Raw genomic sequence first — 115343 nt, forward strand, 5'->3', positions numbered from 1 at the left:
AATATTGCATTAAGCGGGCTAAACGCCGCACAAAAAGACTTAGATGTTACATCAAACAATATTGCCAATGTTAACACTGTTGGCTTTAAAGAGTCTCGAGCAGAGTTTGTTGATGTATATGCGGCATCTTTACTGGCTTCAGGTAAAACTAAAGTAGGTGATGGTGTTTTAACGGCAGATGTTGCTCAGCAGTTTTCCCAAGGCAGTATTCAATTTACCAATAACTCCCTTGATTTAGCTATTACCGGTAATGGTTTTTTTGCCACTGTACCTGAAATTGACAGTTTAGAGACTTCTTACACCCGTGCCGGTCAATTTAAATTAAACGACAGTAATTTTGTCGTTAATTCATCCGGTGGTTATTTATTGGGTTTTCCAGTCAATGCTGATGGCTCTTCTTCATCGGTAGCGCTAAGTACCTCAGCGCCAATACAAATACCGACAGCTTCTGGCGCACCAACAAAAACAAGTGAGGTGGATGTTAAGATGAATTTACCTGCGGGTGATGCTATACCCGCCTTTGCCTTTGACCATACTGACCCACTAACCTATAACAACTCGACCTCGGTAACCATTTTTGATTCGTTAGGCGATAGCCATGTAATGACTTATTACTTTATAAAGTCAGCGCCAAACCAGTGGGACATGTACGCTGCCGTAGATAATATATTGGTCGATATTCCTACCGGACCCGTTAATAATGGTGCGGGTATTAACGGCGCACAATTAACCTTTAATCCAAGTGGTGATTTCATTGGTCAACTTCCCGTTACTATTCAAACCGCACAATTGAACGCGGCGATATTAAGCAATGGCGCTGATCCTACTCAGCAGATCATTGTCGATTTTAATTTAGATGGCACAGGACCAAACGCGAATGAACCAACCCAGTTTGCCTCTAATTTTGAAGTAACCTCATTAAAGCAAGATGGTTTAGCGGTAGGCCGTTTAACCGGTATTAATATTGGTACTGATGGTCTGGTACGTGCAACTTACAGTAATGGTACCGAGCAACCTTTAGCGCGTATTGCCTTAGTTAGCTTTGCCAATAATCAAGGACTCACGCAAGTAGGGAATACTTCATGGAAAGAGAGTATTGTTTCCGGTGAAGCGTTAGCCGGTGAAGCGGGTGCAGGTACTTTTGGTACCATTAACTCCTCGGCATTAGAGCAATCCAATGTTAATTTAACCACCGAATTAATTGATTTGATTTCTGCCCAGCGAAATTTCCAAGCTAACTCGCGCGCCTTGGAAGTTGATAACCAGTTAAACCAAACTATCTTACAAATTAGATAGTTTTCATAACCGTTAACGTTATTGGCAAAGAGCACATACCAGTAAGTTAATGATAAAGCTGTTAGCAGGCATTTTTCTAGACGCCACTAGCAGCTTTTTTATTTTATAAACCTCCTTAGATATTTCACCACAATATCTACCACTAGATACACCACTTTATTTTTTCCGCTCAATAAATGCTTTTTTGATAGCTGGCACCCTCCTTGCATTTACAAGATATAATCTTTTATTTTTGGAAAATCATTATGGATAAGTTGCTTTATATCGCCATGAGTGGCGCTAAACAAAACATGCAAGCCTTATCAATAAATGCCAACAACTTGGCGAATGCTAAAACTACTGGCTTTAAAGCCGATTTAGCACAAGCGCGCAGTATGCAGGTATATGGCGAAGGGCTACCTTCCCGTGTTTTTTCAATGACAGAACGTGCTAGCCAAAATTTTGACTCAGGCTCAGTCCTTCATACCGGTCGTTCATTAGATGTTGCCATTGAAGGCGATGGCTTTTTTGCCGTACAAGCTGAAGACGGTCAAGAAGCTTATACCCGTGGTGGTCATTTTCGTTTAACAGAAACTGGCGCATTAGAAACTAATGATGGCGAACTCGTTATAGGTGAAGATGGCCCTATTACCTTGCCGCTACCGGTAAATAACATTCAAATTTCTCGTGACGGCACCATCATGGTTCAGCCAGAAGGTGCACCGAGTAGTGTGCAAGAAGAAGTAGGCCGTATCAAATTGGTGAACCCAGATACTCGTTTAGTCGAAAAAGGCAATGATGGTCTTTTTCGCGCCAAAGATGGTGGGCAATTACTTGCCGATGTTAACGTTAATGTTCTCGGCGGTGCATTAGAATCAAGTAATGTTAACCCAATTAATGAAATGACCGAGATGATTGCATTACAGCGACAGTTTGAAATGCAATTGAAAATGATGAAGACCGCAGAAGAAATTGATGCCAGTGCTGCTTCGTTATTACGTGCTTTCTAAGCATTGGCAATAACTATTAGTAATAAGTAATAGCAATCTTTCAGTAAATGTTTACCTGTTTTTCAAAAACAGTTACCACTCAATCAGAGGTGATGTATGAACCCAGCATTATGGATAAGTAAAACCGGCTTAGATGCGCAAAATAAAGATATTGCGGTAATTTCTAACAACTTAGCGAATGCTAGCACCATAGGCTTTAAAAAAAGCAGGGCAGTTTTTGAAGATTTACTTTACCAAAACATTAATCAACCAGGTGGCCGCACGGCACAAGATACGGAAGCGCCGTCAGGTTTGATGTTAGGTGCGGGTACCAAAGTAGTTGCCACGCAAAAAATTCATACACAAGGTGACATGATTACCACAGATAACGCGCTTGATTTGATGATTCAAGGTGAGGGTTTCTTTGAAATATTGATGCCTGACGGTAGCTCTGCTTATAGTCGTAATGGTCAATTTACCATGGATGACGAAGGTAATATGGTTACTCCTGGCGCGGGTTACCTAATTCAGCCGCAAGTAACTATTCCTGAAGATGCCTTAAGCATTATTGTCTCTCAAGATGGTGAAGTTTCAGTGACACTGCAAGGACAGGCGGAGCCTGCCGTGGTAGGTCAAATTAACTTAATCAACTTTGTTAACCCTACCGGCCTTCAGCCAGTCGGGCAGAATTTATATATAGAAACTGCGGTTAGTGGCGCGCCGCAAGAAGGTGTTCCTGGTCTTGAAGGTTACGGTATGTTAGTCCAAGGCGCACTTGAAACTTCCAATGTAAATACCACGGAAGAGCTGGTTAACTTAATTGAGAGTCAGCGTATCTATGAAATGAATTCCAAAGTGATTTCCGCCGTTGATCAGATGCTGAGTTATATCAATCAACAGCTTTAGTACAAATTCTTATTTTATATTGTTCAGTTTATATAGTTAAGATTTATATAGCTCAGTTTTATTTAGTTCAGATTAACCTAGTAAACAAACAGGAGGCAGTGATGAAAAGTAAAACCATTTTAAGAAAAGTTACCTTAAGTAAAGGCTATACATCCATGGTTAAGTTACTTTCCGTTAGCTTATTAATTGCAGTTACTACAGCTTGTAGTAATACCGTCGAATTAAGTAAAGCACTGCCAAACGACCCTGACTTTGCGCCAATAATGCCAGAAGAAGAAGAAGAACGTATTGTACCGACGGGATCATTATTTAAACCCAATTACGTTAATAATATTTATTCAGACTCTAAAGCGCACCGTGTTGGCGATATTATTTCAGTTATTTTAAGTGAAAGAACACAAGCCAAGAAAAATGCTAAAACTGAGCTGAAAAAAGAAAATGACAGTAGCTTAGATGCCGTTACCGGTCTAGGTGGTTTTCCCGTCACTATTGGTGGTGAATCACTTCAATTCGGTATCAGTCAAGATTCAAGCTTTAAAGGTGACTCAAAAGCTGATCAAGGTAACAGCTTAACTGGCAATATTTCAGTGCATGTACTGAGAGTGTTACCTAACGGGAATTTAATGATTCGTGGTGAAAAGTGGTTAACGCTAAATAATGGCGATGAATATATTCGCTTAACGGGTGTTATTCGCTCTAAAGATATTAATTCTAACAATACTATTTTATCAACTAAGGTCGCCAATGCGCGCATTCAATATGCAGGTACCGGTAGCTTTGCTGATACCAATGAGCAAGGTTGGATGGTTAAGTTTTTCAACAGCTCTTGGTGGCCATTTTAGTTTCTTCACAGATAAAAATAGGCTTGGCGTTAACTTAAAATTTCAACCCAAAGTTTCAGCCTAAAGTTTTCGTTCAAAGTGTTTTTTAAGGGTTTAGTTTAAGGTTTCAATCTAAGGTATAAGTCTAATGAAAGTAGTAATAAACACATTTATCCTCCTGGCATTATTGGCATCCTTGTCAGTAAGTGCTCAGCGTATTAAAGATTTAGCCGATGTTGCTGGGGTTCGTTCAAACCAACTAGTGGGTTATGGTTTAGTGGTTGGTTTACCTGGCACCGGTGAGCAAAGCCCGTTTACCGAGCAAAGTTTTAAAACGATGTTAAGTAACTTTGGTATTACTATGCCAGAAAAACTAAAGCCAAAAATCAAAAATGTTGCTGCTGTAGCGGTACATGCTGAATTAAGAGCCTTTACAAAAACTGGGCAAACTATAGATGTTACTGTTTCTAGTATGGGTAGTGCGAATAGCCTACGTGGTGGTACCTTATTACAAACTATTTTAATGGGTATAGATGGTAATGCTTATGCGGTAGCCCAAGGTTCTCTAATCGTTAGTGGTCTAGGCGCACAAGGTTTAGATGGCTCGCAAGTGCTCGTTAATATTCCAACGGTAGGTCGTATCGCTAACGGAGCTATTGTTGAGCGAGAGGTTAAATCACCTTTTTCATCTGGAGATCATATAACCTTTAATTTACGTCACTCTGACTTTACCACTGCGAAGCGTTTGTCTGACACCATTAATAATTTAATTTCCGGCTCTGCCAAAGCCCTTGATGCTACCTCGGTGCGCGTTAGAGCGCCTCGCGATATTAGCGACCGAGTGAGTTTTTTATCTGTACTGGAAAACCTTGAGTTTGAACCAGCATCTCCTGCGGCAAGAATTATTGTTAATTCACGTACCGGCACAATTGTTATTGGCTCTGAAGTGAAACTACTGGCCGCAGCCATTACCCATGGTGGTATTACTGTCACCATCAATGAAGTGCAAGATGTCTCACAGCCAAATGCTTTTGCCGAAGGCGAAACCGTGGTTACTAATCAATCAGCAATCAATGTTAGCAACTCTGATGCCCGTATGTTTGTCTTCAAACCAGGGGTGACCTTAGAAACCTTGGTTCGAGCTATCAATGAGGTTGGTGCTGGTCCTGGCGATGTTATGGCTATTTTAGAAGCCCTAGACCAAGCGGGTGCTATACGCGGCGAATTAATAATCATCTAAATTAACTGCTCAGGTTGTCGTTGTATGAATCGATTTAGGCGTCAAAAGTACTCATTGACTAACGTCAACTCCGTGCTATTTTCTTTAAATTGACCCATACAACTTAAAGCTAAACCGTTAATAGCTAAATAAGTAAATAAGTAAATAAGTAAATGTTGATCTTGCTAAAGAAAGAATAAAAGAGCAACAAAAGACAAAGTTAACTTTTTAATAAACAATAATTAATTTATTTTTAGGTAAGTAGCATTATGGATATCAATTTAAGCCAAAATCATAACTTTGATCAAGCGCGTAATGCCCTTGAACTCACTGGCTTGAATGCTATTCGTGAACAATCGCGATCTACCGATGGTGAAGCTAAAAAAGAGGCGTTAAAGGAAGCGGCGCAACAATTTGAAGCCATCTTTATGAGAATGCTACTTTCAAGTATGCGTAAAGCACAAGATGTACTTGAGTCAGACAGCCCTTTTAATTCTGAATCAAGTAAATTTTATCGCGACATGCATGATCAACAAATGGCGGTTGAGCTTTCTTCTAATGGCTCCCTTGGTTTAACTGATTTAATTGTTAGACAATTGGGCGGTGATAGTGGTGGTTTCAAACCTAGCTCTGTATTGCGAAATGATGGTAATTTACCGGTAAATAACACGGCTAACCCTCGTGATGATAAAGCCAGTGCCAGTAAAAAAGACCGCCAACATAATTCATTAGTAGAAAAAATGCTGGCGGATAACAGTCAGATTAAGCCTGATATCGATATTCCGTTTGCTGGCCACTTTCAAACGAGTAATATTATCAGTCAAGCCAGTAGTGCAACGCCATTTTCTCTTAAAGAGGCTAGTAAAGAGACGAGCCGAGACACAAGTGTTAAGCAAACTCAAAGCGTCAATAATTCAGCACCTGTAGCAGAACAAAGCTTTAAAGAACCAAAAGATTTTGTCAGTGCTTTAATTGCACCAGCCCAAAAAGTTCAACAAACCTTAGGTGTGCCTTTTGAAGTGGTTATTGCTCAAGCGGCACTTGAAACCGGTTGGGGACAAAAGATAATTAAAGGCCAAGATGGTACTAGCTCAAATAACCTCTTTAATATAAAAGCCGACTCTCGCTGGTCTGGCGATAAAGTGACCAAAGAAACCTTAGAGTTTGAGCAAGGCGCTATGGTCAAAAAATCAGAGCCCTTTAGAATGTATCAATCCCTAACAGACAGTGTTAATGATTACATAAACTTCCTTTCAACTAGCGAACGCTACCAAGATGCATTGCAAGACTCCGGCAATGTGGAACACTTCCTGCAAGGTTTACAAAAAGCAGGTTACGCAACAGACCCTCAATATGCCGACAAAATACTAGGCACCTTGAAAACCGTTACTAACCTTTTAGCTAAGTAAATTATCCAAGTAAATTAGCGAAGGGTTAGCCTCAAGGGTTTAATTGCTGCGACCTTCATAAAACATATTTATAACAAACATACCGTTGGCCTACGTTCTAGCGCTACCTCATATGCTTTGTTATCGGAGACAATATTATGACAGTGAGTTTGTACCAAACCGGTGTAAGTGGTTTACTAGCGGCTCAACAGCAGCTGGCAACAACAGGTCATAACATTGCCAACGTAAATACCGAAGGCTATAACCGCCAACGTGCCGAGCAGAATGCTTCCTTGGGCCTTAATAATGGTAGTAATTACATTGGCGCAGGCACCTATATTCAAGATATCACGCGTCTTTATGATCAATTCTCACATAAAGAGCAGCTTTTAACTCAAAGTAGCTTAGGTAATGCTGATTCACTCCAGGCCCGACTAACACAGCTTGACCAAGTTATGTCAACTTCTGGTAATGCTGTTGTAGGCTCCTTAGATAAATTTTATCAAGCACTGAATGGCGTCGCCGATAATCCTAACGATACCGGTTTACGCAGCATAGTGATCAACCAAGCCAATATTTTAAGTAATGACTTTAATGAGTTAACTAATAATTTCGATAATATGACTAATGCGGTTAATGGTGAAATCGAACAAGTTGCTAATAGAATTTCCGAAATATCAGTAGAGATAGCCAAGCTCAATGAAACCATTATGTACTCACAAAACCCGTCGCAAGGCGGGCAGCCTAATGATTTACTTGATAAACGTGATCAACTCATTGGGGAATTAAGTCAGTTTACCCGAGTAACCACCATACAAGATGCTAATAATGTTATGACGGTTATGATTGGGCAAGGTACTACGCTAGTTGCGGGTATTACCCCTATGACCCTGCGGGTGACGGCAGGCGACCCAGATGCTCAAAAAACTCAGCTAAGTCTAGTAAGTAATAATAGTAGTGTTGCGATAAAGGCTTCTACTCTCGGTGGAGCATTAGGCGCTAGCTTCGAATTTAGAGATGAACACCTTACACAAACTCGCACTGAAATAGACCGTTTAGCCATGGCTATATCGTTTACCTTAAACGATAGCCAGGCCAGTGGCTTAGATTTGAATGGCTTGCAAGGCGCTAATATTTTCACCGATATAAACACCACTGAATTACAACAAGGTAGAGTATTAGTACCCTCAACCAATAATCCAGCAAGTACAACACAAGCTCAAATCCTTATTAATGATGTATCACTGCTGCCTACCGATGCATTTGAAGTTCGTTATGATGCTGGTAGTAATACTTATAGTTTGTATAACTTAACTACCGGTGGCAGCGAAAACCTTGGCGCACCTGGTTCGGGTGTGCCGGCAGGTACACATACACCGACTTCACCTGATTATGGCTTTTCGTTTGTTGAGACGGGCACACCCAGCGCTGGAGATACTTTCACAATTATTCCAACTAAAGATAGTGCTGCGTTAATGCAAACTACTTTAACCAACGGCAATGCTATTGCTGCTAGTACCGCAATTGCCGTAACACCATCAAGTAACAATGTCAGCGAAGGCAAGGTAGAAATCACCAATGTTATTAACCCTGTTTCGGCTAGAGGTTATAACGTTACTGTCGATGTTTATGAAAGTGCACCAGGTACCTTTAGTTACCGTGTTTATGACACGGCAACACCGCCACCAGCACCAACTATTGCCGCGGGTACTTATGCTCCAGGCGCGAGTGTGCTCATTGATATCCCCGCAGGTACCCCTGACTTTCAAATTGAAATCAGCGGTGACCTGGTCGGCTCAGGTACCAATGCCCGTGAAACATTTACCCTAGGCGACGCCTTTGGTGCTGGTAACGGTAACAATGCCGTTGTTATGGCTAAAACCCAAGAGGTAGGTGTTACTAATGGCGGTAGGGAAACTTTTAGTAAAAGTTTAGCGGTATCAACATCTGTAGTGGGCGCTAAAGCCAGTAATGCTGATTTAACTGCGGATACGGCTCAGGCACTGTTCACTCAAGCTTATAACCGTAATCAAGCCACATCAGGGGTAAACCTTGATGAGGAAGCCGCCAACCTAATGAAATTTCAACAGGCATACCAAGCAGCATCGCAAATTATTTCTACGGCTAATACGCTTTTTGACACCATTTTAGCGGCCGTAAGGTAAGGGGGATTATATGCGCGTTTCTACAGCTCAATTTTACTTACAAAGTGCTCAACTCATGAGTCAAAAGAGCTCTGATGTTAATGAGCAAATGGCTTATTTGTCCAGTGGTAAAAGGGTACTAACGGCCAAAGATGATGCCGTATCCTATGGTACCTTAGCGGGATATAAAAATGACTTGGCTAACATTGAAAAATATAAACGTAATATCAATCAGGCTGAAAGTCATAACAGTTTACAAGAGGTTGTTTTTGCCGATGCAGAGAATATCTTAAATAATGTTAAGGAGCTCATGCTACAAGCAAATAATGGTGCTATGTCTGATGAAGACTTACAAACATTAGCTAATCAGACCCGAAATAGCCTTGAGCAATTGCTTGATCTCGCCAACAGCCAAAATGAAAATGGCGACTATATTTTTTCAGGCTATCAAACAGAGCAGCAACCCTTTAGTCAACAATCTGACGGCTCTGTTCTTTACAGTGGTGATTCTGGCGTTAGAGAACTACAAATCGCAAAAAATATAAAAATCCCTACCAACCAAACTGGCGATGCTTCATTTATGAACGTAGCCAACGCTATAGGTGATTTTACGGCCAACTATCCCACTGCTCCTGTAGCCAACACCTCAGGTGTTGCCGTTGAAAGTGCGAACGTAATCGATCGCGGTTTGTATAACACTAGTGCCATACCCCATGATTATACCTTCACTTTTGGACCGGGTGCCGCCGATTTAAATGTTCTCGATAGCGGTGGTGCGAATGTCTTTACTACGGCTACCTATGTCGCTGGGCAAACAATTACCTTTGACGGCATTGACGTAACCTTAAGCGGCAATCCATTGCCGGGTGAGAGCTTTACTATCAGTGAGCAAGAGGAAGTAACTGTCTTTGACGCAATTAATGATGCTATTTCTTGGATGGAACAAGGCTCTGTGTCAGCCAGTCCAGAGCAACATCAAGTAGATTACAGTGCGCTGCTTAATCAACTTAACTCTTCCATGAGTCATATAACGTCAAGGCGAGTAGATTCAGGTATCCGTTTACAAGTGCTTGATAGTCAAGAAAATAGGCACCTAGATACTGAGTTAGCGCTTACGAGCAGTAAGAGCACAATCGAAGATTTAGATTTTGCCAAAGCTATCTCAGAATTTGAACAAGCAAAATTAGCCTTACAAGCCTCTCAGCAGACGTTTAGTAAGGTGCAAGGCTTAAGCTTATTTAATTACATTTAATTTTTTTAAAGAAAAGCATCACCATTTTTTAAAGTGGCATTATTTATGCTTCCACCATAACTAGTAACAGAAAATAACAAATGGCTGTGGTGTGTAAAAGTTAACCCAGCAATTTTTTATCACTAAAAGAGCAGAAGCTTTAATTTGTAAGCTTCTAATACCAACAGTAAATGTAGACATTAGGAGCTATTAATATGGCCTTATCAGTAGTAACAAATACCGCGTCATTAAACGCACAACGTAATTTAACAAAGTCTGGTGAAGGTCTAGCCACCTCAATGCAACGTTTGTCATCAGGTATGCGTATCAATAGTGCCAAAGATGATGCTGCGGGTATGCAAATCGCTAACCGATTAACTTCACAAATAAACGGTTTAGGCGTCGCCCAACGAAATGCTAATGACGGTATTTCCATGGCGCAAACCGCTGAAGGCGCGATGCAAGAGTCATCAAATATCTTGCAACGTATGCGTGATTTATCATTACAATCTGCCAATGGCTCGAACTCTGCTGATGATAGATCTGCACTACAAAAAGAAATGGGTGCCTTGCAACAAGAGCTAACGCGTATCGCTGAAACCACTAAGTTCGGTGCGACCAGTTTACTTGATGGCTCTTTTGGTACCAAACAATTTCAAGTTGGTGCTAATGCCAATGAAACCATCAATGTTACCTTAGGAAATATGTCAGCTGATGCTATAGGTGCTTATGAAGTTAATGATTCATCTGCTGTGCTTGGTCTTCCAGCTACGCAAACTGCACCGTTAGCGACAGCAATAGCAACCGTTGCCACTGCTAGTTTGAATATTAATGGTACTGCTATTCCTGATGCCGGTGTAACCGCTAAGGGTGCGGCTGAAGTTGCTGATACTATTAACGATGCTTCTGCTGGTGTTAAAGCGATTGCCAAGCTTGATGTTACTTTCGCCGCTTTAACTTCTGCTGATAATAGTGTACTAACTTTCCAAAAAGCAGGTGGTGTTGTTGATACCTATAACCTAGCTACTTTTGGTGGTGATGTAGATAGATTAGCTGAAGAAATGCAAGCAGATGGTTATGATGCTGTAGTCGATAATGGCTCATTAACGATTAAAGCCGTTGGTGTTGATGGTATACAAATGACGGGTACTACAGGTACGGCAACTTTAACAAACAATGCTACTGGTGGTGCTGCTATTGCGGGTGGTGCAACGAATAATGATATCAGTATCTCTTCTACCTTAACGCTTTCATCAGCGAATAAAATTGGTATTTCGGGTACCGATGTTGATGATATCTTAGCAGAGGGAACAAGTATAACTGCGACAGGCGGAACTGGCTCTTTAACTACGGTTGAGTCTATTGATATCTCAGGAACCACTTCAGCGGGTTCACAAGATGCCTTAATTGTCATTGATGCAGCACTTGCACAAATTGATTCAACTAGAGCAGGCCTTGGTGCGGTGCAAAATCGTTTTAGTCATACTATTAGTAACTTAGCGAATGTGTCAGAAAATGTATCGGCATCACGTAGCCGAATTCAAGATACTGATTTTGCTTCAGAAACTGCAATGATGACCAAGAACCAAATATTACAGCAAGCAGGTACGTCAATCTTGTCACAAGCAAATCAAATACCTCAAGCGGCAATTAGCTTATTAGGTTAATTAATTTGCTTAGTTATTAGTATTCTTGCTGGTTATTGCTTACTCGTTATTGATTGCAAGTAAATGCTAAGCGCTCGTTAGCCCATGTGCACTTATTAAAGGAAACCCATTTGGGTTTCCTTTTTTTGTTTTATCGCTTACTAGCCTCACTACGAAAATGAGTTAAGTGGTAAAAGCTAATCCTAAATATAAGGTTAGATTTTTTGTTACTTGTCAATTATTTGACTGAAAAATAACCAGCTCAATATCAATTTATCTACAGGTACTTAATTTTTTAACTTATTGTTATGTAATGATTTTGTAAACTTGGCTTGCTTCTTGATTGTATTAATAAGTAAGTGGGGGCTTTACATTTTTAATGAGCTTCTAAAGATACCAATTAGGAGATTATTATGGCTTTATCAGTAATTACTAACACTGCATCACTTAATGCCCAGAGAAACCTATCTAGATCTGGCGAAGGTCTGGCAACATCAATGCAGCGTTTATCATCGGGCTTGCGGATTAATAGCGCAAAAGATGATGCTGCTGGTATGCAAATAGCTAACCGCTTAACTTCTCAAATAAACGGCTTGGCGGTAGCGCAACGTAATGCTAATGACGGTATATCTATGGCGCAAACGGCAGAAGGCGCCATGCAAGAATCGTCAAATATTTTACAACGTATGCGTGATTTAGCCCTACAATCAGCTAACGGCTCTAACTCTGCCGATGACCGAGAAGCACTACAAAAAGAAGTAGGGGCTTTACAGCAAGAGCTAACCCGTATTTCTGAAACTACAAAGTTTGGTGCAACTAGCTTGCTTGATGGTAGCTTCGGCACTAAACAGTTCCAAGTAGGCGCTAACGCCAATGAAACAATTAACGTCACCTTAGGTAATATGGCGGCAAATGCTATCGGTGCTCATCAAATTCAGGGTGCTGGCACTGCGGCAGGTGCGAATAGCATTGGTGATGTTGAAGCATCACTGCTATCAGCCAATATGGGTACTACCGCAGACACCTGGAATATCAATGGTACTAATGTGTCTTTTCTTGCTGGTGATGGCGCCTCCACTATCGCAAAAAACATTACCGATGCCTCTACCGGAGTAAATGCCGAGGCTGTGCTTTCTACCCGCATCCAAGGTTTGTCAGCCTCAGATGCAGGTACCTTTAATATCTATAAAGAAGGTGCAGTAGAAGATACCTTTGTCTTAGCCTCTTACGGTGGTGATATGGAGCGTCTTGCTGAAGACTTACAAGCAGCAGGCTACAATGCTGTATTTGATAAAGACCTTAATGCTGGTGCTGGCGGTATAGACGTTGTCGCGACAGATATAGATGGTTTTGAAGTAACAGCTGCTGCTGGTGGTACTATTCAGATGGGGCCTCCAGGTGGTTTATTGACTTCAGGAGCAGGTGCACTTTCTCACTCAGCAGAGTTACAGCTATCCTCATCGGCAAAAATTGGTATTTCAGGCACCACAGTAAATGAAATACTCGGGCAAGGCTTTGCTGGTGGTAATGTTGCAGCTAGCGGCGGGGCAAGTGCGTTGAACTCGGTTGAGGCTATAGATATTTCAGGAGTCACCGCGGAAAATTCTCAATCAGCGGTAGAGGTAATTGATGCGGCTTTAGCACAAATAGACTCAGCAAGGGCTGGTTTAGGTGCGGTGCAAAACCGTTTTACTCATACCATCAGTAACTTGGCAAACGTGCAAGAGAATGTTTCTTCATCACGGAGTCGTATTCAAGATACTGACTTTGCCAAAGAAACCGCAGAAATGACTAAAAATCAAATTCTTCAACAAGCGGGTACCAGTATTTTGGCGCAAGCAAACCAAATTCCGCAAGCGGCAATTAGTTTACTCGGTGGCTAAGAAAGGTAAACAAAGTACTGAAATACAAGGCTAAGCAGTTAATGTTTAGCTTTTTTTATGTCCTCAATATTAAGTTTTCAACTTATGTTTAGCTAGGTTTTTATATTTAAGTTACTGATAAGTTAGTATTTGTATTTTATGTTCTTAGCTTAGCAAAGTGCACCGGGTAATATGGCAGTGTATATTCTTTAATCTTTTTATTAAAAAGATTAAAGTTAATTTCTCCGCTGCCGTTAAGGTGTTTAGAACGGAGCTGCTTTGATTGATATGTTGATAACCTTATCGGTTGATTAACGGCTCCTGGTTAATACAACTAACTAAACAATTACATTTTGTAATCAGGAGTTTACCATGGCTTTATCAGTAATCACGAATACCGCGTCACTTAATGCGCAACGTAACTTAAGTAAGTCAAGTGAAGGCTTACAAACTTCAATGCAACGTTTATCATCGGGTATGCGTATTAACAGTGCTAAAGATGATGCTGCAGGTATGCAAATCGCTAACCGTTTAACTTCTCAAGTAAATGGTTTAGGTGTAGCGCAACGAAATGCCAATGACGGTATTTCAATGGCGCAAACGGCTGAAGGCGCGATGCAGGAATCTTCAAATATCTTACAACGTATGCGTGATTTAGCACTACAATCTGCTAACGGTTCTAACTCTGCCGATGACCGTAAAGCGCTACAAAAAGAAGTTGGTGCTTTACAACAAGAGCTAACACGTATCGCTGAAACTACCAAGTTTGGTGCAACTAGCTTACTTGACGGTACCTTTGGTACTAAACAGTTTCAAGTCGGTGCCAATGCCAATGAAACTATCAATGTTACTTTAGGTAATATGTCTGCTGATGCAATTGGCTCTTATGATGTTGAAGGTGCCGGTACAGTCTTTGGTGCGACGGCAGCCGCAGGTCTAATTGTAGCTAACGAAGTGGTTACCGCTGATACTATTAGTGTTAATGGTAAATCAGTTACTGTAGGTGCAAATGATGGTGCTGATGGTATCGCTGCTAGTATCAACGCAGTAGCGTCTGGCGTTACAGCGACTGCTAAATTAGAGGTGGTTATTGCCGGTATAACTAGTGCTGATAATGCGACCATTAATATTGGTGCCGACTCTTATGATTTAGCTACTTACGGTGGTGATATGGAGAGGCTAACGGAAGATCTAGTAGCCGATGGTTATGATGCTGTGTTTGATTCAGGGGCTAGCTCTATCACTCTTAAAGCTGAAGGCGTAGCAGGTATTGAAACTGTTGCAGCAGGTACACCAACAGGTGGTGTAACGTTTGATGGTGTGGCAGCTGCAGCTGCAGATGCTTCTAAAATATCAGAACTTCATTTAAATTCACCGGACAAAATTGGTATTTCAGGTACAACTGTTAATGAACTATTAGGTGGTACTATGGCTGCTACAGGTGGTTCAGGTGCACTAACTAGTATTGAATCAATGGATATTTCAGGTACATCGAGTGCCGGTGCGCAATCGGCAATACAAACTATTGATGCGGCATTAGCACAAATTGATAGCCAACGAGCTGACTTAGGTGCGGTACAAAACCGTTTTTCTCATACCATTAGTAACTTAGCTAACGTATCTGAAAATGTATCAGCATCACGTAGCCGAATTCAAGATACTGACTTTGCCTCAGAAACAGCACTAATGACTAAAAACCAAATCTTGCAACAAGCAGGTACGTCAATCTTGGCTCAATCTAACCAATTACCACAAGCTGCATTAAGCTTAATCGGTTAATACAGTTCAGGTTTAGGCCCAGGTTCGACCTAAAGTAAAAAGTAAAAAAGGAAGGGGCCTCAAACTCCTTCCTTTTTGTGTTTTGATAAACTGACCACGACAATTTATACTGATTAATAGCGTAACAGATTCATTGTAAAAGTACGTGGTGTAATTTAAACAAGGAGCATGCCATGAGTGTAGTCCAAAATGGTACTGACCTAGGGTTAACTAGCTTAGCGTCTGAATTTAAACGTGCTGGTGATGTTAGTGCAAATAGCAGTGCTATAACTAAGGGTGAACAGCAAGTAGTTATAGATAAGCAGCAAGATAAAGTTAATGCTGAGCAAAAAGTTACTGAAAAGAAGGAGGTTACTCAACCATTAACCGCCGAACAGTTAGAGAAGGTGGCGCAACAATTGCAGGACTTTGTTGGGGACTTAAATCGTAGTTTAGAGTTTTCTGTTGATAAAGACTCTGGCCGTGATGTCATTAAAGTTTTCGATAGAGAATCAGGTGACTTGTTAAAGCAGTTTCCATCTGAAGAAGTACTAACATTAGTGTCTAAACTGTCCGACATGGTTGGCGGGTTTATTGATGCTAAAGTTTAGCTGAGTTTAGCTAAGCTTAACAAAGTAAAATTAAATTTAATGCAGTTTAGCTAGGTATATTATTTATATTAGCAGGATATAGGTTAAGGAGACTCTTATGGCAAATATTTCATTTACAGGTATTGGCTCTGGCTTACAAGTAAGCGATATTGTGGAAGCTATTGTTAATGCTGAAAAGGTTCCTTATGAGTCTCGCGTAGTACGCCAGCAAGGCGCATTCACCACCGATATTTCAGCGGTTGGCGCATTAAAATCTGCCCTTGAAGCCGTTACCGCTTCTTTTGAAGGCCTAGGTGACGTTGATCAATACCAACAACGCACCGCTAGCGGTCGTGATGATTTTATTGGTCTCAGCTCAGATAAAGACGCGGAAATTGGTAAATATTCAATTGAAGTTGAGGCGTTAGCCAGTGCCCATAAGTTGATGTCTGGTGCCATAGCCGATACTGAAGCTGTCGGTGAAGGTACCTTAACTATAGAGTCTGGCAGTAATAACTTTAATATCAGTGTTTCAGCCACGGCAACCTTAAGTGAAATTCGTGATGCTATTAATGATAGTGCTGATAACAAATCAGTTTCAGCGACCATAATCACCGATGCCACAGGGCAACATTTGGTGCTTAATAGTAAAGAAACCGGTGTTGCCAATGCCATTAAAGTGACAGTAGCAGATGTTAGTGATGGCAATGATACCGACAACCTTGGTTTATCTCGGTTAGCGTTTGATGCTACGAATAAACTCACATCTACTAATGGTTTTTCTTCATCTGATACCGTGGGCTCAGGAACACTAACATTTAATTCTGATGACAACGATTTTACTGTGACTATTGCTGCCTCTGATACTTTGTCTGACATTATGGAGACAATTAACAGTAACAGTGATAACGACTCGGTAATTGCAAGTATTGTTAATGACGGTACCAGTGACTATTTGGTCTTTAGTAGTAAAGAACCAGGTGCAGCACACGCAATTACGGTTACAGCTGCAGATGACGATACAAATAACGTAGACGGCTTAGGCATTTCTCAATTTACTTCTACTAATATGATCGCCAGTGCTAATGTTGAAAACATGGCTGAGACTGGCACTGCGACAGATGCCAAAATTACTATTGATGGTATTATTACAGCAACCAGTAGCACTAACGAGTTTAAAGGTGTTATTGACGGCATTGATATAACGGCTAAGAAAGTTCATGGTGTTGATGATGATATTAGTAAAATATCAATAACTGAAGATAATAAAAACGTGGCTAGTGGCATTAATACTTTTATTGAAAGTTTCAATGCTTTGGTTGATATAAGTAATCAACTGGGTCAAGTGGGTGAAGATGGTGTTGGTGTATTAGCCGGCGATTCCATGCTGCGTAGCGTAATGAGTAAAATTCGCAGCCAGTTTAATAAAGCATTTGATTCGGGTAATGGTAATACCTTAACCTTGTCTCAGCTTGGCGTTCGAACCGAACGTGATGGTAAATTAAGTTTTGAGCAAGAGACTCTAGATGATTTGATAGAGCAAGACCCAGATGCCGTGCAAACATTTCTCTTAGGTGCTGACGGTGACAACGGCTTTGTTAATGATATGAATACCTTTATTGGCTTTTATACTGATAAAGACGGTGTCATTCAGCAACGTATTGATGGAAAAAACACCCAGATTGACAAACTAAGTAGTGATCTGGAAGCCTTTCAAATGAAAATGGACTCGCTAGAAGCAAGACTCTTCGCGCAATACAATGCCATGGATTTGATGGTCGCTCAAATGAACAACACGAGTTCGTATTTAATGGCACAGCTTGATAATATGCCGGGTGTGGTGAGAAAGAGTAAATAATTTTAACTAAGCTTTAGTTGGTTTCATTTGGTTTCATTTGGTTTTATTTGTTTTTATTTGCAAGCCACTAGAACATCGAGTTTTGCATTAAAGCAAATTGGCAATCTTACTGTATAACTCACTGGCTTGGTGTGGGGTTAAATTACCTATAGAGCGAGCTCTGCCAATAGTAGAGCTTATTCTGATAACCTCATTGGCAATATCTTCAATTTTCCTTGATGCCTCAATGTGTACTTCTTTTTGTTGTTTCTCTAAGCCTAGTCTAGAAATCTTTACTACATCAGTAGCGAAACTACCTAGATCAGGCTTTAAAGGTGATTCTTTAGGAGGGGATGTACTTGTTTGAGACAGAGCTCGTGCTATATCACTACTTGCAGTCAGCGGGTTAATAATAGACATAAGCACCTCAACACTATCTTCGCTGTCTAAATCTTAACCTAAGTATAGATTAATTTAATACTTCTGATAGAGCTTAGAGACTTTCTTACTTTTCTTTAACTTTAAAATTTTCGCTGCAAGGGTTTGTTTATTGTGCTGTGATTTTGACGTTAATTGATTATCAAGTGATACCAGCTCATTGATAAGCGGTAGTTCTACACTTAATTGCTCTTGTGTATACGTGTTAAATAACTGGCTAATGAGAGCATGACGCTCAGTTACTAATTTTGCCAGCTGCTGGTCACTATATTGCTCAGTGTCGTTAGTTGATGAAGCGACAGTTAAGGTTTGCTGACTGTTATCACGCTCAGTATTCTCTATTCGAACATCAAGTTGCGCCATTAATAGTTGCGATAGTTTGTTGATCGACTCAAGGATAGCTTTTACGTTATTAGTCACTAAAAACTCACTTTACCTTGCTCTGCGGGTGGAATTGCATCCCAACCTGACTTTATCGGAATAATGATCTGGGCAACTTCATTGAGTAATTCAATGTCATTGTTGGTATTCGCTTCAAATAATTTTTCAGAACAAAAATTATATAATGCCGATAAATTACCTGAGATCTCACCGCCTTTTTCATGGTCTAAAGAGCCTTCTAACACCCCTACAATGGCAATAGCATTTGATATCTGCTCGCCTTTTTTCGCGAAGTCCTTTTGGCTGATAGCGCCTTTAGCCGTTGCTATGTTATCCAGTAATTTTTGAAATAGCATTGCCACAAGGCGATATGGGGAAGCCTCACCGGCATTGCTTACCGTTGTTTGTTGATATTTTTTTAATGATAAATGAGCCATTATTTACTCCAAAAAATAATAACACCTATTATGTGTTATATATTAAAAGCATACTTTTGTCACTTTAAGCAAGCGCTGCTTTGCCCGTCGATGACGGTGATCGTATTCTTATTATATTAGTATTGTCTTAGTACATATTAACAAATTAACTCATCGCCACTGCGCTATTCATGGCAGTATTGTTAACAACAACAGATAGTCCTTCATTTTGTGCTTTTTTAAATGCTTCAATTAACACTGCATGATTTATGCCTTCAATATTTTCAATAAGGCCATTTTCGGTAATTTCAATATTATCCCAGCCTCTAGCAATTAGATATTTTTCAATATCTTGCAATTGAGTGGTTAATTCATCATGTTTTACAAACATATTAAAGCCGTGTCTATTACCTTTAACTTGCTCGCCACTTGTTAACATATATTCAGCACTGCCGTTTAATATTAGCATTATATTTTCCAATTATTTTATAGGTCTATAATCAGCCATTCATAAATTGTGCCATTTTTTTTTGACGCCTAGATTAACATTTACAGCAGGACAATTTAAAGTGTAATTAAAAGGGCGGTTAGCGGGGATTTATAACAGCAGTATTTCAGGCATCTTGCTTGTTTTAATTTAATTATTTGAAGTTAATTATTTTAAGTTAATAGTTTTAACATTAATTCCGGCATAGCATTAGCGTGGCTCATCATGGCAGTGGTCGCTTGTTGTTTAATTTGTTGTGATGTTAACTGTGCAGTTTCATAGGCAAAGTCAGTATCTTGAATTCTAGAGCGACTTGCCATAACATTTACTTGGATATTATTTAGGTTACTCATGGTGTGTTCAAGTCTATTGATAAAAGCACCTAAGTGAGTGCGTTGGTTATCAACAAACTGGAGGGCGCTATCTATTAATGTGGTTGAATATTGTGAATCTGTAACTAAGTCGACAGCGTCTAAACCAAGGTTATCACTAGAAAACCCTGCAACTTTCACCGATAAAGTTTGCTCGGCATCAGCACCTATTTGAAAAGACGTTGTTTTGCCGCTAATCGTTACTGATGTACTGTAGTCTTCTAGGGCGACTTCATTAAAGCTCGTTGGATCCCAGTTAGTGCCAGAAGCAAAGTCAGTTGGGTCGGTATCATCATCGCCATTGACAAAGTAACTATCAAAATTTGCTGTGGTTTTAGCGCTACTGGCACCAACAATGGTTTCTTCTCTACTTGGACCGCCAGCAGCATCTAAACCGCCAAAGGCGCCATTATCGGCATTTGCTGTATTAATATTGGCGGTAACAAAGTCTTCAAAGTTAGTGCCTGTCATTAAGGCCGTTCGTAAAGTGGCATTGTCAGCAAAGGTACCTTGTGCAGCAAGCGCGCCATCAAAGGTATTGCCCGCGGCTAAGCTGGCCATAACAGTTTTAATACCGGCTTCACCTATTCGATCTTCTAAAAAACGCATAGCGATATAACCGCCAGAATAAACGCCTGCGATTTGAATCCCCGTTATTGGCGCCGTGCCAGGTATTGCGGCAAAGATTGAGTCTGTTTGATTTCTTAAATTGGTTAAACCAAAACTGCCTATGTCGGCCGCTACTCTATCATCAGCACCACTAACAGCTTCAGCAGTGCCTTCTGTAAACCAAATAGGTACTGAGGTTAGATCCATTTGATTAGCCATTACCGCATGAGTCATTTCATGCAATAAGGTGGATTTTAATTGTTTTACTTTATTGGCATCGAGTGTTGAAAAATCATCTAAATCTATGGTCATGACTAATTCAGTGCCAGTAGCGCCACCTAGGAATGAAACCGATGCAAGCTTGCCACCGACGCCATCGACATTTTCGAGGTCGATTTTAAATTTTGCGCCATCTCCCGATAGGCCTAAGACACTCTGTATGATATTTTCAGATTCTGCTAAGACACCACTTTGTAATATACCCAGAATATTTCTTTCCGCCTCATTAGCGCCACCTAGGCCAACTCTATCGATTTGGTCAAAAACAGTATTACCACCAAAGGTGGTGGTTTTATTAATACGGTCAAGCTCTTGCTTTAACTGCTCGCTTTCTTTATTTAATGCTGCCTTATCATCGGGTGATAATACGCCATTACTGGCTTGTAGTGAAAGGTCGCGTAATCTAAAAAGAATATTAGTCACTTCTTCCAATGCACCTTCCGTAGTTTGTGCCAAAGATACACCATCATTGGCATTACGCTGTGCAACCGCTAAACCATTAACTTGCGAGGTTAGCTTATTTGAAATTTGTAAACCTGCGGCATCATCTGCAGCTGAATTAATGCGCATACCAGATGACAAGCGAGCGAAAGACACTGATAATTTATTAGAATTATCTGTGAGCTGACGCTGTAAAAACATGCTTGTTGTATTGGTATTGATACTAATCACGCAAATATCATCTTCATAGTGAGGCAATAGTTGTTTATCGGCAGTCGGAATTATTCCTTGAGTAAATTTTGCACAGTTTTTTATGTTTCCACTTATCCTTGACGACAAATAAATGACTACTAAGCGTCAACTTTTTGTTGCTTAAATTTAATTTACGGCTAAAATTGCCACTGTCGCTATAAAACGACATTAAAAATAATACGTTAGCATTAGCAGTGAAGAATCAGTTATGAATGAAACAGCAACATTAATTGGCCACAAACAAATTTTAGTGGTAGATAATGACGCAGGAAGAAGTCAGCAGCTTACTACCATACTCGCCTTTGTCGGTGAGCACTATATCCATTGCTCACAAGAGCAAGCAGGTAATATGCTGTCAGACACTAGTCATATTCTTACGGTAATATTAACCGGCAATGTCAGTATCGATTGCGCTAGCTTAATTAAAGCCAATCCCAGTGTGCCTTTTATTTTGCATGATGTCTTAGATGCCAATGAGCTAGCGACTAGTGTTAACGTTATAGGTACGCTATTTGCCCCACTTAACTATGCTCAACTAACCGAGCTTATTCATCATTGCCATCAATATCATAATAAACTACCGCGCAAGGCGATGAAATTAGGCAGCAGTGCCTTGTTTCGCTCACTTATTGGTAGCAGTGAGATGATGGCTCAGGTACGTTTTTTAATTGAACAAGTTGCGAAAACCCCCGCTAGTGTTTTAGTGCTCGGTGAATCTGGCACAGGTAAAGAGGTGGTTGCGCGTAATATCCATAATTTATCTGAACGCGCAAAAGCGCCTTTTGTCCCGCTTAACTGCGGTGCCATTCCCGCAGAGCTACTAGAAAGTGAATTATTTGGTCATGAGAAGGGCGCTTTTACTGGCGCGATTTCTACCCGTAAAGGGCGTTTTGAATTAGCTGAAGGTGGCACACTCTTTTTAGATGAAATTGGTGATATGCCACAACCTATGCAGGTAAAATTGCTCAGGGTATTACAAGAGCGTACTTTTGAACGTGTCGGCGGTAGTAAAAGCATCAAAGCCAATGTCCGTATTATTGCGGCTACTCATCAAGATCTTGAAGAAATGATCAAAGCCGGCAGTTTTAGAGAAGACTTGTTTTACCGTTTGAATGTCTTCCCTATAGAAACACCGGCATTGCGTGAGCGCAAAGAAGATATCCCGTTGCTATTAAAAGAGCTACTGACACGTTTTGAACACGAACAAGGGAAAACACTGCGTTTTACCGAGAAAGCCATCGAGTCACTAATGGAACATCCATGGGCTGGTAACGTACGTGAATTATCCAATTTAATTGAACGTATGTTAATTATGTACGGTGAGCAAATTGTCGATGTCGCAGAGCTACCCTATAAATACCAGCATATTGATGCACAAGTTTATAACCCCGAATATCCAGAAGAATTACAGGAGCAAGATGTCATCAATGAGCTTTTTTCTGGTTTTGATTATGAAGATTGTGATGAGTCGCAACTAGAGGCGCAATCGGTAAATGAGCAGAAAAACTCTATGGATGCCGCCTTGTTACCGACCGACGGTTTAAACTTAAAAGAGCACCTGGCGGATTTAGAGGTATCTTTAATCAAACAGTCATTACTTAAACATGACTTTGTCGTTGCCCGAGCGGCTGAAACCCTTGGCATGCGCAGAACTACCCTGGTTGAAAAAATGCGTAAATATGATTTACAAAAACCAAGTGAATAATTTGGCTTAGTATTTAGTATAAGGTCAATAGATTGACAGTATTTCTTAGTCGCGTTCACTGATATGACAGTTATCTATTTGAAATATAAGGTTAAAATGATGGCATAGTAAATGCTTTATAAGTATTAGATAGTTTTTCTGAGTACTTATGTATGGCACAAGTTATGGCACAAGCAATACCTTCAGTAACCCCCCCTATGATAGAGTCAGGCGCCATTGCTGCGTTTAACTCTGTTAATGATGTTGAGGCGAGTAAACCGTCTTTGCTGGAGCAAGAAAAGTTCCCCGGTGAATTAGCTGCTTTGCGAGCACAAGTAATACAAAGTAAAAAGCATAGCTTCTCCCCACGTACTCTGGTTAACACTAACCATACACCAAACTTAAGCACAGAAAAGCAGGGTCCTAGTGATATTTTACTAGCCGATCAGCTGATAGAATTAATGCCAACAGGCCTAGTTATGCTTGATGGTAATGGTATTGTGGTAAAAATAAATCAGGTGGCTAGAGACTTACTTGATGAGCCAATACTAGGTCAGCCTTGGTTTAATGTTATAGCCCGTTCATTTAATCCTCGTGAAGGTGATTGGCATGAAATTTCCCTGAAAGATGGTCGCCGGGTTAAATTAGAAATCACCAGTTTAGGTGCTCAGCCTGGACAGTTAATCATGATCACCGACCTCACAGAAACCCGTTTATTACAAGATAAAATAGCGCAAATGCAGCGCCTTTCCTCATTAGGGAAAATGGTTTCCACCCTAGCTCATCAAATTCGTACACCTTTATCTGCTGCAATTTTATATGGTGAAAACTTAACGAGCAATAAATTACCAGAAACAGCAAGGGTTAACTTTCAAGAGAAATTAAACGCCCGTTTACATGATTTAGAACAGCAAGTGAATGATATGCTGCTTTTTTCTAAAAGTGGTAAGGAGCAAGTTGTTGCGCCTATCGCCGTTAATGCCTTAATTGATGGTGCGGTTGCTTCTATGGACGCGCTAATAAGCAAAGCGGGCGCAGCAGTCAAAGTACAGGTCTCTGAAAACGAGCTTTATATTTTAGGTAATAAAAATGCCTTAACAGGCGCTATTCAAAATTTATTGCATAACGCCTTAAATGCCATGAGTGCATTACCAGCGAGCAGTGGCGCTAAAATCATTGCTCCCTTGATAAATATTCAAGTATATAGCCAAAGTAACCATCTCTATTTAAGTGTTAAGGACAATGGTCCTGGTATTGACGCTAAATTTAGCGATAAAATTTTTCAGCCTTTTTATACGTCAAGCAGTAAAGGCACAGGTCTTGGTTTAGCTGTGGTCAAATCAGTGATAAACGCTCATCAAGGTGAGGTGAATTTACTTAACCAGGTCGATACAGGTGCACATTTTGTTATTAAATTACCGCTACTCGAACAGGGTAGCGTGATGAACGATAGTCCAGTGGGAGAGTGCTAATGACTGAACATAAAATTCTTGTGGTTGAAGATGATGCCGGTTTACGTGAAGCCTTAGTTGATACCTTGTCATTAGCGGGTTATCGCTGTATAGAGGCTGACTCCGGTGAAGCGGCATTATTACAGTTGAAAAACCAGCACGTTGATATTGTTGTCAGTGATGTGCAAATGGGTGGCATGTCGGGTTTATCGTTACTTAGAAGCATTAAAAACCAACAGGTAAACTTACCTGTATTATTGATGACAGCATATGGCACCATTGATGATGCGGTACAAGCTATGCGAGATGGTGCTTGTAACTATATTGCTAAGCCCTTTGCACCGCAAGTATTACTCAATATGGTTAGCCAATATATTCCGCCGAAAAAGGTTAATAAAAATGAGCCTATCGTTGCCGATAAACGCTCATTAGAACTACTCATTTTAGCTAAGAAAGTCGCCAGTACAGATGCTTCTGTGATGATCCTTGGACCCAGTGGCTCAGGTAAAGAAGTATTAGCGCAATATGTACATAACCACTCTAAACGAAGTGAGCAAGCTTTTATTGCTATCAACTGTGCGGCTATTCCTGAAAACATGCTGGAAGCTACCTTATTTGGTTATGAAAAAGGCGCTTTTACCGGCGCTATCCAAGCCTGTCCAGGAAAGTTTGAACAAGCTCAGGGCGGCACTATTTTGCTTGATGAAATCACCGAAATGGACTTAGGCTTACAAGCCAAAATTTTACGAGTATTGCAAGAACGTGAAGTCGAGCGTTTAGGCAGCAGAAAAATCATTAGCCTCGATGTCCGTGTTATAGCAACCAGTAATAGAGACTTAAAAGCTGCGGTAAGTGATGGCAGCTTTCGAGAAGATCTATATTATCGCCTTAACGTTTTCCCACTTACGTGGTTATCTTTAGCGCAGCGAGTTGATGATATATTTGTCTTAGCTGAGCACTTAGTTTCCCGTCATTGTCAAAAAAATGGCGAGTGTATCCCCGAGTTTTCGAGTGCTGCCCGTAGTAAACTTAACGCTTACCATTGGCCTGGTAATGTTCGTGAATTAGATAATGTTATCCAAAGAGCACTTATCTTACATACGGACCAGCTGATTGATGCGAGCGACTTAATGATTGAAAACTTTGATACCGCATTAGTGATTGAGTCAGAGCAAGTCACTCACAAGGAAGATAAGCTAGGCAGTGAATTGAAATTGCAAGAGCATCAAATCATTCTTGATACCTTACAAGCTTGCCATGGTAGTCGTAAAGCGGTTGCCGAGCGCTTAGGTATTAGCCCACGTACCTTACGTTATAAAATTGCAAAAATGCGCGACTCAGGTATAGAAATCCCCGCATAGTTTTTTCACTTTTCTGTGCGTAGTTATCACTAACGGATAGTGACAACTAAGCAGACAAATACCCCAAACAAAATCAAAAGCCATTATTGCTATTTACTAGTAAAATGGTTTTTTCTATTAGTTATCCCCCCCCTTGGTAAAACTAATACCAGTTTCATTAAGTTTGTGATCTTGTTGTGCATAGGAAAAATACTTCAGGGCAAGGCGCTCGATTGAGTAATAGCTGGCTATTGGGATTGAGAGCAACGCTGACATGGAGTATTTAAACCAGCACAAGTGAGCAATAATTTAATGAAATTGGTATAAATAACGCTTTTGGCACTATGCTTGCAATCCCATTGATATATCTTGTTTAACGTAAAAATATTGACAAAAGTGAGCGCACTATGGATATCAAAAGCAACTCTCTATATAGCCAAATGCAAAATATGTCGCTACAAGCCATGGGTAACAAATTACCTTCAGCTGATGCCATGGGTGTCAATGGTATTGATGGTAACAGTGTTGGTAAAATCAATGACTCAAGCAGTAGCTTTGGTAGCATGCTAACAGATGCCTTACAAAGCGTTAATGAATTGCAAAAAGAATCAGGTGACCTGAAAAGATCTTTTGAGATGGGCGACTCTAACGTCACCCTGGCTGAGGTGATGATTGCTTCATCTAAATCAGGTATTGCCTTGGATGCCACCATACAAATACGTAATAAGTTTGTTGATGCGTATAAAGAGATAATGAGCATGCCAGTCTAATTTAGTTGGCCTAAACGCAAAAATAGCTGCGTTACTTTCAATCGAAATAGACGAGCTATATCTCATCCAAGTACCTTGCTCTTGATGGTTTATCCTCAACTAAATAACAATATTATAGGTATTATTCGTCGAGAGATACCTTGGTAAAAAACAGTACAGCGGAGAAGTGAAGTGGCAGATACAAACGCAATGGTAGCAACTGATAGCGGTGATATGCTTGCCAGCGAAGCCGATAGTGGCGCGATGGAAGAGCAAAAATCAGGATTCGCTGCCTCATTAGGCAATGTTGATATTTTAAGGCAAATGACCATAGTGGTTGCCTTGGCTATTTGTTTAGCTATTGCGGTATTTGTCATTATGCTGGCCAATGAGCCTGAGTATCGCTTCTTGTCGAAGTTACCAACAAAACAACTGATTACCACTATGGATTTTCTTGATGCTAATCAAGTGGAATACCGTCAAGAAAACAACACTATTTCAGTACCTACCGATGAATATCAAAATGTTAAATTACTACTCGCACGCGAAGGCTTGAACGATGAGCTTTCAGAAGGTGAAGATATTCTAATGAAAGACATGGGCTTTGGCGTTAGCCAACGCCTTGAGCGAGAGCGATTACAATATGGCCGAGAGCAGCAACTGGGCAAAACCGTAGCGCAGCTGCAAAGTATTAGTCGTGCTAAAGTTTTATTAGCTATCCCACGTGAAAATGTTTTTGCTCGTCGCGAAAAAAGCCCATCCGCTACTGTGGTATTAACCATGCGTCGTGGCAAAATTTTATCCGATGAAGAAGTTGATGCTGTGGTCGATATTATTGCCTCGGCAGTGCAAGGTTTAAAGCCAAATCGTGTCACCGTTACCGATCAAAATGGTCGTTTACTTAATTCTGGCTCGCAAAATTCTTTTTCATCTCGCTCTCGTAATGAGTTTGAAATTGAACAAAAGCGCGAACAAGAGTACCTGAATAAAATTGATAGTATTCTTATTCCCGTGGTAGGTCTTGGTAACTATACCGCGCAAGTAGATGTCACCATGGATTTCACGAATGTTGAAGAAACCCAGCGCCGTTATAATGCTGATTTACCCGCGCTACGTAGCGAGATGAGTATTGAAACCAGTAATATAGGTGGCGCCTTAGGTGGCATTCCTGGCGCGTTAACTAACCAGCCGCCTATTGAGTCGGTTATTCCTGAAAATGCTGTTGGCGGTCAAAAGAAAAGTATGCCGAGTCGCAAACATTCAGAGTCGACAAAAAATTATGAGCTTGATGAAGCGATTAGTCATACCAAATCGCAAACAGGTATTGTCAGACGGGTTAGTGTTTCTGTGGCTCTTGATTATGTTGCCGGCGCAGCAACTACCCCTGCTGAAGCCGGTGTCGATGCACCAGTAGCTGCAATCGTACCTCGCTCGGCGGTTGAGGTTGCTAGTATTCGCCGGTTATTACAAGGTAGTATTGGTTTTGATTTACAGCGTGGCGATGTTTTAGAAGTGCTTACCATTCCTTTTAACCGTCCTGATTTTGGTGTGGTAGCAGAAATACCTATCTGGCAACAACCTTGGTTTGTTAAAGTGCTAAAATTAGTGTTAGGAGCCTTGGTTATTATCGTTTTAATATTAGCGGTTGTTCGTCCTATGCTGAAACGTTTAATCTACCCAGACCAAACCCCTGATGATTATGGTGATAAGTCACTAGACAGCCATATTGATTTAGGTGATGAAACTATGGATATGCTGACCTCAGATTTTGATGCAGGTGCGGTAGGATTTGCTCCAGATGGCAGTTTACAGTTACCTGATCTACATCGAGACGAAGACATACTTAAGGCGGTTCGTGCGCTAGTAGCAAATGAGCCAGAATTATCATCGCAAGTAGTGAAAAGTTGGTTGAACGAAGATGAGTGATGAACAAGAAGTCGGCGAATTAGCCGCAGCCCCTGCAGGCTTCGATGTAGAAAAGCTAGAAGGCTCTGAAAAAGCGGCAATACTATTGCTTAGCTTATCGGAAGAAGATGCCGCGCAAATATTAAAGCACCTTGAGCCAAAACAAGTACAGCAAGTAGGTACAGTTATGGCGGCAATGCAAGATTTTACCCAAGAAAAAATCACTGCTGTGCATAAACTATTTATTCATGAAATACAAAACTTCTCTACCATTGGTTTCCAAAGTGAGGAGTTTGTTCGTAGAGCGTTAACTGCGGCACTAGGTGAAGACAAAGCCGGTAATTTAATTGATCAAATTGTTATGGGCGGTGGTGCTAAAGGCTTAGATTCATTGAAGTGGATGGACTCTAAGCAAGTAGCCAACATCATTCGTAATGAGCATCCTCAAATCCAAACCATTGTTTTATCATACCTTGAGCCAGAGCAATCCGCTGAGATCATGAGTCAATTTACCGATAAAGTCCGATTAGATTTAATGATGCGTATTGCCAATTTAGAAGAAGTACAACCGGCAGCCTTGCAAGAATTAAACGAGATTATGGAGAAACAGTTCGCTGGTCAAGCGGGCGCTCAAGCGGCGAAAATGGGCGGCTTAAAAGCGGCTGCAGATATAATGAACTACCTAGATACTAATGTTGAAGGTATGTTAATGGACTCAATCCGTGAAAATGATGAAGAAATGAGTCAGCAAATTCAAGACTTGATGTTTGTCTTTGAAAACCTTGCCGATGTGGATGATCGCGGCATGCAAGCTATCTTACGTGAAGTACAGCAAGAAGCCTTAATGAAAGCGATTAAAGGCACGGATGAAGCACTAAAAGATAAGATAATGAGTAATATGTCTAAACGTGCTGCGGAAATGATGGCTGATGATTTAGAAGCTATGGGGCCGGTACGCATAAGTGAAGTGGAAGCGGCGCAAAAAGAAATTCTGTCAGTTGCTCGACGATTATCTGACGCAGGCGAAATTATGCTGGGCGGCGGTGGCGGTGGCGATGAGTTCTTATAACATCAAGCTAGCTTAGCTCATTTCATGTAAGCTCATCCCAAATTAGCTAAGCTCTGTTTTACCGAGCTTAGCTTAAATTAGCGCAGTAAAGGTACACTCATGTCAAAACTACCCATTCGTATTATAAAAGCGTCATCAGAGGATGTCACCGATGTTTGGTCTTTGCCAGATGTCCAAGGTCAACCTAGTTCAGCAGATAAAGATAAAACCAATGCTTTCGGTAAAAAAAATAACTGGGTCTATGAACCACCTGAGCCGGAAGAAGCTGAGCCACAGCCACTGACAGCACAAGAGATTGACGATATTCGAATAGCTGCCAGTGAAGAGGGCTTTAATCAGGGCAAAGAAGAAGGCTTCAGCAAAGGTTATGAAGAAGGCAAAGCTAAAGGGTTAGAAGAAGGGCAGCTACAAGGTATTGAAGAAGGTACTGAGCAAGGATTAGCGCAAGGTAAAGAGCAAATTGAGCAACTAAGTGATAAATGGCAAAAATTAATTGAACAATTACACCAGCCCCTGGCTAGCGTGGAAAAAAATGTCGAAGAGCAGTTACTTAATTTAGTTTTACAGCTAACAGAAGCTGTGGTGTTACATGAAGCGAAAACCAACCCCGACATTTTAATGACGGCAATAGCTACTGGTATCAAGAGTTTACCTAGCAGTGATGCACAAACGCAAATATGTTTAAATCCAAACGATATTAATTTAGTCGAAGCGCAATTTGGCGCAGAGCATATTGCCGAGCAAGGTTGGCGTTTACTGCCGGCACCTCAACTCCCTCAAGGTAGCTGCCAAATAGAAAACAGCACCTCAAATATCGACTTACAAATGAAAGCAAGACTAAAACAAGTGCTGGAACCTTTCTTGCAAGAAGCCTTACATCAAAGTTCTTAATTTATTGGGGCTTGATGGTTTATAGTTTAATACTTTTTAAGTTTGAAATTTTTTTCTAAAGGTAAACAATCCTATGGTTGATAGCTTACGTTTAACTGAGCGTTTAAAAAAAAGCCAACAATTTATTCATGACTTCAAGGCACCTGTTGCCGGTCGCTTAGTACGTGTTGTTGGTTTAACGCTAGAAGCGGTTGGCGTAAAAGCACATGTTGGTAGCCAATGTTTGGTTGAAACCGCACATGGTGATTTACTTGCTGAGGTGGTTGGTTTTGCACAAGATATTACCTATCTAATGCCAGAAGAAAGTCTTCGTGGTGTTATGCCAGGCGCGCGTGTATTACCTATTTCCAGTAAATTCAAGGTACCTTTATCTATGGATTTACTTGGTCGGGTAATTAACGGTGTCGGCAAACCCCTTGATGGTAAAGGGCCAATTAAATCAGATGATGATTACCATCATGATAGTAAACCGATGAATCCACTGTCTCGACGAGCCATCACCGAAGTACTTGATGTGGGTGTTCGCTCTATTAATAGTTTTATTAGTATTGGTAAAGGTCAACGCATGGGGCTTTTTGCTGGCTCAGGCGTTGGTAAAAGTGTGCTTATGGGCATGATGACTCGCGGCACTACGGCTGATGTTGTCGTTGTTGGCTTAGTGGGGGAGCGTGGCCGTGAAGTAAAAGAATTTATCGAAGAAATTTTAGGAGAAGAAGGGCTTAAGCGCGCCGTTGTCGTCGCTGCTCCAGCAGATAATTCACCGTTAATGCGCTTAAAAGGCTGTGAAACGGCAGTACAAATTAGTGAGTATTTTCGTGATCAAGGTTTAAATGTTTTGTTATTACTTGATTCCTTAACGCGCTACGCCCAAGCACAGCGTGAAATAGCCTTAGCGGTAGGTGAGCCTCCAGCAACCAAGGGTTATCCGCCGTCAGTGTTTTCAAAATTACCGCAATTAGTTGAACGTGCCGGTAATGGCGGCGAAGGACAAGGTTCTATCACCGCCTTTTATACGGTATTAACCGAAGGTGATGATTTACAAGACCCTATTGCTGATGCAGCGCGTGCTATTTTAGATGGTCATGTGGTCTTGTCTCGAGAGTTAGCCGATGCAGGACATTACCCAGCGGTAAATATTGAAGGCTCTATTTCACGGGTTATGCCTGCGGTAACCAGTGATGAACATCAAGAATTGGCAAAGCAGCTAAAACAAATGTATGCCCTTTATCAGCAAAATAAAGATCTTATCGCTATAGGAGCTTATACCAAAGGTAATGATCCACGCATTGATCAAGCAATCAACGTGCTACCAGTGATTAACTTCTTTTTACAGCAAAAGATTAATGAAGTGATCCCCTATGACCAAAGTATTGCTCAGCTACAAGAAATTATTGCTGCAGCTCATGCTCATAATCAACAGAAAGCATAGGCTTAGGCTTTTATTTAGGTTCTTGATATAAGAGCGTTGGTATAAAAAGCACTGGTTTAAAGAGTAAATTTAATGGCAATGAAGCAACTAAATACCATATTAAAGTTTGAAAAAGACAATGAGCAACGCTGTGCCGATCAGTTAAAAGTTGCTGAAAATGAGTATCAACAAAATATTACCCGCTTACAAGGCGTGGCAGACTACCGCTTAGAGTATATGAAGCGATTAAGTCAACGCGCAGAGCAAGGCTTAGACAGCGCTACTTACAGTCATTACCATGCCTTTATCGCTAAACTTGATACCGCTTCAGCGCAAGTAGAAATAGCGATGAATCAAGCAAAAGCATTAGTTGTTCAAAGTAAAAGTATTTGGCTTAAACAAAGGCAAAAAGTGAAAGCAGTTGAGCTATTACGTGATAAGCGTTTACAAAAACTGGCAGTAGCAGCAGACCGAGCAGAACAGAAGATGTTTGACGAAATCGCCACTCAGCAATTTTTACGCCGCCCCAAGCGTTAGTTATTTTGCTAAATGCTAAGTTTTAAATTGAGTTATTGGAATGATTATTGCTGTACTTAACTTATACATAGCTAGTAAAGCACTAAAAAATAACTAGCAAAGAGCTTATATAGCATTTAGATGAGCGTTTTCAGGCGAGAGTTTTCAGTAATACGCCGGATGAATTTTATTATTTTAGCTAATTTCGACAATTGGAATGACTATGCAACCAGCAAGTGTTTTACCTGTTTTTGTATCACAAGATACTGATTTAAAAACTAAAGGCTCTTCTACTTCAACAGAAAGTCGAGATAAAGAGGCTGAGTTTTCTCGTTTGGTTGAACAACATGTCAGTGATGAAAGTAAAGTAACAACTGACCGGGAGTCGCAAAGAAAAGCAGCATTATCTTCGGCAACGAATGGTAATGCTATTGCCGCTGACGGCAAAAATGACACCGATGAAGTCAATAGCCGCCAAGAAAGTGACTCTGCGGCACAAAGTACTGCTAATGGAAGTAATGGCAATACTAATCAAGACAGTGCCAATTTAGACAATACTGAGCAGTCACCGGCAACTAACCCATTGGCGAAAGATGCTGAGAACAATGAAGATAATTCAGGCAACAATAAAGCATTAACTGAATCTGAGCAGTTTATTGCGCTACTTTATAATAGCGATCAAACGTTAACTAATGCCGCGGACAAATCAAACAAGAGTGAGCAGGCTAATAGCAAACAAATTAACCCTGCCATTAATGGTACCGCCGACATTACTGATGTTAAGAATCAAAGTGAAAAAACTAGCCTAGACGCTGATGAGCAATCTAGTGAGCATAAACTTAAAGCTTTTTCAAAAGAAGACTTACTCGCCAGAGCTCAGTTAAAAGAGGGGGCTTTAGCGCTGCAACCTAGCGATAAAGTGTTAAAAGATTACCAACAATTGTTACAGTCACAGCAAAGCACTATTAAAAGCCAAAGTATCACTAGCGAGCAGTTAATGAATGCGCAATTAACTGCCGCACAGCTGAAAAACAATAAAGTAACCGATTTAGCGGCGAGCGTTGCCGTAGCCAGTAAAGGCCAACTTTCTGAGCAGGTAGACTCAGGTCTATACCAATTGCCCGTTGAACCTATTGTCAAAGGAAAGTTGACCGCTGGAGATGAGTTGCTTTTGGCTAAAGAGGCATTAGTGAAAGAATCTGCAGCTAAAACTAAAGCGGCCATAAGTGAAAGTAATGCCAGTTCAGCAGCTAAACCTTCAGGTGAGAACAGTGTCGAATTGGCAGGTGATGCCGCTGAAGCAAGTGAACAGGCAACTAAAAACGCTAACAATGCACTTGCAGCAATGACTAATAAGGCGAGTTCTAGTGAGTCTAAATTGGACCAGTCAGCTAATACCATTAATGCAACGAATGCACAGCTAAGCAAGGTGGATTTAGATAAGGTGATGGCTGAGAGAACTTCTCAAACACTAGTAACTAATGACGTTACGGCGAAAGAGCAGTCTTTAGATACACAAATAAAACAACCCTCGTTGACCAATGCCCAAGTACAAGCATTACAACAGGCTCAGCAGCAAAGTCAATCAGTAAGCAGTGAACAGCAAGCCATTGATGATACTAGTGCTGAATATGATGAAGCTATGCTGTTGTCACAAGAAAAACCAGTGGAGCAGGGGGTAAAAGTAACGAGTAAGGTGAGCGACAATATTAGCACACGTTCTTTCGCTGAGTCACAAGCACTAACCATGCAAGCGACACAAACTAAACAAGGCAATGATGCCTATATTGAGCATCAAGCGTCCGAAGTACTTAGTCATAGCGTTGCTAGCGATACTGTGCAAATTCAAAAAAATAATGTGCAACTTCAGCAAGAAACCATAGCCATTTTTAGAAAAGACTTTGCCGATGCAGTCAAAGACAAAGTTATGCTGATGATTAACCAGAAGCTACAGCAATTTGATATCACTCTGGATCCACCTGAATTTGGCAATATGCAAGTGCGTGTTAATTTACAAGGTGAGCAAGCAAGCGTTAATTTTGTAGTGCAAAACCAACAAGCCAAAGACGCATTAGAGCAGAACATGTCTAAATTAAGGGATATGCTGGCGGAGCAGGGCGTTGATGTCGGCGAAGCTAATGTTGAGCAACAAAATCAGCAGCAAAACAATGATGAACATAATGCAAACTCTGCTAATGACAGAGCATCATTATCAACAAGCCAAGATGAAGGTGATGATACGGTAGAACACGCTTTATCGGCTAAGTTGTTTGATTCTTCTGCAACTGGCGTAGATTACTATGCTTAATTGGCTAAAATGAAGTTAAGTTGATGAAAACACATTGGCTCAAAGAGTATTCAAGGATATAGTCTAACAATAAATACTATGTCATTAATTAGTCACTATTATTTTGACTTTTTATGGCGATAAATTTAAAGGATTCTCATGGCAGACGAAAACGAAAATGGTAAAGACGGCGAGTTAGAGCTAGATAACTCAGGGAAAAAGAAAAAAATGATGATTATCATCATTGCGGTTGTTGTTTTGCTCGGCGGTGGTGGTGCAGGTTACTTCTTCTTCATGGGCGATAGCGGTACAACTACCAGTCAAGCAGATATCGATGCGGCATTAGATAGTGATAGCGGCGAAGCTGCAGTAGCTGAAGCTGATTCAAGCGCACAATTGGGCTCTGCTTTATATGTGCCAATGCCTAGACCGTTTCGCTTTAATGTACCCGGTGCTGCCCGTGACCGTTTTGTTGAAATACGGGTGCAATTGTTGGTTCGTGGTGGCGATAATGAAGAGAAAGCAAAAATGCATATTCCGCTAATTGAAAGTACTTTACTGGGGATTTTCTCTCAAGCTAACGCCGATGATTTGGCAACCAGTGCGGGGAAGATTTCCTTAAAACAGCAGTCGTTAGCGGCTGTTCAGAAAATAATGACAGATGTAGAAGGTGATAAAACTGTAGAAAAGGTACTTTTTACTGGTTTTGTCATGCAATAACTAGCAGAGCATAGCCGCAATAAGTTAGCAGTAAAAGTTAATAGCACAGGTTGACAGTAGAAGTTAACAGCAAAAGATAACGTTAAATCAATCATCAATATAAGAGTTAAATTAACACTTATCTTGATGTTTTTATTGATAATTAAGAAGAGACTATCGAGTGAGTGATTTATTATCCCAAGACGAGATTGATGCCTTATTACATGGTGTTGATGATGTTGAAGACGAAGAGGAAGTTGAGGATGTCGTTCAATCTAAAGACGGCACCTCTGATTATGACTTCTCTTCACAGGATCGTATTGTTCGTGGCCGGATGCCAACCTTGGAAATGGTCAACGAACGCTTTGCTCGCCATATGCGTATTAGCTTATTTAATATGATGCGCCGTACAGCTGAAGTCTCTATTAATGGTATACAGATGATTAAGTTTGGTGAGTACATACATACCTTGTTTGTCCCCACTAGTCTGAATATGGTACGTTTCCGTCCATTAAAAGGCACCGCATTAATCACAATGGAAGCTCGCTTAGTTTTTATTCTAGTCGATAATTTTTTTGGTGGTGATGGTCGCTATCATGCAAAAATAGAGGGTCGAGAATTCACCCCGACAGAGCGCCGTATTATTCAAATGCTATTAAAGCTGATTTTTGAAGATTACAAAGAAGCTTGGTCGCCGGTAATGGATGTTTCGTTTGAGTATTTAGATTCAGAAGTTAATCCATCGATGGCAAATATTGTAAGCCCAACAGAAGTGGTGGTCATCAGCTCTTTTCACATTGAGTTAGACGGTGGTGGTGGTGATTTCCATATTGCTTTGCCTTATTCAATGCTCGAGCCCATTCGTGAGTTACTTGATGCCGGTGTGCAAAGTGATAAAGAAGACACCGATATGCGTTGGTCAAAGGCGCTGCGTGATGAGATTATGGATGTGCCCGTAGCCATTAATACTAAATTTATCGAGGTTGACATTCCTTTAAGTCAACTTATGGAATTGCAAGCCGGTGATATTATCCCCATTGAAATGCCTGAACACATTACCGTGCTGATTGAAGACTTACCTACTTTCAGGGCTAAACTAGGGCGTAGTCGAGATAAGATTGCCTTGAAAATAGAATCGAAAATTAAGCGACCAGAGTCGGTTAAATCTGAATTAACCATTTTAACTAAAGGTGGAAAACGCCTTGATAGTGATGCAGAGCTTCATCTGCTAGAAGATGACTTATAAGCTATTTCGGCACAAAATAAGTCGACCTATTTGAACAGAATTTATAAATTGAGGCCAGCGGTATGAGTAAAGATAAAGACGAAGATTTAAGTATGTGGGATGAGGCGCTAGATGAACAAGCCGAAGCCAGAGAGGCCGGTGAAGGTGCGGAAACGGTTGAGCTTGAAGAGCTAACGGAGGATGACGCGCCTATAACAGGTGCAGAAAAGCGTAAGCTTGATGCTATTTTAGATATTCCAGTGACTATTTCTATGGAAGTAGGCCGAAGTAATATTAGCATTCGAAACTTATTACAATTGAATCAAGGCTCTGTAGTTGAATTGGATAGAGTTGCTGGTGAGTCACTTGATGTCTTAGTTAATGGCACCTTGATTGCTCACGGTGAAGTGGTAGTGGTGAATGATAAGTTTGGTATTCGCTTAACAGATGTGATTAGCCAAGTTGAACGTATTAAAAAGTTAAAATAGATAAAGCTATTAAAGCTTATAAAGTTACTCTGACATGAACAAAGATATTTAATCTATGATAATAAAAATAATGCGTGTTTTTTTGGCTATTAGTTGTTATTCACTATCGTTGCTGGCGCTGGCGCAAGAGAGTACTATCAATAGCACTGTTGATAGTACTATTGATAGTCTTGTCACTGAAAACCCCTCTGCTAAAAAAGCAGTAATTGCAGAGGTGGCTGGCCATGACAGCATAGTTGATAAAGACAAGGCTAATGAAATCATGGCCGATGATGGTTTGAATGCAGCAGTATCTTTAGATGGCAGGGCGGTCAATAACACTCCTGAGGTTGGCAAACATGTGATGTCTAACATGAATGCTGGCAGTATGATTTTATCTTTGTTGATGGTTTTGGCGTTAATCATTATCTGTGCCTTTGTACTCAAGCGTTTTAATATTTCCCAGCAAGGCATTAGCCAGCTTAAAGTCATCACCAGTCTGTCCTTAGGTACTAAAGAGCGATTGATGGTGGTGCAAGTAGGTGAGCAACAATTACTGCTTGGGGTAACAGCTCAACAAATCACCTTATTGGAAACGTTAGCTGAGCCACTAACTAAGCAAGGTATTAATACTGCAGCTTTGCCAAAAAATATATTATCTTTTTTATCCGCTAAAAAGTCGTAGTGGCTATTGTTTTAAAAGTTAGATTACCATCATATTATTAAAATTTGCCTTTAAGTAGGCGTAAAAATTTAGGATATTCAGGGAACCATGAAAAGAATTTCGTTATTCATCATCATAGCTTTATCCTTACTCACTGTGAGTTTTGGCGCATTTGCCGAAGATTTATCATTGTCAGCATTAACACTCACCACGAACCCCGATGGCTCGCAGGAGTATTCGGTAAATTTACAAATACTCATTTTTATGACCGCGCTAAGCTTTATTCCTGCCGCTGTTATAATGATGACGTCATTTACCCGCATCGTGGTGATTATGGCTATTTTACGACAAGCTTTTGGTCTTCAGCAAACACCGTCGAATCAAGTCATTATCGGCTTAACGCTTTTTATGACGCTGTTCATCATGACGCCAGTCTATAATCAAATAGATAGAACGGCCATTCAGCCCTATATAGCAGAGCAGTTAACCTCTAGTGAAGCTATCAACCTTGGCAAGATACCGTTGCGTGCTTTTATGTTGGAGCAAACTCGTATTAAAGATCTTGATACCTTAGCCGGTATGGCTGGTATTGAAGCGGTAGACAATCCAACTGATTTACCTATGACGGTAATCATTCCTGCTTTTATAATCAGTGAATTAAAAACCGCTTTTCAAATTGGTTTTATATTATTTATTCCTTTTTTAATCATTGATTTAGTTGTCGCCAGTATTTTGATGGCAATGGGTATGATGATGCTGTCACCGATGATTGTCTCTTTACCTTTTAAACTGATGTTATTTGTTTTGGTTGATGGTTGGAACTTAGTGATTGGTACTATCGCAACCAGCTATGGTATGGGACGTTAGTGACACCGCTAAGCTATTTCTGCTGCAATAGTGATTCACTACATTTAATAAATAGGGTAGACAAGAGAGTAGCTTATGGGACCTGAAATCTATGTAGATATACTCGGTGATGCATTATTACTCGTTATCATACTAGTAAGTGCTATCATCTTGCCCAGTCTTGCGGTGGGGTTAATGGTTGCTGTTTTTCAAGCGGCTACTTCAATTAATGAGCAGACCTTAAGTTTTTTACCGCGATTAATTGTCACCTTACTTTCTTTGATTATTGGTGGGCATTGGCTATTACAAAAAATTATGGACTATACCATTCGCCTTATTGCTAGTATTCCCAGTGTTATTATCTAATGGTTAGCTTTGTATCACCTCTAATTATGGTCGTTAACACAACCTTTAGCGGACTCTAGACATGGAATTTACTGAGACCATTATTAACCAATTTATGGCAGACCTTATTTTGCCATTTAGCCGTGTCTCTGCCTTGATTATGACCATGATAGGTTTTAGCTCTAAAACCATTCCTGGGCGAGTAAAACTCTTTTTATCCTTAGCCATTACCGTCGCTATCATGCCTGCCATCCCACCTGTTAAAGTGATTGATTTAATGTCACTCACTACTGCTATATTACTGGGGCAACAGATGATTATCGGTATTATGCTTGGCTTTGTCACCATCATGGTAGTCAATACCTTTACCTTGGCCGGGCAAATTATTGCTATGCAGTCTGGTCTTGGTTTCGCTTCATTAATTGATCCCGCTAGTGGTATGAATGTCCCTGCCATTGGGCAATTCTTTTTAATATTATCCTCACTGCTATTTTGGGCAATGGACGGACATCTGGCTTATTTACACTTCATTGTCGCTAGTTTTGAAACCTTACCGATTCCCACCGAACATCTATCTAGCATCAAATATAGAGAAGTCGTTGAGTGGGGCGGTTGGATGTTTGCTACTGCGCTCTCTCTTGCTATAGCACCGGTAACTGCGATGTTATTGATAAATTTCTCTTTTGGTATAATGACCAGAGCCGCGCCACAATTGAACATCTTTGCTATTGGTTTTCCTATCACTATGATGGCAGGTTTACTTATTATGTGGCTAACCTTTGGTAATTTCTTTACTCATTTTGAAATACAGTGGCAACGCGCACTGGATTTTAGCTGCTACCTTATTGACTGTCAGGCAAGATAAATGGCTGATTCTGATAGTGGTGAAAAAACTGAAGAGCCCACGGCAAAAAAACTCACCGATGCCAGAAAAAAGGGTCAAATTGCCCGCTCTAAAGATTTAGGTACTTTTTTTGTCTTAGTAGGTAGTGCTTGTGCCATGTTGCTCATGGGGAAGTCTTTAGCTACCGCTATGGCTAATATGATGACGCATATGTTTAGCTTAAGTCGAGAAGAAGCCATGGATGTCAATGCGCTTTTTAAAGTGGTCAATGATGGTATTTACCAAGTTGTACCACCATTAATGTGGATCTTTTTTATTGTTATGTTAGCGGCATTTGTCGGTAATACCATGCTTGGAGGTATGAGTTTTTCGTGGGAAGCCATGATGCCAAAAGCAAGTAGACTGTCTCCTATGGCTGGCTTTAAAAGAATGTTTGGTGTACAAGCTGCGGTCGAGCTGATTAAATCCATATTAAAATTCTTTGTGGTTTTTATTGTCGCTTTTTTACTGCTTAATGGCCTTTTTGAACAAATTTTAGGCTTGAGTCGAGAAACCATTCCTACTAATTTTGAACATTCAACGACTATGTTACTGTGGATGTTTTTAGTGTTGGCCTTATCGATAGGCATTATTGTGGTTATTGATGCGCCGTACCAAGTTTGGAATCATAACCGCCAATTAAAAATGACTAAGCAAGAAATTAAAGATGAGCATAAAGGCTCTGAAGGTAGCCCTGAAATAAAACAGCGAATTCGTCGAACACAATATGAAATGTCACAACGACGTATGATGCAAGACGTTCCAGACTCAGATGTAGTGATAACAAACCCGACGCACTTTTCTATCGCACTCAAGTATGATGCCGCAGTAGGGGGAGCGCCTGTGCTGGTGGCAAAAGGTGTTGATGAAATGGCGCTACATATCCGCACCATTGCTAAAGAGCATCAAGTTGAAATAATTCAATCACCGGCTTTAGCACGCTCAATATATTATACAGCGGAAGTTGGCGATGATATTCCTGAAGAGCTATTTGCCGCTGTAGCCCAAGTGTTGGCCTTTATCTTTCAGCTTAACGAACATAAAAAAGGTAATGCTAAAAAACCCATTCCGGTAGCTAAAAACTTGCCTATTCCAGACGATTTCAGATATTAGTGCGGTCTTTTATAGCCAATAGTTATCGCTAGTAATACTAGTCAATAGCATATAGCCGTTACCAATCAATATACATGTTTCAGAGTGCTTGGGTAATTTCAACTCAAGGCGCTGTGATGAAATAATGGTTTATTCAGGAGAATATGCTCCTGCATTCTCTAATAGACAACATCCATGTAGCGCCATTATAAGCTACAGTAACGATGAACTGATGTTGCTCAAGCGCTTATTCGATGGGTTTAAAATGACTTTATATCGCGTTAAATAATCAAAGCATAGAATGACTATGTTTTAATTATTCACCTTACCTAAAGTCATTTTAATTCCCACTGTAATCCTGCCCTTTGAATGGTGATGGCTATAGACAAGTAAATACCACTAAGCATCGATTTTGGTATAAGAATTGCTACTTCATGCTAACTGTCAAAAAAACATCATGAAGTAGTAATGCAATTAGCCGCTTATTTTAATCAATTTGATAAATCGAAGTTACGTCATTTTTCCGGGTTGGGTACTCCAATTTTGGTTATGGCAGCCTTAGGCATGGTTATCTTACCCATGCCACCTTGGTTATTAGATATCCTATTTTCTTTCAATATAGCACTCTCTCTTGTGGTGTTACTCATTACTGTTTACACCTTAAAACCCCTTGATTTTGGCTCCTTTCCGGCAGTTTTGTTGGTGGCAACTATTTTACGTTTAGCCCTGAATGTCGCCAGTACTCGAGTCGTACTATTAGAGGGGCATGAAGGCCCTCAGGCGGCAGGTAAAGTTATTGAAGCATTTGGCTCAGTCGTTATTGGTGGCAATTATGCTGTCGGTTTAGTGGTGTTTGCAATCTTAATTATTATTAACTTTGTTGTGGTAACCAAGGGTGCTGGTCGAATTGCTGAAGTGACAGCACGTTTTACCTTAGATGCCATGCCAGGTAAACAAATGGCGATTGATGCTGACTTAAACGCGGGTTTTATTACCCAAGAGCAAGCAAAAGACCGACGTACTGAAGTAACCAATGAAGCAGACTTTTATGGTTCAATGGATGGTGCCAGTAAATTTGTAAAAGGTGATGCCATTGCGGGTATTCTTATATTATTTATTAATATTGTTGGTGGCTTAATTATCGGCATGGTACAGCATGATCTAACATTCAGTAATGCAGTTGAAATATATACGTTACTAACCATTGGTGATGGACTTGTTGCTCAAATACCCGGTTTATTATTATCAGTTGGTACTGCTATTGTTGTTACCCGTCAGAATACTTCCCAAGACATGGGGGAACAAGTTAGCAGTCAATTAGGTCAAGAGAAATCGCTTTATATAGCCGCAGGCATAATGTTTGTCATGGGCGTAATACCGGGTATGCCACATTTTGTCTTTTTATTATTCGCGGCAATTATTGCTGCCACGGCTTTCTTTGGTGCTAAAAACAAAGAGAGTAAAGCGCTTGAATTAGCAAAAACAGTTCAAGAAGAGCAAGTACAGGATCAACAAAAAGAAGATGAAGTTAAAGAGTTGGATTGGGATGATGTCAATCATGTTGATGTCATTGGTTTAGAAATTGGTTATCGCTTAATTCCTTTAGTTGATAAAGCCCAAGGCGGTGAATTACTCAGTCGGATTAAGGGCGTACGTAAAAAGCTATCGCAAGAGTTTGGCTTTTTAGTGCCGGCAGTGCATATTCGCGATAACTTAGATTTAGATCCCAACAGTTATCAAATCTCGTTAATGGGCGTTGTGGTCGGCTCGGCGCAAATCCGACATGATCAAGAGCTTGCTATCAACCCTGGGCAAGTATTTGGTCAGCTTGACGGCGTAGCCACCAAAGATCCAGCTTTTGGACTTGATGCTACTTGGATTAATAAAAATCAGCGAGATCAGGCTCAAACACTTGGTTATACCGTGGTAGACTCTGCTACCGTATTAGCCACTCACTTAAGTCAAATTTTAACCAATAACGCCGCTCAGCTGCTTGGCCATGAAGAAGTACAAAACTTATTGGACTTACTTGCTAAAAATTACCCTAAGTTAGTTGAAGGTTTTGTTCCCGATACGCTTACTTTGGGCACGGTTGTTAAAGTACTACAAAGCCTAATGAACGAAGGTGTTGCTGTACGTGATATGCGTTCTATAGTGCAAACCCTTGTTGAATACGGTCCAAAAAGCCAAGATGCGGAAGTGTTGACTGCGGCCGTGCGCATTAGTATTAGAAAGTTTATTATCCAAGATCTAGTTGGTAGCGCAAAAGAAGTGCCCGTCATAACTTTGGCTCCAGAATTGGAACAGATGTTGCATCAGTCTATGCAGATGGCAGGAGATGATGGCGCTGGTATTGAACCTGGCTTAGCGGAACGCTTACAAAAATCATTAACTGAAGGAGCAAACCAGCAAGAAATGGCAGGTGATACTCCAATATTATTAACGTCGGGAATATTGCGTCAGGTATTGGCTAAGTTTGTTAAATACACCATTCCAAGCTTGCGCGTGATTTCTTATCAAGAAATACCTGATGATAAACAAATTAAAATCGTTAGTGCTATCGGGCAGTAACAACAAGTCAAAGTTATGCAGGTCATAGCTTAACTAAGAGCAAAGGTAGAGGTTAGCTATGAAAATTAGACGTTTTGTTGCCAAAGATATGCGCACCGCATTAACACAGATCAAAGAAGAACTTGGCGTTGATGCGGTTATTATGTCTAATAAAAAGATTCCAGAGGGTGTGGAATTAATGGCTGCTGTTGATTATAACCAAGCCGTTCCGCCTGCTCAGTTTCCTGAAAAAAATAGTCAAGAGACGCGAAATACTTCAAGCTCAAGAGAAGTCAGTAATGATGTCGTTAGCCTTGGTCAACGAACACAGCCACAAAATAATATTTTACCTTCAGCATCAGCATCACCATCACCGGTAGCAGAAAAGGATAATAGCGCTGAACATGCACCGGTAGATAGTTTATCAGCATTACTCAATCGTCAAGTGCAACAGCCTGTTCAGCAGCAGCCAATGCAGCAAGCGACTCAGCAACATCAGCAAGTTGCTAACAATCTCGATGAATCAACTATCGAGCAGCAGATGAAGAGTTTTACCGATCGGCTCAGTCATCCGAATCAGAATAATTTACCCTCAACATACCAACAACAGATGGGCAGCTCGGTAAGTGTCCAGGATGATGACCAAATAACCGCTAACGTATCAAAGAATATATTATCTTCTAGTCCTATTGCTATGGATGTTAATAATGATGCACAGGTGTCATCACAAGATTTTGCCAAAATGCAGCAAGAAATGGCCTCAATTCGCTCATTACTAGAACACCAAGTTTCAGGGTTGATGTGGCAGGATATGGCACAAAAAGACCCGCAACGAGCAGTACTGGTAAATCGACTACTCGCTTTGGGTTTAAATGAACAAATTGCTGATCAAATTGCCGGTTATGTACCAGAGCATTCTCATGAAAAAGAAGCATGGTCACAAGCAACTCAACTTATCGCTAAGCAAATTAATACTACACAAAATGATATTATTAATCGTGGCGGTGTCGTTGCGCTAGTTGGTCCAACAGGGGTAGGGAAAACTACTACTATAGCTAAACTTGCCGCAGGTTTTTCTCAAGTACATGGTAGCGATCAAGTAGCGCTTATTTCTACGGATACTTTCCGTATTGCTGGTTTTGAGCAATTAGCAACCTATGGCAAGATTATTGGTTGTCAGGTGAGCCTTGCCAAAGACAGCCAAGCATTAGATGCTCTGTTACAGCAATACTCCAAGAAAAAATTAATTTTAATTGATACTGCTGGCATGGGGCAACGTGACATACGTTTAGCAGAACAATTAACCGCATTAGTGACTAATGCTAGGGTTAGAATTCGAAATTACTTGGTTCTAGCGGCTAACACGCAGCAAGGCGTGATGCAAGAAAACGTAGATCGCTTTAAAAAAGTACCATTATCGGGTTGTATTTATACTAAACTTGATGAAAGTATCAGTATTGGTGAAATAATTACAACTTCGATTCAAAATGGCTTACCAATAGGGTATCTTACTGATGGGCAAAGAGTTCCAGAAGATATTAAAGTTGCAAATGCTGAGAAGTTAGTTACTCTTGCAGATAAGATGGCAACTAAGTCAGCTAACAACAACGTAAGTATATTGCGGCCAATGCCAGTTGCGCCCGCCGCAATAGTATAAGGTTCTAGCTAATAGCTTAAACAGATATGATTAGAAGAAATAATTAAATGATAGATCAAGCGAGCGGCTTAAGAAAGATGCAAGACCTACAGCAAGTTAAAGTAGTAGCAGTTTCAGGCGGAAAAGGGGGTGTTGGTAAAACAAACACCGCCCTTAATACTGCTATTGCCTTAGGACAACAGGGTAAACGAGTTTTAGTGCTTGATGCCGATTTAGGCCTTGCTAATGTCGATGTGATGCTAGGACTCAGAGTCAAACGTAACTTATCTCATGTATTGTCAGGCGAATGTGAGCTAGATGATATTATTATTGAAGGTCCTGCCGGGATTAACATTATTCCCGCCACATCGGGATCGCAATCCATGGTGGATTTAACGCCATCAGAGCATGCCGGCCTCATTCGAGCCTTTAGTGAAATGCAAGCACAGTTTGATGTGCTGATAATTGATACGGCTGCCGGTATCTCCGATATGGTATTGAGCTTTACCCGGGCGGCGCAAGATGTGATGTTAGTTGTTTGTGATGAACCTACCTCTATTACTGATTGTTATGCTTTAATGAAATTACTTAGCCGTGATCACGGTGTCTTCAAATTTAAAGTTGTTGCTAATATGGTTCGAAGCCCAAAAGAAGGACAACAACTGTTTGCCAAACTAACAAAAGTAACCGATAGATTTTTAGATGTGGCTATAGAGTTAGTCGCGGTCATTCCCTTCGATGAAAATATGCGAAAGTCTGTGCGTAAGCAGCAAGTTATTGTGGAAGCTTATCCTCAATCTCCAGCAGCGTTAGCTTATATTGATTTAGCTAAAAAAGTAAGCCAATGGCCAATTCCTAAGCAAGCTTCAGGGCACTTAGAATTCTTTATTGAGCAGTTACTCGCGAACTAAAAACTGACCAATTAAGCATGTCTTCAATGAGAGCAATAATACGTGGTAAAAGCAAATAGCTACAATAGTCTAATTGATAAATCAGCTTTGCTTGAACAACACACTGTTTTGGTAAAGCGCATTGCCTATCATTTATTGGCAAGGTTGCCAGCGAGTGTGTTAGTCGACGATTTAATTCAATCGGGTATGATTGGCTTATTTGAAGCAGCCAATAATTTTGATAACAGCAAAGGCGCTAGTTTTGAAACGTTTGCTGGGATTAGAATTCGCGGCGCTATGCTAGATGAAATACGTCGAGGAGATTGGACACCACGTTCGGTACACAAAAATAGCCGAATGATAAGTGAAGCAATTAAACAACTCGAAGCACAATTTGGTAGAGATGTTTCTGATATTGAAGTTGCTGAAAAACTTGATATTTCATTAAATGACTACCATCATATATTAAGAGAAGTCAGTACAGGAAAAATACTAGGTATTGACGATTTAGGCGTTAATGAAGATGCGATAAAGGTAGGTGATGATTATCTTGGCGATGATCCCTATCAAAGTATTGAACACAGCGCTTTTAAAAAAGGCTTAGCTCAATGCATTAGATCTTTACCAGAGAGAGAAGCTTTAGTACTGTCTCTATATTACGATGAAGAATTGAATTTACGAGAGATTGGTCAAGTGCTTGATGTGAGTGAATCACGGGTAAGCCAAATACATAGTCAAGCGATGCATCGGCTAAAAGCACGCATGCATTCTTGGCAAAGTTAGCATATTTGTCAACAGACAACTTGCTATAAAAAACTACCTTGTTAGGTAAAAAATAACACATAAAAACTAATTAATTTGAATGTTTTGCCGGAGGGTGCCTTGGATAAAAATATGAAAGTGCTTGTTGTTGATGATTTTTCAACCATGAGACGTATAGTGAAAAATTTGTTGCGCGATTTAGGGTTTACCAACATTTCAGAAGCAGATGATGGCAGTACTGCTTTACCTATGCTTCAAGGTGGTGACTTTGACTTTGTGGTAACCGACTGGAATATGCCAGGCATGCAAGGTATCGATTTGCTTAAAGCAATACGTGCAGATGCAAGCCTATCACATATTCCGGTATTACTGATTACTGCAGAAGCCAAAAAAGAACAAATCGTGATGGCAGCTCAAGCAGGAGTTAATGGCTATATTGTAAAACCTTTTACCGCCGCAACATTAAAAACTAAGTTAGATAAGATTTTTGCGCGCTTAGCTTAATGTTCGGTTTTTAGCTAGCACATGAGTGTTTGGCTAAAGTAAGGTTTTGATAAATATTGTATTAAGGATTTTGCATGACTATAGCTATGACAGGGCAGATCTCATTAGAGCAAGCAAAATCTGTGGTTGAGTTTCTAGAATCAGGTCAGCAAGCAGCAGCGGATGCTATTATTGCTGAAATTCAAAACCCAATCAATTCAGAGCTTTTTGCTGAAATTGGTAAATTAACACGCCAACTTCATGACTCATTGACCAATTTCCAGCTAGACTCTAGGTTGTCAGATCTAGCTACTGCAGATATCCCCGATGCCAAAGAACGGTTGAATTATGTTATCACCATGACAGAAGATGCCGCGAATAAAACTATGGATGCAGTTGAGGCTATTTTCCCTGTTGTAGATACTCTTGCTGAACAAGTTGCAGCGGTAAATCCCTCATGGACTAAGTTAATGAACAATGATTTAGACTTAAAAGAGTTTAAATCATTGTGCCTTGATATTGATACCCTGTTAAAAAATACAGGAAAAGAAACCCAACATATACATAGTTTAATGACGGATGTATTAATGGCGCAAGACTTTCAAGATTTAACCGGCCAAGTCATTCGTAAAGTCATTGAACTAGTACGGGAAGTGGAAGAAAGTTTAATCAATATGTTAACGGCCTTCGGAATATCTGCTGAAAAGGTACAAGGTAAAACAACACCTAAAGTGGGTGAAAACCTTGTCGAAGGGCCAATTGTAAATACAGAAAATAGAGATGATGTAGTAGAAGATCAAGATGATGTCGACGATCTTTTGTCAAGTTTAGGATTTTAATGGGAGTTACTGCATGTCTTTCGAAGCAGATGAAGAAATTTTACAGGACTTTTTAGTTGAAGCGGGTGAAATCTTAGAGTCGCTTTCCGAAGAGTTGGTTGAGCTCGAAAATGACGCAGGTAATGCTGAATTATTAAATTCGATATTCCGTGGTTTTCATACAGTCAAAGGTGGCGCTGGTTTTTTAAACCTAGGGGCATTAGTTGATATATGTCACTGGGCTGAAAATATATTCGACCTATTACGCACGGGTAAAAGGACGGTTAACCCTGAGCTAATGGATACCATATTATCGGCACTTGATACTGTCAATGATATGTTTGTACAGGTACAAAGTCGTGAACCCCTTGTTCCTGCAAGTGCTATTTTATTAGCTGAGCTTAAAAAACTGAGTGAACCTGAAGGCGTAAAAACACCCGAGCAAACTAGCACTCCTACCGCTGAAGTTATTGAACAGACAAATGGAACTGTGGTCGAAAGCTCTAGTGATGAAATGAGTGAAGATGAGTTCGAGCGTCTATTAGATGAATTACATGGTTCAGGTAGCGTTCCTACAACCCCCACGGTAACAGAATCACAGTCAACAGCTTCTATTAGCTCTGTTGGCTCGAGTGATGAAATTTCCGATGATGAATTCGAATCATTATTAGATGAATTACATGGTCAAGGTGCTTTTTCTGCTGACGCTGGAGATACAACAAGCAGTGCTCTTACTAGCTCAAGTGATGATATTGACGATTTAGAGTTTGAAAAATTATTGGATGAACTCCATGGCAAAGGTAATGCGCCAAAAGCTACCGATGTATCTAGCTCTAATCAGAAGGTGAATACGCCAGCTGCCGTACCTAATACAGTGGTACCTGCAAGTCCTCCTCAAGCTGCGCCTAAAAAAGCCGCGCCGATAAAAACCAAAGAAGCCACTGCGAAAGCCAGCCCTAAAAAGGCAGTACCTCCTCCTCAAGGTGAAACAACTGTACGAGTAGATACTAAACGACTTGATCAAATAATGAACATGGTCGGTGAATTAGTCCTAGTAAGGAACCGGCTAACAAGTTTAGGCTTAGTTTCAGATGATGAAGACTTGAATAAAGCGGTTACTAATTTAGATGCGGTAACTACGGACCTTCAAGGTGCAGTCATGCAAACTCGTATGCAGCCAATTAAAAAAGTATTTGGCCGCTTTCCTCGTGTAGTTCGTGATTTAGCCCGTAGTTTGAAGAAAGAAATATCACTCGTTTTAGAAGGCGAAGAGACCGATTTAGATAAAAATTTAGTAGAAGCCCTTGCTGATCCTTTAGTGCATTTAGTCAGGAATTCAGTCGACCATGGTATCGAAGCTCCGGATGTCCGAGAAGCTATGGGAAAACCTAGAGAAGGTACCGTTGTTCTTGCTGCCTCGCAAGAAGGCGATCATATATTGCTTACCATTAAAGATGATGGTGCAGGTATGGATCCTGAAAAATTAAAAAATATTGCTATTGAACGTGGTGTACTAGATGTCGAAGCTGCCGCTAGAATGCCAGATAAAGAAGCATTTAGTCTTATTTTCGCCCCTGGATTCTCCACTAAAACTGAAATTTCTGAAGTTTCAGGCCGTGGTGTCGGCATGGATGTGGTTAAAACTAAAATTACTCAGCTGAACGGTACTGTCAACATTGATTCAGAGTTAGGTGTAGGAACAGTACTTGAAATCAAAGTACCATTAACCTTGGCTATATTGCCGACATTAATGGTTGTTGTAGGTAAGCAAACATTTGCTTTACCACTCGCGTCTGTAAATGAAATATTTCATCTAGATTTATCTAGCACTAACAGTGTTGATGGACAATTGACTATTATAGTTCGAGATAAAGCAATACCCTTATTTTATTTAGATAAGTGGCTGGTACGTAACTTTGTTGAGCAATCTCGTGATAAAGGTCATGTTGTTATCGTGCAATTGGGTAATCAACAAGTTGGCTTTGTAGTGGATAGCTTAATAGGTCAAGAAGAAGTGGTAATTAAGCCACTTGATAGGCTACTTCATGGCACACCAGGAATGGCCGGTGCAACGATTACTAGTGATGGTGGTATTGCTCTCATTTTAGATATAGCGAATTTACTAAAATTTTATGCAAAAAAATCACCTGTAAATAAGAAATTACGCAGTTAGTGATTCTCTAAGGTAATATGCTTTAGTGTATTATAAACTGTGACTATTTAGCGTGAATTAAAGTAGCGTTATCAGAGAGGTTAAATGGCCTACAAGGTACTTGTTGTTGATGACTCTAGCTTTTTTAGGCGTAGAGTGACTGACATTCTTAATAAAGATCCAAAATTAAACGTAATTGATGTTGCAGTGAATGGCAAAGAAGCGGTTGAGAAAGCTATGTTGCTTAAGCCTGATGTCATCACTATGGATATTGAAATGCCGGTATTAAATGGTATCGACGCTGTAAAGCAAATTATGGCGAAGTCCCCCACGGCAATTTTGATGTTTTCATCACTAACACATCAAGGTGCTAAAGCAACTCTAGATGCCCTTGATGCGGGAGCTTTAGATTTTTTACCTAAAAAGTTTAGTGAAATTGCAAAAAATACTGATGAAGCCGGTAGCTTATTGCGCCAACGGGTCGTTGAAATAGCAAGAAAGCCTGGCTTTGCAAAGCCAAGAACCGCTAATCAAACGGGAACAACACGCCCCCCTTTACAAAAAAACAGATTAACAACAAGCTTTACTAAAGCGTCAACCTTATCAACGCCATCATTTGCCTCTACAGCTAAAGATAGAAAAACGCTTAATCGAAGCTCTGGTAAGGAATACAAGCTTTTAGCTATTGGTACTTCGACAGGTGGACCAGTGGCACTGCAAAAAATATTGGTGAAACTTGAACAGAACTTCCCATTACCCATTATTATTGTTCAACATATGCCCGCTGCATTTACTGCTGCATTTGCCAGTCGTTTAAATACCTTGTGTAAAATATCGATTAAAGAGGCTGCCGATGGTGACATATTAAAACCTGGTTGTGCTTATTTAGCTCCAGGTGGTCGGCAAATGATTATTACGGGCAGTGAGAGTAGCGCAAAAATAAAAATCCTCGATGATGATTCACCCAAAATAACTTTTAAGCCAAGCGTTGATATCAGCTTTGGCTCAGCCGCTAAAACATTTTCCGGTAAAGTTTTAGGAGTCATTCTTACGGGAATGGGCTCTGATGGTAAAGAAGGCTCAAGAATGTTAAAAGCTAAAGGCTCAACCATATGGTCGCAAGATGAACAATCATGTGTCGTTTATGGTATGCCTCAAGCGATAGATAAGGCCGGTTTATCTGAGTTGTCTTTGCCACTCGATTCAATGGCAGCTTCCCTGATTAAGGAAGTTGGCCGTGGATAAGCTAAGTGTCGCAGGGCTATTCATTGCCCTTTTAGCTGTTTACATTGGCTTTACTCTTGACGGTGGTCACCTGTCTGCTTTATTTGAACTACCGGCTTTTATTATTGTTTTTGGCGGTACCTTAGGTGCGGTTATGCTGCAATCATCAATGATGCAGTTTACCCATGCTATTTCATTACTTAAGTGGGTTTTTTCTCCGCCTAAATACGATATTGAACGGGGTATAAGTGAAATTGTCGATTGGGCTACTAAAGCGAGAGAGTCAGGGTACCTTGCTTTAGAAGATACCGCATTAGAAATAGAAGATAGTTATACCCAAAAAGGTCTTAATTTATTAGTTGATGGCGTTGAAATTGAAAATTTTAGAGTCGCGTTAGAGTTAGACTTAGATATTTATCGAGAGCATAACTTACGTTCTGCTAATGTATTTGAGGCTATGGGAGGTTACAGTCCTACAATTGGTATATTAGGCGCAGTACTTGGTTTAATTCATGCTATGAGTAACTTAACTGAACCAGAATTATTAGGGCAGGGCATAGCAACCGCTTTTATTGCCACAATATACGGTGTCGGTTTCGCTAATCTGTTCTATTTACCGGTAGCCAATAAAATTCGAGCTATTATTCATCAGCAAACTATGTATCGTGAAATGATTTGTGAAGGGCTGGTATCCATTGCTCAAGGAGAAAATCCTCATGCGATAGAGAACAAGCTATCGGCATTTAGGTTAGATAGATGAATCGACTGCGTAATAGAAGACACACGGTAGAGCATGATAATGTTCATCGTTGGCTAGTCTCTTATGCGGACTATATGACATTAATGTTTGCCTTGTTTGTGGTGTTATATGCAATGGCTATGGTAAACGAAAAGCCTTTTGAAACTATTACTGAATCTTTTGGCCGTGTGTTCCAAGCTTATGAAGATGAAACAAAAAACCAAGGCCATGGTGATAGTATTTTGATGGTTAACACCAGTAAAACGAATAAAAAGCTATTTGGTAATGGCATCTTAGAGGTTGCTGGCCCTGAAGTTCTGGATAACGAACAAAACTTATCTAATATCTCAGATGCGCAAGTAGGAAACAACTTAACCTCCTTAGAAGAAGAGTTACACACTGCTTTATATGACTTGGTTGAGTCGGGTTTTGCACAATTACAAATAGATGGTGACTGGTTAGAGATAGAGTTAAATAGTGCCTTATTATTTCCCAGTGGTTCATCTTCAGCCACACATACTGCCGAGGCGATTTTATCGGTAATTTATGATGTTATAGGTAAAGCCAGTAACTTTATTCGTGTACGTGGTTATACCGATAACCAAGTGATAAATAATGAAATATTCTCTTCAAATTGGGAATTATCTGTTTTTAGAGCCACAGCGGTATTAAGAGTACTAGAAAGGCTCGGTTTAAACCCTGCTCGTATGGCTATTGAAGGCTATGGCCAATATTACCCAAGCGCTGATAATTTAACCGTAGAGGGTAGGGCGCAAAATAGAAAAGTTGTTGTCGCTATTTCTAAATATGGTTTAGAGAGAGCTAATTTACTAGTAACCCCAACCATTGATTTAAAAAGTGTTGAAGAAATCACCCAAATTAACGGCATCAATAAACAAGGCACTGAGCCGTTGAACAAAATCAAAGTAATTCGTCTTGATAGCGGTGGTATACGTATTACTACCCGAGGTGATAATAAAGACACCGAAAAAATATTAGAAGAGAATAAAACCTCAAAAGAAAAAAAAGCTAATGATGCTATCGAATAAATTAACCATCAAAATGAATGATAATATTAAATGAAAGTAAGTGAGTATTGCTCTTGATAGTTTGGACAATAGCAAATCAAAAAGGTGGAGTGGGTAAAACCACGACATCTATAGCTCTTGCCGGGGTATTAGCGGAGCAAGGGCATCGGGTATTATTAGTTGATACCGATCCACATGCTTCATTAAGTTACTATTTCGGTATTGAATCAGAAGATTTAGACTTGAGTGTCTATGACTTATTTATTCAAGTGTCATCAAGAGAACAAATTTTACAAACCTTATGTCCTACCAAGTACCCTAATATAGATATTTTACCTGCAACTATGGGGTTAGCGACGTTAGATCGCTCCTTAGGTACCAAAGGCGGTATGGGCTTAGTATTAAAAAAAGCAGTACAAAAATTAACAGACAGTTATGACTATGTATTAATAGATTGTCCGCCAGTACTGGGCGTACTTATGGTAAATGCTCTAGCAGCGGCAGATCGTATTGTTATTCCTGTGCAAACAGAATTTTTGGCCTTAAAAGGCTTAGAGCGTATGGTCAAAACGATGGAAATCATGCAAGGCGAGCAAGATAGTCCTTTTAAATACACAATAGTGCCAACTATGTTTGACAAAAGAACAAAAGCTTCTATTTTAGCGTTTAAAAAACTACAAGAAGTCTATACTAATGAGATATGGCCCGGTGTAGTCCCTGTTGATACTAACTTGAGAAATGCCAGTCTCGCTCAAGAAGTGCCTTCAGATTTTGCTGCGAACTCTCGAGGCACATTAGCCTACAAAAGTCTTTTGAATTATTTAGTCAAGCAAGGTATGACGCATAATGAGGTTGAACGCTAAATGAGTAATTCGTTAACAGCGAGTAAAAAGGTAATGAAAACTTACCTATCAGAATTGCTAACAGAACCCGAAGTTGCTGAAGAGTTATCACACCAGCGCATAGAAAAAAAACTGGCTAGAAAACCTTTAGCGCTTAAAGTAAATGACGACAATAAATCATTAGAAAAATTACTTAAAACTGTCAGTGAACCTAAAGAGCTAAGGGGTGAAACAGTTGAATGTATTGACGAGCCAAAGGTTAATACAGTCCAAATTTCTACGGATAAAAGCCGTGCTAAACCTATAACTAAGACGCCGAAAAGCTATCGTCAAGGCGACTTTCAAGCAATGTTTTTTGATGTTGCGGGTTTAACTATTGCCGTTCCTCTTATTGAGTTAGGCGGTATTCACAAAGTTGAGAAAACTAATAGTTTAATGGGCAAACCTGATTGGTTTAAAGGCGTTATGCTTTATCGGGATGAAAAAATTAATGTTGTCGATACTGCTTTATGGATAATGCCAGAAAAATGTGATGAAAATTTAAAAAAATCGCTAAACTATCAATATATTATCATGCTAAATGACAGCCCTTGGGGTCTGATGGCTGAAAATTTAATTGATACCGTCATCTTACGTCAAGATGAAGTGAAATGGGTAAATTCACAGAACAAAAGGCCATGGTTGGCAGGATTAGTCAAAGAAAAAATGTGTGCCTTACTCGATGTAAGTGCTTTGATTGAATTGCTTGATAAGGGTAGTGATATCTATCAAGCACAGTAAAACTATTCCTGTCTAGCTTATAGGCAGCTTAAAATAAGTAATTTGAGAGGCAAGTAATATGTCAAATGTAAGACGAAGTGCAAGTGATAAAAGTGAGGCTAATGATGAGGTGTTGCAATGGGTCACCTTTAAATTAGAAAATGAGACTTATGGTATCAATGTTATGCAGGTACAAGAGGTTTTACGATATAGTGAAATTGCTCCGGTACCAGGTGCTCCGCTTTATGTACTTGGTATTATAAATTTGCGCGGTAATGTTGTCACCGTTATCGATACCCGCTCTCGATTTGGTTTAGAGCCTTGTGATATTACTGACAATACCCGTGTGGTGGTTATCGAGTCAGAAAAACAAGTCATAGGGATTTTGGTTGACAGTGTCGCTGAAGTTGTTTATTTAAAGTCCTCAGAAATTGATGATGCCCCAAACGTAGGTAACGAAGAAAGTGCTCAGTTTATCCAAGGTGTTTCAAACCGCGATGGTGAATTACTTATTTTAGTTGATTTAGATCAACTGCTTTCTGACGACGAGTGGGATGAACTCAAGCAGTTCTAATTATATTATTTCGAAAAGGGAGATGTTTTTTGCCCAAGATTAAGTCTGTATATACGGATTTAACTATTATTACATTCAATTAAATTCAATTACGCGTTTAGATTTATTTAAGGCAAAAATCATCAATGTCATTGTTAGCTGTCCCAATAATTTCAGTGTTAGCATTATTTCTAGTAGTACTTTCTAGTACGGTATTTTACCTATTTTTAACTAAGCTGAAACGTAAGTTATCTATGCTAGATATGCAAATGCAAAGTACTGTTTTATTAGTTAATGAGTTACAAAGTATAAATAGTAAGCTACAACAAGAGTTGGATAGCTTGGCGACAGACACTGAGCAGTTCGCTATAGAAAATCGTCAGGTATCAAAACAATTAGAACATCGTATTAAAAATCTTACGCTCCAAGCAAGTGAGCAACAACAGTTATTGACACAATGGCAAGAAAACCAAGGACAAGATAAATTTTATAATAGAGCCTTTAAGCTAGCAGCAAAAGGAGCAGGTATAGAGGAAATCATCAGTGAATGTGAATTACCCCGTGCGGAAGTTGAAATGTTGCTTTCGGTCTATCAGCAACGCGCTCGCTCTCAGTAAATAATTGTCACCAGCTTTTACTTAATGAAACTAGATATAGTGAAACTGCGCTGAAACGTTATTCACCCAACAATTGATTTCATGTTAGACTGCCGTCGTTTTCTCATACATTATTATGTAACGGCAAGGACCTTCGCCCCGTGAGCTCAGCCATAACCCCATATTTTCGACTCTTTATACTTATTGTCATCGTTTCTCTTGCTGGTTGTTCGTCGACACCAAGTCAACAAGAACAAACAGATTTTACTGGTGAAACTAGCGTAAGTGACCCTAGAGATCCCTTTGAATCTATCAACAGACCTTTTTGGACTTTTACTTGGGATTATGTAGATAAGTATATTGCTAAACCCTCATCAGAAGTTTACACCACTTACACACCACCATTTTTACGTGCTGGCTTATATAATATAGCGTTAAATTTAAACGAGCCGGCTAGTATTATTAATAATGTCTTACAGCTTAAATTTGAAGCAGCAGCAAAAAATACCGGCAGGTTTGTGCTTAATTCAACCATAGGCCTCTTTGGTTTTTATGATCCCGCCAGTGATTTTGATTGGTCAGGAGAGCAAGAAGAGTTTGGCGAGGTACTTGGTAGTTACGGGGTGGGCGATGGCCCCTATATTGTTATTCCAGGTTTAGGTCCAAGCTCAGTTAGAGAAGAGGTAGGTGATTATGTTGACAGTCTGTATTGGCCCATGGTTGTTATTGATTTTTGGCCGAATCTTGCTCGCTTAGGCATATTAGCCTTGGAGAAAAGGGCGGCAGTTCGAGATCAAGAGCAGCTTGTTGCTGAATCTGAAGATCCTTATGAGTTTATTAAAAATGCCTACTTTCAAAACATGAATTATAAACTTTTTGATGGCAACCCACCCATTATAATTAATGAAGCGGAAGAAGACGAAATAGATGCCTTACTCGATGAGTTTGATGATATGGACTAGTTCATATTCTTTCAGAGAATAAATAAAATAAACGAGTACCTATGCTGATAACAATTTGGTAGAATTGCGGCAATTTTTTTAGATACACTATATTGGAATAATTAAATGAATATTATTGAAGGTTCGTTTGAAGCAAAAGGCAAAAAATTTGCTATTGTAGTATCACGTTTTAATCACTTTATTGTTGATAGTTTATTAGCAGGCGCAATCGATGCGCTTAAACGTCATGGTAATGTTAATGATGACGATATTACTGTCGTCCGTGTACCTGGTGCATATGAGTTACCGCTAGCAGCTAAAAAAATTGCTAAAAAAGGCGAAGCTGATGCCATTATTGCAATTGGTGCGGTAATTCGTGGTGGTACTCCTCATTTTGATTTCGTTGCTGGTGAATCTAACAAAGGTTTAGCACAAGTTTGTTTAGACTGTGAAATCCCTGTTTCATTTGGTGTGATTACTACAGACTCTATAGAACAAGCTATTGAACGAGCTGGTACTAAAGCTGGTAACAAGGGTGCTGAAGCAGCTCTTGGTGCATTAGAAATGGTTAATGTATTAGCTAAAATTTAATTTTTAAACTTAATTCTCAACATAAGAAAAGTGGAAACATATTGTGAAACCGTCTCCTAGAAGAAAAGCCCGTGAGTTGGCCGTACAAGCAATCTATTCATGGCAAGTTAGTCAAAACGTAGTAAATGATATTGAAGTTAACTTTATTGCCGATAACAGCAAACGTCGGTTTGATATTGAATATTTTCAATTGTTATTACGTGGTGTTACCGCCAACATTAGTGATATAGATGCCGCAATTTCGCCGTATGTAGACCGTCCACTTAATGATATAGATCAAGTGGAAAAGGCGATATTGCGTGTAGCAGTGTTTGAACTAAAAGACTGCATTGATGTACCTTATCGCGTGGTGATAAACGAAGCTATAGAGTTAGCTAAGTCATTTGCAGCTGATGATAGCCATAAGTTTGTTAACGGTGTTTTAGATAAAACAGTAAAGTTAATTCGACCTGAAGAATAACCTATTAGTAGCAACTTATTAGTACCAATTTATTAGCAACTAAAGGCTTAGCATGAAAGAGTTCGAGTTAATTAAGCATTTTTTCACCAAACAAAAAGTTAAACGTAAAGACGTTGTACTTGGTATTGGTGATGATTGCGCTGTTTTAGCGCCTATTGAGAATCAAAATATTGTGGTAACGACAGATACATTAGTAGCTGGAGTACACTTTCCATTTGAGACTAGCCCCAGAGCTATTGGCCATAAAGCGGTTGCGGTAAATCTGTCTGATATTGCTGCAATGGGCGCTAAGCCAAGTTGGTTATCTTTAGCATTAACCCTGCCTGATGTCGATGAAGCTTGGTTAAATGAGTTTTGTGAAGGTGTCTTTGAACTATGTGAGTTTTATAATGTAGAACTCATCGGTGGAGATACCACGCAAGGACCATTAAGTATTACTATTACCGCACAGGGATTAACCCCTGAAGGTAGTTACTTGTCACGTTCTGGTGCTAAAGCAGGTGACTGGCTTTATGTTACCGGTGAACTTGGTGACGCTGCGTTAGCTTTACAACAAATTACCGGTAAAGTCGATATTGAGCCTCAATTTACAAATATCATAAGAAATAAGCTTGATTATCCAAAGCCAAGAGTTTTAGCCGGGCAAACGTTACGTGAATATGCTTCAGCAGCAATAGATCTTTCTGACGGATTAATCGCTGATTTGGGGCATATATGCCAAGCATCCAATGTCGGTGCTAATGTAGTGCTTGATGCCCTACCTCTTTCTACGATAATGCGTGATAGTTTACTTTCCGATGATGCTATCGCTTTGGCACTATCTGGTGGGGATGATTATGAGCTTTTGTTCACCGTCTCTGAAGATAACAAAGTAGGAATGGAGACGGCAATGTCTCATGCCGGTACACCTGTTACTTGTATAGGACAATTGAATGCCTCCCAAACTATCACTACAACCTTGAACAATAAGCCTATTCCAATTAATACTGCCGGTTTCGAGCATTTTACCGAATAGCACCCTAAGCAATTTACTTATCAATTAAAAATGAACCACTAACAAATTAAGCACTTAATTATATGTCGGGTAAAAATACACAGGTTAATTTTAATCTGGCGAATCCAATACAGTTTTTAGCTTTAGGCTTTGGCAGTGGTTTGGCGCCAAAAGCTCCTGGCACTTTTGGTACGCTTGCTGCCGTGCCACTATTTTTACTTATGAGTGGTTTAACGCCCTTAACTTATGGTTTAGTCGTCTTAGTGGTTTGTCTTGCGGGTATTTATATCTGTGGTAAAGCGGCAAGTGATGTTGGTGTACACGACCATGGTGCAATTGTGTGGGATGAGTTTGCAGGATTTTTTATCACTATGTTTATGGTTCCGGTGAGTTGGCAGAGTGTCTTGGTAGGCTTTGTTTTATTTAGAATCTTTGATATAGCTAAACCTTGGCCAATATCAATAGCAGATAAAAAGCTAACGGGTGGCTTTGGTATCATGTTTGACGATGTACTAGCGGGTCTCTTTGCACTTGCCATCATGCACCTTATTTTCTAATTTATTAAGAGTTTTTTCATTAACCTTTATCATATGGTAGAGGCTAATATTTCAGTAAACCCTGCATTATTTTCACCTTTCTTTATTTTAGATCAATAGTAATTTCACCACATTTACGCTACGTTTAAACTAGGCCATAAGTGCCGGTAATGATGGATAATGAATTTGATAGTAAAATACTTAGTACTCTTACTTGTTTTTATCAACACTTGCCCTCAGGTCTATTATTAAGTGACACATTATCAACTAGGTAAAAGAGTCATTTAGATAAACTAGTCATTAAGTAACAGTAAAAAAGGAATACATATGAAAATAAATCTTTCTGGTCATCATGTAGAAGTTAATGATTCAATCAAAGAGCATATCGAAGAAAAATTCTCTAAAATTGCCAACCACTTTCCAACATTAATATCTCTAGACGTAATAGTCTCTAAAGAACATCATCAATATCAAGTCGAGCTAACGACAAACTATGAAGGTGGACGAATTTCAGCTACCGGTTTAGATGGTGTTATGTATCCGGCTATTGCCAATGCTGCAAAAAAACTCGATGCAGCCCTTAAGCATAGAAAAGGGCAATTGAAAGCTAATATGCACAGCAAACCAGGTGCAACGACTCCTGAAATTGCCCATGAAAAGGTGCAAGAGATGAACCTATCATAATTCTCCTATAATCTTAAACCCCAAAAGCTGTTGAACCTCGTTCGCAGCTTTTTTTATATAGTTCCTAAGTTTTTGCTAATTGGTACAAATAATTACTGCATTGCAGACTCGCTGTGTAATAATCAAAGCCATTAATATTTAAAGCATTAACCTCACAAGGAATTTTTTGATGCTCAAACGCTTTTTAAGACAATCCAATACCTGCCAAATTACAACGAGTAAACTCGCAATACTTGGACTTTTATCTCTCACACTTACTGCTTGCAGCAAAGAAGAGGTTAAGGTGAAACCACCAGCGCCAGCGGTATCGGTATACTCAATTAAAGCACAACCTATTGGCGGGTATCGTGAGTTTGTTGCACGAACAGAAGCTTTCAAAGAAGCCGACTTACGCGCTCGTGTTGAAGGTGAGTTAATTGAACGCCATTTTAGAGAAGGCAGTAATGTTGAAAAGGGACAAGTATTATTAAAAATCGACCCCGCAGCATACCAGGCAGCATTATCAGCAGCCAAAGCTGACTTAAGCTCTAGAATCTCAGGCGAAGAAAATGCTCAGCGTAACTTAAAACGTGCCAATGACCTTATTGATGATGGTTATATTTCTCAATCAGATTATGACCGTTTAACTACGGAAGAGTCGCAAGCTAAATCAGCGGTTAAAGCGGCAGAAGCATCACTTGAAAAAGCGGAACTTGATTTAAGTTATACCACAATCACAGCGCCTTTTAGCGGCCGAATTGGTAAAGTAAATTATAACGTTGGCAATATTGTTGGTCCAACAAGTAACCCCTTAGCAACCTTGATTATCAGTGACCCAATTTTTGTAAGTTTTCAGGTTGAAGAGAGTTTCTATATTACTTACTTACAAGAACATCAGGGTGCAAGAACTGCCAAAGAAGCTGAATTTGAGCTATCTCTACGCTTGCCAAATAATACTGAATATCCAGAAAAGGGTCAGTTAAACTTTTCTGATACTAAAATTGCCCAAGGTATGGGTACCGTTGAATTGAGAACCGTTTTCCCTAACCCTCATAATATTATTTTACCAGGGCTATTTGTTACCTTGATTGTTGAAACGTTAGATAAAGAGGAAATGGCGTTAATACCACAAGCAGCAGTACAAGAAAACCAGCAAGGTAAATTTGTCTTAGTTGTCGGAGCAGATAATAAGGTTAAACAGCGTCACGTTGTCTTAGGGCGAAGAATTAATGCTATGTGGGTTGTTGAAAAAGGCGTTGCTATTGGTGAAAAAGTGATAGTCGAAGGCTTACAAAAAGTTCGAGCTGGTGTGGAAGTAAATGGTGTTATTAAGCATGTTGACCCACTTACGGGTACCATCTCAGATATTAATGATAAAGCGACAAATTCTGCAAAAGCTAACGATGCCAATATTAGCCCAAGCGCAGCAGTCGATAAGTAAAAAAGGACGATTTTATGATCAGTAAAACTTTTATCAATCGCCCTAAATTCGCGTTTGTTATCTCTATTGTTATCACCCTTGCCGGCTTAATTGCCATGAGTGTGTTACCGGTAAATATGTACCCAGAAATAACACCACCTCAAGTTCAAATATCTGCCGTCTATCCTGGGGCTAGTGCTCAAATTGTTGAAGAGTCGGTTATCAGGCCTATTGAAGAGCAGGTCAATGGCGTAGAAGATATGATGTATATCGAATCTTCTGCCTCAAATAATGGTACTGCAGTTATTACAGTATTTTTTAAAGTTGGTACTGATGGTGATATTGCCCAAGTAAATGTGCAAAACAGAGTCGCATTAGCAACTAGCTCATTACCTTCAGAGGTAACCCGTCAAGGGGTTGATGTTAAGAAAAAGTCTAGTTCTATGTTGTTAGGCATTAACTTGTATTCTGAGCAAGAAGGTATTGACCAACTCTTTTTAAGTAATTATGCCTCTAACTATTTAACTGAACCGTTAGGTCGTATCGAAGGTGTTGCCTCAGCAGAAATCATGGGTGAAATGACCTATAGTATGCGCGTTTGGTTAAACCCTGAACGTATGGCATCTTTAAGTATTACTGTCACTGAAGTTCAGCAAGCATTACAAGAGCAGAATATGATAGTTGCTGCTGGTAAGTTCGGCGCTAGCCCATCGTTACCTAACCAACAATTTGAGTACTCTATTCAAGCCAAAGGTCGTTTACAAACACCTGAAGAATTCGGCCAAACGATAATTCGCGCTCAGCTCAACGGTAACTTTATCCGTTTAGGTGATATTGCTCGTTTAGAGTTAGGTGCAGAAGATTATTCAACCCAAGCAAGATTAAATGGTAAAGAAACTGCCTTTCTTGTTATCTACCAGCTACCTGATGCTAATGCCACAGAAGTTGCTTCGTTAGTAAAAGCTGAAATGGAAATACTTTCTCAGCGTTTCCCTGATGGTTTAGAGTATGTTATCCCCTACGATACCACTAAATTTATCGACCGCTCCATTGAAGAAGTTATGGTTACCCTCTTTCAAGCGATAGCTTTAGTAATATTAGTAGTGTTTTTATTCCTGCAAAACTGGCGTGCCACCATCATTCCAACCCTAGCAATTCCTGTGTCACTCATTGGTACTTTTGCGTTTATGATATTGATGGGTTACTCAATCAACACCATCACTTTATTTGGTTTAGTACTCGCTATCGGTATTGTCGTTGATGATGCTATTATCGTGATAGAAAATGTTGAACGAATATTAAAAGAAGAGCAGTTACCCATTAAAGAAGCGGTCACCAAAGCGATGGAGCAAGTCTCTGGACCTATTATAGCTACCACCTTGGTACTATTAGCTGTTTTTGTTCCCGTGGCCTTTATGCCGGGAATAACAGGTGAATTATATAAACAATTTTCAGTCACTATTTCTTTTGCTGTGCTAATTTCTTCACTTAATGCTTTAACCTTAAGTCCAGCACTTTGTACCGTGTTACTAAGTGCTGAAAAAATGAAGCCTATTTCCTGGTTAGTGCCATTTGAACGTCTCATTACTAAGGTCACTGGCAGCTATACCAAAGCTGTTGGTTTCTTGCTTAAGCGACTTGCTCGCGTAGGTCTTTTTGTTGGCTTAATGTTTATTGGTGCCGGTTGGTTAACAACTTCAGTACCAACAGCGTTTTTACCGGCTGAAGACCAAGGTTACCTATTTGTCGATGTGCAGCTTCCTGATGCTGCGTCAAGTAATCGTACACAAGCGGTAATGGATAAGATCACACCACTGATATTAAACGACGCAGCCGTTGATGATATTATTACCGTGTCAGGTTACTCACTACTTGGTGGTGCCGGCTCAAATAATGGTCTGGCTATTATTCTGCTTAAAGACTGGGAAGAGCGTACCGCGCCTGAATTGGGGCTAAGGCAATTAATCCCTCGGTTAATGGGGCAATTATGGACTATGCCTGATGCACAAATTATGGTATTTAATCCGCCGCCTATTCCTGGCCTTGGCAATAGTTCAGGCTTTGAATTTAAATTGCAAGACAGTGAAGGTAGAGATCCTGCTGCGTTAGCACAAGTGATGAACGGACTCATATATGAGGCCAATCAACGACCTGAATTAACACGGGTATTTAGTACCTTTAGAGCTAATGTTCCGCAATACTTTTTAGAGGTAGACCGTAATAAAGCCAAAGCTCAAGGTGTCTCTTTATCTGATATATTCTCGACTTTGCAAGCGCAATTAGGCTCTTTATATATTAATGACTTTAGTCAATTTGGCCGAACCTATCGTGTCACTATACAAGCTGAAAGTCAGTATCGAAAAGACCCATCAGATTTACGTTATTACTTTGTCCGTAATAAAGATAATGAAATGGTGCCGCTAACGACTTTAGCAACGATTAAGCCTATTTTAGGGCCAACAACCATTAGTCACTTTAACTTATATCGTAGTGCTAGTATCACTGGTAATGCTGCGCCTGGTTATTCATCAGGACAGTCTATTGATGTTATGGAAGAGCTAGCCAGTAAATTGCCGCAAGGTTATATCTATGAATGGTCGGGACAGTCTAAGCAAGAATTAGAAGCGGGTAATTTAGCACCTATTTTATTTGGTTTAGCTATCCTCTTTGTTTACTTATTCTTAGTGGCACAATATGAAAGTTGGACTATTCCATTTTCAGTGTTAGCTGCGGTACCGTTAGCGCTATTTGGCTCTATGTTGGCACTTTATACGGTTGGCATGGCAAATAACATCTATGCGCAAGTTGGCTTGGTATTATTGATAGGCCTGTCCACTAAAACCGCTATTTTAATTGTCGAGTTCGCCATGGAGCAAAGAGCGGCGGGAGAGACGATTATGAATGCAGCACTTAATGCGGCTAGAATGCGTTTTCGTGCGGTATTGATGACAGCTTTTTCTTTTATTCTCGGTGTATTACCGCTGGTATTTGCAACGGGTGCCGGTGCGGGTAGTCGTGTCTCGCTCGGTATCACTGTACTGTCGGGTATGATCGCCGCGACGTTGTTTGGTACTTTACTGGTGCCTTACTTCTATTTAGTGATTCAGCGTATGCGAGAAAAAATTAAAGGTAATCCAGATGTTAGCTAAAGCTTTTACCACCTGCTAGCACCAAAAAGGGCACATACTATATATAAATAGTATGTGCCCTTTTTATTTGTTTGCTAAAAGCCTAACGATAAATGCTAAAGTAACTAACAATCGATGATAATGACTATTTAGTATCTATTCAGCAAAACCTTTATTTAGGTATTAGTTTAGGTGCTACTCTGACTCTTGCGCAGCTTCTTCAAGTTTAGCTCTATCGGCTTTTGATACATACTTAGGTTTATTACTGGTATGTAACTTTGAATTCATTTTCTTAACTTTCTTTTTCAAAATATTGTTCATCTTCTTTTTTCTATTCATCTTATAATCTCTACATATATACTTAAAATTATTCTAGCTATTCTTATAGAAAAATAACTACTACAAACATCAATGGCAAGTAAGGGTACAACACCGTCGGCTTTAATGAATTAGCCATATACTCGGCAATAAGTGCCTTGCTAGTTGGTCGGTTCATTTGCCACTGTTTATACATTAAATAGGGTTTAGTCGACTCACTTGTCTGTTCAGCCTCATTTAGCGCTAATTTATCTTCTATCGCTATTATCGCATTTGCGGTACGACACTGAAAGGTTTTCCAAATACCTTCTTGCAACCAAAGTACAGCGACTAGCAGTAAGGCAACAAGAGCCGTCAATGAAAAGGTTAAGGACAACAAGGTGATAGCGGTGGCAACAAGCTTGATAATTAGAGCATAACTTTCATAACTTTCATGATTGTTATGTAAGGTTTGCCATTGCTGAAGTAATAACTGTTTTGAAACTGTGGTCATAGGGCTGAATACCATTGTTCTAATGTACTGGGGTTGAGCAAAAATTACTGTTATTATGCGCGCATTATCTTTCTCTTTAAAGTTATCTTGGCTTTACATTGAAATTTTTCTTATCTTTTGGCTTAGCGTTTAGCTAGGCAATTTAAACCAGAGGCGTTTATTTTGAGTACTAATTCAACTACATCATCGTTAGCTTTTTCTTCATTAAGCTTAAAACAGGATCTAGTTAAAAACTTATCGTCCCTTGGCTATGAGAAAATGACACCCATTCAAGCTAAAACCTTACCTGAATTGCTTAAGGGAAAAGATGTTATTGGCGAAGCTAAAACGGGCTCAGGCAAAACGGCGGCTTTTGGTTTGGCATTACTTAACAAACTAGAAGTTAAAAAGTTTCGCATTCAATCTTTGGTGATTTGTCCAACCCGAGAACTGGCTGACCAAGTTGCGAAAGAATTGAGAAAACTAGCACGTGGTATTCACAATATTAAAATATTGACACTTTGTGGCGGCACACCGTTTGGTCCACAAATTGGTTCTTTAGAGCATGGTGCACATGTTATTGTTGGTACCCCAGGTCGTCTTGAAGAACACGTTATAAAAGGCACCTTACAATTAGATAACTTAAACTTATTAGTGCTTGATGAAGCTGACCGTATGTTAGAGATGGGCTTTCAAGCGGCACTTGATAATATTATTGGACGTACACCACTTGACCGTCAAACGTTACTTTTCAGTGCCACGTTTCCAGACCAAATCAAATCTATTAGCGAAAGTATTATGACCGATCCGGTGATGGTGAAAATCGCTTCTAGTGAAGATCAATCAACTATCAGTCAAAAGTTTTTTAAAGTAAGTGATGATGACAGTCGCCTAGATGCGTTACGTTTATTATTACTAGATCAACAAGTTGAATCGACCGCTATTTTTTGTAATACCAAAAAAGAAACCAAGCAAGTTGCTGACGCCTTACATTTTGATGGCTTTAGTGTGTTAGCTTTACATGGCGATTTAGAGCAGCGTGATAGAGATCAAACATTATTACGCTTTGCCAACAAAAGTGCTTCAATTCTTGTCGCTACTGATGTTGCTGCACGTGGCTTGGATATTGATAGTTTAGATTTAGTGATTAACTATCATATTGCCCGCGATAGTGAAGTACACGTACATAGAATTGGCCGAACAGGTCGAGCAGGCAGCACAGGTATTGCTTATTCACTATTTAGTGACAAAGAAAGTTATAAAGTTGGTTTACTTGAAGACTACCTTGAAGCGGTTATCACACCTGAGCCGTTGCCTTCATCAGCTGTACTTGGTTATGAACGTCCACAAGCTAAAATGGCAACCATTCAAATTGATGGCGGTAAAAAGCAAAAAGTTAGAGCTGGAGATATTTTAGGCGCACTTACGGGTGATAATGGCATTAAAGGCTCAGAAGTTGGTAAAATTTCGGTACTTGATAACAAAGCCTATGTAGCTGTTACTAAAGGCGCGTTAAATTTAGCGTTGCGAAAGATAACTAAAGGGAAAATGAAAGGGCGTACCTTCAATGCACGTCACTTAACTTTTTAATAAGCTAACGTCTAAATTAAAAGCTAGATGAAAAAATTCAATGAAAAAAGCCTACCAAGAGCTGCTTGTCAACAAGCAGCTCGATTTTGATGCCGCTCAAACACAAGCTGTTGATGCTTTAGTTTTACTATCCGAACAGCTAATTGAGCGACAGCAATCACCCAAAAGATTTAAAAAATCCATTCCAGGGTTATACTTTCACGGCCGAGTTGGTCGCGGTAAAACCATGCTAATGGATTTATTTTATCAGCACTTACCAATAAAAAATAAGAAACGTATCCATTTCCATCACTTTATGGAAAGTGTGCATCAGCAACTCGCCCAATTAACCGGAAAATCTGAGCCCCTTAACCATATAGCGAAAGCATGGGCAAAAAATATTGAGCTGTTATGTTTCGATGAGTTTTTTGTTAGTGATATTGCTGATGCTATGCTACTTAGCGGCCTGTTCTCTGCACTGTTTGCTCAAGGTGTCACGCTTGTTGCCACCTCTAATTGTCGCCCGGAGCAACTCTATCGTAATGGCTTGCAAAGAGAGCGTTTTTTACCAACCATCGCCTTGATTAACCAGTATTGTCAGGTTATTTCAATTGATGGTGATGTGGATCATAGACGCAGTAAATTGGCTAGCAGCGGTAATTATAGCAATTACTTTTTACTTGTTAACCAAGGTGAAAGTAAATTAACTGCTTGCTATAAAAGTTTAACCAAGAGTGATCATCTAGTTGCTGGTGTGATAGAAATTAATCACCGACCGTTAAACTATTTAGCTCAAAGTGAGGATGTCATATTCTTTGATTTTGTTGCGCTCTGTTCAGGCCCTCGCAGTCAACGAGATTATATGGCGCTCGCTAAAGACTTCGCCACAGTATTTATTGCCAATGTACCGCAATTTTCAGGAAAATTGGTACCCGCTGTTTTTTCAGGTGTTGAAGACAGCTATCAACGCAGCGGTGTGTTAATGGGCGACTTACAGCAACTTGATGATGAAGCAAGAAGGTTTATTGCCCTTGTTGATGAGTTCTACGATCAAAAAATTAATTTAATTGTTAGTGCGCAAGTCGATATATTTGAGCTTTATCAGGGGCAACAACTGGCCTTTGAATTTGAGCGCTGTCAGTCTCGCTTAATTGAAATGCAAAACAGTGAACCATCGTCCTCCACAACTAAAGCTAAAAAACTAATAACTAGTCAATTTGACTAATTAGCTTACATTTTTTTAGCCCCTACATATTAATTTTAATCCATCTATTTGATATTTATATAAAAATAAACTTGGCACTATGTTTGTAACATCATCTAGGTAATAGGTATTAATAGCTAGAATAATGGGTATTGATACCCGTTAACTTTAATTTCATAAGGACAGAATCATGACATATTTTCACTACACTTTAATCGCTAGTGCGCTTACGGTTTCACTTGCATCATCGGCGGCATTTGCCCACGAATCATGTAATGTCGATTTATCGGCGGGCTTTACTATTAACACTAGTTCGATTGAGTTTTTACAAGAGGGTAGTGAGCATGATGGCAAGCAGCGCAGCTTATACAAGATTATAGAGGGTAAAAAACTTTTAATCGATAGTCAGAATATTGAACTAACCGATACTCAGCAAGCTTTATTGCAAAAATATGATGAAAAAATCCGCCAGCTAGTACCACAAGTGAAAAGTGTTGCCATTGAAGGCGTTGATTTGGCTGTTGATGGCATTAACCTTGCTTTTAATGGCCTACTGGGTGAAGGCAATAGTGTAGCGGCTGATTTGACCAAAGAGTTAACGCTGATTCGAGAGCACGTTATCGCCAATCTATCTATTGAAAAAGGCATATCTGTTGGTGTTGATGGCTTAGCAAGTGAAGAGTTACTCGGTAAAGATTTTGAGCAACGAATTGAGTCCGCCATTGAAAAAGCGGTGCTAAACTCTATGGGCAGTATCATGATTGCTATAGGCCAACAAATGATGGCAGCAGACGGTGATGGACAAAACTTTGAAACGCGTATGGAAAATTTTGGCGAGACCATAGAAAAAGAAATGACAGTAAGATCTGCTCAAATTGAAAAAAAGGCACAAGCTCTTTGTCTGAGTATTGCTGAAGTGGATGCGTTAGAAGAGCAACTTAAAGGGCAAATTAAGCCACTTGCTGATACCAATGTGTTTACTGTGACAGTTGAGCATGATGAAGACGACAACCATGCTAACGCAAAGTAACTAAAGCAAATCATATGATTTGAAGACCTAGCACTGGTATAATTGCTGGGTCTTTTTTATCTCCATATTTAGTGAAACATGCACGCTGTCCATAAATTACATCAATACCGTAAAAGTATCAGTACTACCACCTATAAAGCGCGAGGACAAAGAGTCATTCGTTGCCCACTTTGCCAGTTAGCCCAGCAGTTTTGCATATGTGAGCTATCACCAAGTAAACAGAAAATAGAGACAACCGCAGGGTTTTTACTACTGTATTACGACACAGAAGTAATGAAGCCGAGTAATACCGGTAAACTTATTGCCGACCTTATTCCTGATACCTTTGCTTTTTTATGGTCTAGAACTCAAGAGAACCCAGAATTATTAGCCGTGCTTAATGATGAAAAGTGGTTTCCTTTATTGGTCTTTCCGCAAGAGTATGCTGATGATGACCGCCAAGTTTTTAGCAACAAGGTTATTTGCCCGGAAGGTAAAAGACCGCTCTTTATTATGCTTGATGGCAGTTGGCGTGAAGCCAAAAAAATGTTTCGTAAAAGTCCTTATTTAGACCGTTTTCCTATGGTGTCCTTTGATGCGAAAACGGCTATTGAAGCTGTTGCTGGTCTTTGTCAAAGTGAAAATAACAATCAACTCTCTAACGGTGCATTATCACCTGTGGGTCAAGACTCACGTTATACGGTAAGAAAAACCGAGCTTGAACATCAATTTTCCACCGCCGAGGTTGGCGCTAGAGTGTTAGCTATGCATGGCGAAACGAATAATGCGCATTTGCTGGATTTGTGGTTTGATGTCTTTAATTTCCAATATCAAAAAAGTGTCTGTCAGCGTAATAAAGGTAATGTAAATGCAATGGAAAACTATCAAAGCTTCCTAGTAAAGATATATCGATAAACTCCCCGGATAGTAATCTGTAGCTAATAATGAGTAGTGAATATTAAGTCATCAAGGATTCGCAGTTAACGTTAAGGTAAACATGCACTTAGCAAGCACTTGTAAATATTAGTTTGCAAGTGTTTGCTTAGCTTGTACTTTTTCATTTATTTAAAGCTAGCACTTAGCTAATTAAAGCCTTAAGTTAAGATTATTCTATGCAACTTTACTGTTGTGCTAACAATAAATACTTAAAGGCTTGTTATGACAATTAAAGAAATTCCACTCATTATAAATGGTAAAAAAGTACGTTCTAAAACAAATACTTGGTTAGATGTACTTAATCCAGCTACTCAAGAAGTTGTCGCGCGTGTACCTGTGGCAACCCGTGAGGAAGTGGCTGCTGCTGTTGATAGTGCAGAGCAAGCGTTTAAAAGTTGGTCAAAGGTTTCTTTAACCAATCGTATGCGTATTATGCTGAATTTTCAGCACTTGGTCCGTGAACATAGCCAAGAATTAGCAGAATTAGTAACCCTAGAGCATGGTAAAACCTTACCTGATGCTGAAGGCGAAGTAGGGCGTTCGTTGGAAGCCATTGAAAATGCCTGTTCTATCACGCGTTTACAATTGGGTGAAATGGCTAATAACGCCGCTACAGGTATTGATACTTATACGCTAAATAAACCACTTGGTGTAGGTGTTGGCATTACCGCCTTTAACTTCCCGTTAATGTTGCCAGCTTTTATGTTTCCACCAGCCATTGCTTGCGGTAATACATTTGTATTAAAACCGTCTGAGCAAGCGCCATCATCAACCATACGTTTTGTTGAACTGGCATTAGAAGCAGGTATTCCACCAGGCGTACTTAATGTTATCCATGGCGGACCTGATGCGGTTAACCAGCTTATTGAAAGCGATGCGGTAAAAGCCGTATCATTTATTGGCTCTACTGCGGTAGGTACCCATGTTTATAATCTTGCCAGCAAACACGGTAAACGTGCTCAAGCTATGATGGGCGCGAAAAACCATATGGTGATCATGCCTGATGCTAATAAAGACCGAGCAATCAATGATCTATTAGGCTCAGCTTTTGGCGCTGCTGGTCAACGCTGTATGGCAAATCCGGTCACTATACTTGTCGGTGAAGCACGTGAGTGGTTACCTGAAATTGTTGAACGCGCCAAGTTAATGAAAGTAGGCCCGGGCACACAACGCGATGCGGATTTAGGTCCGGTAGTATCGCCACAAGCTAAAGCACGTATCTTAAGTCTTCTTGATTCTGGTGTCGCTCAAGGCGCGGAATTACTTGTTGATGGCAGAAATTGCCAAGTAGATGGCTACCCTAAGGGAAATTTTGTTGGTCCTACATTATTTAGTAAAGTCACTACCGATATGGACATTTATACGCAAGAAATCTTTGGTCCTGCTTTATGTGTTTTAGAAGCGGATAGCTTAGATGAAGCGATAGCAATTATTAATGCTAACCCTAATGGTAATGGTACTTCATTATTTACTTCATCTGGTTGGGCAGCGCGAAAGTTTGAAAATGATGTTGATGTCGGCCAAGTAGGTATTAATGTTCCTATCCCAGTACCTGTTGCCTTCTTTAGCTTTACCGGCTCTCGTGGTTCAAAATTAGGGGACTTAGGACCTAATGGTAAACAAGTTGTTAGCTTTTGGACTTACACTAAGTCAGTGACGGCTCGCTGGTTTGAGCCGGACCATCAAGATGGCTCAACCATTCATACCACCATTAGCATGAAGTAATAGCAGCTACTGGACTGAACTGAATTTAACTTCTTTTAAGTAAGTCGTATCAGTAAAACTAAAAAGGGTCACTATTTACATAGTGACCCTTTTTCTATGTCATCAAAGTTTTAATTACAGTATTGAATTAATTAGTACTTTAAATGAAAACGGTTAGTGCAGTATTCTGGCGCGAATAGTGCCATCAATTTGTTTTAATTCTTTAAGTGCTTGTTTACTGTCTTGAGAATCAATATCGATAACAACATAACCAATCTTGTCATCTGTTTGTAAGTATTGTGCGGCAATATTAATATTGTGCTCTGCAAATGCTTGGTTGATTTTAGTCAACACACCAGGCTGGTTATGGTGAATATGTAATAAGCGACTTGTGCTTGTTTGACCAGGGATAGAGTGATCAGGTAAGGAAACCTCTGGGAAGTTAACTGCAGATAAACTTGAGCCATTATCTGAATACTTAGCCAGCTTGGTTGCTACCTCTAAACCGATATTTGCTTGTGCTTCTTTGGTGCTACCACCAATATGTGGTGTTAAGATAACATTATCAAAACCGCGTAAAGCCGAGATAAACTCATCATCATTACTCTTTGGCTCAACAGGGAATACATCAATAGCAGCCCCCGCTATTTTTTTACACTCTAAAGCTTGTGCCAAGGCATTGATATCAACCACAGTACCACGAGAAGCATTAATAAAAATCGCCCCATCTTTCATGGCTGAAAATTGTGCTTGCGCAATCATATTTTGAGTTTGTACTGTTTCAGGAACATGTAAACTAACCACGTCAGCTTCTGCAAGCAAGGCATTTAGCGTCGGAGATTGGCTGGCATTACCTAGTGGTAATTTCGTTTCGACGTCATAAAAGCGCACTCTCATACCTAAGGTTTCGGCTAAAATACCTAATTGCATGCCTATATGGCCGTAACCAATAATTCCGAGTACTTTACCACGCGCTTCTACTGAGCCAACAGCCGATTTAAACCATTCTCCGCGATGTGCTTTGGCACTTTTTTCAGGAATACCACGAAGTAATAATAGCGTTTCACCAATAACTAACTCAGCCACAGAACGAGTATTTGAAAAGGGCGCGTTAAAAACGGGAATGCCGCGATTTTGTGCCGCTTTTAAATCAACTTGGTTGGTGCCAATACAAAAACAACCAATAGCCACTAATTTGTTGGCGTGACTAAGTACTTTCTCGGTTAATTGTGTACGTGAACGGATACCAATAAAGTGCACATCGGCAATTTTCTCAATTAAATCACTTTCAGATAGCGAGGTTTTTAGCGATTCAATATTTGAATAGCCTTTTGATTTTAATTCTTCAAGAGAGCTTGGGTGCAAGCCTTCAAGTAATAAAATCTTAATTTTGTCTTTTGCTAATGAATTTTTGTTGGTAATGGTCATAAACTGGTTTCGCTTATCCTGAGTTAAAGGTCAATACACTTTTGTTTAGATGGCTAGATATCTAAAATAGAAGTTTAACATAGCATATAGTGTATAGACTCTAAAGAACTTATTAAGCATATTTAGGGATAAATATGCTGAATAGTGAATATTGTTTTAAAAAGGATAGAGGGGCGATTATTGGATTACTTTAATAACATCACTGCTGCCTAGTACTAGTATGTCAGCACCACGAAGTGCAAATAAACCATTAGTTACCACACCGACAATGGCATTAATTTGGCTTTCTAGCGCTTTTGGATCAAGGATTACTAGGTTATGAACATCAATAATAACGTTGCCATTGTCTGTTACCACACCTTGACGATAAACAGGATCACCACCTAGCTTAACCATTTCACGGGCAACATAGCTACGTGCCATAGGAATAACTTCAACAGGTAAAGGGAAGTTACCTAAGACTTTTACTTGTTTTGAATCATCGGCAATACAAATGAATTTTTTGGCTACCGCTGCAACGATTTTTTCACGAGTTAATGCGGCGCCGCCACCCTTGATCATCGCCATATGAGTAGTGATTTCATCAGCACCATCAACATAGACATCTAAGACATCAACACTGTTTAAATCAAATACTTCAATACCGTGCGCTTCTAGACGTTTAGTTGACTCTTGTGAGCTTGAAACAGCACCGGCGATTTTATTTTTCATGGTAGCAAGACCATCAATGAAAAAATTAACGGTTGAACCCGTACCAACGCCAACGATAGTATCGTTTTCAATAAATTCTAATGCCTTGATGGCGGCTGCGTTTTTCATTTCATCTTGAGTCATGTTATATGCCTTATTCGCAAAAATTTGCTATTAAAGTGAGCTTAAATGGCCTTTTGATGGCCTTAAAGAAGGCAATTATAACACTAAAGAATCTGATAGTTATACCGAGGAAAGCCTTTTAATACTGACTCATTCGACAAGCACTTTAATCATATGGATAAGTCTGTTGATGACAGGTTAATAGTTTTTTAGGATAGTTGAAAGTGACTATTTAGGCATGGCCGTCATGACTACTGCGTTTATATCTTGCTCAATAATATCAGCATAAATTGAGGTGTTTTGACTTAGCAATTTATCGCTATGTTTATCACCTTTTATATGAATACCTACTATTGTGCTATCAGGAAAATAATTTTTTTGGCGTTTGGCAAAAGCTAACATCATACGTTGGTCCTCAGGCATAGGTCTATTAAGCAAAGAGAGCATTAACTGATGATCTGAAGATAGTGCTTTTTTTATCGAGTCTTTATTATAGGCGCTAAAGTTACTGTGGCTAAAATTATTAGCATAGTAGTGGTTTTTTTGATTCGTAGGTTTAACTAATGTGGTATTGCTACAAGCTGTAAGGGCAATACCAAGATATAGCGCAAAAACGATTTTAAATACTTTCATAACAAACCTAATGACGACAGTTAAACTGCAATGACTGAATTACTATCAATAGGGCAAGGGTTATGCCAACGCGTCTTTTAGTAATAAAATATAATTTTTAGGTTTTTTAGTGTTATGAAAATACTAGTGTTATTTGAATAGTAGGAGTTTGGCTTGGTCAATAAAAAAAGCAGCTAAACTCGATGTTTTTACCACAACGAGTTTATCTGCTTTAGAAAGGAAAAAAGTGTCAATTTTTTAACACTTCTTAACAGCATTAATTGCTATGGGCAGATATTACTCTTCAGAGACTGAGCGAAGTAGCTCATTTATACCCACTTTGGCTAGCGTTTTAGCGTCAACTTTCTTGACAATAATAGCAGCATATAAGCTGTAGGTACCGCATGCTGATGGTAGGTTACCCGGAACAACAACAGAGCCAGCAGGAACGCGACCATAATGCACTTCACCTGTTTCTCTATCAAAAATACGGGTACTTTGGCCGATATAAACGCCCATAGAAATTACTGCGCCTTCTTCGACTATTACACCTTCTACGATTTCAGAGCGTGCGCCGATAAAGCAGTTATCTTCAATTATGGTCGGTCCAGCTTGTAGCGGCTCTAATACACCACCAATACCAACACCACCTGATAAATGTACGTTTTTACCTATTTGTGCACATGAGCCAACGGTAGCCCATGCATCGATCATACAACCTTCATCGACAAATGCGCCGATATTAACAAAGCTCGGCATTACCACAACGTTTTTACCAATGAAACTACCGGTACGAACACTCGCGCCAGGCACTATACGAACACCGTCGGCTTCAAACATAGCTTGAGTATAACCGTCATACTTCATTGGTACTTTATCGAAGAAAGTACTTTCTGCGCCATCAATGACTTGGTTATCCCAGATACGAAACGAAAGTAGCACCGCCTTTTTAAGCCATTGGTTTACCTGCCAGTCGCCATCTACTTTTTCGGCAACACGGGCACTACCGTTATTCAATGCGGCTAAAGCATCAAGCACGGCGTTTTTAATTTCACTTGAAACAGTTGCTGGTGTAATGCTAGCTCTTTCTTCAAACGCTTGTTCAATGACACTGGCTAAGTGTTTTAAGTTTGTCATTAGGGAATCCTATTGGTAATTTTTGTTTGTGTTATAAAATGTATATAAAATAAAGCTTAATTAATTTCTTGGGTTAATCGTATGGCTAAATCTTCTTGCTCTTCAGGCGTTAGCGCATCATCTTCTTTGGTTGATATAGTAAATACATCATCAGCTTTTTCACCAAAGGTGGTTATTTTAGCTGAATGGATATTAATCTGCTCTTTTTGAAATACTTGACCAATATTCGATAATAGACCCGGCCTATCTAGGGCTATTATTTCAATCATGGTACGATTTTTAACATGTATTTTTATAAAGTTAACGCGCAAGGGGACTTTAAATTGTTTGATATGCCGAGTAAGTTTAGGCTCTGGTAGGTCACAAACTCCCTCTTGGTTTAACTTATCAACTAAGGCTTGGCTAATCTCTTTGGTGTAGAAGCGTTCTCGTAACGGTTTATTACGGCTATCGAGTACGACAAAGGTGTTTACCGTAAAGCCAGTTTTCGTGGTAATTATTTTGGCATCATGAATAGATAGCTTTTTGGTATCTAAAAAGGAAACGGTATTAGCAAAAGTATTGTTTTTCTCTTTGGTGAAAATAAACACTTCAGTGCCACCTCGATAGGGTACCGAGCTTATTAGCACTAGCGGTTTTTCTCTATCGTGTTTAAGTATATTGTGACATTGTCTTGCTATTTGTTCAGGTGAGTAGCGCAAAAAATAATCTATTTTGAATTCACGCCATAAAGCTTTAATCGCTTGCTCATCAATATCGTATTCACTGAGTAAGGCTAATGCTTGCTGTTGATTTTCTCGAATCTTAGAACGTATTTCTACTGGTTTTTCCAAGCCATGACGAAAAGCACTTAAGGTATTAAAGTAGAGCTCTTCCAACAAGTTTGCTTTCCAGTTATTCCAAAGGCTTTCGTTGGTGCCACGCATGTCGGCAACGGTTAAGCAATAGAGGTAGTTTAAGTGCGCTTCATCACGGACAATTTCTCCGAAAGTGCGAATGACATTTTCATCGCTGATATCACGGCGTTGAGCGGTAACTGACATTAATAAATGATGCTCCACTAACCAAGCCACCATATTACTATCGTGTTTACTCATTTGGTGGGACAAGCAGAAATTCAACGCATCGACAGCACCTAATTTAGCGTGATTGCCACCACGGCCTTTACCAATATCATGAAAGAATCCGGCCAGGTAAAGTACTTCTGGTTTACGTATTTTTTGCGTTATTTTACTACACAGTGGGAATTTATGATTATGCTCTTTTTGACTGAATTGATGTAAGTTTTTAACTACTCGGTAGCTATGTTCATCCACTGAATAGGCATGGAACAGATCGAATTGCATCTGACCAACGATATTGCGCCACAAGGGTAAATAAGAGGCAATAATACTGTGTTTGTGCATTAAGGTTAACGCTAACCCTAAACCGCGCGGGTGACGAATAATGGCCATAAACATACGACGACATTCAGCATAATCTACTAAGCCTGAAATTAGGCGCCGGCGGGCATTACGCATTAACCTTATAGTGTGGGAATGTATGCCTTTAATACTGGGCTCTTGGGCAATAATTAAAAACATTTCAATCATTTTTACTGGTCGCATAAAAATGCGGTCATTACGAGTATTAATTAAGGTATCAACTAATTCAAAATCTTGATTAATAATACTAACGCTACTCTGCTCAGGCTTTTTGATAATAGCCTGTTCAAAGTGCTGTAATAGCATGGTATTTAATTCAGTTACTCGGGCAATAATTCGAAAAAATCGCTTCATCATGCGTTCAACGGGAGCTTTACCTTCATCACCAAAGCCCATCATTCGGGCAACATCAGCTTGGTGATCAAATAACAGCCGATTTTCATTACGACCTGCAACAAAGTGCAGGGCAAAACGCATACGCCAAAGATAATCTTGTGACTCTAATAATTCGAAAAATTCATTGGGGTAGAGGTAGTTATGTTCAACCAGCTCTTCAAAGGAGTCGGCACAAAAATGTCGTTTTGCCACCCAAGCAATGGTTTGAATATCACGTAAACCACCGGGGTTAGCTTTTAAGTTGGGCTCAAGTGTATAGGCAGCACCACGGTACTGCTGGTGTCTATTTTCTTGCTCTTTACACTTGGCGATAAAGAACTTCTCTGAGGTCCAAAAAACATCTTCATGCAATAATGGCATTAGCTGCTGAGTAAGCGTTTCATTACCGCTAACTTGTCGCATTTCCATTAAGTTAGTGGCAACAGTGACATCTTTTACCGCTTGCTTTAAGCATTCTTTAATAGAGCGAACACTGTGGCCAATATCCAGTTTTATATCCCAAAGTTGGGTAATGAAACTGGATATTTTTTCTTCCAGTTCTAAATCAATTTCTTCTTGGGTTAATAATAAAATATCAACGTCAGATTGCGGGTGTAGCTCCCCTCGACCATAGCCACCAACAGCGACTAAACTGATTTGAAACTCATCAAGGTGATGCTGACACCAGAGCTTTTTCAAAATGGCATCGACAAACAGTGCACGCGCTGATAATAAGTCACTAATATCATTATCGATAAAAACGTCTTTTAACCATTCATCAAAAGTTTGGCTTAATAAGCATATATCGCGGGTAGACAAAAAGTCAGCACTGATAGCTAAGTTTTCAATAAATTGTTCTGGCACTTTAAATGCTGATACTGGGTGACTGGTCAAGAGCTTACCTTTTATCTATGCGGATTAATCTGTTCGGCCTAAGTTATAGCTACTACCTTTTGGGCACTAATGCTTTAGGTCTTAGTTGTGTAATATGCGAGCAATGGTTTCATCTTTACGTAAGGTTAAAATTTCACAACCTGTTTTGGTCACCACTATGGTGTGCTCCCATTGTGCAGATCTTTTACCGTCAGCGGTGAAAACAGTCCAATTATCAGTTTTATCTAAAATGGTGTTAGCACGGCCTAAGTTAACCATGGGCTCGATAGTAAAACACATACCAACTTCCATCTTAGTTTTATCATTGTTTTTATAGTGGACAATTTGTGGCTCTTCATGAAAGTCTTTACCTATGCCGTGACCACAATAATCTTTGACGATAGAATATCGACCAGATTTTTTAATGAATTTTTGAATGGTTGTGCCAATTTCGCCAAATATGGTGCCTGGTTTTACTTTTTTTAAGGCGAGGTATAAAGACTCTTGAGTAATGCGACAGAGACGATTATCTTCAGGGGAGCCTTCACCGACGATAAACATTTTACTGGTATCGCCATGATAGCCATCTTTTATTACGGTAATATCAATATTAATAATATCGCCATCGGCTAGCACAGTATCATCAGGAATGCCGTGGCAAACGACATGGTTTACTGACGTACAAATCGATTTAGGAAATTCATGGTAATTGAGCGGCGCTGAAATGGCATTTTGCACTTTTTCAGTAAACTCAGCACAAAGGCTATTTAACTCATCTGTGCTAACACCTGCCTTTACATGCGGTGCTATCATCTCTAAAACATCAGCGGCTAATTGCCCGGCAATACGCATTTTGGCGATTTCTTCTTGGCTTTTTATGGTGATGGCCATCTTGTTCTATCTCTTTAAGTTTGCGCTAGCGGCATTGTTGCTGGCGACTATGCTTTTAATTGTTTGTCATTTCATCATGATAGATGAGTAACTTGCTCTTAATACCAATCGGACTAGTTAATTGTTTACTTAGCGAAAATTAAAAGGCTTAGAGGCAAGGCATTGATTGAAGTGAATGGTTACTCCCTTCTCAAAATCAATAACGGCGCATGTAAGCCTTTTAAATTCGCCCTTTGGGAACTCGTTAGTAAACTGATAACGTCACAAAATGAATGAAATATAGAATAACTATGTTTAACACACTTTGTTTGTTCTAAGCTCGCTAACGTAGTTCTAAGTTGGTCAATTAACTAATCCGTTTGGTATAAGATAGCAAGTTAACTGTGTTTGTTTAACTCTAATTTGACCGCGTCAATAAATGCGTCAGGATCTTGTAAGTATAAATTATGATTAAGCAAGATTAACTCATCATTTATAGCCAGTAATAAGGCGGGTATTGCTTGCGTTGCTATAATTTCTTGTAGTGCATAGATCTCATGTACTTGCGCTTCAGCATCATTAGTCAATTTCGTTTTATTAAAAACTTTAGCCGGTACCGATAGCTTGAACTCTTCGACTATGTTACTTAAATCTGTTTGCTCACTCAGAGGGTTACCGGCACCAAAATGTGCAGCTTGCAGCGCATTTAATAACATTAATGCCTGTTGGGAGGTTTTATTTGTCGCCCACGTCATTAAATTGGCACATAGGGTAGAGTCTTTGCCTTGCGATAATGCCTTCATATATTCAGGCGAAAAACTAACCGATGATAGCTCTTTAACTTGAACTATTTGCTGTTTAGTGATTGCACTTTCACCGTCAGCATCAGAAAAATAGGCACAATGCCATAAATTAAGGGCTACTTGAGGTAACGATTGATTTACCGCATTAACTAAAGGAGTTGCTGCATAACTCCACGGACAGTGACTGTCATAAATAAAAAATAATTCTGCTGACATTGTTTACTCTACAAAAATGAATGTTTGGGTGAAAAATAGGGTCTCAGGTGATTTTAACTCGCCTTGCCTGAATATCCCACTATAAATCCTCCTTTAGTGATAAATCATTTTTCTCTCGCTAAAAAAACTGATTTATGGTATAAAGTGCGGCGCTAAATTTTTAGTTGAATCATTTTTGTTTTTGTCTTGTACATTAGTTGAATGGCTTGGCTTGGTTTGGTGACAATTTAAATCGACTATTTGAGTAAGATACTTTATTAAGTTTTTTGCTCGGTAAGTCATTATTATAAACTCACATACATCTATTAAAGGTATACCGGGGTGCCCAGTTTTTGGCTATAAAGTCAAAGCGAAGAGGTCGTGTATATTGGGTGTATGAACGCTTAACCCCATAAAGGAAAAGACAATGTCAAACGTTTCAATGCGCGATATGCTTAAAGCTGGTGTTCACTTCGGTCACAAAACTCGTTACTGGAATCCAAAAATGAAGCCATTCATTTTCGGTTCACGCGATAAAGTTCATATCATCAACCTTGAGCAAACAGTTCCTATGTTCAATGAAGCACTTGCTTTTGTAAGCAATGTTTCATCGAAAAAAGGTAAAGTGTTATTTGTTGGTACTAAACGTGCTGCAAGTGATGCTATCAAAGACGCTGCGATCAAATCTGACCAATTCTTCGTTAACCATCGCTGGTTAGGTGGTATGTTGACTAACTGGAAAACAGTTCGTCAATCAATCAAACGTTTAAAAGATTTAGAAGCTCAAAGCACTGACGGTACTTTTGAAGCTTTAACTAAAAAAGAAGCGTTAATGCGTACTCGTGAAATGGAAAAGCTTGATAAAAGTTTAGGTGGCATTAAAAACATGGGTGGTTTACCTGACGTTTTATTTATCATTGATGCTGATCACGAGCACATTGCTATTAAAGAAGCAAACAACCTTGGTATCAAAATAATTTCTGTTGTTGATACTAACTCTAACCCAGATGGTATTGATTATATCGTACCGGGTAACGATGATGCTATTCGTGCAGTAAGTTTATACTGTAACGCTGTTGCTGACGCTGTAATCAGTGGTCGCGAGCAAAACATCGTTGTACAAGCTGAAAAAGACGGTTTTGTTGAAGCTGAATAATTTCAGTTTGTAACACGTTTTATTTTGCTATTGCCACAAAAGCTTGCTTTTGTGGCAACTTATTTAATATTTATTCCCAAGGCTAGCTTATTATTAGCGGCGCTACGGGGGTAACTGAAAATCGAGGAAATACCTATGACAGTTACAGCTGCTATGGTTAAAGAATTACGTCAACGCACAGCTGCGGGCATGATGGATTGTAAAAAAGCGTTAGTAGAAGCTGAAGGCGACATGGAACTTGCGATTGAAAATATGCGTAAGAACGGTCAAGCAAAAGCCGCTAAAAAAGCAGGTAATATCGCTGCTGAAGGCGCGATTATCATTAAAGTATCAGGAAACACAGCTGCAATAGTTGAAGTTAACTGTCAGACTGATTTCGTTGCAATGGATGATAACTTTTTAGGTTTTGCCAATGCTGTAGCTGATGCTGCACTTAGCGCTAAAGTGACTATCGAAGAGTTACAAGCACAATTTGAAGAAAAACGCATTGCGTTAGTGACTAAAATTGGTGAAAACATCAATGTACGTCGTGTTGAATATGTAGAAGGTGTTAACTTAGCTTCTTATTCTCACGGTGCTAAAATTGGTGTAGTTGTTGCGGGTGAAGGTGATGTAGAAGCACTTAAGCATATTGCTATGCACGTTGCAGCAAGTAAGCCTGAGTACTTAACTCCTGATGATGTTCCAGCTGATGTTGTTGCCAATGAAAAGCGCATTCAAATCGAAATGGCGATGAACGAAGGCAAGCCTGCAGAAATCGCTGAAAAAATGGTTACCGGCCGTATGCGTAAGTTCACTGGTGAAGTTTCTTTATCAGGCCAAGCATTTATCATGGAACCTAAGAAAACTGTTGGTGAAGTGTTAAAAGAAAAAGGCGTAACTGTTTCTGCATTCGTTCGTATGGAAGTTGGCGAAGGTATTGAGAAAAAATCAGAAGATTTTGCTGCTGAAGTTGAAGCACAACTAGCTGCCGCTGCTAAAGCATAATTTCATTTCTTTGATGTGTTAGTTTTATAGCTAAGCGCGTTAAATAAATCTAATTACTAAAAAACGTCTACCTAGGTAGGCGTTTTTTTATGGCTGATTTTAATGTTTAGCCTGAAAACAGGTTATTTACACAAAAAAAAAGAGTTTTTTCAGTTTAGACTTTCGTGAGTGCGCTAAACGTATTAAAATAGCCGCGGTCTTTTGACCTCGGCTTTTATCGGCTTAAATTTTATTACCTAACTGCTACAGGAATCTTTCCCTATGACAACCAATCCGAAGCCTGCTTATCGAAGAATATTATTAAAACTCAGTGGTGAAGCACTGATGGGGGATGAGGGTTTTGGTATTGATCCTAAAGTACTTGACCGTATGGCTCTAGAGATCAAAGAATTGGTAGAGATGGGTATCCAAGTAGGGCTAGTTATTGGTGGCGGTAATTTGTTCCGTGGTGCTGGGTTAGCAGAAGCGGGCATGAACCGCGTTGTTGGTGACCAAATGGGAATGCTTGCTACGGTAATGAATGGCTTAGCTATGCGTGATGCCTTACATCGTGCTTTTGTTAATACCCGCTTAATGTCTGCCATTGATTTAGCGGGTGTCTGTGAACGTTATAACTGGGCCAATGCTATCAGTTTATTAAAGTCTGGTCGTGTGGTTATCTTTTCTGCAGGTACGGGGAATCCATTCTTCACCACAGATTCAGCAGCTTGTTTACGTGGTATTGAAATTGAAGCGGATGTAGTATTAAAAGCGACTAAAGTTGATGGTATTTACTCTGCAGACCCAGTGACAAACCCAAATGCTGAGCTTTATAGTGAGCTTAGTTATGATGAAGTACTTGATAAAGAATTAAAAGTAATGGACTTAGCAGCCTTTACTTTAGCGCGAGATCACAATATGCCGATTCGCGTATTTAACATGAATAAACCGGGTGCGTTGAAATCTGTCATCATGGGCGGTAGCGAAGGCACTATAATTACACATAAGTAACTTTTTGAAATTCAAGTCAAAAATAAGTGCTAATAAGCTCAAGTAAAATAGATTACTGGCTTAAAGTTAACTTGATAATATTTAGGGAAAATAATCGTGATAGATGAAATAATTGAAGATGCTCAAGAACGTATGGGCAAAAGTATTGATGCTTTAAAAACTAGCTTGAATAAAATAAGAACAGGCCGCGCACATGCCTCTTTATTAGATAATATCGTCGTTGAATACTATGGTATGGACACGCCATTGAATCAGGTCGGTAATATCACTGTTCCAGATGCACGTAATCTTTCTATTACCGTTTTCGATAAAGGTATGATTAGTGCGGTTGAAAAAGCCATTATGAAATCTGATTTAGGTTTAAATCCACAATCAAATGGCACCTTAATACGTATTCCATTACCACCGCTTACCGAAGAGCGTCGTAAAGACTTAGTTAAAGTGGTCCGTGGCGAAGCAGAAGGCGGTAAAGTAGCGATTCGTAATATTCGCCGTGATGCTAACTCAGATTTTAAAAGCTTGTTAAAAGACAAAGACATCAGTGAAGATGAGCATCATCAAGCTGAAGATTCAATTCAGAAAAGTACTGATACTTTTGTGAAGCAAGTTGATGAAATATTAGTGAAAAAAGAAGCCGAATTAATGGAAATATAGTTCCTCTATTTAAAACGCCAGCTCGCTGTAAATTAGCTAACTGGCGTTTTTGTTTAATAGCGACTTATAAGTTTATTCTGTCTTAACTAGTTTACTTTAACTAATTGGCTTTGAATAAGTAGTGACTTAAATGATTAATGGAAAATTGTTAAGTGAGTAATTTTCAAGTGGGTAATTTGTAGTGGACAATAGCGAAGCTTTAGCGGAACAAGCTGAAAATAAAAACACTCCTCAACATGTTGCTATCATCATGGATGGTAATGGTCGTTGGGCTCAACTGCAAGGTAAAGGGCGCGTTTCTGGTCATAGAGCCGGTGTTGAATCAGTGCGAGCTGTGGTCGCTAGTGCACGAAAGTCTAATGTTAAAGCGTTAACACTCTTTGCCTTTAGTAGTGAAAATTGGCAGCGACCGGAAAAGGAAGTCAGTGTACTGATGGACTTGTTTATGTATGTGTTAACTAAAGAAGTTAAACGTTTACATAAACATAATATTCGCTTTCAAGTGATAGGTGATTTGAGTCGTTTTTCTGACAAATTACAGAGAAATATTGCTAAATCAGAGCAACTTACGTCAGAAAATACTGGCTTAGTATTATCTGTGGCAGCAAATTATGGCGGTCGTTGGGATATTGCCCAAGCGGCTAAAAAACTCGCCAGTGACGTTCAACAGGGCACAATGACCCTAGATGACATTAATGAACAGACCCTCAATGCGCAAACTTGTCTAGCGGATCTACCCGCTTTAGATTTGTTGATCCGCACCGGTGGTGACTATCGCATTAGCAATTTCTTATTATGGCAAGCAGCTTATGCAGAGCTATATTTCACCGATATATTATGGCCAGATTTTAATGAAGCTCAATTTGAACAGGCGATAAACTGCTTTGATCAGCGAGAACGTCGTTTTGGCAAAACCGGTGAACAAGCAAAAAACGAACAAGTATAAATAATAACAGCAAGCCGAAAATCTTACACGTAGAGCTTGCCGGACTTAATAAAGTCTATAACAACTGTCTATAAAAATAAAAAGGGTAGCCCTTGTTAAAACAACGAATTATTACGGCTTTAATATTAGCGCCAGCAGCAATCACAGCTATTTTCTATTTACCTATTAATTACTTTGCTGGGCTTTTAATGGCTATTATCGCTATAGGTGCGTGGGAATGGGCTCGCTTCATGGGCTTAACCAAAACAATACAACGTTTAGCCTATGTTATTGTTACCACTGCACTTGTTGCGGTGTTATGGTTTTTCTTGCCTGTGGGTAAAACTTGGCTAGTGATCTTTGGTATAGAACATGAAATATCCTCAATTCTCTGGTTAAGTGTAATTTGGTGGTTATTTGCTGCTTTATTAATGTTTTCCTACCCTAAATCCAATGGTTTTTGGTCACAGAATAAAGTCATTATTGCTTTGTTTGGCTGGTTAACCTTAGTACCTACTTGGTTAGCTTTTATGGTCTTACGCAGCAATAACTATGCGTTAGATGAATTTCAAGGTGCACAGTTATTGATGTATCTATTTATGCTTGTGTGGAGTGCTGATGTTGGTGCTTACTTTGTTGGGAAATCAATGGGTAAACATAAACTGATGCCTAATGTTAGCCCTGGAAAAACTATTGAAGGCTTCCTTGGTGGGGTGGCTTGCGCTGCAGTATTAACTGTCGTTGTTGGTATTTCACTACAGTGGTCCATTGAGGAGTTTGTTACTGCCTTAATGGTGACAGTATTAATCACCACTATTTCTGTTTTAGGTGACTTAACGGAAAGCATGTTTAAACGCCAAGCAGGTGTTAAAGATAGCGGCACTATCTTACCCGGCCATGGTGGTATTTTAGATAGAATTGATAGTTTAACGGCAACGGCACCAGTTTTTGCGCTTTGTTACGTATTACTTGCCTAACAATTTAAATAGTTAAAAATTTAAATTGTTAGTGTTTTGATTAGAAAAGTGAGGTAAGTAAGTGCTTAAACGTCAACTTTGTATTTTAGGTTCAACGGGCTCTATTGGTAGCAGTACCTTAGATGTGGTACGTCTTCACCCGGATAAGTTTCAAGTGATCAGTTTAGCTGCTCACGCTAGCGTTGAGGTGATATTTGAGCAATGCCTTGAATTCAAACCACAGCAAGTGGTGCTAGTTTCAAGTGATCATGCCAAGCAATTAGCTGAAAAGCTTAAGGGCGCTAATCTTAGCGATATTACTGTGTTGTCAGGCAAGCAAGCCTTAATTGAACTTGCTCAATGTAAATCTACTGATACGGTAATGGCGGCTATTGTTGGCGCTGCAGGTCTATTACCTACGCTTGCGGCGGTAAATGCAGGCAAACGGGTCTTGCTGGCAAATAAAGAAGCTTTAGTTACTTCAGGCGCTATTTTTATGGCGGCGGTAAAAGCTTCGGGTGCTGAATTGCTACCCATTGATAGTGAACACAATGCTATCTTTCAATGTTTACCCGCTCAGCAGCAAGCTAATCTTGGTGAATGCCAACTCTTAGCCAACGGTATCAGTAAGATACTGTTAACTGGCTCTGGTGGTCCTTTTAGAACAAGAGCTATCGATACATTAGCAACGGTAACTCCACAAGAAGCTTGTAATCATCCAAACTGGGATATGGGCCGAAAAATATCAGTCGACTCTGCCACTATGATGAATAAAGGTCTTGAATTCATTGAAGCTAAGTGGCTTTTTAATATCGAGGCTGAAGATATTCAAGTGGTCTTGCATCCACAAAGTACCATACATTCAATGGTGCAATACAAAGACGGCTCAGTTATTGCTCAAATGGGTAATCCTGATATGCGTACGCCAATTGCTCATGCGTTGAATTTTCCTGAGCGAATAGAGTCGGGCGTTGCGCCTTTGGACTTTTTTAATACCGCCTCTTTTGAATTCCAACCGGTCGATTTTGCTCGATACCCAAATTTAAAATTGGCTATCGATGCTTGTAAACAAGGGCAAGCTGCTTGTACTGCGCTTAATGCCGCCAATGAAATTGCCGTCGCTGCTTTTTTAGACGAAAAAATAAAATTTACCGATATATTTAAAATAAATGAAACTTCTGTGAAAAAATTTGTCTCACAACAGGTGGATAATATAAATGAGGTGATTGCCCTTGATAAGCAAGTGCGCATTTTTACACAAACATTACTGGCTGATTTTAATACCAGTAAATGTCTGTAATGCAAAAGGGTAATAAGTAACATGTTTGATTTTTTGTGGAACCTAGCATCATTTGTTGTCGCGTTGGGCATCTTAGTGACAGTGCACGAATATGGTCATTTTTGGGTAGCTAGAAAAAACGGCGTTAAAGTTGAGTGTTTTTCTGTTGGCTTTGGCCGGGCAATCTGGCGCAAAACAGCTAAAGATGGCACTGAATATGTTTTGGCCATGATACCACTTGGTGGTTATGTCAAAATGCTCGATGAACGTGTTGATGATGTTCAGCCTGAAGATAAAGATAAAACTTTCAATAGCAAAAACGTCTATCAACGCATAGCCATTGTCGCGGCAGGGCCCTTAGCTAACTTTATCTTTGCTTTATTTGCTTTCTACCTTATGTTCTTAATTGGCGTGCCCGGGGTAAAACCTGTGATTGGTGATATAGCGCCAAGCTCAATTGCTGGTAAAGCTAAACTAAGCAATAACAGCGAAATTGTTAGTGTTGCCGGTAATATTACTCGAGATTGGCAGGAAGTTAATCTGGCGCTTATTGGAGAAATTGGCAATGACAAAATCACCATAAAAACCAAACAAGCAGATAGCCAATATATTTCTAGCTTTATTTTAGATACCCGAAACTGGCAGTTTTCACCGGATAAAACCTCAGCGCTTACCAGTTTAGGTATTACCCCTTTTCGGCCTAATGTGCATAATGAATTGTCCGCGGTAGCAGAAGACAGTCCGGCAGCATTAGCAGGGTTATTAGTGGGTGATACGCTTATTTCAGTGGCTAATGTTAAGACGAGTGACTGGCAAAGTTTCGCTAAGGAAATAAAACAATTTCCGGGAGAAGAAGTCTTAATTACCGTCAAAAGAAATGGTGAGCTACTGACCTTAGCTGTGACGCCAAAAAGTGTCGAGCAAGCGGGGAAAGTTGTTGGCTATATAGGCGTAGCTCCTAAAGTAGATGCCTGGCCTGAGTCACTATTAATTGAATTAAGGTATGGCCCTATTGAGGCGATAAAGGAAAGTGCACAACGAACTTGGAATTTAACCACCTTAACATTTAGCATGATAGGTAAGTTAATCACCGGTGATGTATCAGTTAAGAATTTAAGTGGTCCCATTGGTATTGCTCAAGGAGCAGGTAGCAGTGCTAGTCATGGTTTTGTTTATTTTCTAGGCTTTTTAGCGCTAATTAGTATTAATTTAGGAATAATTAACCTTTTACCACTACCAGTACTTGATGGCGGACACTTACTCTATTATGTTATAGAGCTTTTTACCGGGAAAGAAGTGCCTGAGAAGATTCAAGAAGCTGGATTTAAATTCGGTGCCTTAGCGTTATTGATGTTAATGGCCATTGGTTTATTCAATGATTTCAGTCGGGTGCTAGGTTAACTAAGCAGACTGTGAATTTGGCGCCTAAGCGTTATTGATGACTATTTGTTATTAAAAAGTGCTATTGGCTTATTCAATGATTTCAGCCGGGTGCTAGGTTAACTAAGTAGACTGTGAATTTGGCGCCTAAGCGTTATTGATGACTATTTGTTATTAAAAAGTGCCATTGGCTTATTCGATGATTTTAGTCGGGTTTTAGGGTAACGTAAGCAAGAGCAACACTTATTCCTGCTAGCTGTGATATTGTTACCGCCTTTACAGGGAAAGTTGAGGGCAATACGGGAGAAGGTTTAATAGACCAACTTCAAGATATGTGTCTTAGAGAATATGCAAAGATGGATTGTTTATTTACGATTTTAGTTGAGAGTTAGCGCAATAGTAATGTTTTGAGTGTGTAGCTAATAGTTTTTATAAAAAGAAGTAACGAAGTTTATAATTTATGATCATGAAAAAAATTGCCTTTGCCCTCCTGTTAGGTGCACTAGGAACATCGACACAAAATGCTCAAGCCGGAACCGGATTTCAAGTTAAAGATATTGACGTTAAAGGTCTGCAGCATGACGCCCTAAGTACATCGGCACCAAGCGCCCAAGCTGCACTAAGCTTTCAAGTTGAAGATATCGAAGTTAAGGGCTTGCAGCGAGTTGCTTTAGGTGCTGCATTAACTCATATTCCTTTTAATGTTGGTGATAATCTTAATGAATTTAGAATATCACAATCAATTAAGTCACTTTATCAGTCGGGTCACTTTAATGATATCCGTGTTTACCGTGATGGCAACCGCTTGGTCTATCGGGTAAAAGAGCGAGAAACTATCAGTGATATAATCTTTGACGGTAATAGCGACCTTAAAGATGAGCAGTTAACCGAAAGCCTTGATGGTAGTAATATTCGTGTTGGTGAAACCCTTGACCGTACTGTCATTTCAGGCATCGAAATGGGCTTAGAAAACTTTTACCACAGTGTCGGTAAATATAATGCCAAAGTTACCGCTAAAATCACCCACTTACCGAGAAATCGAGTTAACTTAGAATTTACTTTTGTTGAAGGCGACTCCGCTTCCATTAAGCAAATTAACATTGTCGGTAATGAAGTTTTTTCTGATGCAGAAATATTAGATAAAATAGAGTTGACCTTTGATTCGCCATGGTGGAACTTTATGGCGCAAGATAGGTACCAGAAACAAGCGCTGCAAGGAGATATGGAAACAATTAATAGCTATTATCTTAACCGCGGCTATTTACGTTTTAAAGTAGATTCCACTCAAGTATCAATGACCCCAGATAAAAAGGCGGTTTATATCGCGCTAAATGTCAGCGAAGGGCAGACTTATACTATTAGTGAAGTTGACTTTATTGGTGATATGGCTGGTTTTGAAAATACTATCCGTGCCATAAACCCTCTGCAAGCAGATGAATTGTATAATGGCGCAGAAGTCACTTACACCGAAGAGGTTATTAGTAAGTTCTTAGGACGTTACGGTTATGCTTACCCTAAAGTAAGAACCATTCCTGAGGTTGATGATGAAACTCATACCGTTAAATTATCTATATCCATTGACCCAGGTAAACGTGTTTATGTTAATCGTATTAACTTTACCGGCAACCATGTAACTGCTGATAATGTTTTGCGCCGTGAAATGCGTCAAATGGAAGGGGCTTGGTTATCTAATGGCGTGGTAGAGTCATCAAAATCTTGGTTGATGCGTCTGCCTTACATGGAAACTGTTGAGTTTGAAACTAAACAAATTCAAGGCGAAGACGACTTAGTTGATATTGACTTTACCGTAAAAGAGCAACCATCAGGGTCTTTTAATGCGGGTATTGGTTATGGTTCAGAAACCAAATTAAGCTTAAACGCTGGCGTTCAGCAAAATAACTTCTTAGGTACGGGTAACCAGCTTGGTTTTAATGTTGCCAAAAATTATTATCAACAAAGTGCCACCATTTCTTATACCGACCCGTATTTTACTGTCGATGCCATTTCTCTTGGCGGACAAGTTTACTATAGCGAATACGATGCCGGTAATGCCAATATGGTTGATTATAAAAATAAAACCTTTGGCGCGGGTCTAAATTGGGGCTTCCCAGTTAATGAATACTTACGATTAAACTTTGGTGTCGGTTGGAAGTTTAACCAAATATCACAATTGCAAGCCTATGATCAAATTCAAGACTTCTATGATATTTATGCTGATCCTAATGATCCCGATGGTCAGTTAACTTTTAGAACATTAGATTTAAATGCTGGTTTATCTCGTAGCACTTTAAACCGTGGTACCTTCCCAACGGCAGGTTCATCACAAAGATTGAATGCAAAAATGACCTCACCAAAGTCTGATTTACAGTATTTCAAACTAAATTATGATGCCAAGTTTTATTTCCCATTAACCCGTAATCAAAAATGGTCGGTGTTAACTCGCATCCAGTTAGGCTACGCTAACGGCTATGGGGAAGTTGATGGTAACGATCAACTGCTACCTTTTTGGGAGAACTTTAGTGCTGGTGGTGCAGATACCTTACGTGGTTTCGAAAACAATACCATTGGTCCACGAGCAATATATCGTACGCCACAATCAATTCCAGGTGGCTGTTGTTTAGGTCCAGATAATGACTCTATTTATGTTAGCCCAAGCTCTGTTGGTGGTAATGCCATGGCAATTGCGGGTATAGAGTTGATAGTGCCAACACCATTTTTAGATGAAAGTTATGGCAATAGTGTCCGTACTAGTATTTTTTGGGATGCAGGTAGTGTTTGGGATACCGAGTTTAATGTCGCAGATTACGAAGATCTAGCACAGAATGAACAAGATAAGATTGTTGATTTTTCTGATCCATCACGTTTTCGTAGTTCAGCGGGTATTTCTATCCAATGGCTTTCGCCCATGGGACCAATGATATTTAGCTTTGCTAAATCCGTTAGGGAAGAAGAAGGTGACGATACTTCATTCTTTAGCTTTAATATTGGTAAAACGTTCTAAATCACTTTAAACAATAGATTTTAGTTACGTTAAATGAATTAATCTTGCTATATTATCCGACTGGAAAATTGTCATTGTTAATGGCAAGAAACAAATAATAAATAAAGGGGAACAACGTTGAATAAAGTTATAAAAACCATGGTTATGGGCGTAGCTGCGTCAGGTATGTTATTAGCAAGTTCAGCAATGGCTGCTGATCAAAAGATTGCCGTAGTAAATTTTCAAGAAATTATGGGTAAAATTCCACAAACAGCGGCTTTAATGCAAAGTTTAGAAGCCGAGTTTAAAGATGAAAAATCTATCATCACTCAACTTGAAAAAGATATTAAATATTATCAAGAAAAACTTAAACGTGATGGCTCATTAATGAGTGTTAAAGAAAAAGAAGAATTGGATACTAAAATCAAGTCTTTATTTCAAGAGTACCAAGTAAAAGGCAAAGCACTACAGCAAAAAGCGACTCAACGTCAAAACCAAGAGACTAATAAAATCATCGCTTTAGTTCGTCAAGCTGTTGATAATATTGCGGCGAAACAAGATTATGATCTAGTACTTTCTCAACAAGCGGTAGTTTACTCTAAACCGGGTGCTAGCATTACTGATCTTGTGGTAGAGCATGTAAGTAAGCTTAAGTAAATTTTAATAGGCTGTTAACACTCATTATTAATACGACTGATTGTCTTAATAATTGTAATAAAAGGCAATGATATGACTTACACCTTAGCTGAAATAGCTATCAAGCTAGATGCTAAACTGGTAGTGCCAGCAGAGCTAGATGACGCCAAAGCGGCTTCAGCTCAAATAAATGGCTTAGCAACGCTAGCAAATGCAGCTAGCGGGCAGGTGGCTTTTTTATCTAATAGCAAATACCAGCAACAACTTAGTTCAACCAAGGCGAGCGCAGTAATTGTTACTGCCGATGCTGTTGAGTCTTGTCCTGTCAGTGCCCTAGTGATGGCTAACCCTTATATGGGTTATGCCATTCTTGCTAATTTACTTAACAGCACGCCAAAAGTTGCTTGTGGTATCCATGCAAGTGCCGTTATTGCTGATGATGTTGTTATCGGTAAAAATGTCAGTGTTGGTGCTAATGCCGTGATTGAATCTGGCGCTCAATTAGCTGATGACGTCAGCATTGGTGCTGGCTGCTTTATTGGTCAAGGAGTGAAAATTGGCGAAGCGACTACGCTTTGGGCAAATATTACTGTTTACCATCAAGTTCAAATTGGTCACCATTGTTTAATTCAGGCTAATACCGTTATTGGCTCTGATGGATTTGGTTATGCGCCAGTGAAAGGCCCATACAAATGGCATAAAATCCCCCAGTTGGGTAGTGTAATTATTGGTAATCACGTCGAAATTGGTGCCAGTACTACCATTGACCGTGGTGCATTGGACAATACCGAAATACGCGATGGGGTGATTTTAGATAATCAAATACAAATTGCCCATAACGTTATCATTGGTGAAAACACCGCGATGGCGGCTTGTAGTGTCATTGCCGGTAGTACAGTAATGGGTAAGAATTGTACCATTGCTGGTTTGGTTGGCGTAAATGGCCATATCAATATTGCTGATAATTGTGTTTTTACCGGTATGGCTATGGTAACCAAAGATATCCCTCACGCAGGTGTTTATTCTTCTGGTATGCCAGTAGCGCCAAATAAAGAATGGAATAAAACCAATGCTAGGGTTCGGCGACTAGATAGCTTATCTAAACGAGTGAAAGAGTTAGAAAAATTACTCGCGAATAACTAGCTATTACCCCCGCCAATGCGTAAAATACGGCAAAGTCTCTTCCATCACTCAAGATGATGCGGACGTATATATAGTAAGCGATTAGTTCTCTATTAACTAATCGCGCTAGCCAACAAGGAATATTCATTTGGAAACTGTAAAAAAACCAATCGATCTTAACGAAATAAAAACATTGATACCGCACAGATACCCAATGTTATTAGTTGATAAAGTTATAGATCATGAACCAGGGAAAACATTACATGCTATTAAAAATGTAACGATAAACGAACCTGTTTTTACTGGCCATTTTCCTGAGTTAGCAATATTCCCTGGTGTTTTAATTTTAGAAGCCTTAGCACAGGCAACGGGTATACTAGGCTTTAAAAGTACCGAAGGTCGTGAAGATAATGAAATGTACCTCTTTGCCTCAATAGACAAAGCTAGGTTTAAAAAACCGGTATTACCCGGTGATACCATGCATTTACATGTTGAACTGCTTAAAGAACGTCGAGGCATGTGGAAGTTTTATGGTGAGGCAAGAGTTGATGGCAAGGTAGTTTGTAGTGCCAATCTTATGTGTGCACGTCGCGCCTTATAACTTTTATTTAATAACAAACGCTCACTTATCCAGTAGAAGATTAAACATATGATTCATCCCCAAGCTATTATTGAGCCAGGCGCAGTGATTGGCGAAAATGTTTCCGTAGGTCCATGGACCTATATCGCCAGTAATGTTGTTATTGGTGATAACTGTGAAATTAGCTCACATGTGGTTATTAATGGCCCAACACGGTTAGGTAAAGGTAACCGTATTTTTCAATTCGCCAGTATTGGTGAAGACTGTCAGGATCTTAAGTACGCAGGTGAACCAACAGAGTTAGTTATTGGTGACAATAATACCTTTCGTGAGTCCTGTACTATTCACCGTGGCACTATTCAAGATAATAGTATTACTAAAATAGGCAGTAATAATTTATTTATGGCTTATACCCATGTTGCCCACGATTGTATAGTTGGCAGCCATTGTATTTTTGCTAATAATGCTTCTATTGCTGGTCATGTTCACGTTGGTGATCATGCCATTATTGGTGGCATGGTAGGAGTACATCAGTTCTGTCGTATTGGCGCCCATAGCTTTATAGCCGGTAATGCCTTAATACTTAAAGATGTGCCAGCCTATGTTATGGCGTCAGGGCAACCAGCAAAACCTTTTGGTTTAAATAGTGAAGGGCTAAAGCGTCGTGGCTTTAGTAAAGAAACTATCTTAACCATTAAACGTGCTTATAAGATCATGTACCGCCAAGGTTTTTCCGTTGATGAAGCATTAAAGCTAATCAGCGAAATGCCAGCACAATCCCCAGAATTACAATTGTTTTGTGATTCAATCAAAGAATCTAATCGCGGCATCATTCGTTAAACTTAGTACATTAAATTTGGTACATTAAATTTAGTACGTTAAACCTAGTACGTTAACCATGTGTCGTTAATACCTGTACTTTGTACAGATACCGTTACTATAGGTACCGTTAATATAGGTACCGTTCACTTTAAGTACCTTTAACGCCTATGACTGCTCAGAATCAAAAAGCTCATCAACAACTTGTCTTTGCTATTGTTGTTGGTGAACATTCAGGTGATACCCTAGGCGCAGGCCTGATAACTTCATTACGTAAAACACACCCTAATGCTGAGTTTATTGGTATTGGCGGTCCAAAAATGCAAGCGCTTGGTTTTGAAAGTCTATTTGCTATGGATGAGTTGTCAGTGATGGGACTAGTAGAAGTACTTGGCCGTATCCGACGTTTACTGCATGTCCGTAAAACCTTAAGCAATTATTTTACCAGCCATAAGCCAGACGTATTTATTGGCATTGATGCACCTGATTTTAATATTGGTCTAGAGTTGAAACTTAAAGCTCAGGGCATTAAAACAGTGCATTATGTTAGCCCGTCTGTATGGGCTTGGCGTGAAAAGCGTATTTTTAAAATAGCCAAAGCAACTGACATGGTATTGGCTTTATTACCTTTTGAAAAAGCCTTCTACGATAAACATAATGTACCTTGTACCTTTGTTGGTCACCCCCTTGCCGATGATATCCCCATGCATAGTGATAAAGCGGCGGCTAGGGCTCAGCTAGGCCTAGCGCAAGAGCAAAAAATATTAGCACTTATGCCCGGTAGTCGCGGTGGGGAATTATCTCGCTTACTTAGTGACTTTTTTGAAAGTGCCAAACAATTATACGACCAAGATAGTGAATTACTTTTTATCGCACCTATGATCAGTGAACAACGCACTGAGCAATTCAATGCCCTTAAAGCTGAGCTTGCCCCAGACTTGCCTGTCACAGTTATCCTCAATCAAACCCAAGCGGTGATGGCAGCCAGTGATTGCTTATTAACAGCATCGGGTACAGTAACCTTAGAAGCCGCTTTGATCAAAAGGCCCATGGTGATTTGTTATAAGTTCAGCCCAGTAACATTTCTCTTAGCTCGCTGGTTGGTTAAATTGAAATGGTTCTCTCTGCCTAATTTATTAGCAAATAAGTCTTTAGTACCGGAATTATTGCAAAAAGAAGTTTGCCCTGACAATATTGTGCCGTTAATCAAAGAGCGATTATATCAAGATCAAAGCCAGCTTAATGAGAGCTACCTTGCCATACACCAGCAACTAAAGTGTGATGCCAGTGTGCAAGCAGCCAAAGCAGTACTTGATGTTTTATCGACTAAGCCTTTAACTGATCAATAATTTCAATCAATTTAAAATAATTCAATCAATAGTAATTAATAAATAATATAAGACTAAATTTATGCCGAGCAAGCAAACTTTTCCAGATTTTGAGTATCCCGTCGCCTATTGTATTGCTGGTGTTGACGAAGTTGGTCGTGGCCCATTAGTTGGTGATGTGGTTACTGCGGCAGTCATTCTAGACCCTGATAATCCGATTGAAGGGTTAATGGACTCAAAAAAATTATCTGAAAAGAAACGCGCTTTACTTTCTATTGAAATAAAAGAAAAAGCTATTGCTTGGTCATTGGGACGGGCTAACCCGCAAGAAATAGATACCTTAAATATTTTGCACGCTACCATGCTTGCCATGCAACGCGCTGTGACTGGGCTTAGCGTAGAGCCTGATTTTGTCCTAGTTGATGGCAATCGCTGTCCAACTTTTTTAAGTTCAAGCCTAGATGAGCAAGCACAAAGTGCTAAAATAGCTAGCCAAGCTGTGGTAAAAGGTGATGCGCGCGTTGCCGAAATAAGTGCCGCTTCCATTATTGCTAAAGTCGCCCGTGATGGTGAAATGATCGCCCTAGATAAACTCCACCCTGAGTATGGTTTTGCCAAACACAAAGGTTATCCAACCAAGTTACATTTAGAAAAAATCATTGAGCATGGTGTACTTGATTGCTATCGACAAAGTTTTAAACCTGTCGCTAGGGTGCTAGGGACTTATCATGACAAATAGCATGGGGGAAAGCATGACTGATATTTCGACCGAAGCCGAGTCTAGCGTTTATGTGCCGCCTAAATTTATACATTTACGTGTGCATAGTGATTTCTCTATGTGTGATGGTTTAAAGAAAGTTAAACCTATCATCGCTAAAGCTGCTGAGCTTAATATGCCAGCGGTAGCCCTAACTGATCAGACGAATTTATGTGGCCTAGTGAAATATTACCATGCTGCACATAACGCTGGTCTCAAGCCGATCATTGGCTGTGATTTTTGGGTGAAAAGTGATGAGCTAGAAGATGAGCTGTCACGCATTGTGGTACTGACTACCAATAATGTTGGTTATAAAAATATAACTGAACTCATCTCTAAAGCCTACCTGCGTGGACATGTACAAAACAAGGCTGTTATTGATAAATTATGGTTAGTTGAATATAAAGAAGGTTTGATCATACTTTCAGGTGGTCGTGAAGGCGATATTGGTAAAGCCTTGTTAAAAGGTAATACTGAACTTGTTAATGAGATGGTACACTTTTATCAGCAACACTTTGACCGTTGTTTTTTTCTTGAGCTAATTAGAACGGGTCGAGAGGATGAAGAAAACTATATTCACCTTGCCGTAGAACTGGCAGAGCAGCAAAACTTGCCGGTAGTTGCTACTAATGAAGTGATGTTCCTCGAACCTGAAAACTTTGATGCCCATGAAATTCGTGTTGCCATTCATGACGGCTTTACCCTAGATGATAAGAGGCGCCCGAAGCGTTACAGTACGCAGCAGTATTTGCGTAGCGAAGCTGAAATGTGTGAATTATTCAGTGACATACCTGAAGCTTTAGCTAACAGTGTTGAAATAGCGAAGCGCTGTAATGTCACCGTCACTTTAGGCGAATATGTATTACCGGACTTCCCAACCGAAGGGTTGGAGATTAATGATTTCTTTATTAAAGTTTCAGAAGAAGGTTTGGAAAAACGCCTCGACCAACTATTTGATCGTAATGCCGAAGACTTTGCACAAATTAGAGCGCGCTATGATGAACGCTTAAAAATAGAGCTTGAAGTTGTTAATAATATGGGTTTTCCTGGTTATTTCCTGATCGTAATGGAGTTTATCCAGTGGAGTAAAGATAATAATATACCCGTAGGCCCTGGTCGTGGTTCAGGTGCTGGCTCTTTGATTGCTTATTCACTTGATATTACCGACCTTGATCCTCTTGAATATGATTTACTTTTTGAGCGTTTCTTAAACCCTGAACGTGTCTCCATGCCAGATTTCGATATCGATTTTTGTATGGACAGACGTGATGAAGTTATTGACCATGTGGCCGAGCTTTATGGCCGTGATGCGGTTTCGCAAATTATCACCTTTGGTACTATGGCGGCGAAAGCCGTTATCCGTGATGTTGGTCGTGTACTCGGTCATCCATATGGTTTTGTTGACCGAATTTCAAAGCTTATTCCGCCAACACCTGGCATGACCTTAGCTAAAGCCTTTGAAGAAGAGCCTAAGCTACCTGAAATTTATGCACAAGATCCGGAAGTTAAAGATCTTATTGATATGTGCCGAATTTTGGAAGGTACCACGCGTAATGCCGGTAAACATGCCGGAGGCGTGGTTATTTCTCCGACTACCATCACTGATTTTGCGCCACTTTATTGTGATGACGAAGGTAAAAATCCGGTTACCCAGTTTGATAAAAATGATGTTGAAGATGCGGGTTTAGTTAAGTTCGATTTCTTAGGGCTAAGAACGTTAACAATCTTGCAATGGGCCATTGAAATGGCTGATGTGAAATTGCTTAAAGCTGGCAAAGAGCCCATTGATATTACTAAAATTGATCTGGAAGATAGAGCCAGTTTTAAGGTATTACTTGCCTCGAAAACCACGGCGGTATTCCAGCTTGAATCTAGCGGTATGAAGTCGTTAATTGAGAAATTAAAACCGGATTGCTTTGAAGATATTATCGCTCTGGTGGCTTTGTTTCGACCAGGGCCATTGCAATCAGGCATGGTTGATAACTTTATCGAGCGTAAACATGGTCGTGAAGAAGTTAGCTATCCCGATGAAACCTGGCAGCATCTTGATTTAAAACCCGTTCTTGAGCCAACCTACGGCATCATTTTGTACCAAGAACAAGTCATGCAAATTGCGCAAGTACTGGCGGGCTATTCACTTGGTGGCGCAGATATGTTGCGTCGTGCCATGGGTAAGAAAAAACCAGAAGAAATGGCCAAGCAGCGTGCGGGCTTTGAAAAAGGTGCTATAGATCGCGGTGTTGATGGCGAACTGGCAATGAAAATCTTCGATTTAGTAGAGAAGTTTGCTGGTTATGGTTTTAACAAGTCTCATTCTGCCGCTTATGCCTTAGTTTCCTATCAAACATTGTGGATGAAGACGCATTTTCCGGGACCTTTTCTGGCTGCGGTTATGTCGGCGGATATGGATAATACTGAGAAAATTGTTACTTTAGTTGATGAATGTAGCAATATGGGTATCGACTTATTACCGCCTGATGTAAATGCCGGGCAATATAAATTTACCGTCAATGAAGACGATCAAATTGTTTATGGCATCGGCGCTGTTAAAGGTGTCGGTGAAGGGCCTATTGAAGCCATTATTGCCGCGCGCACAGCGGGAGGTCCTTTTACCGACTTATTTGATTTCTGTGCTCGCCTAGATTTGAAGAAAACTAATAAGCGTGTACTGCAAAAATTAATTAAATCGGGCGCTATGGATAGTTTAGGGCCGAAATATCAAAAAGGCACTCCAACAGAGCAGGGCGCTAACCGTGCTGCACTCTTTGAAAGTTTGCCTGAAGCGATTAAAGCGGCAGAGCAGCATGCCAAGGCGGAATCATTAGGACAAAATGATCTATTTGGTTTGATCAATGATGAGCAAACAGACTCTAGACAATCTTATAAAGAGGTCAGAGCTTGGGCGGAAGAAGTTTGGCTTGACGGTGAAAAAGAAACTTTAGGTCTTTATTTAACCGGACATCCAATTAATCGTTACTTAAGTGAAATAAAAAAATATTCTTCTAATCGACTGGTTGCCATGCAACCTACCGGTCGAGATAGGCAAGCAGTAGCCGTTGGTTTAGTTATTGGTGTACGCGTGTTAGTCAATAAGCGCGGGCGTCGCTGGGCATTAGTGACCTTGGATGATAAGAGTGCCCGAATGGATATTCGACTCTTTCCCGATGACTATGATCGCTTCGCTGAACTGCTAGTAAATGATGCTATTTTGGTTTGTAGCGGACAGGTCAGCTTTGATGATTATTCAAGTGGTAATACAATGACCGCTCGGGATATAATGACCGTCACTGCCGCGCGTGAAAATTATCTCAGCTCAATTGATGTTAAAGTCGATAAGAGCTTGATAGCAGATGATTTTATCGAGCAGTTTGCTCAGGTGTTAACGCCTTTTAAAGAAGGTACCTGTCCAGTGCGGGTTTTTTATCAGCGCGAAGAAGCTCAAGCTATGCTCGAGTTAGGCGTGCAATGGCGAGTAACGCCAGCCGATAAGTTGCTATACGAATTAAAAATATTGCTTGGTGACGACTGTGTCGCCATGGAATTTAAATAACTTACTATTCAACAGAATATATTAACAAAGCTATATTGATTAATATTATATGTTGCATAGTTTAAAAACTATTTTAAAAATTAACTAGATTTATTAGGTAAAAATAAGCATGTCATTAAACTTTTTAGATTTCGAGCAGCCTATTGCTGAACTTGATGCAAAAATTGAAGAGCTAGAGTTGGTTAATAACGGCCAAGAGCTTGATCTTGATTTAGAAGAGCAAATCACGCAGTTGCGCGAAAAAAACAAAGAGCAAACTAAGAAAATATTTGCCAATCTTGACCCATGGCAAACTGCGCGTGTAGCACGTCATCCACAACGTCCTTACTCACTTGATTATATTCCGCGTATCTTTACTGAATTTGATGAGTTAGCCGGTGATCGCGCTTATGCAAACGATAGTGCCATTGTTGGTGGTACCGCACGTTTAGATGGCAAACCTGTGATGATTATTGGTCATCAAAAAGGCCGCTCAACCGCTGAGAAAGTTAAACGTAACTTTGGTATGCCGCGTCCAGAAGGTTACCGTAAAGCGCTACGTTTAATGGAAATGGCTGAACGTTTTAATATGCCTATCATCACTTTTATCGACACTCCTGGTGCTTACCCTGGTGTTGGTGCGGAAGAGCGTGGACAAAGTGAAGCGATTGCGCGTAACTTAAAAGTAATGGCACGTTTAACTGTACCTATCGTTTGTACTGTAATCGGTGAAGGTGGCTCAGGTGGCGCTTTAGCCATTGGTGTTGGTGACAGAGTTAACATGCTGCAATATGCAACTTACTCAGTAATTTCTCCTGAAGGTTGTGCATCTATCTTATGGAAAACAGCTGAGAAAGCGCCTACCGCAGCTGCAGCTATGGGCATTACTGCCACTCGCATTAAAGAATTAGATTTAATCAACACTATTGTTGAAGAGCCATTAGGTGGAGCACATCGCGATATGGATCTTATGGCAGCACATCTTAAGCAAGCACTTAAGAAAGACCTAGCTGACTTAGAAGGCTTAAGTAAAGATGAGCTGATTGAGCAACGCTATGACAGATTAATGTCATTTGGTTACTGCTAAACAACTCAACCGGCAGTATTTTCAATTATCTTGGATATAGCTGCCGGTTTTTTACTATGCATAATATAATAACAACCCTTCATAACACCCTCAAAAGTCTTTTCGAAATACATGGAAATATTGAGTTAGTTATTGCCTATAGTGGCGGTATTGACTCCCAGGTTCTGTTACACGCTTTAATGCAATTAAAGCAAAAAAAACTTATCAATAATGACATAACGGTCTGTCATGTTAATCATGGCTTAAGTGACAATGCCCTGCATTGGCAGCAATTCGCTCAGCAAGAATGTACCAAGCTTTCGGTTAAACTCGTTGTTAAAAGTGTGCATGTACAAGCGCAAGCACAACACTCGCTTGAAGCTTTAGCACGTGATGCTAGATACCATGCTTTGAAAAAATTAAGGGCTCAAAAGTCTTTGGTGTTAACTGGCCATCATAGTGATGATCAGAGTGAAACCTTTTTATTAGCGCTGAAACGAGGTGCAGGTTTAAAAGGTTTAGCAGCTATGTCAGCGCAAACTCAACTTGCTCAGCACTTATTAGTTCGTCCGCTATTGAGTATATCCCGACAAGAAATAGAAGCTTATGCGCAAGCTCACAAGCTTAATTGGATTGAGGATGAGTCAAATCTTGATACTTGTTTTGACCGTAACTTTATTCGGCAGCAGGTCATGCCACTTTTACGTGCGCGTTGGCCTAGTATTAGTCATACCATTAATCGAAGTGCCAGCCACTGTTTAGCTGGACAAGAATTATTGGATGAACTTGCCGAGCAAGACTTAAGCGTATGTAGTGCCAGTGAACACAGTTTACATATTGATCGCTTGCAGTCATTATCAATAGCCCGTTTTAATAACCTAGTTCGCTATTTTATGGCGCAGCATGCTTGCTTGATGCCAACTACTGAACAGGTGAATCAAGTTAGACAGCAGTTACAGGCAGCTGATGATAAAAGTCCACAAATTAAAGTGTCAGGGCAAGTTTTTCGCCGCTTTAAAGGTGCGCTTTACTTAACACCAGACTATCAAGACTTAAGTGATTGGCAAACGTCAGTTGCTTTATGCGAAGACAACACTGAAGTCACTTTACCGGATAACTTAGGGCAACTGATTTTCAATCATAATGTCGGTAATGCTAATGGCCCGTCAGCTATTATTTTTCCTAAACAGAGACAGCGTGTCACTGTACGTTTTAGTCATCATAATCCTAAGTGTTTGCCTGATTTTAGGCAGCATTCCCGTAGCGTCAAAAAAGTACTGCAAGAGTTAAATATTGCCCCTTGGCAGCGTAAGCGTATTGCTTTTTTATATTACGATAATGAGTTGGTGGCAGCGGTGGGGCATTTTATTTGTCAGCCATTTATCGCCAAGGGCAATGAAAAAAGCATCACTATAAACTGGAGTTAGTCTGGTAAAACGATGACTATGAGCAAGCAATTCTTTAACTACATTTTATAAAAATTCTGACCATACTTCTAAACTTCTAAACTTCTAAACTTCTAAACTTCTAAACTTCTAAGTTCAAAATGAGTATTAGAATTTTAAAAGGCCGATAGTACTAATTTACTATCGGCCTTTTTTATATCAACGTCAGCTGTTGTTTATCTGGCAGTTTACTACTTAGTTATATGATGCGACGCTGCTGCTGAAAACACCACATCTGTTGAACTGTTTAATGCCGTTTCGGCTGAGTCTTGAATAACGCCAATAATAAAACCAATAGCAACAACCTGCATAGCAATATCGTTATTGATGCCAAATAAGCCACAGGCTAATGGAATAAGTAATAGTGAGCCACCAGCGACACCAGAGGCACCACAAGCTGAAATAGCGGCAACCACTGACAGTAATATTGCCGTGGCAAAGCTAACTTCAATATCCAAACTATTCGCTGCCGCCAAGGTTAGCACGGTAATCGTAATAGCGGCACCAGCCATATTAATAGTAGCGCCTAATGGAATTGATACCGAATAGGTGTCTTCATGTAAATCTAACTTCTTACATAAGGCCATATTTACTGGAATATTTGCTGCGGAACTACGGGTGAAAAAGGCGGTAATGCCTGACTCTCTAAGACAAGTAAAAACCAAAGGGTAAGGGTTTTTCTTAGTGATAACAAAGACAATAAGCGGGTTAACCAGCAAGGCAATAATTAACATCGCACCAAGTAGCACGGCCACTAAGTGACTGTATTCACCTAAAGCGCTAAAGCCGGTAGTGGCAACAGTATTCGCTACTAAACCAAATATCCCTAGTGGTGCAAAGCGTATTACCATACGAACAATGCTCGAGATTGCTTCGCTTAAGTCATGCACCATAGCTTTACTCGATGCATTGGCATGTTTTAATGAAAATCCTAAGCCCAAGCCCCAAGCAAGTACAGCGATAAAATTACCGGTAGCAATAGCTGTTATTGGGTTCTCAACCACTTTAAAAGCCAGCGTAGCCAAAACTTCGGTTAATTTTTGTGGTGGGTTAGCGCTCGCTCCGGCTAAATCTAAAGTCAGCTCAGTGGGAAAGGCAAAACTTAATAATACCGCAATAAAGGCTGCACTCAGGGTGCCTAAGAAATATAAGCCAATGATAGGCTTTAACTCAGCACTACTATCGAGCTTTTGATTAGCGATAGCAGAGGTGACCAATACCAGCACAAGAATTGGCGCCACCGCTTTTAAGGCGCTGACAAATAAGCTGCCGAGCATGCCGAATGCCTTAGCTGATTCTGGTGATAGGGTTGCTAATAGGCAAGCTAAAATAATAGCGACGATTATTTGGCTGACCAAACTGGTTGATTTAAGTTTTTGAAAAAAAGATACATTGGCTGTAGTTGCGCTGGTCATAGTTTAGCCTGCTACTCAGTAGTTTATAATTATGGGGGGAGTTTTATCATTGAAGAATAGCCATTGTCTAGGGGTAATCGATAAACGAGGGGATTTAACCGTTAAAGTAAGTTTTTTCATAGAAATATAAGGCGATGCGGGTATAATTAGCTTATTAAAATAACGAATATCTTTGGAAAAATTATGCCTGCAGAACAAGCATTAAAAACACGTAGTAATAATAGCTGTGAACTTTGTACCAGTACCGATACGCTGGCAGTTTATCCTGTACCGCCAACAAGTGACTTAAGTGCTCAGCAATCTATTTATCTTTGTCAAAATTGCTTGTCACAGATTGAAGGCCAAAGCGAGTTAGATCTTAACCATTGGCGCTGTTTAAATGACAGTATGTGGAATCAAGAGCCAGTGGTACAAGTCATGTCATATCGAATGTTACACAAACTCTCTACAGAAAGTTGGGCACAAGACGCCTTAGAGATGATTTACTTGGAAGATGAAGTTAAAACCTGGGCAGAGCAGGGTATAGCAGCGGAGCGTAGTAATGGACCAACCCGAGATAGTAATGGTGCAGAATTACAAGACGGTGATAATGTGACCCTAATTAAAGATTTAAAAGTTAAAGGGGCAAACTTTACTGCCAAACAAGGCACGTTAGTACGCGGTATTACGCTAACGGATAACCCTGAGCATATTGAAGGGAAAGTAAACGGCACTCGTATAGTTCTAGTATCAGCTTACTTGAAAAAAGCGTAATTTACTTAACGACTCAAATAGCTTGCTGAGCATATCGAAGGGAAGGTAACTGTACTTGTATAGTATTGGTTTCAGCTTACTTGAAAAAGCTTAAGCAATATCAGTCAAGGTTCCTAATTCAATTGTTGATTTTCAATAGGTAAAAGCAAGACAACAAAAAACGCTGTGATAGTGATATCGCAGCGTTTTTATTTTTGGGTAACTAGGTAAGCATAGTCACCCGAACTAGTAATGTCTTTATTGATGTTTTTTTCTGTACGACTCACAAGCCTCTTGATCTTCACATTCACCGTATAGGTATAAGCTATGATTAGTTAGCTTGATCTTGTTAGCTACGGCAATATCTTTTTGTCTTTGTTCAATGACATTATCTTCAAACTCGACCACTTTACCACATTTCAAACAAACCAAATGATCATGATGCGCTTTATGGGCTAATTCAAATACTGACTTACCACCTTCAAAATGGTGACGGGTAACGATACCAGCATCATCAAATTGGTTTAATACTCGGTATACAGTAGCTAAGCCAATTTCTTCATTTTGCCCTAGTAATATTTTATACACATCTTCAGCACTGATGTGCTGATTATTTGGCTGTTGAAGAATACTTAGTATTTTAATTCTAGGCAGGGTGATTTTTAATCCAGCTCTTTTAAGTTCTTCGTTTTGTTCAGCCATATTAAGTCTCTAAAGTGATTAAGTAATGTAATATCAAAATTATAGGGGGTTATCGATAAAGAGAAAAGCTTTAGTTTTATTCTTTGATGAAATTTTTAGTTTTGTTTGAAAAAACTAAAAAAAAAGCCCAATTAATGGGCTTTTTTTCTATTATTTCCATGATTGAAATAAGGTTATTCAGCAAATTCAGCCAAACACATTTCATCATTTAATTGCACGAGCCATTTATCAACACGCTCTTCAGTTAATTCACTTTGTCTGTCTTCGTCAACACATAAGCCAATAAAGGTATTTTCATCGACAAGGGCTTTTGAAGCTTCAAACTCATAGCCTTCGGTTGACCAGTTACCAACAACGATAGCGCCTTTGCTCTCAACGATATCACGTAATGGCTCCATCGCATCACAGAAGTATTCAGCGTAATCTTCTTGGTCACCTAAACCATAGATGGCAACTAATTTGTCAGTGAAATCAATTTCTTCTAAATCAGGTAAGAAGTCATCCCAATCACATTGGTTTTCACCATAGTACCAAGTAGGGATACCTAAAATCAGTAGATCAAACTCAGCGATTTCTTCTTTAGTGCTTTTGGCAATGTCTTTCACATCAACCATTTGCTTGCCAAGTTTTTTCTGGATCATTTTTCCAATTGCTTCAGTATTGCCGGTATCACTGCCGAAGAATAAACCTACGATTGCCATGGATTTTTACCTTATAATGCTTTCTTAAAAATTACTTAACGTGTGCGGCTAATGATTCTATTAGCAGCGCCTCTATTAATTCACTTCGACTCATTTGTTGAGTTTTAGCTAATTGCTCTAATTGTTCGAATAAACTGTGATGAACCTTAAACTCAACGCGTTTTAAGCCATTGTTTTTATCACGTTTAACTTGATTTCGCTTATTTATCTTTATTTGCACGCTACGAGAGTTTGGGTTCGTTTTTGGGCGTCCAGGGCGTTTTTCATTATTGAATAAGTCAATAGTGGTTAAATCAGATATTTCTTTTGCCATGAGTTAACCCACACCCTGGCTTTCCCAGATAAACTGGATAATAGCCTTAGCAATAAAACCGGCACAGCCAGCAAATAAAACACTGTATACCACCATTTTACCCATTTTGGGCACATCGTTTTCATTCATCACACCATGAATAGATAAGCCGATAAAACCAAAGATAAAAAGGAAAAATAAATTCAGGCCGATGGCCTCAATAAGCTCAAAATGTTCTACTAGCATAGTGGTTGATTGTTTCTTATACACTAAGGCCAAAAACATTAAGGCCAAAAAATTGGCGGGATTATAGCATATCATCTCCGCCATACCATTAGCATTTATGACTAATGGCTAAATAAGCTCAGCAAATAACAACAATAGCGTGTGTTGGCACTAAGAATTTTGATCTTCATCAATGATAGTCAAGTCGACGGGGGGAACTTGTGTTTTTATAAATATTTACCAGCCGTTAACTATTGATGAAGTCGACAACAATCTTGTTAAAGGCTAGGGTTTTCTCAGCATGCAGCCAATGGCCAGCACCTTGGATTATTTTTGCTTTACTGTTAGGTAATAACTTTGCAATAGCCGCTCTATGCTCAGGTAAAATATAATCTGATTGACCACCCTTGATAAACAATGTTGGTCCGTTATAAGCGGCTTGGTTGGCAGCTAATTCATTGGCTTTCATTATTTGTGGGTAGCATAAACTAATGTTGCTAAGGCTACATTTAAAGCTAAATTCACCTTGGCTATTGAGCGCTAAATTGCGCAATAAAAATTGTCTAACACCTAGGTTGTCGACAAAGGGCGCAAGTTGATCATCTGCATCCTTTCGCTTCATCACCTTGGATAAATCGATTGCTTGCAAACCTTTTATTATCTCTAAATGATGTGGTGGGTAACTAACAGGAGCAATGTCAGCAATAAGTAATTTTCTTATTCGCTGTGGCTGATCTATAGCGACTTGAATCGCTATTTTTCCACCCATAGAATGTCCAAGTAAAAGACAAGTATCAATGTTTAAATGGTCTAATAAATTGATAATATCTTGTGCTAATTCAGGGTATTCCATGGAGCTTGCATGAAACGAATTACCATGGTTTCTTACATCAACACTGGTGACACAATAAGAGTTACTTAATGATTTGGCCACCATATTGAGATTTTCTAAGCTACCAAATAAACCATGGATAAGCACAAGGTGTTCGCCAGTGCCAGTTTGTTTATAGTTAAGTATTGCGGGTTGTTTTGTCATTGTTTAGTTAGTTTGTATTTGATCATTATTGACAATATTGTCATGTTTTTACCGACTATTTGCAAATAAATCAGTTCAACCGACAGTCATTTCCCTATATAATCTGCCGCGAATTCTTTAAGTTAAGGGTAACAATGAAAAACATCGAAATAGATGAAGAACTTTATCAATACATTGCCAAGAACACCCAATATATTGGTGAAAGTGCTTCTGCAATTTTACGTCGTTTGTTAAATTTTGGTCTTGAAAACAAAAGCTTAGAAACCACTGCTGCAGCCGTTACCGTTAATGAAATTTCAGATAAGGTCGAAGTCTCCCTTAAAGTCGACCAGCCTGTAGTGAGCATTAAAACTGCGAAAATTATAAAGCCAGAGGCGGTTAAGCTTGTTAAAGCGGTGACTGAGAGTCATGAGACAGTGTTTAACTTTATTAATAAAGAAGAGCTAGCCATGCAACGCGGCGCTGTCGGACGATTTTTATTAATCCTCGCGGCGTTATATCGTGCTCACCCTGAGCAGTTTGGCGTAGTCACTGAGATAAGTGGCCGTGATCGCTTGTATTTTGCTAACAGTGAAAATAAATTAGCAGAAAGTGGTAGTAGTACTAAACCTCGCCAAATACCGGAAAGTCCTTTTTGGGTTATTACTAACTCTAACACCACACGTAAAAAAATGATGTTAACTAAAGCCTCAATTTCATTAGGTTATAGTGATATAGATGTTGAGAAAATTCGTGAGTTACTCTAACTAAACGCGTAGAGACTCTAACTAATTGCCATTAATCATTAAGAAGAAAATATGAGTGTTCATGCTTTTGCCGGTAAACCTGTTCGTCCTCAAGATAGAATTAATATTGGTCAGCTAGTTAGTGACTACTTTACCCAGACTCCAGATGTTAGCTTAGCAGCAGAGCAAGTTAGTTTTGGTACCTCAGGTCATCGTGGCAGTGCCAGCAAGCGTAGTTTCAATGAACAGCATATTATTGCTATATGTCAGGCTATCGCTGAGTATCGCCAAGATAATGGCATTAATGGTCCGCTGTTTTTAGGTAAAGATACCCATGCGTTATCTGAGCCGGCTTTTGCTAGTGCTATCTCGGTACTTATTGCCAATGGTGTTAATGTTGTTATACAAAGTGACGCATTATCAGGAAAGGGCTTTACGCCAACGCCGGTTATTTCACGCTTAATTATTTGCCATAATAAATCAGACGCTAATAACATTGCCGATGGTCTGGTGATCACTCCTTCACATAATCCACCTAGCGATGGCGGTATTAAATATAACCCTCCTCATGGCGGTCCTGCTGAATGTGACATCACGAAAAAAATTGAACAGCGTGCTAATGAATTAATTGCCGCTAACTCAGTGGCTATAAAGCAGCTATCTTACCAGCAAGCATTACAATCCCCTTTACTCGTTAAAGAAGACTTTATTAATCATTATGTTACCCAACTTGACCAAGTGATTGATATGCAGGCTATTGCCAAAGCCGGAGTAACTATAGGTGTTGACCCGCTTGGCGGCTCAGGCATTGATTATTGGCCGGTGATTGCTCAGCAATATGACCTTAAAATTAAGGTAGTTAATGAAGTTGTCGATGCTAGCTTTGCTTTTATGTCACTGGATAAAGACGGCAAGATTCGCATGGACTGTTCTTCAAAATACGCTATGGCTGGCTTAATCGCCATGAAAGATGATTTTGATATCAGTGTTGGTAATGACCCCGACTTTGATCGCCACGGTATCGTTACCCCGAGTGGCGGTTTGATGAATCCTAATCATTACCTCGCTGTCGCCATTCATTACTTAATGACCCATAGAAATTGGCCAAAAAGCTGTAAGATAGGCAAGACTTTAGTATCCAGCTCACTGATTGACCGTGTTGCTAACCAGCTGTCTTTACCCTTATCAGAAGTACCCGTTGGTTTTAAGTGGTTTGTTGATGGTTTAGCCGATGCAAGTTATGCTTTTGGCGGAGAAGAAAGTGCCGGTGCTTCTTTCTTAGCGCGTGATGGCAGTACTTGGACCACAGATAAAGATGGTTTTATCTTAGCTTTATTAGCAGCAGAAATTCTTGCTGTTACTGGCAAAGACCCTTACCAATATTACCTTGAGCTGGCTACAACCTTAGGACAACCATGTTATGGTCGAGTTGAAGCGGTGGCATCATTTGAGCAAAAACGTGTATTGACTGCGCTATCAAAAGATGATGTTAGTGCCGACATTCTTGCCGGTGATAAAATTATTCAAGTACTTTCCCATGCGCCTGGCAACGGTGCTGCCATAGGAGGCATAAAAGTAGTGACTGATAATGGTTGGTTTGCTGCGCGTCCTTCAGGTACGGAAGAAATTTATAAAATCTATGCAGAGAGCTTTATCGATGATGATCATCTGCAAAAAATTATCAGTGAAGCACAAGCTATTGTCAGCGCTTCATTCAAAGCAGCAGGACTCTAGAACTCTGCTATATAAGAGTTATTACACCCCTTAGTAATAACTCTTTTTTTTCATTAATTGCCACCACTTCATTACGTTAATCTCACTGTAAAGAATATTGCTCACTTTCTATTGTGCACATAGTAACTTATTGTCTTTGTTTATTGATTGTCAGTTGACGTAAAGGTAAAGTAAATTGACTATTATGGCACGCCTTACTTTACTTAGGCATAGGTATAAATTAGCTATACTAAAAACAAAAAATTAAGCCTAGCTAATACCAAGTTGATTAAACTTTCTAATATCATCGACTTGGTATCAACTTTCGCAGACTTTAGCCGCAACATCTTGCGCGTTAGAGTAAAAAGAAGAGAACGTTATGAGCACAGAAATTTATAATGATGGACCGGTAGTGCATCAGCCTACTTTTATCGATGGCCACAGTGTTGAAATTCCTGAATTGAGAATTTTACATCAAGATGGCACCACCTATCCGGGTGCTGATTTACCTGATATTGACCAAACATTAGCGACAAAAATATATCAGACGCTAGCCTTTCATCGTGTATTAGATGAACGCATGGTAGCTTCGCAGCGCCAAGGGCGTTTAAGCTTTTACATGACAGCTTTAGGTGAAGAAGCTGCCAGCGTTGGTGGTGCTGCGGGGTTAGAGCCGCAAGATATGATCATGATGCAATATCGTGAACAGGGTGCCTTAATGTATCGTGGCTTTAGCCTTGAAAATTTTATGAACCAACTGTTTAGTAATGCTGAAGATTTAGGTAAAGGCCGTCAAATGCCCATACACTATGGCTCTAAAGCGCTGAATTGTATGACCGTATCATCGACACTTGCCACACAAATACCGCAAGCAACCGGTTATGCTTATGGGCAAAAATTACAAGGACTTGATGCAGTTACTATTTGCTACTTTGGTGAAGGGGCTGCGTCAGAAGGTGACTTCCATGCCGGTTTAAATATGGCGGCAGTACAAGAGGTGCCAGTTATTTTTTTCTGTCGAAACAATGGTTATGCCATTTCAACGCCATCCGAAGAGCAGTTTAGAGGTAACGGCATTGCTTCGCGTGGTGTTGGTTATGGTATTAAAACCATTCGTATTGATGGCAACGATATTCTAGCGGTACTAAAAGCAACACAAATTGCTCGCGCTTATGCGGTAAAAGAAAGTAAACCGGTATTAATCGAAGCTATGTCTTATCGTCTTGGCGCACATTCTACCTCAGATGACCCATCAGGTTATCGAACAAAAGAAGAAGAAGCTAAATGGCAAAGTAATGATCCTATTTTGCGCATGAAAAACTGGATGTTGAAGCAAAACTGGTGGGATGAAGCACAAGAAACAGCTTTGTACGAGCAGTATAGAGAACAAGTGTTAGCGGCAGTAAAAGTGGCAGAGAAAATAGATAAGCCGCACATAGATACCATGATCACCGATGTTTATGATGTGCCATCAGCACAACTTCAAGCACAGTTAGATGAAGTGAAAGTTCACGTCAAAAAATACCCAGAAGCATATCCATTTACCGCCGGGAAATTTTAATCATGACGAAAATTTATACTGATAATGTGTGTGTTATCAACACTGACCTTCATGAAGCCTATCCAACTACAGCTGCAGGGAAATTTTAATCATGGTGCAAATATATATTGACCAAGTGTGTGATATCAACACTGACTTTCATGAAGCTTACCTAACTACAGCAGCAGGGAAACTCTAACCATGGCGCAAATTAATTTATTACATGCTATTAATAGCGCACTTGATATTGCCATGGCGGAAAATGACCGCACGGTATGTTTTGGTGAAGATGTTGGTCATTTTGGCGGTGTTTTTCGTGCCACTAGTGGCTTACAAGAGAAGTATGGTAAAGCACGTTGTTTCAATACCCCGTTAGTAGAGCAGGGCATTATTGGTTTTGCCAATGGTTTAGCCGCTCAAGGCAGTGTTGCTATTGCTGAAATTCAATTTGCTGATTATATCTTTCCTGCCTTTGATCAAATCGTCAATGAAGCAGCTAAATTTCGTTACCGTACCGGCAATGAATTTAATGTCGGTAAACTGACTATTCGTACTCCATACGGCGGCGGTATTGCCGGTGGTTTATACCATAGCCAATCTCCAGAAGCTTATTTTGCTCATACTCCAGGTTTAAAGGTCGTTATTCCTCGTAATCCATACCAAGCTAAAGGCTTATTGCTTGCCTCGATTCGTGATGATAACCCAGTGATCTTCTTTGAGCCGAAACGTTTATATCGCGCCTCGGTTGGTGAAGTGCCAGAGGAAGATTATCAGTTACCACTAGGTAAAGCTGAAGTGGTACAAACGGGAACGGATATCACCTTACTCGCTTGGGGCGCACAAATGGAAATCATTGAAAAAGCCGCGCAAATGGCAAGCAACGATGGTATTTCATGTGAAGTAGTAGATTTGCGTACCATTTTACCATGGGACATTGAAACTATTAGCAACTCTGTTATGAAAACAGGGCGTTTACTTATCAGTCAAGAAGCACCATTAACTGCAGGTTTCGCCAGTGAAATTGCCGCGACTATTCAAAGTGAATGTTTCTTACATCTAGAGTCGCCTATTGCTCGAGTATGTGGACTCGATACGCCATACCCATTAGCGTTAGAAAAAGAGTATGTTAGCGATCACCTCAAAGTATATGAAGCCATTAAAAAGACCGTTAACTTTTAACGATAATACCAGTTTCATTAATTAGGTGGTCAACTTTATACGTAAATAAAACGACCAAATACAAGGCATTTATTCTAATAACTAGTTGTTCTAATTATTGAATAAATAACGCAGTAGTTGGTTGTTTTAACCAGTAGAAATGATCGAAAAATTAGTGATATTGGTATAAATCCCTATTAACAGGAAAAAGCACATGAGTATTGATTTTATATTACCTGATATTGGCGAAGGTATCGTTGAGTGTGAACTCGTCGAGTGGTTAGTTAAAGAAGGTGAAACTATTGTTGAAGATCAGCCAATTGCTGATGTAATGACAGATAAAGCCTTAGTACAAATTCCTGCCATGTATTCAGGTGTTGTGCAAAAGCTGTATTATAAACAAGGTGAAATTGCCAAAGTGCATTCACCACTTTTTTCTATGACTACGGATGAAGAAAGCAGCAGTGAAGCCGCTGTAGTTACCGCTGAGCCAGAAGCAAAAGTAGCTGTTGCACAAGCATCAGTTGCTAGCCCAGTAGCATCTACAATGAATGATGCAAAAGTTGATAACACTAATAAAACCACCACAGGTAAAGCATTAGCTAGCCCTGCGGTTAGACGCGTTGCGCGTGAGCTTGATATTAACATTCATCAAGTTGCGGGCAGTGGCAAAAAAGGCCGCGTTTATAAAGATGATGTTTTAGCTCATAGTCAAAATGGTCAATGTGTTACACCTGGTGTTGCAGGCAGCACTGTTATTGGCAATACAAGAGTTGAGCCCATTCGCGGTATTAAAAAGATCATGGCAACAGCAATGCAAAATAGTGTCAGCACTATTCCGCACTTTACTTACTGTGAAGAAATTGACTTAACAGAACTTATCGCTTTACGTACAGAGCTAAAAGAAGTTTACGCCAAGCAAGATATTAAATTAACTATGATGCCGTTCTTTATGAAAGCTATGTCATTAGCGATTAAAGAGTATCCTTTGGTTAACACTAAAGTGAATGACGACTGCACCGAGCTAACTTACTTTGACGATCACAATATTGGTATGGCGGTTGATTCTAAAGTTGGCTTACTTGTACCTAATATTAAACAGGTACAAACTAAATCAATATTAGAGCTAGCTAACGATATTATGCGTTTAACCAATGATGCCCGTAGTGGTCGTGTCGCTAGTGAAGATTTGAAAGGTGGTACTATCACCATTTCTAACATTGGCGCAATAGGTGGCACTGTAGCAACGCCTATTATCAATAAGCCGGAAGTGGCTATCGTTGCTTTGGGTAAATTACAAAAATTACCACGCTTTAATGAGCAAGGTGAAGTCGAAGCGCGCAGTATTATGCAAGTGAGCTGGTCTGGCGATCATAGAGTTATTGATGGTGGTACTATTGCCCGTTTTTGTAACCTATGGAAGTCATTCCTTGAGAAGCCAGCTCATATGTTAGTGCATATGAGCTAGCATTTTATAGAGTGATTACCTAATAAGAGGGTAAAAGGTTATATGCGGCCTTTGTTTCGGTATAGTTTATTTTGGTAATGAGTTCCATTACCTGCAATAAATGCCTTGCCTCTAAGCTTGTTAAAGCTCGCTGAATAGTCAGCTAAGTATAAAAAAGCCCCGTTATTTTAAGGTTAATACCTAAGATAACGGGGCTTTTTAGTGACTCATGTTTAGACTGTTTTTATTAAGTAAAGCCGGTTTAGATTAACCTTGTTTAGATGAACAAGGTTAATCAGTAGCTATTAGTCAACAATTAATATTTTAATGCTTAAGCATTAAAAACCACATTGTTTACCTTGGTTTTTGTTTTTCAACCAAACGTGTAATGGTGCGAAGTAATCTAAAATAGCACTAGCATCCATTTGCTCACTGCCAGTAATAACCTTGTAAGCTTGTTGCCACGGTTGGCTTGAACCCATTTCTAGCATGGTATTAAGTGCAGCACCGGCTTCTTTTGAGTTGTAAATTGAACAGCGGTGAATTGGGTCAGTATTACCTGAAATTTCACATAAAGCACGATGGAATTCAAATTGTTGAATGTGTGCTAAGAAATAACGGCTATACGGAACACCACCGGGTACGTGGTATTTAGCACCGGGATCGAATGCATTAGCATCACGATCAATAGGAGCTGCTA

General features: G+C 39.8%; 103 protein-coding genes (2 of these 103 running past the window's edge). 82 read left to right on the top strand and 21 right to left on the bottom strand.

Annotation, left to right across the window (positions count from 1 at the left end; translation table 11 throughout):
* From flgE to fliD, 13 genes are all read left to right on the top strand, one after another.
* On the top strand, positions 1–1296 hold the 3' portion of the coding sequence (gene flgE / locus HRT55_RS10675) for a flagellar hook protein FlgE (RefSeq protein ID WP_291621099.1). It extends 9 nt beyond the left edge of the window; only the last 1296 of its 1305 coding nucleotides appear in the window; its start codon lies off the left edge, out of view; its stop codon occupies positions 1294–1296.
* Positions 1297–1541: 245 nt separating this feature from the next.
* Positions 1542–2285, top strand: coding sequence for a flagellar basal-body rod protein FlgF (gene flgF, locus HRT55_RS10680; RefSeq protein ID WP_291621101.1), 744 nt, complete (start codon positions 1542–1544; stop codon positions 2283–2285).
* Positions 2286–2381: 96 nt separating this feature from the next.
* Entirely contained in the window at positions 2382–3170 is a 789-nt protein-coding gene (gene flgG / locus HRT55_RS10685; RefSeq protein WP_291614951.1) for a flagellar basal-body rod protein FlgG, read from the top strand.
* Positions 3171–3271: 101 nt separating this feature from the next.
* Positions 3272–4012: a flagellar basal body L-ring protein FlgH gene (gene flgH / locus HRT55_RS10690; protein ID WP_291621103.1), complete on the top strand. Its 741-nt coding sequence runs from the start codon at positions 3272–3274 to the stop codon at positions 4010–4012.
* A 127-nt stretch (positions 4013–4139) separates the two neighbouring features.
* Positions 4140–5231, top strand: a complete 1092-nt coding sequence (locus tag HRT55_RS10695; RefSeq protein ID WP_291621105.1) for a flagellar basal body P-ring protein FlgI — start codon at positions 4140–4142, stop codon at positions 5229–5231.
* Positions 5232–5479: 248 nt separating this feature from the next.
* Positions 5480–6619 carry a flagellar assembly peptidoglycan hydrolase FlgJ gene (gene flgJ / locus HRT55_RS10700; protein ID WP_291621107.1) on the top strand — a complete coding sequence of 380 codons (1140 nt, stop codon included), beginning with the start codon at positions 5480–5482 and terminating at the stop codon, positions 6617–6619.
* A 137-nt stretch (positions 6620–6756) separates the two neighbouring features.
* Positions 6757–8763, top strand: a complete 2007-nt coding sequence (gene flgK, locus HRT55_RS10705) for a flagellar hook-associated protein FlgK (RefSeq protein ID WP_291621109.1) — start codon at positions 6757–6759, stop codon at positions 8761–8763.
* 10 nt (positions 8764–8773) lie between these two features.
* A complete protein-coding gene (gene flgL / locus HRT55_RS10710; protein WP_291621111.1) occupies positions 8774–9994 on the top strand; it encodes a flagellar hook-associated protein FlgL in 1221 nt (406 codons plus the stop codon).
* Between the two features lie 194 nt (positions 9995–10188).
* On the top strand, positions 10189–11640 hold the full coding sequence (locus HRT55_RS10715) for a flagellin (protein WP_291621113.1): 1452 nt from the start codon (positions 10189–10191) through the stop codon (positions 11638–11640).
* A gap of 392 nt (positions 11641–12032) precedes the next feature.
* Entirely contained in the window at positions 12033–13502 is a 1470-nt protein-coding gene (locus HRT55_RS10720) for a flagellin (protein WP_291621115.1), read from the top strand.
* Between the two features lie 351 nt (positions 13503–13853).
* A complete protein-coding gene (locus HRT55_RS10725) occupies positions 13854–15260 on the top strand; it encodes a flagellin (protein ID WP_291621117.1) in 1407 nt (468 codons plus the stop codon).
* A 173-nt stretch (positions 15261–15433) separates the two neighbouring features.
* Entirely contained in the window at positions 15434–15850 is a 417-nt protein-coding gene (locus HRT55_RS10730) for a flagellar protein FlaG (protein ID WP_291621119.1), read from the top strand.
* A gap of 97 nt (positions 15851–15947) precedes the next feature.
* The gene (gene fliD / locus HRT55_RS10735; RefSeq protein ID WP_291621120.1) at positions 15948–17687 is read left to right on the top strand and encodes a flagellar filament capping protein FliD; all 1740 of its coding nucleotides are present in this window, start codon (positions 15948–15950) and stop codon (positions 17685–17687) included.
* A gap of 87 nt (positions 17688–17774) precedes the next feature.
* Here the strand turns inward: fliD and HRT55_RS10740 are convergent, their stop codons facing one another.
* From HRT55_RS10740 to HRT55_RS10760, 5 genes are all read right to left on the bottom strand, one after another.
* The gene (locus tag HRT55_RS10740) at positions 17775–18086 is read right to left on the bottom strand and encodes a hypothetical protein (protein WP_291621122.1); all 312 of its coding nucleotides are present in this window, start codon (positions 18084–18086) and stop codon (positions 17775–17777) included.
* A 54-nt stretch (positions 18087–18140) separates the two neighbouring features.
* Entirely contained in the window at positions 18141–18524 is a 384-nt protein-coding gene (locus HRT55_RS10745) for a hypothetical protein (RefSeq protein ID WP_291621124.1), read from the bottom strand.
* Positions 18524–18922: a flagellar export chaperone FliS gene (fliS, locus tag HRT55_RS10750; RefSeq protein ID WP_291621127.1), complete on the bottom strand. Its 399-nt coding sequence runs from the start codon at positions 18920–18922 to the stop codon at positions 18524–18526. Before fliS ends, HRT55_RS10745 begins: the two co-directional genes overlap by 1 nt.
* 145 nt (positions 18923–19067) lie before the next feature.
* Positions 19068–19370: a hypothetical protein gene (locus tag HRT55_RS10755; protein ID WP_291621129.1), complete on the bottom strand. Its 303-nt coding sequence runs from the start codon at positions 19368–19370 to the stop codon at positions 19068–19070.
* A gap of 191 nt (positions 19371–19561) precedes the next feature.
* A complete protein-coding gene (locus HRT55_RS10760) occupies positions 19562–21319 on the bottom strand; it encodes a flagellinolysin (RefSeq protein WP_291621131.1) in 1758 nt (585 codons plus the stop codon).
* A 229-nt stretch (positions 21320–21548) separates the two neighbouring features.
* On the opposite strand from HRT55_RS10760, the gene HRT55_RS10765 reads away from it, so the two are divergent.
* From HRT55_RS10765 to HRT55_RS10960, 40 genes are all read left to right on the top strand, one after another.
* Complete coding sequence (locus HRT55_RS10765; RefSeq protein WP_291621133.1) at positions 21549–23045, top strand: sigma-54 dependent transcriptional regulator; 1497 nt, start codon at positions 21549–21551, stop codon at positions 23043–23045.
* Positions 23046–23197: 152 nt separating this feature from the next.
* Entirely contained in the window at positions 23198–24496 is a 1299-nt protein-coding gene (locus HRT55_RS10770; RefSeq protein WP_291621135.1) for a PAS domain-containing sensor histidine kinase, read from the top strand.
* On the top strand, positions 24496–25836 hold the full coding sequence (locus HRT55_RS10775) for a sigma-54 dependent transcriptional regulator (RefSeq protein WP_291621137.1): 1341 nt from the start codon (positions 24496–24498) through the stop codon (positions 25834–25836). Before HRT55_RS10770 ends, HRT55_RS10775 begins: the two co-directional genes overlap by 1 nt.
* Before the next feature lie 386 nt (positions 25837–26222).
* Positions 26223–26585, top strand: coding sequence for a flagellar hook-basal body complex protein FliE (gene fliE / locus HRT55_RS10780; RefSeq protein ID WP_291621138.1), 363 nt, complete (start codon positions 26223–26225; stop codon positions 26583–26585).
* A 213-nt stretch (positions 26586–26798) separates the two neighbouring features.
* Positions 26799–28490: a flagellar basal-body MS-ring/collar protein FliF gene (gene fliF, locus HRT55_RS10785; protein ID WP_291621329.1), complete on the top strand. Its 1692-nt coding sequence runs from the start codon at positions 26799–26801 to the stop codon at positions 28488–28490.
* Positions 28483–29538 (top strand): flagellar motor switch protein FliG, encoded by a 1056-nt coding sequence (fliG, locus tag HRT55_RS10790; RefSeq protein WP_291611421.1) that lies wholly within the window; start codon positions 28483–28485, stop codon positions 29536–29538. Before fliF ends, fliG begins: the two co-directional genes overlap by 8 nt.
* Before the next feature lie 99 nt (positions 29539–29637).
* Positions 29638–30429: a flagellar assembly protein FliH gene (gene fliH, locus HRT55_RS10795; protein WP_291621139.1), complete on the top strand. Its 792-nt coding sequence runs from the start codon at positions 29638–29640 to the stop codon at positions 30427–30429.
* 73 nt (positions 30430–30502) lie between these two features.
* Complete coding sequence (fliI, locus tag HRT55_RS10800) at positions 30503–31858, top strand: flagellar protein export ATPase FliI (protein WP_291611425.1); 1356 nt, start codon at positions 30503–30505, stop codon at positions 31856–31858.
* A 72-nt stretch (positions 31859–31930) separates the two neighbouring features.
* Positions 31931–32374, top strand: coding sequence for a flagellar export protein FliJ (gene fliJ / locus HRT55_RS10805; RefSeq protein ID WP_291621140.1), 444 nt, complete (start codon positions 31931–31933; stop codon positions 32372–32374).
* Positions 32375–32576: 202 nt separating this feature from the next.
* Positions 32577–34661 carry a flagellar hook-length control protein FliK gene (locus tag HRT55_RS10810; protein ID WP_291621142.1) on the top strand — a complete coding sequence of 695 codons (2085 nt, stop codon included), beginning with the start codon at positions 32577–32579 and terminating at the stop codon, positions 34659–34661.
* A 138-nt stretch (positions 34662–34799) separates the two neighbouring features.
* The gene (fliL, locus tag HRT55_RS10815) at positions 34800–35360 is read left to right on the top strand and encodes a flagellar basal body-associated protein FliL (RefSeq protein ID WP_291621143.1); all 561 of its coding nucleotides are present in this window, start codon (positions 34800–34802) and stop codon (positions 35358–35360) included.
* Between the two features lie 160 nt (positions 35361–35520).
* Positions 35521–36585: a flagellar motor switch protein FliM gene (gene fliM, locus HRT55_RS10820; RefSeq protein ID WP_291621144.1), complete on the top strand. Its 1065-nt coding sequence runs from the start codon at positions 35521–35523 to the stop codon at positions 36583–36585.
* 62 nt (positions 36586–36647) lie between these two features.
* The gene (gene fliN / locus HRT55_RS10825) at positions 36648–37052 is read left to right on the top strand and encodes a flagellar motor switch protein FliN (protein WP_291621146.1); all 405 of its coding nucleotides are present in this window, start codon (positions 36648–36650) and stop codon (positions 37050–37052) included.
* Between the two features lie 55 nt (positions 37053–37107).
* Positions 37108–37716, top strand: coding sequence for a flagellar biosynthetic protein FliO (gene fliO, locus HRT55_RS10830; protein WP_291621147.1), 609 nt, complete (start codon positions 37108–37110; stop codon positions 37714–37716).
* A gap of 87 nt (positions 37717–37803) precedes the next feature.
* Entirely contained in the window at positions 37804–38562 is a 759-nt protein-coding gene (fliP, locus tag HRT55_RS10835; protein ID WP_291611439.1) for a flagellar type III secretion system pore protein FliP, read from the top strand.
* A gap of 75 nt (positions 38563–38637) precedes the next feature.
* Positions 38638–38907: a flagellar biosynthesis protein FliQ gene (gene fliQ / locus HRT55_RS10840; protein WP_291611441.1), complete on the top strand. Its 270-nt coding sequence runs from the start codon at positions 38638–38640 to the stop codon at positions 38905–38907.
* A gap of 61 nt (positions 38908–38968) precedes the next feature.
* On the top strand, positions 38969–39751 hold the full coding sequence (gene fliR, locus HRT55_RS10845) for a flagellar biosynthetic protein FliR (protein WP_291611443.1): 783 nt from the start codon (positions 38969–38971) through the stop codon (positions 39749–39751).
* Positions 39752–40882 (top strand): flagellar biosynthesis protein FlhB, encoded by a 1131-nt coding sequence (flhB, locus tag HRT55_RS10850; protein ID WP_291621148.1) that lies wholly within the window; start codon positions 39752–39754, stop codon positions 40880–40882. It begins immediately after the preceding gene.
* A gap of 447 nt (positions 40883–41329) precedes the next feature.
* Positions 41330–43432, top strand: coding sequence for a flagellar biosynthesis protein FlhA (gene flhA / locus HRT55_RS10855; protein ID WP_291621149.1), 2103 nt, complete (start codon positions 41330–41332; stop codon positions 43430–43432).
* Positions 43433–43490: 58 nt separating this feature from the next.
* Positions 43491–45068, top strand: coding sequence for a flagellar biosynthesis protein FlhF (flhF, locus tag HRT55_RS10860; protein WP_291621151.1), 1578 nt, complete (start codon positions 43491–43493; stop codon positions 45066–45068).
* Positions 45069–45115: 47 nt separating this feature from the next.
* Complete coding sequence (locus HRT55_RS10865) at positions 45116–45958, top strand: MinD/ParA family protein (protein ID WP_291611452.1); 843 nt, start codon at positions 45116–45118, stop codon at positions 45956–45958.
* 42 nt (positions 45959–46000) lie between these two features.
* Positions 46001–46720 (top strand): RNA polymerase sigma factor FliA, encoded by a 720-nt coding sequence (locus HRT55_RS10870; protein ID WP_291621153.1) that lies wholly within the window; start codon positions 46001–46003, stop codon positions 46718–46720.
* 99 nt (positions 46721–46819) lie between these two features.
* Positions 46820–47203: a chemotaxis response regulator CheY gene (gene cheY / locus HRT55_RS10875; RefSeq protein WP_291621155.1), complete on the top strand. Its 384-nt coding sequence runs from the start codon at positions 46820–46822 to the stop codon at positions 47201–47203.
* Between the two features lie 74 nt (positions 47204–47277).
* On the top strand, positions 47278–48021 hold the full coding sequence (locus HRT55_RS10880; RefSeq protein ID WP_291611457.1) for a protein phosphatase CheZ: 744 nt from the start codon (positions 47278–47280) through the stop codon (positions 48019–48021).
* A gap of 13 nt (positions 48022–48034) precedes the next feature.
* A complete protein-coding gene (locus HRT55_RS10885) occupies positions 48035–50173 on the top strand; it encodes a chemotaxis protein CheA (RefSeq protein ID WP_291621156.1) in 2139 nt (712 codons plus the stop codon).
* An 84-nt stretch (positions 50174–50257) separates the two neighbouring features.
* Positions 50258–51397, top strand: coding sequence for a chemotaxis response regulator protein-glutamate methylesterase (locus tag HRT55_RS10890; protein ID WP_291621157.1), 1140 nt, complete (start codon positions 50258–50260; stop codon positions 51395–51397).
* On the top strand, positions 51390–52136 hold the full coding sequence (locus HRT55_RS10895; protein ID WP_291621158.1) for a flagellar motor protein: 747 nt from the start codon (positions 51390–51392) through the stop codon (positions 52134–52136). The genes HRT55_RS10890 and HRT55_RS10895 overlap by 8 nt, the downstream gene beginning before the upstream one ends.
* Positions 52133–53164, top strand: coding sequence for a flagellar motor protein MotB (locus HRT55_RS10900; protein WP_291621159.1), 1032 nt, complete (start codon positions 52133–52135; stop codon positions 53162–53164). The genes HRT55_RS10895 and HRT55_RS10900 overlap by 4 nt, the downstream gene beginning before the upstream one ends.
* A gap of 53 nt (positions 53165–53217) precedes the next feature.
* Positions 53218–54006: a ParA family protein gene (locus HRT55_RS10905; RefSeq protein ID WP_291621160.1), complete on the top strand. Its 789-nt coding sequence runs from the start codon at positions 53218–53220 to the stop codon at positions 54004–54006.
* Positions 54007–54765 (top strand): chemotaxis protein CheW, encoded by a 759-nt coding sequence (locus tag HRT55_RS10910; protein ID WP_291621163.1) that lies wholly within the window; start codon positions 54007–54009, stop codon positions 54763–54765. It abuts the gene before it with no gap.
* 58 nt (positions 54766–54823) lie between these two features.
* Positions 54824–55318 (top strand): chemotaxis protein CheW, encoded by a 495-nt coding sequence (locus HRT55_RS10915; protein ID WP_291611469.1) that lies wholly within the window; start codon positions 54824–54826, stop codon positions 55316–55318.
* Positions 55319–55443: 125 nt separating this feature from the next.
* Positions 55444–55914: a DUF2802 domain-containing protein gene (locus tag HRT55_RS10920; protein ID WP_291621164.1), complete on the top strand. Its 471-nt coding sequence runs from the start codon at positions 55444–55446 to the stop codon at positions 55912–55914.
* Positions 55915–56054: 140 nt separating this feature from the next.
* Positions 56055–56855, top strand: a complete 801-nt coding sequence (locus HRT55_RS10925; RefSeq protein WP_291621166.1) for a VacJ family lipoprotein — start codon at positions 56055–56057, stop codon at positions 56853–56855.
* A 105-nt stretch (positions 56856–56960) separates the two neighbouring features.
* Positions 56961–57425 carry a 6,7-dimethyl-8-ribityllumazine synthase gene (gene ribE, locus HRT55_RS10930; RefSeq protein WP_291611475.1) on the top strand — a complete coding sequence of 155 codons (465 nt, stop codon included), beginning with the start codon at positions 56961–56963 and terminating at the stop codon, positions 57423–57425.
* A 43-nt stretch (positions 57426–57468) separates the two neighbouring features.
* Positions 57469–57885, top strand: a complete 417-nt coding sequence (gene nusB / locus HRT55_RS10935) for a transcription antitermination factor NusB (RefSeq protein WP_291621167.1) — start codon at positions 57469–57471, stop codon at positions 57883–57885.
* A 52-nt stretch (positions 57886–57937) separates the two neighbouring features.
* Entirely contained in the window at positions 57938–58900 is a 963-nt protein-coding gene (gene thiL, locus HRT55_RS10940) for a thiamine-phosphate kinase (protein ID WP_291621169.1), read from the top strand.
* Positions 58901–58962: 62 nt separating this feature from the next.
* Positions 58963–59436 (top strand): phosphatidylglycerophosphatase A, encoded by a 474-nt coding sequence (locus HRT55_RS10945; protein WP_291621171.1) that lies wholly within the window; start codon positions 58963–58965, stop codon positions 59434–59436.
* A gap of 306 nt (positions 59437–59742) precedes the next feature.
* A complete protein-coding gene (gene raiA, locus HRT55_RS10950) occupies positions 59743–60099 on the top strand; it encodes a ribosome-associated translation inhibitor RaiA (RefSeq protein ID WP_291621173.1) in 357 nt (118 codons plus the stop codon).
* A 169-nt stretch (positions 60100–60268) separates the two neighbouring features.
* Complete coding sequence (locus HRT55_RS10955; RefSeq protein WP_291621175.1) at positions 60269–61519, top strand: efflux RND transporter periplasmic adaptor subunit; 1251 nt, start codon at positions 60269–60271, stop codon at positions 61517–61519.
* A 14-nt stretch (positions 61520–61533) separates the two neighbouring features.
* The gene (locus HRT55_RS10960; RefSeq protein ID WP_291621177.1) at positions 61534–64647 is read left to right on the top strand and encodes an efflux RND transporter permease subunit; all 3114 of its coding nucleotides are present in this window, start codon (positions 61534–61536) and stop codon (positions 64645–64647) included.
* Positions 64648–64821: 174 nt separating this feature from the next.
* Here HRT55_RS10960 and HRT55_RS10965 read toward each other — a convergent pair whose 3' ends face one another.
* On the bottom strand, positions 64822–64965 hold the full coding sequence (locus HRT55_RS10965; protein ID WP_291621179.1) for a DUF2986 domain-containing protein: 144 nt from the start codon (positions 64963–64965) through the stop codon (positions 64822–64824).
* 43 nt (positions 64966–65008) lie between these two features.
* Positions 65009–65437, bottom strand: coding sequence for a hypothetical protein (locus HRT55_RS10970; RefSeq protein ID WP_291611491.1), 429 nt, complete (start codon positions 65435–65437; stop codon positions 65009–65011).
* Positions 65438–65599: 162 nt separating this feature from the next.
* Between HRT55_RS10970 and dbpA the strand changes: the two genes are divergently transcribed.
* From dbpA to HRT55_RS10995, 5 genes are all read left to right on the top strand, one after another.
* Positions 65600–67006, top strand: coding sequence for an ATP-dependent RNA helicase DbpA (gene dbpA / locus HRT55_RS10975; RefSeq protein ID WP_291621181.1), 1407 nt, complete (start codon positions 65600–65602; stop codon positions 67004–67006).
* Between the two features lie 40 nt (positions 67007–67046).
* Positions 67047–68210 carry a cell division protein ZapE gene (zapE, locus tag HRT55_RS10980; RefSeq protein ID WP_291621183.1) on the top strand — a complete coding sequence of 388 codons (1164 nt, stop codon included), beginning with the start codon at positions 67047–67049 and terminating at the stop codon, positions 68208–68210.
* A 169-nt stretch (positions 68211–68379) separates the two neighbouring features.
* Positions 68380–69219 carry a DUF2884 family protein gene (locus HRT55_RS10985; RefSeq protein ID WP_291621186.1) on the top strand — a complete coding sequence of 280 codons (840 nt, stop codon included), beginning with the start codon at positions 68380–68382 and terminating at the stop codon, positions 69217–69219.
* A 78-nt stretch (positions 69220–69297) separates the two neighbouring features.
* Positions 69298–70113, top strand: a complete 816-nt coding sequence (locus HRT55_RS10990) for a tRNA-uridine aminocarboxypropyltransferase (RefSeq protein WP_291621188.1) — start codon at positions 69298–69300, stop codon at positions 70111–70113.
* Positions 70114–70356: 243 nt separating this feature from the next.
* Complete coding sequence (locus HRT55_RS10995; protein ID WP_291621190.1) at positions 70357–71859, top strand: CoA-acylating methylmalonate-semialdehyde dehydrogenase; 1503 nt, start codon at positions 70357–70359, stop codon at positions 71857–71859.
* Between the two features lie 153 nt (positions 71860–72012).
* Here the strand turns inward: HRT55_RS10995 and serA are convergent, their stop codons facing one another.
* The 7 genes from serA to HRT55_RS11030 all read right to left on the bottom strand — a co-directional run bounded on the left by serA (position 72013) and on the right by HRT55_RS11030 (position 80389).
* Positions 72013–73266, bottom strand: a complete 1254-nt coding sequence (gene serA / locus HRT55_RS11000) for a phosphoglycerate dehydrogenase (RefSeq protein WP_291621191.1) — start codon at positions 73264–73266, stop codon at positions 72013–72015.
* 177 nt (positions 73267–73443) lie between these two features.
* Positions 73444–74100, bottom strand: a complete 657-nt coding sequence (gene rpiA, locus HRT55_RS11005; protein WP_291621193.1) for a ribose-5-phosphate isomerase RpiA — start codon at positions 74098–74100, stop codon at positions 73444–73446.
* A 207-nt stretch (positions 74101–74307) separates the two neighbouring features.
* A complete protein-coding gene (locus HRT55_RS11010) occupies positions 74308–74712 on the bottom strand; it encodes a hypothetical protein (RefSeq protein ID WP_291621195.1) in 405 nt (134 codons plus the stop codon).
* 276 nt (positions 74713–74988) lie between these two features.
* Positions 74989–75828 carry a 2,3,4,5-tetrahydropyridine-2,6-dicarboxylate N-succinyltransferase gene (gene dapD / locus HRT55_RS11015; protein ID WP_291621202.1) on the bottom strand — a complete coding sequence of 280 codons (840 nt, stop codon included), beginning with the start codon at positions 75826–75828 and terminating at the stop codon, positions 74989–74991.
* Positions 75829–75884: 56 nt separating this feature from the next.
* Positions 75885–78521 (bottom strand): [protein-PII] uridylyltransferase, encoded by a 2637-nt coding sequence (glnD, locus tag HRT55_RS11020; protein ID WP_291621204.1) that lies wholly within the window; start codon positions 78519–78521, stop codon positions 75885–75887.
* A gap of 81 nt (positions 78522–78602) precedes the next feature.
* The gene (gene map, locus HRT55_RS11025) at positions 78603–79391 is read right to left on the bottom strand and encodes a type I methionyl aminopeptidase (RefSeq protein WP_291621207.1); all 789 of its coding nucleotides are present in this window, start codon (positions 79389–79391) and stop codon (positions 78603–78605) included.
* Positions 79392–79768: 377 nt separating this feature from the next.
* Entirely contained in the window at positions 79769–80389 is a 621-nt protein-coding gene (locus HRT55_RS11030) for a DsbA family protein (protein ID WP_291611078.1), read from the bottom strand.
* A 406-nt stretch (positions 80390–80795) separates the two neighbouring features.
* Between HRT55_RS11030 and rpsB the strand changes: the two genes are divergently transcribed.
* The 18 genes from rpsB (at position 80796) to tilS (ending at position 102939) form a co-directional block, all read left to right on the top strand.
* The gene (gene rpsB / locus HRT55_RS11035; RefSeq protein WP_291621209.1) at positions 80796–81524 is read left to right on the top strand and encodes a 30S ribosomal protein S2; all 729 of its coding nucleotides are present in this window, start codon (positions 80796–80798) and stop codon (positions 81522–81524) included.
* A 135-nt stretch (positions 81525–81659) separates the two neighbouring features.
* Positions 81660–82511, top strand: a complete 852-nt coding sequence (gene tsf / locus HRT55_RS11040; RefSeq protein ID WP_291621211.1) for a translation elongation factor Ts — start codon at positions 81660–81662, stop codon at positions 82509–82511.
* A gap of 261 nt (positions 82512–82772) precedes the next feature.
* Positions 82773–83501, top strand: a complete 729-nt coding sequence (pyrH, locus tag HRT55_RS11045) for a UMP kinase (RefSeq protein ID WP_019027068.1) — start codon at positions 82773–82775, stop codon at positions 83499–83501.
* A gap of 96 nt (positions 83502–83597) precedes the next feature.
* The gene (gene frr, locus HRT55_RS11050; protein ID WP_291621213.1) at positions 83598–84155 is read left to right on the top strand and encodes a ribosome recycling factor; all 558 of its coding nucleotides are present in this window, start codon (positions 83598–83600) and stop codon (positions 84153–84155) included.
* 181 nt (positions 84156–84336) lie between these two features.
* The gene (gene uppS, locus HRT55_RS11055) at positions 84337–85101 is read left to right on the top strand and encodes a polyprenyl diphosphate synthase (RefSeq protein ID WP_367238742.1); all 765 of its coding nucleotides are present in this window, start codon (positions 84337–84339) and stop codon (positions 85099–85101) included.
* A 92-nt stretch (positions 85102–85193) separates the two neighbouring features.
* Positions 85194–86057, top strand: a complete 864-nt coding sequence (locus tag HRT55_RS11060; protein ID WP_291621215.1) for a phosphatidate cytidylyltransferase — start codon at positions 85194–85196, stop codon at positions 86055–86057.
* Between the two features lie 61 nt (positions 86058–86118).
* A complete protein-coding gene (gene ispC / locus HRT55_RS11065; RefSeq protein ID WP_291621217.1) occupies positions 86119–87336 on the top strand; it encodes a 1-deoxy-D-xylulose-5-phosphate reductoisomerase in 1218 nt (405 codons plus the stop codon).
* 21 nt (positions 87337–87357) lie between these two features.
* A complete protein-coding gene (rseP, locus tag HRT55_RS11070) occupies positions 87358–88716 on the top strand; it encodes a sigma E protease regulator RseP (protein ID WP_291621219.1) in 1359 nt (452 codons plus the stop codon).
* A gap of 439 nt (positions 88717–89155) precedes the next feature.
* Positions 89156–91696 carry an outer membrane protein assembly factor BamA gene (gene bamA / locus HRT55_RS11075; RefSeq protein WP_291621221.1) on the top strand — a complete coding sequence of 847 codons (2541 nt, stop codon included), beginning with the start codon at positions 89156–89158 and terminating at the stop codon, positions 91694–91696.
* 117 nt (positions 91697–91813) lie between these two features.
* Positions 91814–92332, top strand: coding sequence for an OmpH family outer membrane protein (locus tag HRT55_RS11080; RefSeq protein ID WP_291621223.1), 519 nt, complete (start codon positions 91814–91816; stop codon positions 92330–92332).
* 72 nt (positions 92333–92404) lie between these two features.
* Complete coding sequence (lpxD, locus tag HRT55_RS11085; RefSeq protein WP_291621224.1) at positions 92405–93454, top strand: UDP-3-O-(3-hydroxymyristoyl)glucosamine N-acyltransferase; 1050 nt, start codon at positions 92405–92407, stop codon at positions 93452–93454.
* Positions 93455–93581: 127 nt separating this feature from the next.
* Positions 93582–94034, top strand: a complete 453-nt coding sequence (fabZ, locus tag HRT55_RS11090; RefSeq protein ID WP_291611057.1) for a 3-hydroxyacyl-ACP dehydratase FabZ — start codon at positions 93582–93584, stop codon at positions 94032–94034.
* A 48-nt stretch (positions 94035–94082) separates the two neighbouring features.
* Complete coding sequence (lpxA, locus tag HRT55_RS11095; protein ID WP_291621226.1) at positions 94083–94853, top strand: acyl-ACP--UDP-N-acetylglucosamine O-acyltransferase; 771 nt, start codon at positions 94083–94085, stop codon at positions 94851–94853.
* Positions 94854–95002: 149 nt separating this feature from the next.
* A complete protein-coding gene (lpxB, locus tag HRT55_RS11100; protein ID WP_291621228.1) occupies positions 95003–96181 on the top strand; it encodes a lipid-A-disaccharide synthase in 1179 nt (392 codons plus the stop codon).
* A gap of 61 nt (positions 96182–96242) precedes the next feature.
* On the top strand, positions 96243–96899 hold the full coding sequence (gene rnhB, locus HRT55_RS11105; protein ID WP_291621235.1) for a ribonuclease HII: 657 nt from the start codon (positions 96243–96245) through the stop codon (positions 96897–96899).
* 13 nt (positions 96900–96912) lie between these two features.
* Positions 96913–100467 (top strand): DNA polymerase III subunit alpha, encoded by a 3555-nt coding sequence (gene dnaE / locus HRT55_RS11110; protein WP_291621330.1) that lies wholly within the window; start codon positions 96913–96915, stop codon positions 100465–100467.
* Positions 100468–100576: 109 nt separating this feature from the next.
* Complete coding sequence (accA, locus tag HRT55_RS11115; protein ID WP_291611050.1) at positions 100577–101533, top strand: acetyl-CoA carboxylase carboxyl transferase subunit alpha; 957 nt, start codon at positions 100577–100579, stop codon at positions 101531–101533.
* Between the two features lie 56 nt (positions 101534–101589).
* Positions 101590–102939: a tRNA lysidine(34) synthetase TilS gene (gene tilS / locus HRT55_RS11120; protein WP_291621237.1), complete on the top strand. Its 1350-nt coding sequence runs from the start codon at positions 101590–101592 to the stop codon at positions 102937–102939.
* A gap of 209 nt (positions 102940–103148) precedes the next feature.
* Here tilS and sstT read toward each other — a convergent pair whose 3' ends face one another.
* Positions 103149–104372, bottom strand: a complete 1224-nt coding sequence (gene sstT / locus HRT55_RS11125) for a serine/threonine transporter SstT (protein WP_291621239.1) — start codon at positions 104370–104372, stop codon at positions 103149–103151.
* A gap of 183 nt (positions 104373–104555) precedes the next feature.
* Between sstT and HRT55_RS11130 the strand changes: the two genes are divergently transcribed.
* The gene (locus HRT55_RS11130) at positions 104556–105125 is read left to right on the top strand and encodes an alkylphosphonate utilization protein (RefSeq protein ID WP_291621241.1); all 570 of its coding nucleotides are present in this window, start codon (positions 104556–104558) and stop codon (positions 105123–105125) included.
* A 237-nt stretch (positions 105126–105362) separates the two neighbouring features.
* Here the strand turns inward: HRT55_RS11130 and fur are convergent, their stop codons facing one another.
* The 5 genes from fur to HRT55_RS11155 all read right to left on the bottom strand — a co-directional run bounded on the left by fur (position 105363) and on the right by HRT55_RS11155 (position 108060).
* Complete coding sequence (gene fur, locus HRT55_RS11135; RefSeq protein WP_291621242.1) at positions 105363–105806, bottom strand: ferric iron uptake transcriptional regulator; 444 nt, start codon at positions 105804–105806, stop codon at positions 105363–105365.
* Positions 105807–105979: 173 nt separating this feature from the next.
* Positions 105980–106507: a flavodoxin FldA gene (gene fldA, locus HRT55_RS11140; RefSeq protein ID WP_291621244.1), complete on the bottom strand. Its 528-nt coding sequence runs from the start codon at positions 106505–106507 to the stop codon at positions 105980–105982.
* Positions 106508–106538: 31 nt separating this feature from the next.
* Positions 106539–106820, bottom strand: coding sequence for a LexA regulated protein (gene ybfE / locus HRT55_RS11145; protein WP_291621246.1), 282 nt, complete (start codon positions 106818–106820; stop codon positions 106539–106541).
* 3 nt (positions 106821–106823) lie between these two features.
* Positions 106824–107045, bottom strand: a complete 222-nt coding sequence (locus HRT55_RS11150) for a DUF2788 domain-containing protein (protein ID WP_291621333.1) — start codon at positions 107043–107045, stop codon at positions 106824–106826.
* Between the two features lie 226 nt (positions 107046–107271).
* The gene (locus HRT55_RS11155) at positions 107272–108060 is read right to left on the bottom strand and encodes an alpha/beta fold hydrolase (RefSeq protein ID WP_291621248.1); all 789 of its coding nucleotides are present in this window, start codon (positions 108058–108060) and stop codon (positions 107272–107274) included.
* A 134-nt stretch (positions 108061–108194) separates the two neighbouring features.
* On the opposite strand from HRT55_RS11155, the gene seqA reads away from it, so the two are divergent.
* The 5 genes from seqA to HRT55_RS11180 all read left to right on the top strand — a co-directional run bounded on the left by seqA (position 108195) and on the right by HRT55_RS11180 (position 114664).
* Entirely contained in the window at positions 108195–108806 is a 612-nt protein-coding gene (seqA, locus tag HRT55_RS11160; RefSeq protein WP_291621250.1) for a replication initiation negative regulator SeqA, read from the top strand.
* Between the two features lie 51 nt (positions 108807–108857).
* A complete protein-coding gene (gene pgm, locus HRT55_RS11165; protein ID WP_291621252.1) occupies positions 108858–110519 on the top strand; it encodes a phosphoglucomutase (alpha-D-glucose-1,6-bisphosphate-dependent) in 1662 nt (553 codons plus the stop codon).
* A 358-nt stretch (positions 110520–110877) separates the two neighbouring features.
* Positions 110878–112059 (top strand): thiamine pyrophosphate-dependent dehydrogenase E1 component subunit alpha, encoded by a 1182-nt coding sequence (locus HRT55_RS11170; RefSeq protein ID WP_291621254.1) that lies wholly within the window; start codon positions 110878–110880, stop codon positions 112057–112059.
* 180 nt (positions 112060–112239) lie between these two features.
* Complete coding sequence (locus HRT55_RS11175; RefSeq protein WP_291621256.1) at positions 112240–113217, top strand: transketolase C-terminal domain-containing protein; 978 nt, start codon at positions 112240–112242, stop codon at positions 113215–113217.
* A gap of 193 nt (positions 113218–113410) precedes the next feature.
* Positions 113411–114664, top strand: coding sequence for a dihydrolipoyllysine-residue acetyltransferase (locus HRT55_RS11180; RefSeq protein WP_291621258.1), 1254 nt, complete (start codon positions 113411–113413; stop codon positions 114662–114664).
* A gap of 317 nt (positions 114665–114981) precedes the next feature.
* On the opposite strand, the gene HRT55_RS11185 is transcribed toward HRT55_RS11180, so the two are convergent.
* Positions 114982–115343: the final stretch of a M2 family metallopeptidase gene (locus HRT55_RS11185; RefSeq protein ID WP_291621260.1), read on the bottom strand. 1498 nt of this gene lie beyond the right edge of the window; only the last 362 of its 1860 coding nucleotides appear in the window; its start codon lies off the right edge, out of view; the stop codon is at positions 114982–114984.

This window comes from Colwellia sp. (assembly GCF_013214175.1).
Classification (GTDB): Bacteria; Pseudomonadota; Gammaproteobacteria; order Enterobacterales; family Alteromonadaceae; genus Colwellia.

Bases quoted from the DNA above. Each gene is read 5' to 3' on its own strand.
- HRT55_RS10810 (WP_291621142.1), top strand. From the start codon at position 32,577: ATGCAACCAGCAAGTGTTTTACCTGTTTTTGTATCACAAGATACTGAT.
- fliN (WP_291621146.1), top strand. From the start codon at position 36,648: ATGAGTAAAGATAAAGACGAAGATTTAAGTATGTGGGATGAGGCGCTA.
- fliI (WP_291611425.1), top strand. From the start codon at position 30,503: ATGGTTGATAGCTTACGTTTAACTGAGCGTTTAAAAAAAAGCCAACAA.
- HRT55_RS11170 (WP_291621254.1), top strand. From the start codon at position 110,878: ATGAGCACAGAAATTTATAATGATGGACCGGTAGTGCATCAGCCTACT.
- flgJ (WP_291621107.1), top strand. From the start codon at position 5,480: ATGGATATCAATTTAAGCCAAAATCATAACTTTGATCAAGCGCGTAAT.
- pgm (WP_291621252.1), top strand. From the start codon at position 108,858: ATGAGTGTTCATGCTTTTGCCGGTAAACCTGTTCGTCCTCAAGATAGA.
- HRT55_RS10715 (WP_291621113.1), top strand. From the start codon at position 10,189: ATGGCCTTATCAGTAGTAACAAATACCGCGTCATTAAACGCACAACGT.
- flhB (WP_291621148.1), top strand. From the start codon at position 39,752: ATGGCTGATTCTGATAGTGGTGAAAAAACTGAAGAGCCCACGGCAAAA.
- fliR (WP_291611443.1), top strand. From the start codon at position 38,969: ATGGAATTTACTGAGACCATTATTAACCAATTTATGGCAGACCTTATT.
- HRT55_RS11130 (WP_291621241.1), top strand. From the start codon at position 104,556: ATGCCTGCAGAACAAGCATTAAAAACACGTAGTAATAATAGCTGTGAA.
- HRT55_RS10920 (WP_291621164.1), top strand. From the start codon at position 55,444: ATGTCATTGTTAGCTGTCCCAATAATTTCAGTGTTAGCATTATTTCTA.
- fliP (WP_291611439.1), top strand. From the start codon at position 37,804: ATGAAAAGAATTTCGTTATTCATCATCATAGCTTTATCCTTACTCACT.
- fur (WP_291621242.1), bottom strand. From the start codon at position 105,806: ATGGCTGAACAAAACGAAGAACTTAAAAGAGCTGGATTAAAAATCACC.
- fliG (WP_291611421.1), top strand. From the start codon at position 28,483: ATGAGTGATGAACAAGAAGTCGGCGAATTAGCCGCAGCCCCTGCAGGC.
- HRT55_RS10945 (WP_291621171.1), top strand. From the start codon at position 58,963: ATGTCGGGTAAAAATACACAGGTTAATTTTAATCTGGCGAATCCAATA.
- fliH (WP_291621139.1), top strand. From the start codon at position 29,638: ATGTCAAAACTACCCATTCGTATTATAAAAGCGTCATCAGAGGATGTC.
- pyrH (WP_019027068.1), top strand. From the start codon at position 82,773: ATGACAACCAATCCGAAGCCTGCTTATCGAAGAATATTATTAAAACTC.
- seqA (WP_291621250.1), top strand. From the start codon at position 108,195: ATGAAAAACATCGAAATAGATGAAGAACTTTATCAATACATTGCCAAG.
- raiA (WP_291621173.1), top strand. From the start codon at position 59,743: ATGAAAATAAATCTTTCTGGTCATCATGTAGAAGTTAATGATTCAATC.
- lpxA (WP_291621226.1), top strand. From the start codon at position 94,083: ATGATTCATCCCCAAGCTATTATTGAGCCAGGCGCAGTGATTGGCGAA.
- flgF (WP_291621101.1), top strand. From the start codon at position 1,542: ATGGATAAGTTGCTTTATATCGCCATGAGTGGCGCTAAACAAAACATG.
- tsf (WP_291621211.1), top strand. From the start codon at position 81,660: ATGACAGTTACAGCTGCTATGGTTAAAGAATTACGTCAACGCACAGCT.
- flgH (WP_291621103.1), top strand. From the start codon at position 3,272: ATGAAAAGTAAAACCATTTTAAGAAAAGTTACCTTAAGTAAAGGCTAT.
- HRT55_RS11150 (WP_291621333.1), bottom strand. From the start codon at position 107,045: ATGCTAGTAGAACATTTTGAGCTTATTGAGGCCATCGGCCTGAATTTA.
- HRT55_RS10770 (WP_291621135.1), top strand. From the start codon at position 23,198: ATGGCACAAGTTATGGCACAAGCAATACCTTCAGTAACCCCCCCTATG.
- HRT55_RS10755 (WP_291621129.1), bottom strand. From the start codon at position 19,370: ATGCTAATATTAAACGGCAGTGCTGAATATATGTTAACAAGTGGCGAG.
- lpxD (WP_291621224.1), top strand. From the start codon at position 92,405: ATGACTTACACCTTAGCTGAAATAGCTATCAAGCTAGATGCTAAACTG.
- flgK (WP_291621109.1), top strand. From the start codon at position 6,757: ATGACAGTGAGTTTGTACCAAACCGGTGTAAGTGGTTTACTAGCGGCT.
- lpxB (WP_291621228.1), top strand. From the start codon at position 95,003: ATGACTGCTCAGAATCAAAAAGCTCATCAACAACTTGTCTTTGCTATT.
- fliS (WP_291621127.1), bottom strand. From the start codon at position 18,922: ATGGCTCATTTATCATTAAAAAAATATCAACAAACAACGGTAAGCAAT.
- map (WP_291621207.1), bottom strand. From the start codon at position 79,391: ATGGCCATCACCATAAAAAGCCAAGAAGAAATCGCCAAAATGCGTATT.
- HRT55_RS10960 (WP_291621177.1), top strand. From the start codon at position 61,534: ATGATCAGTAAAACTTTTATCAATCGCCCTAAATTCGCGTTTGTTATC.
- HRT55_RS10995 (WP_291621190.1), top strand. From the start codon at position 70,357: ATGACAATTAAAGAAATTCCACTCATTATAAATGGTAAAAAAGTACGT.
- fldA (WP_291621244.1), bottom strand. From the start codon at position 106,507: ATGGCAATCGTAGGTTTATTCTTCGGCAGTGATACCGGCAATACTGAA.
- HRT55_RS10765 (WP_291621133.1), top strand. From the start codon at position 21,549: ATGAATGAAACAGCAACATTAATTGGCCACAAACAAATTTTAGTGGTA.
- HRT55_RS10880 (WP_291611457.1), top strand. From the start codon at position 47,278: ATGACTATAGCTATGACAGGGCAGATCTCATTAGAGCAAGCAAAATCT.
- zapE (WP_291621183.1), top strand. From the start codon at position 67,047: ATGAAAAAAGCCTACCAAGAGCTGCTTGTCAACAAGCAGCTCGATTTT.
- HRT55_RS10720 (WP_291621115.1), top strand. From the start codon at position 12,033: ATGGCTTTATCAGTAATTACTAACACTGCATCACTTAATGCCCAGAGA.
- HRT55_RS10775 (WP_291621137.1), top strand. From the start codon at position 24,496: ATGACTGAACATAAAATTCTTGTGGTTGAAGATGATGCCGGTTTACGT.
- HRT55_RS10985 (WP_291621186.1), top strand. From the start codon at position 68,380: ATGACATATTTTCACTACACTTTAATCGCTAGTGCGCTTACGGTTTCA.
- HRT55_RS10965 (WP_291621179.1), bottom strand. From the start codon at position 64,965: ATGAATAGAAAAAAGAAGATGAACAATATTTTGAAAAAGAAAGTTAAG.
- ybfE (WP_291621246.1), bottom strand. From the start codon at position 106,820: ATGGCAAAAGAAATATCTGATTTAACCACTATTGACTTATTCAATAAT.
- rnhB (WP_291621235.1), top strand. From the start codon at position 96,243: ATGCCGAGCAAGCAAACTTTTCCAGATTTTGAGTATCCCGTCGCCTAT.
- flgG (WP_291614951.1), top strand. From the start codon at position 2,382: ATGAACCCAGCATTATGGATAAGTAAAACCGGCTTAGATGCGCAAAAT.
- HRT55_RS11030 (WP_291611078.1), bottom strand. From the start codon at position 80,389: ATGTCAGCAGAATTATTTTTTATTTATGACAGTCACTGTCCGTGGAGT.
- fliL (WP_291621143.1), top strand. From the start codon at position 34,800: ATGGCAGACGAAAACGAAAATGGTAAAGACGGCGAGTTAGAGCTAGAT.
- fliO (WP_291621147.1), top strand. From the start codon at position 37,108: ATGATAATAAAAATAATGCGTGTTTTTTTGGCTATTAGTTGTTATTCA.
- rpsB (WP_291621209.1), top strand. From the start codon at position 80,796: ATGTCAAACGTTTCAATGCGCGATATGCTTAAAGCTGGTGTTCACTTC.
- fliD (WP_291621120.1), top strand. From the start codon at position 15,948: ATGGCAAATATTTCATTTACAGGTATTGGCTCTGGCTTACAAGTAAGC.
- rpiA (WP_291621193.1), bottom strand. From the start codon at position 74,100: ATGACTCAAGATGAAATGAAAAACGCAGCCGCCATCAAGGCATTAGAA.
- fliF (WP_291621329.1), top strand. From the start codon at position 26,799: ATGCTTGCCAGCGAAGCCGATAGTGGCGCGATGGAAGAGCAAAAATCA.
- sstT (WP_291621239.1), bottom strand. From the start codon at position 104,372: ATGACCAGCGCAACTACAGCCAATGTATCTTTTTTTCAAAAACTTAAA.
- HRT55_RS10915 (WP_291611469.1), top strand. From the start codon at position 54,824: ATGTCAAATGTAAGACGAAGTGCAAGTGATAAAAGTGAGGCTAATGAT.
- tilS (WP_291621237.1), top strand. From the start codon at position 101,590: ATGCATAATATAATAACAACCCTTCATAACACCCTCAAAAGTCTTTTC.
- HRT55_RS10900 (WP_291621159.1), top strand. From the start codon at position 52,133: ATGAATCGACTGCGTAATAGAAGACACACGGTAGAGCATGATAATGTT.
- accA (WP_291611050.1), top strand. From the start codon at position 100,577: ATGTCATTAAACTTTTTAGATTTCGAGCAGCCTATTGCTGAACTTGAT.
- HRT55_RS10910 (WP_291621163.1), top strand. From the start codon at position 54,007: ATGAGTAATTCGTTAACAGCGAGTAAAAAGGTAATGAAAACTTACCTA.
- HRT55_RS10890 (WP_291621157.1), top strand. From the start codon at position 50,258: ATGGCCTACAAGGTACTTGTTGTTGATGACTCTAGCTTTTTTAGGCGT.
- HRT55_RS11175 (WP_291621256.1), top strand. From the start codon at position 112,240: ATGGCGCAAATTAATTTATTACATGCTATTAATAGCGCACTTGATATT.
- HRT55_RS10955 (WP_291621175.1), top strand. From the start codon at position 60,269: ATGCTCAAACGCTTTTTAAGACAATCCAATACCTGCCAAATTACAACG.
- HRT55_RS10865 (WP_291611452.1), top strand. From the start codon at position 45,116: ATGATAGATCAAGCGAGCGGCTTAAGAAAGATGCAAGACCTACAGCAA.
- HRT55_RS10730 (WP_291621119.1), top strand. From the start codon at position 15,434: ATGAGTGTAGTCCAAAATGGTACTGACCTAGGGTTAACTAGCTTAGCG.
- dapD (WP_291621202.1), bottom strand. From the start codon at position 75,828: ATGACAAACTTAAAACACTTAGCCAGTGTCATTGAACAAGCGTTTGAA.
- fliE (WP_291621138.1), top strand. From the start codon at position 26,223: ATGGATATCAAAAGCAACTCTCTATATAGCCAAATGCAAAATATGTCG.
- bamA (WP_291621221.1), top strand. From the start codon at position 89,156: ATGATCATGAAAAAAATTGCCTTTGCCCTCCTGTTAGGTGCACTAGGA.
- HRT55_RS11010 (WP_291621195.1), bottom strand. From the start codon at position 74,712: ATGAAAGTATTTAAAATCGTTTTTGCGCTATATCTTGGTATTGCCCTT.
- HRT55_RS10740 (WP_291621122.1), bottom strand. From the start codon at position 18,086: ATGTCTATTATTAACCCGCTGACTGCAAGTAGTGATATAGCACGAGCT.
- HRT55_RS10885 (WP_291621156.1), top strand. From the start codon at position 48,035: ATGTCTTTCGAAGCAGATGAAGAAATTTTACAGGACTTTTTAGTTGAA.
- fliQ (WP_291611441.1), top strand. From the start codon at position 38,638: ATGGGACCTGAAATCTATGTAGATATACTCGGTGATGCATTATTACTC.
- flgL (WP_291621111.1), top strand. From the start codon at position 8,774: ATGCGCGTTTCTACAGCTCAATTTTACTTACAAAGTGCTCAACTCATG.
- HRT55_RS11155 (WP_291621248.1), bottom strand. From the start codon at position 108,060: ATGACAAAACAACCCGCAATACTTAACTATAAACAAACTGGCACTGGC.
- HRT55_RS10990 (WP_291621188.1), top strand. From the start codon at position 69,298: ATGCACGCTGTCCATAAATTACATCAATACCGTAAAAGTATCAGTACT.
- HRT55_RS10695 (WP_291621105.1), top strand. From the start codon at position 4,140: ATGAAAGTAGTAATAAACACATTTATCCTCCTGGCATTATTGGCATCC.
- HRT55_RS10970 (WP_291611491.1), bottom strand. From the start codon at position 65,437: ATGACCACAGTTTCAAAACAGTTATTACTTCAGCAATGGCAAACCTTA.
- dnaE (WP_291621330.1), top strand. From the start codon at position 96,913: ATGACTGATATTTCGACCGAAGCCGAGTCTAGCGTTTATGTGCCGCCT.
- flhA (WP_291621149.1), top strand. From the start codon at position 41,330: ATGCAATTAGCCGCTTATTTTAATCAATTTGATAAATCGAAGTTACGT.
- thiL (WP_291621169.1), top strand. From the start codon at position 57,938: ATGAAAGAGTTCGAGTTAATTAAGCATTTTTTCACCAAACAAAAAGTT.
- fliJ (WP_291621140.1), top strand. From the start codon at position 31,931: ATGGCAATGAAGCAACTAAATACCATATTAAAGTTTGAAAAAGACAAT.
- flhF (WP_291621151.1), top strand. From the start codon at position 43,491: ATGAAAATTAGACGTTTTGTTGCCAAAGATATGCGCACCGCATTAACA.
- serA (WP_291621191.1), bottom strand. From the start codon at position 73,266: ATGACCATTACCAACAAAAATTCATTAGCAAAAGACAAAATTAAGATT.
- HRT55_RS11180 (WP_291621258.1), top strand. From the start codon at position 113,411: ATGAGTATTGATTTTATATTACCTGATATTGGCGAAGGTATCGTTGAG.
- HRT55_RS10725 (WP_291621117.1), top strand. From the start codon at position 13,854: ATGGCTTTATCAGTAATCACGAATACCGCGTCACTTAATGCGCAACGT.
- rseP (WP_291621219.1), top strand. From the start codon at position 87,358: ATGTTTGATTTTTTGTGGAACCTAGCATCATTTGTTGTCGCGTTGGGC.
- ribE (WP_291611475.1), top strand. From the start codon at position 56,961: ATGAATATTATTGAAGGTTCGTTTGAAGCAAAAGGCAAAAAATTTGCT.